At 35.2% G+C, this 115,343-nt stretch carries 95 protein-coding genes and 1 pseudogene (2 of these 96 only partly in view); 66 read left to right on the top strand and 30 right to left on the bottom strand.

The features are described 5' to 3' along the window. On the bottom strand, nucleotides 1-727 hold the 5' portion of the coding sequence (locus MYP_RS15150; protein WP_045464972.1) for an SMP-30/gluconolactonase/LRE family protein. 347 nt of this gene lie to the left of the window's left edge; only the first 727 of its 1,074 coding nucleotides appear in the window; it begins with the start codon at nucleotides 725-727; its stop codon lies beyond the left edge, outside the window. 85 nt (nucleotides 728-812) lie between these two features. Continuing rightward, entirely contained in the window at nucleotides 813-1,388 is a 576-nt protein-coding gene (locus MYP_RS15155; protein ID WP_045464974.1) for a Crp/Fnr family transcriptional regulator, read from the bottom strand. A gap of 361 nt (nucleotides 1,389-1,749) precedes the next feature. Between MYP_RS15155 and MYP_RS15160 the strand changes: the two genes are divergently transcribed. Further along, nucleotides 1,750-1,965 carry a hypothetical protein gene (locus MYP_RS15160; protein ID WP_156140654.1) on the top strand — a complete coding sequence of 72 codons (216 nt, stop codon included), beginning with the start codon at nucleotides 1,750-1,752 and terminating at the stop codon, nucleotides 1,963-1,965. A 4-nt stretch (nucleotides 1,966-1,969) separates the two neighbouring features. Here the strand turns inward: MYP_RS15160 and MYP_RS25180 are convergent, their stop codons facing one another. Then, a complete protein-coding gene (locus MYP_RS25180) occupies nucleotides 1,970-2,428 on the bottom strand; it encodes an OsmC family protein (protein WP_052430241.1) in 459 nt (152 codons plus the stop codon). Between the two features lie 131 nt (nucleotides 2,429-2,559). Here MYP_RS25180 and MYP_RS15170 point away from each other — a divergent pair, with 131 nt between their 5' ends. The 22 genes from MYP_RS15170 to MYP_RS15275 all read left to right on the top strand — a co-directional run bounded on the left by MYP_RS15170 (nucleotide 2,560) and on the right by MYP_RS15275 (nucleotide 32,988). Next, nucleotides 2,560-3,033 (top strand): hypothetical protein, encoded by a 474-nt coding sequence (locus MYP_RS15170; RefSeq protein WP_045464978.1) that lies wholly within the window; start codon nucleotides 2,560-2,562, stop codon nucleotides 3,031-3,033. Next, nucleotides 3,018-5,414 carry a heavy metal translocating P-type ATPase gene (locus MYP_RS15175; RefSeq protein WP_045464980.1) on the top strand — a complete coding sequence of 799 codons (2,397 nt, stop codon included), beginning with the start codon at nucleotides 3,018-3,020 and terminating at the stop codon, nucleotides 5,412-5,414. Before MYP_RS15170 ends, MYP_RS15175 begins: the two co-directional genes overlap by 16 nt. Before the next feature lie 84 nt (nucleotides 5,415-5,498). Then, the gene (ccoS, locus tag MYP_RS15180; RefSeq protein ID WP_045464982.1) at nucleotides 5,499-5,669 is read left to right on the top strand and encodes a cbb3-type cytochrome oxidase assembly protein CcoS; all 171 of its coding nucleotides are present in this window, start codon (nucleotides 5,499-5,501) and stop codon (nucleotides 5,667-5,669) included. 1 nt (nucleotide 5,670) lies between these two features. After that, entirely contained in the window at nucleotides 5,671-7,797 is a 2,127-nt protein-coding gene (gene ccoN / locus MYP_RS15185) for a cytochrome-c oxidase, cbb3-type subunit I (RefSeq protein ID WP_045464984.1), read from the top strand. 8 nt (nucleotides 7,798-7,805) lie between these two features. Continuing rightward, on the top strand, nucleotides 7,806-8,012 hold the full coding sequence (locus MYP_RS15190) for a hypothetical protein (RefSeq protein ID WP_045464986.1): 207 nt from the start codon (nucleotides 7,806-7,808) through the stop codon (nucleotides 8,010-8,012). Beyond that, nucleotides 7,996-8,841, top strand: coding sequence for a cbb3-type cytochrome c oxidase N-terminal domain-containing protein (locus MYP_RS15195; RefSeq protein ID WP_045464988.1), 846 nt, complete (start codon nucleotides 7,996-7,998; stop codon nucleotides 8,839-8,841). The genes MYP_RS15190 and MYP_RS15195 overlap by 17 nt, the downstream gene beginning before the upstream one ends. 24 nt (nucleotides 8,842-8,865) lie before the next feature. Then, nucleotides 8,866-10,284, top strand: a complete 1,419-nt coding sequence (ccoG, locus tag MYP_RS15200) for a cytochrome c oxidase accessory protein CcoG (RefSeq protein WP_045464991.1) — start codon at nucleotides 8,866-8,868, stop codon at nucleotides 10,282-10,284. Nucleotides 10,285-10,316: 32 nt separating this feature from the next. Beyond that, entirely contained in the window at nucleotides 10,317-10,751 is a 435-nt protein-coding gene (locus MYP_RS15205) for a FixH family protein (protein WP_045464993.1), read from the top strand. 4 nt (nucleotides 10,752-10,755) lie between these two features. Further along, complete coding sequence (locus MYP_RS15210; protein ID WP_045464995.1) at nucleotides 10,756-11,448, top strand: sulfite exporter TauE/SafE family protein; 693 nt, start codon at nucleotides 10,756-10,758, stop codon at nucleotides 11,446-11,448. A 3-nt stretch (nucleotides 11,449-11,451) separates the two neighbouring features. Beyond that, nucleotides 11,452-12,816, top strand: coding sequence for an oxygen-independent coproporphyrinogen III oxidase (hemN, locus tag MYP_RS15215; protein WP_045464997.1), 1,365 nt, complete (start codon nucleotides 11,452-11,454; stop codon nucleotides 12,814-12,816). Nucleotides 12,817-13,051: 235 nt separating this feature from the next. After that, nucleotides 13,052-13,798: an acyl-CoA desaturase gene (locus tag MYP_RS15220; protein WP_045465514.1), complete on the top strand. Its 747-nt coding sequence runs from the start codon at nucleotides 13,052-13,054 to the stop codon at nucleotides 13,796-13,798. Between the two features lies 1 nt (nucleotide 13,799). Beyond that, complete coding sequence (locus MYP_RS15225) at nucleotides 13,800-14,180, top strand: group III truncated hemoglobin (RefSeq protein ID WP_045464998.1); 381 nt, start codon at nucleotides 13,800-13,802, stop codon at nucleotides 14,178-14,180. A gap of 303 nt (nucleotides 14,181-14,483) precedes the next feature. After that, entirely contained in the window at nucleotides 14,484-16,391 is a 1,908-nt protein-coding gene (locus MYP_RS15230; RefSeq protein ID WP_045465000.1) for a hypothetical protein, read from the top strand. 261 nt (nucleotides 16,392-16,652) lie between these two features. Further along, nucleotides 16,653-19,934 (top strand): toxin-antitoxin system YwqK family antitoxin, encoded by a 3,282-nt coding sequence (locus MYP_RS15235; RefSeq protein WP_045465002.1) that lies wholly within the window; start codon nucleotides 16,653-16,655, stop codon nucleotides 19,932-19,934. Then, complete coding sequence (locus MYP_RS15240) at nucleotides 19,918-21,873, top strand: transglutaminase-like domain-containing protein (protein WP_045465004.1); 1,956 nt, start codon at nucleotides 19,918-19,920, stop codon at nucleotides 21,871-21,873. Before MYP_RS15235 ends, MYP_RS15240 begins: the two co-directional genes overlap by 17 nt. Nucleotides 21,874-21,882: 9 nt before the next feature. Further along, a complete protein-coding gene (locus MYP_RS15245; RefSeq protein ID WP_045465006.1) occupies nucleotides 21,883-23,853 on the top strand; it encodes a DUF3857 domain-containing protein in 1,971 nt (656 codons plus the stop codon). Nucleotides 23,854-24,099: 246 nt separating this feature from the next. After that, nucleotides 24,100-24,420 (top strand): DUF6660 family protein, encoded by a 321-nt coding sequence (locus MYP_RS15250; protein WP_156140656.1) that lies wholly within the window; start codon nucleotides 24,100-24,102, stop codon nucleotides 24,418-24,420. A gap of 221 nt (nucleotides 24,421-24,641) precedes the next feature. Next, entirely contained in the window at nucleotides 24,642-29,009 is a 4,368-nt protein-coding gene (locus tag MYP_RS15255) for a CusA/CzcA family heavy metal efflux RND transporter (RefSeq protein ID WP_045465007.1), read from the top strand. A gap of 12 nt (nucleotides 29,010-29,021) precedes the next feature. Next, nucleotides 29,022-30,209 (top strand): efflux RND transporter periplasmic adaptor subunit, encoded by a 1,188-nt coding sequence (locus MYP_RS15260; protein WP_045465008.1) that lies wholly within the window; start codon nucleotides 29,022-29,024, stop codon nucleotides 30,207-30,209. Between the two features lie 102 nt (nucleotides 30,210-30,311). Then, nucleotides 30,312-30,902 carry a methyltransferase family protein gene (locus tag MYP_RS15265; protein WP_045465009.1) on the top strand — a complete coding sequence of 197 codons (591 nt, stop codon included), beginning with the start codon at nucleotides 30,312-30,314 and terminating at the stop codon, nucleotides 30,900-30,902. Nucleotides 30,903-31,157: 255 nt separating this feature from the next. Beyond that, the gene (fabV, locus tag MYP_RS15270) at nucleotides 31,158-32,348 is read left to right on the top strand and encodes an enoyl-ACP reductase FabV (protein WP_045465011.1); all 1,191 of its coding nucleotides are present in this window, start codon (nucleotides 31,158-31,160) and stop codon (nucleotides 32,346-32,348) included. 217 nt (nucleotides 32,349-32,565) lie between these two features. Beyond that, complete coding sequence (locus MYP_RS15275) at nucleotides 32,566-32,988, top strand: VOC family protein (protein WP_045465013.1); 423 nt, start codon at nucleotides 32,566-32,568, stop codon at nucleotides 32,986-32,988. A 621-nt stretch (nucleotides 32,989-33,609) separates the two neighbouring features. On the opposite strand, the gene MYP_RS15280 is transcribed toward MYP_RS15275, so the two are convergent. The 4 genes from MYP_RS15280 to MYP_RS26405 form a co-directional block, all read right to left on the bottom strand. Then, a complete protein-coding gene (locus MYP_RS15280) occupies nucleotides 33,610-34,029 on the bottom strand; it encodes a hypothetical protein (protein ID WP_045465015.1) in 420 nt (139 codons plus the stop codon). 421 nt (nucleotides 34,030-34,450) lie between these two features. Continuing rightward, complete coding sequence (locus MYP_RS15285; RefSeq protein WP_045465016.1) at nucleotides 34,451-34,762, bottom strand: hypothetical protein; 312 nt, start codon at nucleotides 34,760-34,762, stop codon at nucleotides 34,451-34,453. An 82-nt stretch (nucleotides 34,763-34,844) separates the two neighbouring features. Continuing rightward, on the bottom strand, nucleotides 34,845-35,072 hold the full coding sequence (locus MYP_RS26400; protein WP_197060095.1) for a hypothetical protein: 228 nt from the start codon (nucleotides 35,070-35,072) through the stop codon (nucleotides 34,845-34,847). 132 nt (nucleotides 35,073-35,204) lie between these two features. Beyond that, on the bottom strand, nucleotides 35,205-35,459 hold the full coding sequence (locus MYP_RS26405; protein ID WP_197060096.1) for a hypothetical protein: 255 nt from the start codon (nucleotides 35,457-35,459) through the stop codon (nucleotides 35,205-35,207). A 230-nt stretch (nucleotides 35,460-35,689) separates the two neighbouring features. Between MYP_RS26405 and MYP_RS15295 the strand changes: the two genes are divergently transcribed. Both MYP_RS15295 and MYP_RS15300 read left to right on the top strand, forming a co-directional pair. Next, the gene (locus MYP_RS15295; RefSeq protein WP_045465019.1) at nucleotides 35,690-36,136 is read left to right on the top strand and encodes an SLATT domain-containing protein; all 447 of its coding nucleotides are present in this window, start codon (nucleotides 35,690-35,692) and stop codon (nucleotides 36,134-36,136) included. A 207-nt stretch (nucleotides 36,137-36,343) separates the two neighbouring features. Further along, complete coding sequence (locus MYP_RS15300; protein ID WP_045465021.1) at nucleotides 36,344-36,964, top strand: T9SS type A sorting domain-containing protein; 621 nt, start codon at nucleotides 36,344-36,346, stop codon at nucleotides 36,962-36,964. An 86-nt stretch (nucleotides 36,965-37,050) separates the two neighbouring features. Here the strand turns inward: MYP_RS15300 and MYP_RS15305 are convergent, their stop codons facing one another. The 3 genes from MYP_RS15305 to MYP_RS15315 form a co-directional block, all read right to left on the bottom strand. Then, the gene (locus tag MYP_RS15305; protein ID WP_052430244.1) at nucleotides 37,051-38,175 is read right to left on the bottom strand and encodes a PAS domain-containing sensor histidine kinase; all 1,125 of its coding nucleotides are present in this window, start codon (nucleotides 38,173-38,175) and stop codon (nucleotides 37,051-37,053) included. Between the two features lie 70 nt (nucleotides 38,176-38,245). Further along, nucleotides 38,246-39,577, bottom strand: coding sequence for an NrfD/PsrC family molybdoenzyme membrane anchor subunit (gene nrfD / locus MYP_RS15310; protein ID WP_045465023.1), 1,332 nt, complete (start codon nucleotides 39,575-39,577; stop codon nucleotides 38,246-38,248). Between the two features lie 142 nt (nucleotides 39,578-39,719). Next, entirely contained in the window at nucleotides 39,720-39,968 is a 249-nt protein-coding gene (locus tag MYP_RS15315; RefSeq protein WP_045465025.1) for a hypothetical protein, read from the bottom strand. 70 nt (nucleotides 39,969-40,038) lie between these two features. Between MYP_RS15315 and MYP_RS15320 the strand changes: the two genes are divergently transcribed. The 5 genes from MYP_RS15320 to MYP_RS15340 all read left to right on the top strand — a co-directional run bounded on the left by MYP_RS15320 (nucleotide 40,039) and on the right by MYP_RS15340 (nucleotide 47,151). Then, nucleotides 40,039-41,820: a thiamine pyrophosphate-requiring protein gene (locus MYP_RS15320; protein ID WP_045465026.1), complete on the top strand. Its 1,782-nt coding sequence runs from the start codon at nucleotides 40,039-40,041 to the stop codon at nucleotides 41,818-41,820. 6 nt (nucleotides 41,821-41,826) lie between these two features. Further along, nucleotides 41,827-42,924, top strand: coding sequence for an enolase C-terminal domain-like protein (locus tag MYP_RS15325; protein ID WP_045465028.1), 1,098 nt, complete (start codon nucleotides 41,827-41,829; stop codon nucleotides 42,922-42,924). Nucleotides 42,925-42,934: 10 nt separating this feature from the next. Then, nucleotides 42,935-45,895, top strand: a complete 2,961-nt coding sequence (locus MYP_RS15330; RefSeq protein WP_045465030.1) for an FAD-binding and (Fe-S)-binding domain-containing protein — start codon at nucleotides 42,935-42,937, stop codon at nucleotides 45,893-45,895. An 87-nt stretch (nucleotides 45,896-45,982) separates the two neighbouring features. Then, on the top strand, nucleotides 45,983-46,786 hold the full coding sequence (locus tag MYP_RS15335; RefSeq protein WP_045465032.1) for a glycosyltransferase family 2 protein: 804 nt from the start codon (nucleotides 45,983-45,985) through the stop codon (nucleotides 46,784-46,786). An 83-nt stretch (nucleotides 46,787-46,869) separates the two neighbouring features. Then, a complete protein-coding gene (locus MYP_RS15340; protein ID WP_045465034.1) occupies nucleotides 46,870-47,151 on the top strand; it encodes a hypothetical protein in 282 nt (93 codons plus the stop codon). 104 nt (nucleotides 47,152-47,255) lie between these two features. Here MYP_RS15340 and MYP_RS15345 read toward each other — a convergent pair whose 3' ends face one another. Together MYP_RS15345 and MYP_RS15350 are read right to left on the bottom strand one after the other, a co-directional pair. Further along, on the bottom strand, nucleotides 47,256-48,287 hold the full coding sequence (locus tag MYP_RS15345) for a Gfo/Idh/MocA family protein (RefSeq protein WP_052430245.1): 1,032 nt from the start codon (nucleotides 48,285-48,287) through the stop codon (nucleotides 47,256-47,258). Between the two features lie 132 nt (nucleotides 48,288-48,419). Then, nucleotides 48,420-48,917, bottom strand: coding sequence for a YciE/YciF ferroxidase family protein (locus MYP_RS15350; RefSeq protein WP_045465037.1), 498 nt, complete (start codon nucleotides 48,915-48,917; stop codon nucleotides 48,420-48,422). A gap of 394 nt (nucleotides 48,918-49,311) precedes the next feature. Here MYP_RS15350 and MYP_RS15355 point away from each other — a divergent pair, with 394 nt between their 5' ends. The 10 genes from MYP_RS15355 (at nucleotide 49,312) to MYP_RS15400 (ending at nucleotide 59,037) form a co-directional block, all read left to right on the top strand. Next, the gene (locus MYP_RS15355) at nucleotides 49,312-49,944 is read left to right on the top strand and encodes a histidine phosphatase family protein (protein ID WP_045465039.1); all 633 of its coding nucleotides are present in this window, start codon (nucleotides 49,312-49,314) and stop codon (nucleotides 49,942-49,944) included. A 63-nt stretch (nucleotides 49,945-50,007) separates the two neighbouring features. Next, nucleotides 50,008-50,475, top strand: a complete 468-nt coding sequence (locus MYP_RS15360) for a YbhB/YbcL family Raf kinase inhibitor-like protein (protein ID WP_045465041.1) — start codon at nucleotides 50,008-50,010, stop codon at nucleotides 50,473-50,475. Nucleotides 50,476-50,486: 11 nt separating this feature from the next. After that, nucleotides 50,487-51,608 (top strand): glycosyltransferase family 9 protein, encoded by a 1,122-nt coding sequence (locus tag MYP_RS15365; protein ID WP_052430246.1) that lies wholly within the window; start codon nucleotides 50,487-50,489, stop codon nucleotides 51,606-51,608. Between the two features lie 137 nt (nucleotides 51,609-51,745). Continuing rightward, the gene (locus MYP_RS15370) at nucleotides 51,746-52,741 is read left to right on the top strand and encodes a glycosyltransferase family 9 protein (RefSeq protein WP_045465043.1); all 996 of its coding nucleotides are present in this window, start codon (nucleotides 51,746-51,748) and stop codon (nucleotides 52,739-52,741) included. 45 nt (nucleotides 52,742-52,786) lie between these two features. Then, entirely contained in the window at nucleotides 52,787-53,767 is a 981-nt protein-coding gene (locus MYP_RS15375) for a glycosyltransferase (protein ID WP_045465044.1), read from the top strand. A 4-nt stretch (nucleotides 53,768-53,771) separates the two neighbouring features. Further along, nucleotides 53,772-55,106: a glycosyltransferase family 4 protein gene (locus MYP_RS15380; RefSeq protein ID WP_081990540.1), complete on the top strand. Its 1,335-nt coding sequence runs from the start codon at nucleotides 53,772-53,774 to the stop codon at nucleotides 55,104-55,106. Nucleotides 55,107-55,110: 4 nt separating this feature from the next. Next, nucleotides 55,111-55,830 (top strand): SDR family oxidoreductase, encoded by a 720-nt coding sequence (locus tag MYP_RS15385; protein ID WP_045465047.1) that lies wholly within the window; start codon nucleotides 55,111-55,113, stop codon nucleotides 55,828-55,830. A 12-nt stretch (nucleotides 55,831-55,842) separates the two neighbouring features. After that, complete coding sequence (locus MYP_RS15390; RefSeq protein ID WP_045465049.1) at nucleotides 55,843-56,415, top strand: D-glycero-alpha-D-manno-heptose-1,7-bisphosphate 7-phosphatase; 573 nt, start codon at nucleotides 55,843-55,845, stop codon at nucleotides 56,413-56,415. Beyond that, a complete protein-coding gene (rfaE2, locus tag MYP_RS26610) occupies nucleotides 56,412-57,890 on the top strand; it encodes a D-glycero-beta-D-manno-heptose 1-phosphate adenylyltransferase (RefSeq protein WP_052430248.1) in 1,479 nt (492 codons plus the stop codon). The genes MYP_RS15390 and rfaE2 overlap by 4 nt, the downstream gene beginning before the upstream one ends. A gap of 28 nt (nucleotides 57,891-57,918) precedes the next feature. Continuing rightward, on the top strand, nucleotides 57,919-59,037 hold the full coding sequence (locus MYP_RS15400; protein WP_045465051.1) for a glycosyltransferase family 9 protein: 1,119 nt from the start codon (nucleotides 57,919-57,921) through the stop codon (nucleotides 59,035-59,037). A 16-nt stretch (nucleotides 59,038-59,053) separates the two neighbouring features. Here the strand turns inward: MYP_RS15400 and MYP_RS15405 are convergent, their stop codons facing one another. Beyond that, nucleotides 59,054-60,643, bottom strand: a complete 1,590-nt coding sequence (locus tag MYP_RS15405; protein WP_052430249.1) for an MFS transporter — start codon at nucleotides 60,641-60,643, stop codon at nucleotides 59,054-59,056. A 150-nt stretch (nucleotides 60,644-60,793) separates the two neighbouring features. Between MYP_RS15405 and MYP_RS26135 the strand changes: the two genes are divergently transcribed. After that, a complete protein-coding gene (locus tag MYP_RS26135) occupies nucleotides 60,794-60,958 on the top strand; it encodes a hypothetical protein (protein ID WP_156140658.1) in 165 nt (54 codons plus the stop codon). Between the two features lie 196 nt (nucleotides 60,959-61,154). Here the strand turns inward: MYP_RS26135 and MYP_RS15410 are convergent, their stop codons facing one another. Next, entirely contained in the window at nucleotides 61,155-61,943 is a 789-nt protein-coding gene (locus MYP_RS15410) for an SDR family NAD(P)-dependent oxidoreductase (protein ID WP_045465053.1), read from the bottom strand. Between the two features lie 292 nt (nucleotides 61,944-62,235). Between MYP_RS15410 and MYP_RS15415 the strand changes: the two genes are divergently transcribed. Further along, entirely contained in the window at nucleotides 62,236-62,748 is a 513-nt protein-coding gene (locus MYP_RS15415; RefSeq protein ID WP_052430250.1) for a CinA family protein, read from the top strand. A gap of 338 nt (nucleotides 62,749-63,086) precedes the next feature. Next, the gene (locus MYP_RS15420) at nucleotides 63,087-64,910 is read left to right on the top strand and encodes a hypothetical protein (RefSeq protein ID WP_045465055.1); all 1,824 of its coding nucleotides are present in this window, start codon (nucleotides 63,087-63,089) and stop codon (nucleotides 64,908-64,910) included. A gap of 436 nt (nucleotides 64,911-65,346) precedes the next feature. Here MYP_RS15420 and MYP_RS27005 read toward each other — a convergent pair. Then, nucleotides 65,347-65,487, bottom strand: a pseudogene (locus MYP_RS27005) (DUF7000 family protein); the annotation flags it as partial. Between the two features lie 263 nt (nucleotides 65,488-65,750). Here MYP_RS27005 and MYP_RS15430 point away from each other — a divergent pair. Beyond that, nucleotides 65,751-66,254, top strand: coding sequence for a DinB family protein (locus MYP_RS15430; RefSeq protein ID WP_045465057.1), 504 nt, complete (start codon nucleotides 65,751-65,753; stop codon nucleotides 66,252-66,254). 46 nt (nucleotides 66,255-66,300) lie between these two features. Here the strand turns inward: MYP_RS15430 and MYP_RS15435 are convergent, their stop codons facing one another. After that, a complete protein-coding gene (locus MYP_RS15435; RefSeq protein ID WP_045465059.1) occupies nucleotides 66,301-67,236 on the bottom strand; it encodes a hypothetical protein in 936 nt (311 codons plus the stop codon). Between the two features lie 512 nt (nucleotides 67,237-67,748). On the opposite strand from MYP_RS15435, the gene MYP_RS15440 reads away from it, so the two are divergent. Genes MYP_RS15440 through MYP_RS15450 form a run of 3 tightly spaced genes read left to right on the top strand, consistent with a single transcriptional unit; the run spans nucleotide 67,749 to nucleotide 69,989 of the window. Continuing rightward, nucleotides 67,749-68,849 (top strand): NAD(P)-dependent alcohol dehydrogenase, encoded by a 1,101-nt coding sequence (locus MYP_RS15440; RefSeq protein WP_197060097.1) that lies wholly within the window; start codon nucleotides 67,749-67,751, stop codon nucleotides 68,847-68,849. Nucleotides 68,850-68,856: 7 nt separating this feature from the next. Further along, complete coding sequence (locus MYP_RS15445) at nucleotides 68,857-69,258, top strand: (R)-mandelonitrile lyase (RefSeq protein ID WP_045465544.1); 402 nt, start codon at nucleotides 68,857-68,859, stop codon at nucleotides 69,256-69,258. A gap of 26 nt (nucleotides 69,259-69,284) precedes the next feature. After that, entirely contained in the window at nucleotides 69,285-69,989 is a 705-nt protein-coding gene (locus MYP_RS15450) for a dihydrofolate reductase family protein (protein ID WP_045465062.1), read from the top strand. Nucleotides 69,990-70,307: 318 nt separating this feature from the next. On the opposite strand, the gene MYP_RS25190 is transcribed toward MYP_RS15450, so the two are convergent. Together MYP_RS25190 and katG are read right to left on the bottom strand one after the other, a co-directional pair. Further along, nucleotides 70,308-73,541: a PAS domain-containing protein gene (locus MYP_RS25190; RefSeq protein WP_052430251.1), complete on the bottom strand. Its 3,234-nt coding sequence runs from the start codon at nucleotides 73,539-73,541 to the stop codon at nucleotides 70,308-70,310. A 440-nt stretch (nucleotides 73,542-73,981) separates the two neighbouring features. Continuing rightward, nucleotides 73,982-76,255: a catalase/peroxidase HPI gene (gene katG, locus MYP_RS15460; protein WP_370568882.1), complete on the bottom strand. Its 2,274-nt coding sequence runs from the start codon at nucleotides 76,253-76,255 to the stop codon at nucleotides 73,982-73,984. A gap of 491 nt (nucleotides 76,256-76,746) precedes the next feature. On the opposite strand from katG, the gene MYP_RS15465 reads away from it, so the two are divergent. After that, nucleotides 76,747-77,493: an OBAP family protein gene (locus tag MYP_RS15465; protein WP_045465066.1), complete on the top strand. Its 747-nt coding sequence runs from the start codon at nucleotides 76,747-76,749 to the stop codon at nucleotides 77,491-77,493. A gap of 451 nt (nucleotides 77,494-77,944) precedes the next feature. After that, nucleotides 77,945-80,017: a cellulase family glycosylhydrolase gene (locus MYP_RS15470; protein ID WP_197060098.1), complete on the top strand. Its 2,073-nt coding sequence runs from the start codon at nucleotides 77,945-77,947 to the stop codon at nucleotides 80,015-80,017. Between the two features lie 209 nt (nucleotides 80,018-80,226). Here the strand turns inward: MYP_RS15470 and MYP_RS15475 are convergent, their stop codons facing one another. Together MYP_RS15475 and MYP_RS15480 are read right to left on the bottom strand one after the other, a co-directional pair. Next, nucleotides 80,227-80,853 (bottom strand): HAD family hydrolase, encoded by a 627-nt coding sequence (locus MYP_RS15475; RefSeq protein ID WP_052430252.1) that lies wholly within the window; start codon nucleotides 80,851-80,853, stop codon nucleotides 80,227-80,229. Between the two features lie 90 nt (nucleotides 80,854-80,943). Continuing rightward, nucleotides 80,944-81,285 (bottom strand): hypothetical protein, encoded by a 342-nt coding sequence (locus MYP_RS15480; RefSeq protein ID WP_045465070.1) that lies wholly within the window; start codon nucleotides 81,283-81,285, stop codon nucleotides 80,944-80,946. A 434-nt stretch (nucleotides 81,286-81,719) separates the two neighbouring features. Between MYP_RS15480 and MYP_RS15485 the strand changes: the two genes are divergently transcribed. The 3 genes from MYP_RS15485 to MYP_RS15495 all read left to right on the top strand — a co-directional run bounded on the left by MYP_RS15485 (nucleotide 81,720) and on the right by MYP_RS15495 (nucleotide 87,071). Then, on the top strand, nucleotides 81,720-83,927 hold the full coding sequence (locus MYP_RS15485) for a M6 family metalloprotease domain-containing protein (RefSeq protein WP_052430253.1): 2,208 nt from the start codon (nucleotides 81,720-81,722) through the stop codon (nucleotides 83,925-83,927). 222 nt (nucleotides 83,928-84,149) lie between these two features. Next, entirely contained in the window at nucleotides 84,150-84,743 is a 594-nt protein-coding gene (locus MYP_RS15490; RefSeq protein ID WP_045465072.1) for a dihydrofolate reductase family protein, read from the top strand. Nucleotides 84,744-85,037: 294 nt separating this feature from the next. Beyond that, nucleotides 85,038-87,071 (top strand): amino acid permease, encoded by a 2,034-nt coding sequence (locus MYP_RS15495; RefSeq protein WP_045465074.1) that lies wholly within the window; start codon nucleotides 85,038-85,040, stop codon nucleotides 87,069-87,071. 341 nt (nucleotides 87,072-87,412) lie between these two features. Here the strand turns inward: MYP_RS15495 and MYP_RS25195 are convergent, their stop codons facing one another. Beyond that, nucleotides 87,413-88,087: a hypothetical protein gene (locus MYP_RS25195; protein WP_052430254.1), complete on the bottom strand. Its 675-nt coding sequence runs from the start codon at nucleotides 88,085-88,087 to the stop codon at nucleotides 87,413-87,415. A 562-nt stretch (nucleotides 88,088-88,649) separates the two neighbouring features. Further along, the gene (locus MYP_RS25200; protein ID WP_052430255.1) at nucleotides 88,650-89,444 is read right to left on the bottom strand and encodes a hypothetical protein; all 795 of its coding nucleotides are present in this window, start codon (nucleotides 89,442-89,444) and stop codon (nucleotides 88,650-88,652) included. A gap of 610 nt (nucleotides 89,445-90,054) precedes the next feature. On the opposite strand from MYP_RS25200, the gene MYP_RS15520 reads away from it, so the two are divergent. From MYP_RS15520 to MYP_RS15540, 5 genes are all read left to right on the top strand, one after another. Then, the gene (locus tag MYP_RS15520; RefSeq protein ID WP_045465078.1) at nucleotides 90,055-92,949 is read left to right on the top strand and encodes a sensor histidine kinase; all 2,895 of its coding nucleotides are present in this window, start codon (nucleotides 90,055-90,057) and stop codon (nucleotides 92,947-92,949) included. A gap of 10 nt (nucleotides 92,950-92,959) precedes the next feature. Further along, complete coding sequence (locus tag MYP_RS15525) at nucleotides 92,960-93,715, top strand: LytR/AlgR family response regulator transcription factor (RefSeq protein WP_045465079.1); 756 nt, start codon at nucleotides 92,960-92,962, stop codon at nucleotides 93,713-93,715. A 121-nt stretch (nucleotides 93,716-93,836) separates the two neighbouring features. Beyond that, on the top strand, nucleotides 93,837-95,324 hold the full coding sequence (locus MYP_RS25205) for a T9SS type A sorting domain-containing protein (RefSeq protein WP_052430256.1): 1,488 nt from the start codon (nucleotides 93,837-93,839) through the stop codon (nucleotides 95,322-95,324). Between the two features lie 144 nt (nucleotides 95,325-95,468). Next, the gene (locus tag MYP_RS15535; protein WP_081990543.1) at nucleotides 95,469-96,956 is read left to right on the top strand and encodes a T9SS type A sorting domain-containing protein; all 1,488 of its coding nucleotides are present in this window, start codon (nucleotides 95,469-95,471) and stop codon (nucleotides 96,954-96,956) included. 90 nt (nucleotides 96,957-97,046) lie between these two features. Beyond that, nucleotides 97,047-98,918, top strand: coding sequence for a LamG-like jellyroll fold domain-containing protein (locus tag MYP_RS15540; protein WP_045465083.1), 1,872 nt, complete (start codon nucleotides 97,047-97,049; stop codon nucleotides 98,916-98,918). A 143-nt stretch (nucleotides 98,919-99,061) separates the two neighbouring features. Here the strand turns inward: MYP_RS15540 and MYP_RS15545 are convergent, their stop codons facing one another. Continuing rightward, nucleotides 99,062-99,415 (bottom strand): winged helix-turn-helix transcriptional regulator, encoded by a 354-nt coding sequence (locus tag MYP_RS15545; protein WP_045465085.1) that lies wholly within the window; start codon nucleotides 99,413-99,415, stop codon nucleotides 99,062-99,064. Between the two features lie 102 nt (nucleotides 99,416-99,517). Here MYP_RS15545 and MYP_RS15550 point away from each other — a divergent pair, with 102 nt between their 5' ends. The 4 genes from MYP_RS15550 to MYP_RS15565 all read left to right on the top strand — a co-directional run bounded on the left by MYP_RS15550 (nucleotide 99,518) and on the right by MYP_RS15565 (nucleotide 102,407). Continuing rightward, nucleotides 99,518-100,153 (top strand): nitroreductase family protein, encoded by a 636-nt coding sequence (locus tag MYP_RS15550; RefSeq protein ID WP_370568879.1) that lies wholly within the window; start codon nucleotides 99,518-99,520, stop codon nucleotides 100,151-100,153. Between the two features lie 268 nt (nucleotides 100,154-100,421). Next, a complete protein-coding gene (locus MYP_RS15555; protein ID WP_045465089.1) occupies nucleotides 100,422-101,246 on the top strand; it encodes a helix-turn-helix domain-containing protein in 825 nt (274 codons plus the stop codon). A 103-nt stretch (nucleotides 101,247-101,349) separates the two neighbouring features. Beyond that, nucleotides 101,350-101,757 carry a hypothetical protein gene (locus MYP_RS15560; RefSeq protein ID WP_045465091.1) on the top strand — a complete coding sequence of 136 codons (408 nt, stop codon included), beginning with the start codon at nucleotides 101,350-101,352 and terminating at the stop codon, nucleotides 101,755-101,757. Between the two features lie 41 nt (nucleotides 101,758-101,798). Further along, nucleotides 101,799-102,407: a hypothetical protein gene (locus MYP_RS15565; RefSeq protein ID WP_045465093.1), complete on the top strand. Its 609-nt coding sequence runs from the start codon at nucleotides 101,799-101,801 to the stop codon at nucleotides 102,405-102,407. Here the strand turns inward: MYP_RS15565 and MYP_RS15570 are convergent. Further along, nucleotides 102,404-102,613 carry a hypothetical protein gene (locus MYP_RS15570; protein ID WP_045465095.1) on the bottom strand — a complete coding sequence of 70 codons (210 nt, stop codon included), beginning with the start codon at nucleotides 102,611-102,613 and terminating at the stop codon, nucleotides 102,404-102,406. The genes MYP_RS15565 and MYP_RS15570 overlap by 4 nt on opposite strands. Before the next feature lie 758 nt (nucleotides 102,614-103,371). Here MYP_RS15570 and MYP_RS15575 point away from each other — a divergent pair. Further along, on the top strand, nucleotides 103,372-104,868 hold the full coding sequence (locus MYP_RS15575; protein WP_081990552.1) for a glycosyltransferase: 1,497 nt from the start codon (nucleotides 103,372-103,374) through the stop codon (nucleotides 104,866-104,868). Nucleotides 104,869-105,005: 137 nt separating this feature from the next. On the opposite strand, the gene MYP_RS15580 is transcribed toward MYP_RS15575, so the two are convergent. The 3 genes from MYP_RS15580 to MYP_RS15590 are packed head-to-tail and all read right to left on the bottom strand — an operon-like array spanning nucleotide 105,006 to nucleotide 106,514. Further along, nucleotides 105,006-105,215, bottom strand: coding sequence for a DUF2945 domain-containing protein (locus MYP_RS15580; RefSeq protein ID WP_045465098.1), 210 nt, complete (start codon nucleotides 105,213-105,215; stop codon nucleotides 105,006-105,008). Nucleotides 105,216-105,232: 17 nt separating this feature from the next. Then, complete coding sequence (locus MYP_RS15585) at nucleotides 105,233-105,775, bottom strand: DUF488 domain-containing protein (protein ID WP_045465100.1); 543 nt, start codon at nucleotides 105,773-105,775, stop codon at nucleotides 105,233-105,235. A 46-nt stretch (nucleotides 105,776-105,821) separates the two neighbouring features. Beyond that, nucleotides 105,822-106,514 carry an SMUG2 DNA glycosylase family protein gene (locus MYP_RS15590; protein ID WP_045465103.1) on the bottom strand — a complete coding sequence of 231 codons (693 nt, stop codon included), beginning with the start codon at nucleotides 106,512-106,514 and terminating at the stop codon, nucleotides 105,822-105,824. 181 nt (nucleotides 106,515-106,695) lie between these two features. On the opposite strand from MYP_RS15590, the gene MYP_RS15595 reads away from it, so the two are divergent. The 3 genes from MYP_RS15595 (at nucleotide 106,696) to MYP_RS15605 (ending at nucleotide 109,162) form a co-directional block, all read left to right on the top strand. Continuing rightward, entirely contained in the window at nucleotides 106,696-107,424 is a 729-nt protein-coding gene (locus MYP_RS15595; protein ID WP_045465105.1) for a phosphodiester glycosidase family protein, read from the top strand. Between the two features lie 112 nt (nucleotides 107,425-107,536). Then, entirely contained in the window at nucleotides 107,537-108,133 is a 597-nt protein-coding gene (locus MYP_RS15600) for a hypothetical protein (protein ID WP_045465107.1), read from the top strand. Nucleotides 108,134-108,532: 399 nt separating this feature from the next. Then, nucleotides 108,533-109,162 carry a hypothetical protein gene (locus MYP_RS15605; protein WP_045465109.1) on the top strand — a complete coding sequence of 210 codons (630 nt, stop codon included), beginning with the start codon at nucleotides 108,533-108,535 and terminating at the stop codon, nucleotides 109,160-109,162. Between the two features lie 266 nt (nucleotides 109,163-109,428). Here the strand turns inward: MYP_RS15605 and MYP_RS15610 are convergent, their stop codons facing one another. The 3 genes from MYP_RS15610 to MYP_RS25210 all read right to left on the bottom strand — a co-directional run bounded on the left by MYP_RS15610 (nucleotide 109,429) and on the right by MYP_RS25210 (nucleotide 114,074). Beyond that, nucleotides 109,429-111,126: an outer membrane protein assembly factor BamB family protein gene (locus MYP_RS15610; RefSeq protein WP_045465111.1), complete on the bottom strand. Its 1,698-nt coding sequence runs from the start codon at nucleotides 111,124-111,126 to the stop codon at nucleotides 109,429-109,431. Between the two features lie 43 nt (nucleotides 111,127-111,169). Further along, entirely contained in the window at nucleotides 111,170-112,678 is a 1,509-nt protein-coding gene (locus MYP_RS15615) for a YCF48-related protein (protein WP_045465113.1), read from the bottom strand. Nucleotides 112,679-113,045: 367 nt separating this feature from the next. Next, on the bottom strand, nucleotides 113,046-114,074 hold the full coding sequence (locus tag MYP_RS25210) for a helix-turn-helix domain-containing protein (protein ID WP_156140661.1): 1,029 nt from the start codon (nucleotides 114,072-114,074) through the stop codon (nucleotides 113,046-113,048). A 152-nt stretch (nucleotides 114,075-114,226) separates the two neighbouring features. Here MYP_RS25210 and MYP_RS25215 point away from each other — a divergent pair, with 152 nt between their 5' ends. Then, on the top strand, nucleotides 114,227-115,343 hold the 5' portion of the coding sequence (locus MYP_RS25215; RefSeq protein ID WP_052430258.1) for a helix-turn-helix domain-containing protein. 50 nt of this gene lie beyond the right edge of the window; only the first 1,117 of its 1,167 coding nucleotides appear in the window; it begins with the start codon at nucleotides 114,227-114,229; the stop codon falls past the right edge of the window.

The following is a 115,343-nucleotide window of genomic DNA, read 5'->3' on the forward strand; positions in this document are numbered from 1 at the left end:
TCTGACCTTTTTTTTCACCTTCAATCCAGTATTTCAACACTCTGTATTTGGTAGTTTCTACCATCAAAAGGTAGTCTTCATCTTTTGATAGCACTAGCCCATTACCAAAGAATGTTCCTTTAATTAGTGTGGTTAAATAATTAGTTTTTGGGTCGAAGCAATACACGCCACCACGGGGTTTCATCTCTAATATTAATTTTCTTCCATATTTAATGTTGTAGGCGGAAATTTCAGAAGTATTAGAGAAATAGATTTTGCCATCATGGGCGATATCTATACCATTAGGAATATAAAAGCGATTTCCATCTTCATCTTTGTCTGCTAATACAGTAGCTTTTTTATCCTGATTAATACTGATTAACCCTTCTTTGTGGCTAAGAGCAATTAAATTATTATTATAAAAGTGCAAACCTGAAACCCAGGAACCCGAATCATAAAATTCCTCAACTTTGCCAGAAGGATATATTTTTAATATTCTGCCGTCGGTAAAATCCTTGTTATGAACACCGCAATATAAATTACCTGAATCATCAAATTCAATATCTTCAGGGCCTTCCCATTTATTTAAATCTATTTTAATGGCAGATGTTAATTTCTCATTGAATTTTGTTGCAGCTGAATAAGAAGGTGTTTTATCTGGATTCCAAGCCACGGGATGAATAGAACAAGACTCCAATATAATTATAATGGAGATAAAAATCAGGGGTAAGATAGTTCCTCTTTTCATACAATGCTCGTTTTCATTAACCATGCAAAGTAAAAAAGTGTAAAATAAATTTACATTTACATATGTAAAGAAATGAGCATAACTCTTATCCCTTAGCTGCCATATTTCTAATTCGGCTTAACTGTGTAGGAGATATACCTAAATAAGAAGCAATGTGAAATTGAGAAATGTGTTGTTCTAATTTAGGGAATTCATTTTGGAAAATTTTATAGCGAAGAGAAGCATCCAGCAGTGCTATTTCGATTTCTTTCTTTTCTTTTTCCATAAAATAAAATTCAGCAATTTTTCTTGCCAGACGTTCAAGGTCCTGATGGGTGTCGAAAAGAGACGTTAATGCTTTATAGTCACATGTATACACCTTGCAGTCTGTGAGTGCTTGTTGAGCTATTAAGTTAGGTTGCCCTGTCAATAAAGAGGTATAAGCGCCAATTATACTTGGACCTGCAAAAAACTGTTTATTATATTCTTTACCTTCATTATTTATAAAGTAAGCCCTTACTACTCCAGATTCTAAAAGCCCGATTTTATTTGCTGTTTCATTTACATTTATAAAGTATTGGTTTTTTAATAATAATTTATGTTCAAAAAGCGGTAAAACCTTGATCCATGTTTCATCTTTTAATGCTGAAATGGAGTTAAAATAGTCTTTGATAATATTCATCCAATTGATGGTGATAATTTTCTGAAATTTCCTTATAGCCTTTGATTCTTTTTGTTACTTTTCTCATCGAGGATAAAATTAACAAAACTAATATAATGGAACGTATTATAAATTGCCCTATTCAATACCTTAATGACGGGAATTAATACACTAATCATATAAAAAAATAATATAACTAGTATAATTTTCAAATGAAAACAAAATCCACATCTGGTTTTTATAGTTAAATATTTAGATGTAAAAAACAGTGGTAGAATTCTTTAAAAATTTTGAATTCATCGCTAATCAAAACAAAATTAAAGCATTATAACTTAACCCAGAATGATCTGTAACATTTGATATGCTCAGAGGTTTTGTAAGTATGAAAAATTATAAACTATCTGTCATCTTTGTTACACTCTTCCTTTTTGTTTTTACCGCTTTATCCAGGATGGATGTTGAGTTGGAGATCATGCTTTCGCTTTTCTCAATATCTCCTTTTCTGATTTTATGGATGGTATATTCCGTATTAAAATTTGGTAAACATTCCGGCAAGACTTTGAATGAGCGGGAATGGGGATACGAGGACAGGCCCTGATACATCAGGTTTTGGATTTTTTTCCTGGTTTATTCAGATATTCAAAAATCGGATGAATTTCAATGCTGATTTTTAATGCTTTTCTTGATGGGCATGCTGTTTCTGCTTCATCCAGGCATCTCTGGGCAAGTAAAAAAGAATTATTACTTTTAAGCTTTACAATTGGTCTGATCAGAATTTCTTCCGTTGTAAACTTATCTGTTTTTTTTTCAAGCTTAACAAAACACTGACTTTGATAAGAAATTACTTCGAGGTTATTTTTCTCCGCTATTTCCAGAAATGTTGTCATAAAGCAAGAAGAGACAGAAGCTCCAAGCAACTGTTCCGGAGTCCACTGATTCTTTTTCTCTCTTGGTGTTTCTATGGGGGAAAAAACTTTTATCTCATCAACTCCATGTGAGGTGAGAAATCCGGCTTTTTCTGATTTCCAGGACAAATCTATTTCATAGAAGTATTCTTCCATTGTTCTACAGTTTATTGGTTCAAATATAAGTGATTGTGCAACAGGCAATGATGACGAAGATTATCTGAAAAGCTGATATTTGTCATTTATCTCCTTTTTAAAATCGAGTTCCTTTGTTCAAAACAACATGTATGGAAAAACAGGGATACAGGGGAATTATGCTCTTACTTATATTTTTATGGGCCGGCATGATCCTGGGCATTTCATTTCTTGAAGCTCCTCTTAAATTTCAGGCCCCTAATGTCACTCTTGGAATTGGTCTGGGTATAGGAAGATTGGTTTTTGGTGCACTTAACAAAATCGAGCTGCTATTTTCAATTATTCTTATTGTATTAAGTTTCATTACAAGGCCTTCTGTTAAATTCAGACTCCTTCTAGGTTTGCTATCTATGATTCTTCTCTTTCAGACAACCTGGCTGTTGCCAGCACTTGATGAAAGAGCACAGATCATTATAGATGGAAGAATACCTTCAGGAGGATCACCTCACATAATTTATGTAGTTGCGGAAATAATTAAGTTGGTCAGTCTGATCTCTGCTGGTATTATATTTTTTAACAATAGTCTGAAATACATTCAAAAGGAGGAAGTATGGAAAGCATCGTAGAACAAAATTCAGTTAAATGCTATCACTGCGGAAATGACTGTAAAGGGGCAGATATTAAAATTGACACAAAGGTCTTCTGCTGTAATGGTTGTAAAAGCGTTTATGAAATTCTTGATGCTAATCTGCTTTGCGATTATTATGCTCTGGATACAAATAATCCTGGAAATAAAATTGAAGAAGCAGGTAAATCTAAATACGCTTTTCTTGATGAAGAAACTATCATTGCAAAGGTATTGGATTTTAAGGAAGGAGATAAGTTCGGTGTTACATTCTATATTCCATCCATACACTGCAGCTCTTGCATATGGTTGTTGGAGAATATGCAAAAGATTCATCCGGGTATAATAGCATCCAATGTCCATTTCAGGAAAAAGGAAATAAACATTCAGTTTAATAATAAGATATCTTTAAGGCAACTAGCTGAGCTGCTGACTTCGCTGGGATATGCTCCTGTTATTAATTTTAACGGAAAAGAAATCAATCGGAAAACAGTTGATAAAGTTCTTCTATATAAGATTGGTATTGCAGGTTTTTGCTTTGGAAATATTATGATGCTGAGCCTTCCCGAATATCTTTCTGTTTCTGATAAATTTTCAGGTGATATTAAAGGTCTGTTTATATACCTGAGCCTGATTCTTTCTCTTCCTGTATTTACTTATTGTTCAGCTGATTATTTTATAAGTTCATGGAATGCTATAAAAACAAGAACTGTTAATATAGACCTACCGATTGCATTGGGAGTCATTGCTGCTTTTTCTCAAAGTATCTATGAAATTTATTCAGGAGCAGGACCCGGATATCTTGATTCGCTTTCAGGATTAATATTCTTTTTACTGATTGGAAAATGGTATCAGAATAAAACCTATGAGGCTCTTTCTTTTGAAAGAGATTATAAGTCATATTTCCCATTGGCTGTTACAAAAATTGAAAACAATTCTGAACGCTATGTTACCCTGGATAAACTGAAAGCAGGTGATACCATTTTAATTCGTAATAAAGAAATAATTCCCGCCGATGGCTATATTCTTGAAGGTACAGGAGTTATTGATTACAGCTTTGTTACAGGGGAATCAAGTCTGATCACAAAGGAAACCGGTCAAAAGGTATATGCAGGTGGAAGACAAGATGGCTCTGCCGTTAAAATCATCACTAGTAAAGAAGTGTCAGAAAGTTATCTGACTCAGCTATGGAACAAAGACAATACAATCAACAAACTCAATGGTCTTGTTGAATTTACGAACAAAATCGGGAAATACTTTACAATAGCTGTATTGATTATCAGCCTTGGATCTTATATATATTGGATTGGAAAAGATCCTGGAATTGCGCTGCATGCAGCGGTTTCTGTCCTTATCATATTTTGTCCTTGCATTTTTGCTTTGGCCATTCCGTTTGGTTTTGGAAAAGCAATGAACATAATGGGGAGAAATGGACTGTTTCTGAAAAATACTGAAACTATTGAAAAGCTTGCACATAATGATTCCATAGTATTCGATAAAACAGGAACGATCACCACTACTGAAAATCCTAAAGTGTCATTTTTTGGAGAGCTTACCGATGCACAATCAGAGATGGTTAAATCGCTTGTTAAAAACTCTACCCATCCGCTTTCCAGAAGCATTTATATTTTTCTTAAAGTAGATTCCTCTTTAAAGCCTGATTCATTTATTGAACTACCTTCTCAAGGAATTAAGGGGAAATTCAATAACATTGAAGTCATTGTGGGAACAGCTGAAATTGCAGGTCTTGAGCTCAATAAAGATACTGGAATGGTTCCAGGTTCTAAGGTATATATAAAGATCAATGATGAAGTTAAAGGATGTTTCGTATTCAGAAATAGCTACAGGAAAGGCTTTGATCAAATATCCGGAATATTAAAAAGGGATTATTCGCTTCACATATTAAGCGGAGATAATGATTCAGAGAAAGGTTATCTGAGTAATTACTTTACACCGTCCAATCTACATTTTAATCAGACTCCTCAAAGTAAACTGGATTACATAAAAAAGCTAAATCAAGAAGGGAAGGTGATGATGATAGGAGATGGTTTGAATGATGCCGGTGCATTGCAACAAAGTAATTGTGGTATCAGCATTACAGAAAACTGTGGAAGTTTTTCGCCCGCATGTGATGCGATATTGGATGCTTCAGCATTTTCTCGCTTACCTGTCTTTCTGAAATATGCAAAAGCCTGTGTGAGATCAGTTTATGGTAGTCTTGCTATTTCTTTATCCTATAATGTAATAGGATTGTATTTCGCAGTTCAAGGTTTATTAAAGCCCCTAGTAGCAGCTCTGCTAATGCCAATCAGTTCAGTATCAGTTGTATTGTTCGTAACCATAATGAGCAGTTTTTGGGCAAAAAAGTATGGACTGAGATAAAAGTGACAAATATCATTTTCCAGGGTGTCTTACCTCATTCTTCCCTGATTGGTTTACATATTAATTTGTATCAAACAATAAACAATGAGTGTACTGATCATACTTGTGATTTTCAGCCTGCTGGTAGCAGGATCGTTTCTGGGAGCCTTTATCTGGGCTATCAGGGACGGACAATATGAAGACGACTATTCCCCATCTGTAAGGATGTTATTTGACTCAAAAAAATCAGAAATTAAACAAAAAAGTAACAAGTAATATGCACTTAGAACGGTTTTCATACGACAATGCAATCGTCCGAAATTTTGCCTATGCAACAATGATCTGGGGGGTCATAGGAATGCTCGTAGGTCTTACGGTAGCACTTCAGCTCGCTTTCCCAGCTTTGAACTTCGGACTCGAATTCACCACATTTGGCAGAATTAGGCCATTACACACTAATGCCGTAATCTTTGCCTTTGTAGGTAACGGAATTTTTACAGGTGTTTATTACTCCTTACAAAGACTTTGCAAAACAAGAATGTTTAGTGACGTGTTAAGCCAGATTAATTTCTGGGGATGGCAGCTGATCATTCTTTCTGCAGTTCTTACGTTACCTATGGGCTATACAACCAGCAAAGAATATGCTGAACTGGAGTGGCCTATAGATATTGCCATTACGCTTATCTGGGTTGTTTTCGGATGGAATATGTTTGCTACTATTCTTAATAGAAGAGAGAAGCATTTATATGTTGCCATCTGGTTTTACATCGGAACATTCGTTACAGTAGCAGTATTGCACATTGTGAACTCATTTGAGCTACCCGTATCTTTTATGAAAAGCTATTCCTGGTATGCAGGTGTTCAAGATGCTCTGGTTCAATGGTGGTATGGACATAATGCAGTTGCTTTTTTTCTGACAACACCTTATCTGGGACTTATGTATTATTTTGTTCCCAAAGCCGCGAACAGACCTGTATATTCCTACAGACTTTCAATCATACATTTCTGGGCATTAATTTTCCTTTATATCTGGGCAGGTCCTCATCACTTATTATACACAGCCCTTCCGGACTGGGCACAATCTCTTGGTGTTGTATTTTCAGTAATGCTTATAGCTCCTTCATGGGGAGGTATGTTAAATGGTTTACTTACTTTGAGAGGTGCCTGGGATAAGGTACGTGAAGATGTCGTTCTAAAATTTATGGTGGTAGCACTCACATGTTATGGGATGGCTACCTTTGAAGGTCCGATGCTTTCCCTTAAAAATGTAAATGCTATAAGTCACTTTACAGACTGGACAGTAGCACACGTACATATCGGAGGTTTGGGCTGGAATGGATTTCTGACTTTTGGTATGTTATACTGGCTCTTCCCTAAACTATTCAGAGTAGAGCTATATTCAAAAAGATTGGCAAACTTCCATTTCTGGATTGGTTCATTAGGAATCATATTCTATGCGCTCCCAATGTACTGGGCTGGTTTTACTCAAAGCTTAATGTGGAAAGAGTTTACGGCAGAAGGACTATTAGCATATCCTAACTTTCTTGAAACTGTAACCCAGATAAAAACAATGTACATGCTCAGAGCCTTGGGAGGTGCTATGTTCATTGCAGGTACAGTAGTGATGTGTTATAATTTATTTATGACAGCGAAGCAAGGATCATTTGTTGCAAACGAAGAGGCTGAAGCTCCTGCAATACACAAAGACGCAAATGAAGAAAATGAACACTGGCATAGATTGATTGAGCGTAGGCCAGTTCAGATGATGGTGCTAAGCCTTGTTGTAATTATGATAGGTGGAATTGTAGAGATGATACCGACCTTCCTGGTTAAATCAAACATTCCTACTATTGCCAGTGTAAAACCTTATACGCCTTTAGAATTGCATGGAAGAGATCTTTATATCAAAGAAGGATGTAATAACTGTCACTCTCAAATGGTAAGACCTTTCAGATCTGAAACTGAAAGATATGGAGAATACTCGAAAGCAGGTGAATTTATATATGATCACCCTCACCTTTGGGGTTCAAAGAGAACCGGACCGGATATCCACAGGGTTGGAGGTAAATATCCAGACTCATGGCATTACAATCACATGCTGGATCCGGAAAGTATGTCACCTGGTTCCATCATGCCTCCATATCCATGGTTATTTGAGTACGACATAGATACTAATGCTACCCCGGGAAAAATAACTGCCATGAGACAATTGGGAGTTCCTTATCCAAAGGGTTATGAAGCACAGGCTAATGAAGATCTTAGAAAACAGGCAAATGAAATTTCTGAAAGACTTAAAGAGTCTGGTGTTAAAACCAAGAGTGAGAAAGAAATCATAGCGCTAATAGCCTATTTACAAAGATTAGGTACTGATATCAAAGCAAAACCATTAGCTCAGGATAATTGATTCTCGTTATGTTAAAATTTGTAAAATATCATATGGCATCCATTACAGATATAGAAATATTTCCTATCATCTCGTTTGTCATATTTTTTCTGTTCTTTCTTGGAGTGTTGATGCTCGTTTTCAGATCGGACAAGAAGTTAATGTCTAAAATGGAGCAAATGCCTCTGGAAGATTCAATCTTAGCTAATAGAGAAAACAATGAAGAGAATATTTAAAGATTTTATCAATATGAAATCCATACTTTCACTGCTTTTAGTTTTAAGTCCATTTATTTCAAAAGCTGATGCTGCTTCAGCAGCTCCTCATTCAACGGGTATGTTCAGTATTATAATACTGGTGATACTTGTATTGATAACTTTTGTTCTGCTATATATACTTTTTACGTTAAAGGTATTTCTGGATCATGCAAAGCCGAATGCATCTGCTGAGCCAGTTATGGCAGGTTTCTTAAAGAAGCTTACAGATACTGTTCCTTTGGATCAGGAAGAAAGTATTCTTACTGACCACGTTTACGATGATATAAGGGAGCTTGATAATAACCTTCCTCCCTGGTGGAAATACATGTTCTATGCGACCATTGTGTTTTCCTTTGCATACATCTACTATTATCATTTTAATGAAAATGGTCAGTTGCAAATAGAAGAATACACTCAGGAACTGGCTGTTGCTGAAAAAGAGAAAGAAGCATATATGAAACTTGCAGCTAACAGCATTGATGAAACCAATGTAAAACTGGCAGATCTAAAAGGAATTGAAAAAGGTAAAGGGCTGTACCAGCAAAACTGTGCTGCTTGTCACGGCTCCTTAGGAGAGGGTGGAGTAGGCCCTAACCTCACGGACCCTTACTGGCTTCATGGTGGTGGCGTAAAGAATGTCTTTAAATCTATTAAATACGGAATACCTCAGAAGGGAATGATTTCCTGGAAAGCTCAGCTAAGTCCATCTGCAATTCAGGAAGTGGCTAGTTACATTATAAGTATTCAGGGAAGTAATCCGACAAATGCAAAATCCCCTCAGGGAGATAAGTACGAAGGGGAAGACTAACATAACTATAATACCATTACCAAAATGGAAAAGTCTGATTTAACAAATGTAAACCAAGATAAGTCATTCAGAGACTCTATCTCTACCGTTGACAGATCGGGAAAAAGAATCTGGCTTTATCCGAAAAACTCCAAAGGAAAGCTTACAAACTACCGTTATTTGCTTTCCTTGCTGTTTATAGGAATGATGATAGCCGGAACCTTCATTAAAATAGATGAAGAGCCTTTATTGCTTTTAAATATTGTTGAAAGGAAGTTTATCATTTTGGGAAAGATATTCTGGCCACAGGACTTTCATATATTTCTTTTGATAATGATTGCTTTTGTCGTCTTCATAGGAATATTTACAATGGTATATGGAAGAGTCTTTTGCGGATGGATTTGTCCACAGACCATATTCATGGAGTCAGTATTCAGAAAAATCGAATACTGGATTGAAGGTGACTGGAAAACAAGAGCTGTTCTCGATAAAGCACCTCTTAGCACTGAGAAGATTTTTAAAAAGGTATCTAAACATTTTATCTTCTTCAGTATCTCATTCATGATAGCCAGCATATTTCTGAGCTATATCATGGGGGTTGAGAAGGTAATGAAGCTGATGCATGAAAATCCATCAAATCATCTGGGATTGTTCACTTCTCATCTTATATTTTCATTTGCCTTCTATTGGGTCTTTTCAAGAATAAGAGAGCAGGTATGTACAACGATTTGTCCTTACGGAAGATTGCAAGGAGTATTATTGGATAAGAACTCTCTGATCGTTGCCTATGATTATGTAAGAGGTGAAAAACGTGGAAAATTAAAAGCAAAAGAATCACGCAAGGAAGCTGGAAAAGGAGATTGCATTGATTGCAATCAATGTGTAAATGTATGTCCTATGGGGATTGATATCAGAAACGGAACTCAGATGGAATGCACTAATTGCACAGCCTGTATTGATGCTTGTAATTTTATAATGCGCAATGTTGGCTTACAGGAAGGTCTTATAAGAATGGATTCCGAGGAGGGTATTGCTGAAAGTAAACCTTTTAAAATAACTGCTAGAATTGCTGTATATACATCAGTACTGTTGGTTTTAATTGGTTTTATTTTCGCCTTATTATTAATGAGGGCTGATATAGAGACAAGTATATTAAGAACTCCTGGAGTATCTTTTCAGGAGCTTCCCGATAATAAAGTGAGCAATCTCTATAATATTAAAATGATCAACAAGACAAACAAAGAGATTCAAGTGAAGATAAAAGTTTTATCGGAGAATGGAGAAATAAAACTTGTAGGTAAAGAGCCGGTAATTCCATCTCAGGGGACAGCAGAGACTGCCGCATTTATTGTACTGAGTAAGGCTGATATAACAAAAGTAAAAACTAAAATCAAAATCGGTGTCTATTCAGATGGCAAAGAGCTTGAAACTTTAACTACCAGTTTCATAGGACCTCTGAATTAAAGAGTTTACACTTCAACAAAACATAAAAAAAGATGAGCTGGGGATATAGAATAACAATTCTTACACTGGGTTTTGTAAGTTTTATGACCTTTCTGGTTATCAGTGCTTTCAGGCAAGAGTTTGATCTTGTTACAGAAGATTATTACGGAAAGGAACTACAGTTTCAAAATCAGATTGAGAAGCAAAGTAATCAGATGCAATTAAAGGATTCGTTAAGCTGTATCGTATCAGACAATAACGTAATTATAAAATTTCCTGATGAACTAATACAGAATAATATAACAGGTGAAGTATTATTCTTTAGACCCTCAGATGCTGGGAAAGATGTTAAAAGACTTATCAATTCCAAGAATGGTGTTGAGGTCTTCAGAAAAGAGTTGTTTCAGAAAGGATATTATAAAGTTCAGGTAGATTATAGTTCCGGAGGGAAAAAATATTACTACGAAAAGTCAATCATAATAAGCTAATGTTATGTTTTATGCTGCATTTATAATAGGTTTGGTAAGTAGTCTCCATTGTCTTGGCATGTGTGGACCTTTGGCCTTTGCACTACCCGTAAGGACAACTAATAAGTGGAATAAGCTATTTAAATATCTCTTGTATAACTTTGGGAGAATTCTTACATACGCTTCTTTTGGTTTAGTTTCAGGTTTTGTAGGTGAAGGTTTTGTTGCTGTGGGCCTGCAGAAAGTACTCTCTATAAGTGCTGGCATTCTTATTATTGGGACAATCATTTTCATTTACAACCCAATTAAAATTGTTTTATTCAATCAGCTGTTCAATTCCCTGAATCAAAAGGTAAAAGCAGGCTTCCAAAAGTATTTTCAGAAATCAAGTTTTACTTCATTATTTATATTGGGAATTTTAAATGGATTGCTACCATGTGGTGTTATCTATATAACCCTGCTAAGCGCAATTGCGACCGGAGACTCAATTTCTGGAGCAATCTACATGACGTTGTTTGGATTAGGCACTATGCCTATGATGCTGGCAGTAGGTCTGACAGGAAATCTCTTAAGGGGAAAAATAAAACCTGTCTTTTTTAAGATCATACCATTGATAGGATGTATAGTTGGGGTGATGCTTGTAATGAGAGGTTTAAATACCAAGGTATCTTCAAATGGTGAAGTACGCAGTTGTTGTCACAGTCAAACTTGTCACTAAAATATGGACATGGATCAAAATAATCTTATCAGGAAATACAATGTGCCAGGGCCAAGATACACCAGTTATCCGACTGTGCCTTACTGGGACAATGATTTATTCAGTATGGAGAAATGGCAGGAGGAAATATTCAAATCATTTATTAATGATAATGAAGAAGTAAGCCTGTATATACACCTTCCATATTGTGAAAGTCTTTGCACATTTTGTGGATGCAATACAAGGATTACTGTAAATCATGATGTAGAGATTCCATATATCAATACAGTATTAAAAGAATGGGCTTTATATTTAAAGCTTATGAAAAAAACTCCGGTTATTAAAGAGATTCATTTAGGAGGTGGTACTCCAACATTCTTTAAACCAGAAAATCTCAAGAAACTTATTGATGGCATACTAGATACCTGCTCAACATCATCTGATGCAGAGTTCGGATTTGAAGGGCATCCAAATAATACAACGGAGCAGCATCTACAGACACTTTACGATCTAGGTTTCAAAAGAGTAAGTTTTGGTATACAGGATTTTGATCCAATCGTTCAACATGCTATTCACCGTGTTCAGACATATGACAGTGTTAAAACAGTTACTGAAACAGCAAGGGCAATTGGGTACACTTCAATAGGATATGATATAATATATGGTTTACCATTTCAGACTATATCAGGAATAGAAGATACAGTTCAAAAAGTAAGACAATTAAAACCTGACCGCATCGCATTTTATAGCTATGCGCATGTTCCATGGATAAAGCCAGGACAGAGAAAGTTTTCAGAAGCAGATCTTCCTTCTGATGAATCCAAAAGGGACTTATATGAAAGAGGAAGAGATCTGTTGGAGCAAAGCGGATATGTTGAAATTGGAATGGATCACTTTGCCTTAAAATCAGATTCTTTGTATAAAGCTTCTGTTAACAAGGCTCTTCACAGAAATTTTATGGGGTATACCAGTCAATATACTTCAAGATTGATAGGTCTTGGTGTATCTGCTATCAGCGATCTATGGGGAGCATATGCACAAAATATCAAGGCTGTTGAAGATTATATTGAGAAAGTTAATGATGGTAAAATTCCAGTATTTAAAGGCCACATTCTGAGTAATCAAGATATGATTTTAAGACAACATATTCTTAATATCATGTGTAAATTTTATACTAGCTGGTCTTCACCGGGAGAGCAATCAATCGGTTTGTATGATGGCATTGGAAGAATGAAAGATCTGGAGAAGGATGATCTTATCAGGTTCGGATTATATTCATTGGAAGTAACAGAAAAAGGAAAACCTTTTATGAGAAATATTTGCATGGCTCTTGACGCGAGGATGCAAGCATCATCAACCAAAGAAGTAAAATTTTCTAAGGTGGTATAGAACTCATCTCTAACCCTTTTCCTGAAACCATAAATTGGTCATGTTGTGCATGCGAAACATATGAGAATTCTAAAAGAATGAAACTTTAGCTATCTGGCAGATTTGTAAATCATAACAAATGTGTTTTGTGACTATCAGATCCTTCGCAGGTCTAAGGATGATAAAGAGCTGGCTGAGCGATTTAGGAATAGCTTTTTTTTTTACTATTATAAAACGAATTATTAAACTTAATTATATGATTATTTTGTATTTCTTTCTGGCACACTGGTACCTTTCTTTATTTGCTCAGACTTTCTTTCTTCACAGGTATGCAGCTCATCAAATGTTTACAATGAGCAGAACCTGGGAGAAAGTATTTTACGTGATGACCTTTATATTTCAGGGGTCATCTTATTTAAGTCCTTATGCATATGGTGTTATGCATAGATTACACCATGCCTATGCTGATACAGATAAAGATCCGCATTCTCCTTCTTATTCCAAAAATTTATTTGATATGATGTGGAAGACAAAAAATATTTATAATGATATTCTAAATCATAGAGCCAATATTGATGCAAAATTTACCAAAGGTGTACCATACTGGAGATTTATAGAAAAGATCGGTGATATCTGGGCTGTGAGGATAGGCTGGGGAGTGCTTTATACACTTGTTTATATGGAATTTGCCACTGCATGGTGGATGTATTTGTTGTTACCGATCCATTATTTAATGGGACCTGTACATGGAGCAATCATCAATTGGTTTGCACATAAATTCGGATATGTAAATTTCAAAGTATCTGATACAGCTAAGAATTTACTTCCATTCGATTTTCTTATGATGGGAGAGAGTTATCATAATAATCATCATAAACTTGGAGGAAGAGCAAACTTTGGAGTCAAATGGCATGAATTTGATCCAACTTATCCTGTTATCAAGCTCTTTAACTTGCTTGGAGTAATAAAGCTTAAACTGAATAACGACTTAAACTATATGTGATATGGTAACGGACCGATTAAAGGATATTACATCTGAGGAAGATGTAAAACGTATGGTAAATTCCTTTTATGAAAAGGTGAACAAAGATGAGTTGTTGTCTTATGTTTTCAATGACTTTTCAAAGGTTAACTGGGAGAAACACCTTCCTAAAATGTACCAGTTCTGGAATTATCTTTTATTAGGAATTCCAGAATATAAAGGACGTCCATTTCCAGTCCATACTCAGTTGCCCGTTGAATCCAAGCACTTCGATGTTTGGCTTCGACTATTTAAGGCCAATATAGATGAGCAGTTCTCAGGGCCAGTTGCGGACATGGCAAAAGTAAAAGGAGAGCAGATAGCTCTTACATTTCAATATAGAATGGGGCTTCTGGAGGACTAAGGGGACATCATTTTTTGAACTTTTAAAGCCAATCTATAAAAGGATTGGCTTTTGGTTTTTTATTCGGTTTTTATTTATTTTTTATTATTATAAATGATAAAATTCTCTTTGACGATAATTTCATATATAGTCAGTTTTCCTTGTTTTTAAAATGTAATTTTTTGCATAATTTCAATTCTGGAGATATTCAATTTTTTGAAATGCCTATATAACATCATTTTAACAGACAGTTATATATTTTATTTTTTTAAAAAAAATATTGTATCTCTCTAAACTTCAATTTCGTTAGAATTCAATAATATCATGAAATATTTACTTATACTTTTTGTTTTCTTTTATCCTCTTGTAAGTCAGACACAATCATTAAAAGTGCCAGAAGATGTTTATGGTCTGAAAAACCCGACACAGGATCAGGGAAAAGCATGTACCTCATGCATGCAGGTGCTTATGCAAAAACCTGCAGATGTACAATTTGGGTTTACGGTTCAGGATAATGATATCTATTTTGTTCTCACAGATTCAAGATGGCTGGAGTTACTCTTTAACAAATCACAAGATGGGATGGCGGTGGATATTGTGAGCAGAGATCTGTATTCGTGCAAACTTAAAGGCAACAGGGCTAATAAACATTGGGCCTATGATGGTTATTTAATGGAACCTGTATATTGGAAAGATTTTAAAAAGACTGCCCTGGTAGATGAGAAGGGATTTGTATTTGTGAAAGTTGGTACCATTCCGGACGAACTGGTAGGTAAAGAGTTAGAATACAATTTATTACTGATCAGTAATAAATATGTTTGTCATATCAATACCTTTTTCAGCGTTCCTTGGGACAGGTGGGGACTTCTTGAAATGGGCCTTTTCATGGATACTATTCCTTCCAAAGCATTAGCAGGAGCAAAGGAATTGACCTCTGAAAAATACCAGTTATTCAGCAAAAGTATGAAGGTCGAAGTACCTTTTGAAAAGAATAAATTTGAGTATGCACCTTCTGACATTAAGGCACTTACGGATTCTTTAAAACTTAATGATTATGAAATTAAGGATATTCAAATCAGAGCTTATTCATCTGTAGAAGGTCCTGAAAAAAGAAACATAGAACTGCAGGAAAAGAGAGCTGAAAGTATCATCAGGATTTTACAAGGTTATCAGACAGAAAAGATCAATAAAGATGTTCAGGCCTCTGAAAACTGGGTTGAATTTCTGGAGGATATTTCAGAATCAAAGTTTTCCCATTTAAAATTACTCAGTAAAATAGAAATAAAGCAGAAGCTTGAGGACAAACAGCTGACAGATCAGTTGGAGCCAATCTTAAAAGGGCATCGCAAAGCCATTTTAATGATTAATCTTGAGAAAAAAGTTAAAGTGGGTGATGATCCTGAAAAGTTAAAAGCCTCATTTGAAAAAGCTATAATTGATAAAAACATTGAAGAAGCCAGAGCCATTCAGGAAGTTATTTTCTCCAAAATAAGAAATAAATCATTGCCTCAGGACTATATGCAATCCATCAAGATACCGGAGACATATACTTATGGATCATTGTTGTTTGAATATGCAATATTTAATTATCAGGAAAATGAAACCGATCTTTATACAAGCATCAGACTTTTTGAAAAGCTTCAGTTGCTGATGCCAGGTAATAAAAATATTAAGTATAACCTTACTGCACTCAAAATTAGGTCATGGGTTTACAGTCAGGGTGGTATAGACCCGGAGGAATTGAGAGTGGAAATAATGGCATTGCAGAAGATGGGAATCGATCAAACCCTTATTAAAAGGATGCTCATCAATTATCACATCATCCGTAGTGAATATCAGATTTCACTGAAGAACTATGCAGAAAAAGATAAGTCTGTCAAATATATCCAGACGCAATATTCTACTTTAGTCGCCAATGAAAATGATGCCTTGAATCTTGCCAGGTATTTTTCAAGTTACAGTAAGCTGGATTGGGCTGAAAAGGTACTTTTAAAATACGTTAAAAAGGTAGATGTCAATGAAGATGTATTGTTTTATTATTTAAATCTAACAATTGTTGACAGTAAAAAAACTGCGTCGTCTGAATACCGCACAATCATGTTAAATGCAATCAATATTAATAAAGAAAGGTTCTGTAAAATTTTTAATTCATCTCCTAATGGCGGCATTACTTTTCAACTTTTAAAAGATCAATACCTGAAAAATATGTATTGTGAAGGATGTGAAAAGTGATCGGATCCTTTGCTTTTAATTATTATGCTAAAGACTGTACTACGCGACAATAATGTAGAGGTAAATTTAGAGCATTTCAAATGGTTAAATTGTCAATAAAACTTAAGTTGCTCATAGTAAGGATTCTTCGTTTCTTTAATTATAACAAGGCTATTTGTTTTTTTATATAAGATTCTTCCTTATTTTCAATTCCAACTTAAAATTATAAATTAAATTTACATTTGATTTTTTATAAAAAATAATAATAATAAAGGGGAATCTATGTTTAATAATTTTTTTTTATTTCTGCTTTGCCTTTTATTTTGGCAAAGCCTGTCTTCAGTTGCTCAAGAGAAAAAATTCATCATCAATTCAGCTGAAATCATCAAGGAGGGAGTTACTTTGTTTGATGAAGGTAAGTATAAAGAGGCAATTGAGAAGCTTAAAGAAGTGGATAGAAATGACAGCAATTACGTTTGGGCACTTGCGGAGCTTTCGCTTTCTTATATAGCTGATTCCCAGTTTGTACAAGGGATCAAAATAGCTGATGAGGGCTTATCATATAACTCCAAAAGTGAAAATCATTTTCTTAGAAGCAAAGGAGTAGCCCTGGATAAAATGGGTAAAACTGATGAAGCTATAAAGGTAGATGAGTATGCCTTAAAAAAATACCCCTGGGATTTCCTTACTCGATATAATTGTGCATTGGCATACGAAAAAAAGAACCTGCCCAAGTCAATGGCAATGTACAAAGATGTTATTCAGAATTACAATCCATTCCACCCATTAAGCCATTACAGATTATCTTCTATTGCTTCTGAAGAAGGTAAACTGGTTCCTTATATGCTGGCCAGTTATATGTATCTTATCCTTAAGCCCGGTGGATCAAATGCTCTTGATGTAATTACTAAAGTTGAGAAACTTGTAAAAGGAGAAATCAATCTCCCCGAAAATAAAGATAAAGCTAATTACAGTTTTGCAGACCTTGAAACTATTATAGAGTCTAAAGCAGCTTTGAGCAGTAAATACAAGCATAAAGTTAAACTCAATTATCCATTTGTTTCACAAACTCAGCTTTTCCTTGAAAAGCTTGAATATAAAGCTTCTGACACTTCAATTTGGATGCAGCAATATGTGCCTTTTTTTGTAGAACTGAATAAGAAAAACTATCTAGAACCTTTTGTTTATACAATGCTCTCTGGCTTAAATATACCAGATGTTCAAAACTGGCTGAAGAAAAATCAGACTAAGAAGGAGGAGTTTTTTTCATGGGCATCCAATTATTTATCTAAGGATATTACTAAGAAAAAAGTTAGTATAGATGGAAAAGGTCAAATGTTAAATGCCTGGTATTATGAAACCAGATTTATTCATTCGCTGGGAAATTATAAAGATGCTCAGAATACGATCAGAACAGGGCACTGGATATTTTATTATCCCAATACAGTTGTCAGTGCAGAAGGTAATTACGACAACAATGGCAAAAAAACAGGAGAGTGGAAATATTACTATGACAATGGTGACCTTAAAGAAGTCGAAAGTTATAATGCAGGAAAGTCTGATGGACCTTACAAATTCTACTATCCCAACGGAGCAATTAAATATAGCTGCACTATGGCGAATGGGAGTATTCAGGGAGAGCTTAAATACTTTAACAATGCTGAAGTACTTGAAACTTCTAACATCTTTAGAGAAGATAAATTAAATGGCTCATCTAAAAGTTTTTACAATAGTGGCAGTATCAAGAGTGAGGTTAATTTTATTAATGGATTAAAAGAGGGAAAAGCTAAGGACTTTAATAATATCGGAAGCCTGGTGAAGGAAGGGGAATATAAAAATGGCAAGTATAATGGTACCTATAAATCATACTATAACAATGGAAAAGTTGCTTCTGAAGGCCTTTTAAAAGATGATAAGGAGGAAGGAGTATGGAACCATTACTATGATAATGGAAAACAAGGTGAGGTTTCTAATTTTAAAGATGGTAAAAACATTGGTTCATGGAAAAAATATTCTGAAACAGGCCAGCTCCTTGAAGAATGTAATTATAATGAAAAAGGCAAGCTGAATGGTGAGCACAAAGTGTATGATACAGATAGCAAACTTCATTATATTCTTGATTACAAAGATGGCAAGTTAAAAGGTGTAAGATATTTTGATAAGTCCGGTAAGTTTATATCTGAAAATAAAGAAAAAGGTGGAGTTCTAAAGTTAAAGTCTCTCTTCCCTGATGGAATAAATCTCATGTCAGAAGGTACCTATAAAAATGGATTAAGAGAAGGTGTTTGGCAGTTTTATGAATTAACAGGTATAGCTACTTCTGAGGTAAATTATAAAGCCGGAGTTAAGCACGGATCTGCCAAAACTTTTTATATAAATGGCAAGAAAGAATCAGAATTTAATTATAAAGACGGATCACTTGACGGCTTTTATCAAGGCTTTTATTCCAACGGCAATACATCTATAGAAGGATATTATGTCAATGATAATAAAGAAGGTTACTGGTACAGATATTATCCAAATGGCAAGTTGAGCAATGTTAATTATTATATCAAAGGTGAAGAATATGGGGTTTATGAAGATTATTCCGCTGCTGGCTACAAGCGTCTTATAACTGTGCTAAAAGATGGTGTATTTGCGGAAGAAACATTGTTCGACTCTACTGGTAAAGCCTACTCTACATGTACCTTAAAATATGGAACAGGAGATTTTACCCATAAACATCTAAATAACAAACCATACGTAAAGGTTAAAATGCAGGGTGGATTATATCAGGGAGATTATCAGAAATTTTATCCTAATGGCAAACTCAAAGAGAAATACAATTACATAGACGGATTAAAGCATGGACCTTCCGAAGGTTTTACTGAAGAGGGAAAATCAGAATTTAAGGGTAATTATTTTCTGGGTAAAAGAACAGGGATCTGGAAGTTTTATTATTCAGATGGAAAGACCATAAGCTCGATTGGCAAATATACTGATGGAGCAAGAGACAGTCTCTGGGTATGGTTTAATGAAGATGGTACGAAAAACAGCGAATTTACTTACAAAGATAATAACCTTAACGGCCCAAACGTTTACTATGCTCCTGATGGAAAAGAAGTTATTTTATTAAGAAATTTTGAGAACGATGTTCTGGTTTCATACAACAATATGAAAAACGGTGCTAACAGTGACCTGATTCCCGTTGCCAATGAAACAGCCCAGATTACAGGGTATTACTCCAATGGTAACAAGGCTATGGAGTTTGCATTGGATAAAAGTATGAGAGAAGGTAAATTCATTGTATATTTTCCTTCCGGTAAAAAATGGTATGAAAAAAACTACAAAAGCGGAGATACTCAAGGACCTAGAATCGTATATTATCCCGACGGAAAGATTAAAGAAAAGGCAGATTATTTTGCAGATGAATTAAATGGTGTCCGGATTACCTATTATCCTAACGGAAACATTAAATGTTCTGAAAATTTCATACTTGGGGTTCTTCATGGAGTTTCCAGATTTTATGATGTCAATGGCAAATTGGTGAAAGAAAAAAAATACGTGGATGGTTGGACTTATTAAAAATAGAATAAATACATCATTAAGGAGGACGTTCCTTTTTTACCTGGTATTAATTAGTATTTCCGCAAAAATTTTTGCTCAGGATGTAAATTCGTTATCCAAACAGTATCCGGACGAACTGGCAATCTACCTGAATAAAAAGAAGTCAATCTTCCTGGATATTCATGCTGATACATTAACTATCAACACAGAAAACTTTTCTGAAATGATCTATCTGAAAGACAATGCAAATATCCTTTCAGAAAAGGAAATATACTATTCTGGCATGCTCAAGGTAAGTGAGGTAGAAGCTAAGTGTATGATTCCTAAAGGAGATGGAGGCATGAGGACTATAAAAGTTACTGAATTTATAGATGAGAATGTGCAGGAGAGAGGCATTTTTTTTAATGATTCAAAAGTTAAGAAATTTATTTACCCATCACTTCAAAGGGGAGCAAAATCATCACTTTTCTACAAAGAGTCTTATCTAGAACCTAGGCTTTTCGGTCCTTACTTTTTCAGTGCTGAGGCAATGTCTTTAAATTCTGAATTGTCTATTACTTATAATAACAAGATTGAAATTGGATATAAAGTATTAGGTATAGAGGAAACTGCACTTGAAAAAAGCGAGGTTAAAAAAGGCAGTAAAATTATTACAACTTGGAAAATGAAAAATGTTCCAAGACTAGAACGTGATGCAAATGCTCCAAATATCAGGTATTATGCACCTCAAATTATAGTTTACATCAAATCGTTGAAACTTAAAAACGGCACTGTTAATTACTCTTCCAACTACAAAGAACTGTACCAGTGGACCTATAATCTTGTAAAAGGGATTAATAAAGATTCGGAGAAAGAAATTAAAGGGCTTGTAGATTCTTTGCTTATTGGGGCAAAAACAGATCTTGAGAAATCTAAAAGGATTTTTTATTGGGTGCAAGACAATATCAGATACATTGCTTTTGAAGATGGCTATGGAGGATTTATACCAAGAGATGCTGAAAAAGTATATAGAAAGCGATATGGTGACTGCAAAGATATGGCAAATATAACCACATATATGCACAAGCTTGCCAGCATTCCGGCATATCTTACGCTTATTGGTTCAAGAGACATTCCTTATGCAGTCTCAGAAATTCCATCAAGCTGTAACTTTAATCATATGATAGCTACAGTTAAACTTGATGATAAATACTATTTTCTGGATGCCACTGGCAAATATCAGTTGCATGGGCAGCCAACTTCTATGATTCAGGATAAAGAAGGATTGATAGTAATGGGAAAAGATAGCTGTATGGTGCTTAAAGTACCATTAATGGAAAGAAATAAAAACAAAATTATAGATACTGTCCACGTGGATTTTGAAAAGAACAGTCTGAAAGGAAGAGGTAAGAGATATATGGAAGGATATCCAAAAATTACTTTTGCTCATGTATATGGAAACCTAGATCAGGAAGATAAAGTGGATTATTTCAATAGCTTTTTATCAAAAGGAAACAACAAGTGCAAAGTAACCAATCCTATTGTTAAAAATGCTTCTGAAAGGGAAAAACCAACTATTGTAAAGTTTGATTTTAAAGTTGAAGATTACTCTTTAAAATCAGGCAAAGAGGTATTTATTAATTTAAATCTGAATAAAGACCTTTCTTCTCTAAATTTTGAATCCTCAAACAGAAAGACAGACTTTGAAGAAGATTATAAATATGAAATGACGGAAGTCACTACCTTAAATATTCCAAAAGGATATAAAGTGAAATATATTCCTGATAACAAAAAAATTAATGAAAAGGATTTTGGTTTTGAGATTCAGTATGAATTAAAAAAAGATAAACTTGTCTATACCAAAAAAATATACATAGACTTTCTTATTCTTAAAAAGGATCAATTCCCTACATGGAATAAGATGATCAAAGAATTAAATAAAGCCTATAAGGAAAACATCTCTATCGTTGAAAATTAAACCATCAATATGAATAAGCTTTTTAAAAAAGTTATCTTTTTTGCTATTTTTTGTAATGTAATAACTCTGTTTGCACAAAAGCCCCAAACCGATAGTTATGATTGGGAGGAAAAAAGAGCAAGGTTTAAGGTAAGTGCTGAAGATCAGAAGGAGTCTTGTGTGATTTTTAAAAATCACGCCTCTGAAGAGATTGCCTATAATGAGAAGAATGAACCTTACATTTATTCTGTACACCACCTTATTGTTGCTGTTAATAATGAGTCTGGAATTGAGCAATACAATAAATTATCCATATCACTGGCTAATGTGATGGATATTATTGATATTAAAGTTAGGTCAATTAGCAAAGACGGGAAAATTGTCCTTACGGATAAAAGTCACATGAAGGAAATTGAAAATCTGGAGAACAAAGGGGCTTTCAAAGTTTTCGCAGTAGAAGGAGTTGAGGTGGGAAGTGAAATAGAATACATTTATAAGCTTAAAAAATATCCTGCTAACTCTGGAAGAAGATATATTCAGTTTTCAAACCCAAGCTACAATTACTCTTTTGAACTTATTGTTCCCGAGTTTTTAACCTATGATACTAAAGTTTATAATGGCAATGCACAGGTTAAAGATACTGTTATAGAAAATAAAAGACACATATCTCTGAAGGTGAATAAAACTAATGCACTACCTAAGGAAGAATATAGCGATTACTGGGCAAATGTAATGCGTCTTGAATATAAAATTGCCAACAATAAAAGTACAGGTAAAACAAAAATAGTAACCTTTGCCGAAGCAGCTAAAACTATTTATGCCAATACTCATGTTACAGATTCTAAAATCGATAAACAGGTAGACGGACTCTTAAAGAAAATAAAGCTTGATAAATCTGCTTCTGAAGAAGATAAAATCAGGTTTATAGAAAATCACATTAAGGGTAATTTTATTGTAAATCAAAATGGTGGTAGTGAAAGTTCTCAGATTAATTTCATATTAAAAAATAAATTTGGTTCCAAATTCGGAATGACCAGGTTGTTTATTAAACTTTTTGAAAGAGCTGAAGTCAGCCACAGACTGGCACTTTCTAATGATAAGACCAGTGAGAGATTTGACCCCAAGTTTGAATCTTGGGATTATCTTGATGAGCAACTGATCTATTTTGACAAACTCGACAAATACATGTCACCTGTACAGTTTGAGTTCCGTTATCCAATGATACCTTCCTATTTTCTGGGTAATTATGCAATGGTAATCAAGCCTGTTACAGTTGGTGATTATACCACTGGACTAAGTGAAATCAAGTTGATACCTTCTGTTGATTATAAGTTGAATCATGATAATCTCAATATCAATTTGTCCGTTGATCTGGAAAATGACAACTCAACAATCTCAATAGAGAGAAGTCTGAAAGGATATAAAGCTATGTTTATACAGCCATATTACGATTTGATTCCTGAAGTTAAACGTAAAGAATTGTTTGATGAGATTTTAAAAAGCCAGGCTAAAGACGGACATGTTAGCAATGTTACAGTCAAAAATGTAGACAAAAATATTTCTCCATTTGTTCAGCCAATGCTTATTTCTGGTACTCTAAAAAGCGATGAACTGATTGAAAAAGCAGGTGGTAAATACTTGCTTAAAATAGGAGAAATTATTGGGCCACAGAATGAATTATATCAGGATAAGAAAAGGAATACAGAGATCTCTCTTGATTATCCAAATGAATATGTAAGAAAGATTAAGTTCGAAATTCCTCAGGGTTATAAGATTCCAAACCTGAAAGACCTTAATAAAAACATTGTTTTCAAAGACGGAACCGAAAACTCCATGGGCTTTACCTCTTCATATAAACTGGAAGGCAGAATAGTAACAATTGATGTGGAAGAGTATTACAAGAAGCTTAACTATCCGGTTGAGATATTTGAGCAATTCCGGAAAGTAATTAATGCAGCAGCTGATTTTAACAAGATTACGCTTGTTCTTGAAAAGGAATAAGGTATAAACTTAATAAAAACCACAAGTGCTTATCTTATAATCGGATGTACTTTATTTATAAAATTATTTATTGATAATAATTAGTATAAAGACTTTCCTATGTAATTTTTTGATAGACAGATGTCATCCTGGAAGTCAACATAATCATAGGATCAAAACATATACAAATAAGTAATAATTGTTAGGAAATTGTTCTTAAATTTTCAAAAAATATTGATTTGTTCCGTTTTTTGTTAAATTAGCGATATGAAGATTTTTGTCTATCTATTAAGTGTCTATGTTATGGTATTATCATTAATGCCATGCCTGGATTCTTTTACCTGTGAAGGCGGAAAAGCTTCTGTTACGATTTCCGGCAATCATGATCATAGCAAAGATGAAGGTGATTTGTGCAGCCCATTTTGTATATGCTCATGCTGTGGCGTTTCGTTTTTAGGAATCAATATTCCGGTATTTTTTAATAATCAGAGTTTAAAAGTTATGGAGCCACTAGGCAATGTTCCTTATTACTCTGTATTTAATTCTTATTACTATCACTCATTCTGGCAGCCGCCAAAGCTTTCCTGACTACAATTATTGAGGGTAATTGAACTGCTTGTTCTTTGATAGAGGGAAGCATATATCCAATCATTTATCTGAAAACTAATTAAAACCGAGAAGAGAAAAGTACCTGCGAACTTCCTGGGTGGTTAATTCCTGATAGCGAGAGGTCTATTTGACTTTATTGGCTAAAGCAGGAATATCTGATCCATCAGAGAGAAAGCACTATTAAAAATCAGAATCTAGTTATGTTAGATAATATAATACATTTTTCGATAAAGCATAAGCTTATTATCGGGATGTTTACTATTGCACTTATTATATGGGGATGTTGGTCTGCAACACGCCTCCCGATTGATGCGGTACCTGATATCACTAATAATCAGGTACAGGTTATCACTATCAGTCCATCCTTGGCAGCTCAGGAAGTTGAAAGGCTAATCAGCTTTCCGGTGGAGATCAGCATGGCAAATATTCCCGGAATCATAGAAATCCGCTCAATGTCAAGATTTGGTCTTTCTGTAGTCACAATAGTTTTTACAGATGATACAGATATATATTGGGCAAGACAACAGGTGTCAGAACGCTTAAAAGCTGCTATAGAGCAAATTCCAAAAGGAGTAGGGACCCCGGATTTAGGGCCTGTTACTACTGGATTAGGCGAAATCTACCAGTATGTACTTCATCCACAAAGGGGTTTTGAAAATAAGTATTCAGCTATGGAACTCCGAACTATTCAGGACTGGATTGTTCGCAGGCAAATGCTGGGGACGAAAGGAGTTGCTGACATAAGCAGTTTTGGTGGCTACCTTAAACAATATGAAGTAGCAATTGATCCTGAAAAACTTCGCAGCATGAACATTACCATCGGAGAGGTTTTTGCTGCTCTGGAAACGAATAATAGGAATGCCGGAGGAGCCTATATTGACAAACTTCCTAATGCCTATTTCATAAGAACTGAAGGACTTGCCGGAGGCTTAGAGGATATTAAAAAAATAGTTGTGAGGAATACAACTAATGGAACACCCGTACTGATAAGGGATGTTGGTACTGTTCAGCTGGGGCACGCAATCCGTTATGGTGCTTTGACCCGCAATGCAGAAGGGGAAGTCGTCGGTGGCATTGTGATGATGCTAAAAGGAGAGAATTCAAATGAAGTTATTGGCAATGTAAAGGAGCGAATGGAGCAAATCAGAAAGTCCTTGCCCGAAGGTATAGAAATAGAAGCATTTCTCGACAGGACAAAACTTGTAGACAATGCTATCCATACTGTTTCTAAAAATCTGATTGAAGGTGCTCTGATTGTTATTTTTGTCCTTGTATTGATGCTAGGTAATTTCAGAGCAGGCCTTGTGGTCGCTTCTGTAATCCCGCTAGCCATGTTGTTTGCTATTTCTATGATGAATCTTTTTGGTGTATCAGGAAATCTGATGTCTCTCGGTGCAATAGACTTCGGACTGATTGTGGACGGGGCAGTAATTATCGTAGAAGCGACTTTACATCACATAACAGGCAGAGGTCATACACATAGGTTAACTCAGGAGGAAATGGATTCAGATGTTTATGATGCAGCTTCCAAAATCAGAAGTTCTGCAGCGTTCGGAGAAATCATTATCCTGATCGTTTATCTGCCCATACTTGCTCTTGTTGGTGTTGAAGGAAAAATGTTCAAACCTATGGCTCAGACGGTATCCTTTGCCATTCTGGGAGCTTTTATCCTTTCACTTACATATGTACCAATGATGTCTGCTCTTTGTTTAAGCAAATCCCCTGAGCATAAGAAAAATATCTCTGACAGAATTATGGATTTTTTTCAAAGGGTATATTTTCCCATGCGTGAGTTCGCTTTAAGAAAGAAAGCCATAGTTATCCTGTCATCATTTTTCTTGTTTGGAGGAAGTTTGTTGCTGTTTATAAACATGGGAGGAGAGTTTATTCCTTCTCTTGATGAAGGAGACTTTGCCGTAGAAACCAGAGTATTAATGGGGAGTTCCATGCAGGAAACTATAAATGCCTCATTAAAAGCAGGGGAGGTTCTGAAAAAGCATTTTCCGGAAGTGAAAGAAGTCATAGGTAAAATAGGATCAAGCGAAATACCAACTGACCCAATGCCTATTGAGGCATGTGACCTTATGGTCATTTTGAAAGACAGAGATGAATGGACAAGCGCATCAACAAAAGATGAATTGGCTAACAAAATGCAGGAGATCCTTGAAGATGAAATTCCCGGAGTAAGTTTTGGCTTTCAGCAGCCCATTCAGATGCGTTTTAATGAACTGATGACTGGAGCGAGACAAGATGTTGCAATCAAAATTTATGGGGAAGATCTGGACATTCTTACCGAGCAGGCAAATAAGCTTGGAAAAATTGTTGCTCCTATAGAAGGAGCAAAGGATTTATATGTCGAAAAAGTAACCGGACTACCGCAGATCGTTGTGTCTTTTGACAGAGATAAAATTGCTCAGTTTGGTTTAAACATCGATGAAATGAACAGGATTGTAAAAACTGCTTTTGCAGGAGAATCGACAGGTCTGGTTTATGAAGGAGAAAGGAGGTTTGACATGGTTGTAAGGCTTGATAAAGTGGACAGGAAAAATATTGATGATGTAAGACAAATTTATGTTACTACTCCCAAAGGAGCTCAGATACCTTTGTCACAAGTAGCCAATATAGAATTCAAAGTAGGGCCGAATCAGATTCAGAGAGATGATACCAAAAGGAGAATCATTGTTGCTTTTAATGTCCGAGGACGTGATGTAGAAAGCATTGTAGAAGAGATTAAGGCAAAGGTTGAAAAGCAAATGAAACTTCCTCCGGGTTATTTCATTACATATGGAGGACAGTTTAAAAACCTGGTTGAAGCCAAAGAAAGACTGAGTATAGCAGTTCCAATAGCTTTGGGACTTATCTTTATTTTGCTTTATTTTACCTTTGATTCTGCAAAACAAAGTGTACTGATTTTTACTGCAATTCCACTATCGGCCATTGGAGGAGTCTTAGCTCTTTATCTGCGAGATATGCCCTTTAGCATATCTGCAGGAGTAGGCTTTATAGCGCTTTTCGGAGTAGCTGTACTTAATGGAATAGTTCTGATAGGTGAATTTAACAGGTTGAAAAGTAGTGGTATGAAAGATCTCCATGAGATCGTGCGAAAAGGAACCGAAATTCGATTACGCCCCGTATTAATGACAGCTCTGGTTGCTTCTCTTGGTTTTCTTCCTATGGCGCTCTCACATGGTTCCGGTGCCGAGGTACAGAAGCCTCTTGCCACTGTTGTAATTGGTGGCTTAATATCTGCGACTCTGCTTACTTTACTTGTTTTGCCAATACTCTACATCTTTTCAGAGAAAGGATTCAGAAAAATTCCACCTGTTGCCATGGTTTTACTGGTTCCGGGCTTCATGTTTTTATCTGCACAAAAAGCTGAGGCACAGACAGCACCTAAGGCCATTACACTGGAGCAGGCTTTGCAACTGGCCCATGAACAAAATAATTTCATTAAGTCAGCTGAGTATGAAATAGCCTATAACAAAGCACTGAAAGGAACAGCAACAGAGATCAGCAAGACAAATGCGACAGTAATGTATGGTCAGTACAATAGCTTTTATAATGACAATAATGTAACCTTATCACAGGATATACCTTTTCCTTTAGTTATGCATCGTCAGGCCGAATATTATAAGGCTACAACGAAAAGTGCGGAGTACAATCTGGCTGTTACACGTAATGACCTGGACTATAAGATTAAAGTTGCTTATTATAATCTGAGATTTGCCAAATCCAGAATGCAATTGCAGTTTAAGCTCGATACGCTTTATGCCAACTTTCTGAATGCAGCAGATCTGCGTTTAAGAACAGGAGAAACCAATACCCTTGAAAAAGCTACAGCACAGAGTCAATTTTATGAAAACCGCACTTATCTCACTCAGGTAAATGCGGATATTAAAATTTATGAAACCCAGCTCCAGACTTTATTGAATATGGGAGAACCTGTTACTTCATTTGAAACCTCATTGGATAAACGGGTACTTGATTTGAAGGAAGATACGGGAGCTGTTGCTTCAAATCCAACTTTAAATTATTTCCGGCAACAAGTGGAAGTGGCTAATGCCAATAAGGTGCTTCAGAAGGCAAGATTGCTTCCTGATCTTAATATTGGATATTTTTCCCAAACTCTTTATGGGGCGCAAGATTATCGCAATATGTCTGATGTTGCCGGGAAAGGACAACGATTTCAAGGTGTAATGGTTGGAGTTTCTGTTCCGTTATGGATTAAACCACAAATATCCAGAATAAAGGCAACCGAAGCTTCTGTGAATGCTGCGGAGGCTAGTTCTAAAGCCTATGAAAGGAATCTGCTTGGTGAATATGAAAATGCATATCAGTCGTATGAAAAATTCAAAACCAGCCTTGAGTATTATGAAGTCAATGTTTTACCTACAGCTCAGGTTCTGGAAAGTAATGCATGGAAGAATTATCGTTCAGGGAATATCGGATACCTTGAGTTTTCTCAAGGTATAGCGAGAGCAATTGCTATTGAACAAGGATACCTTAATATTTTAAATCAGTTTAATCAAGCCATCATATTCATTGAATACCTGATTGGTAATAAATAAATAATAAGAATCATGAAAAAGATATTATATATGATCACTCTTGCATCCATTATTTTTATGTCTGGATGTAAGTCTGATCCGGAGAACAAAAATGAAGAGCATCATGAAGAAGAAAACTCTGTAGAACTTACCGCCAATCAGTATAAAAATGCCGGTATTGCTTTTGGTAAAGTTGAAATGAAAAATATCAGTTCCACTTTACCTGTAAATGGCTTACTGGATGTACCTCCTCAGAATTTGATCACTGTTGCAGCTATGATGGGTGGATTTGTTAAAACAACAAGTCTTCTCCAGGGCATGAAGGTTAAAAAAGGTGAGGTTTTAGTTACTATTCAAAATCCTGATTTTATTCAGATACAACAGGACTATCTGAACAATAAAAGTAAGCTGCTCTTTGCAGAACAGGAATATAAGAGACAGGAAGAACTGGCAAAGGATAATGTAGCTTCTCAAAAGACTTTGCAGCAGGCTGCCTCTGAATACCAAAGTCTTAAAGCCATGCATAAAGGATTGCTGGAGAAATTATTGATTCTGGGTATCAATCCTTCTAATGTAGAAAACGGAACAATCAAAAGCATAGTTTCTATTGTGTCTCCAATCAGTGGTTATGTTACAGCTGTAAATATTAATATCGGTAAATATGTCAATCCTCAGGATCTGATTTGTGAAATAGTTGATACTGAACATTTGCATGCAGAGCTTACCGTTTTTGAGAAAGATATTTATAAAGTTAAAAAAGGTCAGAAAATTAAATTCCAGCTTGTAAATGAAGAGAAAAAAATAAGAACAGCAACGGTTTATCTTATAAATAGAAAAATCAGTGAAGACAGGACTGTGAGAGTACATGCACACCTTGACAAAGAAGACAGTAATCTTTTACCCAATACCTATCTGAAAGCATCTATTGAGGTTACAGATAACCTAACTACTGCATTAACAGATGAGGCTATAGTAGATTCCGGTGATAAACACTATATATTCATTAAAGATGATAAACATGATCATAAACATAATAAAGGGACAGCTGAGGGATTTTTATTTACGGCAGTGGAAGTGAAAAAAGGGGTATCTCAGAATGGGTATTCAGAAGTTTTTTTGCCAGATGGTTTTGACACCGAGCATGCTGAGGTTGTAGTTAAAGGAGCCTATGCGTTAATTTCAAAAATGAATAATTCAGAAGAAGGAGGTCATGCACACTAAAAGTAAGCAACAGCTTGAAAAAGGAACACTCCGGATTAACAATAGATGAAAATCTATTCTGTATTATAAATTAAATAATTAATAGACTAATGAAACAATAACATGGAAATATTTTTAAGCATATTCTTTATATTTTATATGTTGACTGCTTTTGTATGGCCAACATACAGGACGTATAAAAGCACGGGGATAAATCCTCTTACATTTGGCAATTCTGATAATGCACATGATTTCGTAGGAAAATGGTTTAAGATTATTATCATGTTCATTCCGGTTAATATTATTTTATTCTGGCTTGGCAAAGACAGGTATTCTTTTACTCTGCCTGCCTGGTATCTCGACTATCAATGGGCTCGAATAATTGGTGTTAGCTTATGCATCATTTCATTGACCTGGACTTCTATAGCTCAATATCAGATGGGAATGAGCTGGCGAATAGGAATTGATGAGAAAAATAAAACCACACTTGTAAAGAAAGGATTATTTAGTGTATCAAGAAATCCGATATTTCTTGGTATGTTTTTTACCTTGTCAGGGGTTTTCTTTTGCTTGCCCAACGCCTTAAGTCTGTTAACTTTAACTTGTGGGTTTCTTTTGATGCAGGTTCAAATTCGTCTGGAAGAAGAATTTCTAGTGAAACAATATCGAGAAGGGTATGTCGACTATCAGAAACATACCAGACGCTGGTTGTAAATGGGATTAATGTTTTGCATATAGGATGACATTCCTGAATTTGGGAATGTCATTTTTTTTTAAAACTTAACCAAATGAAATTTGTACACTATCCGAAGATTTACAACCTGTTAAGCTCTTTAAGGTCATTGAAATTTAATATAAAACCAAACTCATTAGGTCAGGAAAGTTACACCTTCTGAAAGGGGAATTTGCCTTTATATTAAGTATTTTCCTTATATTTCGGAGTTAGGACGTTTAACAGGATAAACAAATATGATAATTGAACCCAGAATGAGAGGATTTATTTGTTTGACCGCTCATCCAAAAGGATGTGAGGCAAATGTAATAAATCAAATTCAGTACACTCAACCTAAAGGACAAATTAAAGGACCTAAAAATGTGCTTGTGATCGGTGCTTCTACAGGCTTTGGACTTGCTTCTAGAATTGTAAGTGCTTTTGGCGCAGGAGCTTCCACAATAGGTGTTTTCTTTGAAAAGGCACCAGCAGAAGGCAAAACAGCTTCGCCAGGATGGTATAACAGCGCTGCTTTTCAGAAAGAAGCCAAAAAAGCTGGCCTTTATGCAAAAAGTATTAATGGTGACGCTTTTTCTGATGATATCAAAAACAAAACAATTGACCTTATAAAAAAGGATTTAGGTAAAATTGACTTGGTCATTTACAGTCTGGCCTCACCGGTGAGAACCAACCCCAAAACAGGCGTAACCCACCGTTCAGTCCTAAAACCTATCGGTCAGAACTATACCAATAAAACGGTAGACTTCCATACTGGCGTGGTATCCAGCATTTCCATCAATCCTTCAACTGAAGAGGATATTGAAAATACTGTTGCTGTAATGGGTGGGGAAGACTGGCAAATGTGGATCGATGCCCTTTTAAATGCAGGTGTTCTTGCAGACAATGCATTAACATTGGCATACTCATACATTGGACCTGCATTGACCGAACCGGTTTATCGTAAAGGAACAATCGGAAGAGCCAAAGATCACCTGGAAGAAACAGCTTTCAAAATAACTGATACTTTAAAAAAGTTAAACGGAAAAGCATATGTTTCGGTGAATAAAGCACTGGTAACTCAGGCAAGCTCTGCAATTCCTGTAATCCCACTTTACATCTCGCTTTTGTATAAAACGATGAAAGAAAAAGGGATTCATGAAGGATGTATTGAGCAGATAGATCGCCTTTTCAGAGAGCGCTTATACACTGGCCAGGAGGTACCTACTGATGAAAAAGGCAGAATAAGAATAGATGACTGGGAAATGAGAGCAGATGTTCAGGATAAAGTGGCTGAACTATGGGAGCAGGCTACCAGCGAAACATTGCCAGCAATTGGTGACTTACAAGGATACAAATCAGATTTTCTGAAGCTGTTTGGTTTCAATTTTTCCAACGTCAATTATCTTGAGGATGTAAATGAAAATTTACAGATAGAAGAGTTGCAATAATTCATTGAAGTTGGAATTGAATAAAAAAGCCTTCAGTTGTTACAATTGAAGGCTTTTTTTTTATTATGATTATGGCTCATTGAAGCCTTAACTATAGTTAATCTACTGCTGCTGTCCTTGAAAAGTTTATGAGAAATAACGTAACGATCTTACAGATTGATAATTTTAAACAATAGAAACTTAGGAGCTACTACTCAAATGACCAAAAGAATATAATATGAAACCAAGAATTTCAGTATTGACATTAGGAGTATCAAACCTTGAAAAGTCTGTAGCATTTTATCGGGATGGTCTTGGCCTGCGGACGGACGGTATTGTAGGTAAGGAATTTGAATTTGGTGCAGTTGCTTTTTTTGACCTGCAAAATGGTCTGAAACTAGCGCTATGGCCAAGAACGAGTATATCAAATGATACGGGTATTGCTTTCCAAAGCCCTTCTGCATTAGAATTTACCATCGGACACAATGTTACAAGTAAAGATGAAGTAAATGTAGTAATGGAGATGGCTGAAAAAGCAGGAGCAAAAATTATTAAACCGGCCTCGGATACATTTTGGGGTGGCTATGCTTGTTATTTTCAAGACCCCGACGGACACCTTTGGGAGATTGTTTACAATCCCGCCTTTTTGCCTGAAGATTGATATCTCTTTCTAGCCTGCAATATAATGCGGATTAAAGAGTAATTTCTGCTTAAGCAAAAACTTCCGAAGCTTAAGCTTGGCCTTTCAAGGCTTAAGCCCCAACTTTCCGGATCAACTTCCGGAGCTTACAGAAAGCATTTCCTGGTTCCGGAAGTACTCCTGACTCTTCAGGAAGTACTCCTGGGGCTTTCCACAAGCTACTATAATAACCAGGACTAGGCCTGACTAATTATGGCTTAAGCCTGAAGCATTCGGACTTATTGCTGGATGAATAGGGAGGGAGTCTGAAAGTTAAGGAATGGCTTCCGAGAGAAAATCATTTAACCTACCTATTTGAAAAATTAACTAAACTGATTTTTACTACATCCCCGATCTCTTTTTGAGTAATTCGTTTTGATTCCGCACTTCATTGAGTATACCAGTCTATAGTGTACCACCGATTCCGGAGTAAAGTGTACCAGTTGTTCCGGGGTAAAGTGTACCAGTTTTCAATGAGTAAAACGGATAATCCGAGATGAAACATGAAATATTGTATCAGATAACACCACTTATCATGACACATAACTCCAAATTCTGACCGCTTATCTATATATTGTAGTTGTTGGCATACAAAGCAAATTTCTAGAAAAGTATGGCATGTCTGGGATTATAACATGCTGAAGATTCTCCAAACGCATGATCATTACTGAATTTATAATTATGCAGGATTGAAAATAAAGTATCAATTTGGCCTCCATTTAATTCAACTCTTTCTCTGATTCTGACTCTGGAAAGAGAGTCATGAGGTGCTTTCATTTTTATAATTCTTCCCCCGAAAAAATCTGCTTGTGAAGTTGAATCATATGCAATGAGTTCTATTTTGTTACTTTCATTAAATGGAAAAACTGAATCCTTTGAATATTTGGATTTGGAATAGACACATCTTAATTCTTTAATATGGTTTTCATAATTATCAGTTGTCACTAAATTAGCAGTTTTATCAGATTCTTTGCAGGATAGAGCTGCCAGTAATATGAAGTAAAAGAAAATGCAGGTTTTCATTTGATAACTTGGAACGTGAATAACCGAATTGATAGAAAAGTTTTTAGCAATATTGATTTAATGTATCCAAAATCATTCCTTCCGGATTTAAACCTAAGTGGTACTTTTGTGCTTCTCCGAATTATTTAAAATCCATTCGTTCTCCCAATACAATTTCCTTATATGCCATAAACATTTGTTTTGGTGATATTATTTATTCATTCGTCTGGTTCCGGTACAAAAACCGGGAATGACGATTCTTTTCATTTTGTCATGTGATGTCCTTATATTAGTTGCTTTCATTGCTAAATATGAATTAACGTATGTCGCAATGTTAAAATTGGTTGGTATCCTCATTGTAGATGCTGATACTATATAAGTTTTGTAACACATTAAAAGGGGGAAGAACAAAGCTATTGTCAACTTAATGTTACAGGTAGTTTCAAAGTCTTAAATGCCGAATGAAGATTTTTTCAAGATCCTCTAGATTCACGTTATTAAAATCACCAGCAGGTTCGTAAGGGAAATCCAAATCACCCTCTAACTTTAAGTTCTCAAGGGATACAAAAAATCCGTTGTCACCATAAGTTGAAAAGTAAATCAAGTATTTTTCCTCATTATCAGTCAAACCAATTGCGCACAGGTCACCGTCCCAATAATCCTTAATCTTAAAATTCCCTATTTCGAATTTGTCAATAAGGTGTTTAATAGTTGATATTATTTTCTCATCCTTATTTAACTCTTCATAGTTCATCTTTCTCAAAATTAAAATAATATTTTTTTGATTGTTTGGCAGTACTTCAGGTTTTTGAGGAAAAAAGCGACCTTATTGATATTTAATGTATCCAAATCATTCCTTCCGGATTTAAACCGAAGTGATACTTTTGTGCTTCTCCGAATTCTTTAAAATCCATTCGTTCTCCCAATACAATTTCCTTATATGCCATAAACATTTGTTTCGCGGCTATCAAATTATTCATCCTACCGGTTCCTGTGCAAAAGCCTGGAATTGCTATCCTACTCATTTTGTCATGTGATTTAACTTTTATTAAAGTTGCTTTCATAGCTAAATAGGCATTTATAGATGTCGCAATGTTAAAGTTGGTTGGTATCCTCATTGTAGGTGCTGAAATTAAATAAGGAATGTTTTTGTCTTCCGTGTTTAATATCAAAGCTTGTCCAACCAGTAATTCACCTTACGGAAGGTCTTTGATTATTTGCTGTAGTTTTATTTGCAGGTCCCATCCCAATCTGTCAGAGATCGCATAGTCTATACCACCATCCATAAATCCGAAAGAATTTGCAGGACTTACAATCGTATCACATTTGATTGAATTAAAATCACCATGAAAAATTTCAACATTAGCCCCTTCGCTAAAGAATTCTTTCCAGGCAGCAACCATTTCCTGATTCTTATCAAAAAGGATATATTTAACTTCTTTATCTTTCATATTCCATAATAAAACTTTAAGGTTTATGAAAATAATCCAATTTTTTTCGATATTAAAATAATCTGGAAAGAGCGAGACTTATCAGGATTGCTTAATTAAAAGCTCAAAGTTAAAAGTCACAAGTTTTAAACATTCTCCTTTAAAGCTAATTGAATATTAGTTGTTGTAATTCAGTGAAATAAGTCGACAGAAGTGTGTAATTATAAAAGGGGAATTAACTACTTTGACCAATGAAAACTAAAGAGCTAAAGGAGGACCTGATTTATAAAAATGTACAAATGTGGATTGATAAAACCAGAAATAAAAAACAACGGTACGCTGCTTTTTATAAATTTTCCAGAGTTCTGACATTTTTAGGAAGCGCATCAATTACAATAATAGTAGGATGGAAGAAGCCCGAGGATTTGGAAACGTCTTCTGCAAATTTAATACTTTTTATAAGTGCTTTTATTGCATTTACAACATCTATAGAAGGACTATTTGATCTTAAGGATAAAGCTAAAAGCTATGATGTTTTATTGTTTGAGTTGAGAAGGCTGAGAGATCAGATGTCTTATGATTATAGCAAAGATGTACAGCTATACGAACAGAAGAAAGACGAATATTTCAGCAAATATGAAGGAATTCTGAATGCTCAGAAAATGATTATTGAAAATTCTTATGAGTCGGAGGAATAATACAACCTCCAATAATCGGCTGAAAAAAAACGATTAGGATGTGTTGTATGTTTAAACATTTTTCTATTTTGGGGGTTACTTAAGCTTTATTTAAATGTAGGGTGAAGAGAATAAAGAAAACTTATTTTTAACTAGGAAGATAAAATTTGAAATATTCTTTTAGGTCAGATCTATTTAACTCTATAAACTTATAAACATTATTTTATCATGAAAAAAATATTTATCGCTACATTATTCTCATTAGTCATTTTTTCAGCCAAAGCAACTGTTCATGTTGTGCTAGTTGGCCAAAACGGACTAACATTTTCTCCATCTGTTTTAAACGTATTTGTCGGAGATACAATCAGGTTTAAATGGGTAAATGGATTCCACACGACTACATCAGTTAACATTCCATCATCTGCTGAAACCTGGGATGTTAATATAACAAGCAGTAAGACTGAATATGATTACATTGTTAAAACGGAAGGAGAATATGCTTACGAGTGCAGTCCTCATGTTGGAGCTGGAATGGTAGGTAGTTTCACAGCTACACAAAGTGTAACGGGAATTTCAGATCAGTATGCCACTATTAAAGAATCTGTCCAGATCAACCCTAATCCGGCTGCCGATCAAACCATGCTTACATTTAATTCTAACATTGCCTTTAAAGGTTCTCTTAGGATATATAATAACAATGGTAACATGATCTCTGAAGAGAAATTGAAAGTTGGAAAAGGTGAAAATTCAATAAATATTAACACCAGCTCATTAAAGTCAGGTTTATACTATGTCAATTTACTTAACAAAGAAGATGCGTTCCTTGTAATGAAAATGATTAGACAATAAAAAAGGTATAAGTAATAAGACTTTTAAAATTAGTATTTAATTTGTAGAGACGCCATGATGGCGTCTCTCTAAGTAAAATTTGTAATTTAAATCGGAAAATACACTTTAAATGTAGTGCCTTTTCCTGGCTCACTTTCGAGTTCTATTTTTCCTCCTTCGTTTTCCAAAATTCTTTTAACTATTGCCATTCCCATTCCTAAACCTTCCACATGAAGGTGACTTCTCTTGTACATTTCAAATATGTGTTCCTGATCCTCCTTTTTTATACCCAATCCATTGTCCTGAACTGTTAGTAAAATATATGCTCCTTCCATCTTTTTGGTTGCCATGCGAATTATTAAATCGTTAGCAGGAGATCTGTATTTAATGGCATTTGATAATAGATTGGTTATGATGCTTCTTAAATTCTTTTTTGAGAATTTTATGAAGGGAGCATCTTTAAAGTCCTTTATAAATTCGATCTTAGTATTTTCAATATCATCTTTAAAGTCTGTTAATATTTCTTCTACTAGATCATCTATGTTGATATCTTCCACTTGAATCTTTTCAGTCTCTTGTTCTCGGGCAATGGAAGACAATTCTCTGATTTTAATCCGGAAGTTTTCAAATAAATGATAGATCTTTTCTATAAAGAATTTTGATTCGGAAGAATCACTGATTTCAGTTTCAAGATATCGGACTATGCCTTCTATGCTATTGATAGGAGAAATCAAATCGTGTGATACTGTGTAAATGAAATTATTCCGATCGTTTATGATTTTTTTCAAATCACTGTTTCTCTGTTTCAACTCATGTTCAAGGATTTTCTGTTCTGTGATATTCTGAATAAGCTTGATCAAAAAAGCTCTGTTTTTATCGTCTTTTGTATAGATGCTTTCTCCATGTACCCAAAGTTGTGATCCGTTTTTGTGCACAATATAATTATTGTCAAGAGAAGATCCGGTTCTTATTGTCCTGGATAGTTCTTTTTCAGGAACAGCATCATTTATGTCCTTTTCAATAAAGAGTATAGAGTAATTTTTATGAATTAAATCTTCTTTAGAATATCCAAAAGTCTTGATAAAGGCTTCATTGAAATCTATGATAACGCCATCCGTATCCAATATTAAAATGGAGGTGGCCATAGCATTATTAAACATTATTTTAAAGAACAAAGAGCTGTATAAACTTAATTTATCATCATTATCCTTTAATTTCTTCTTATCATTCATAAACTAAATTTGATTCATTTACAGATGTATGTTCAAAAATAATTTATTGTTTTTGCTATCACTATAAATACTAAACCATAGACCTTACTTCTGAAATATTTATCACTGGAAGGTATCTGACAAATAATAGAAAAAGAGAAAAGAATAAGCCCAGTGAAAAAATAAAGACACCTACATCGTATATAGTTGGTGCAAATACAGACCAGGAGGAAGGTAGAAAATCTCTTGATAATGAGACTACTATTATTACATATCTTTCCATCCACATACCTATATTTACTATTATGGAAAGGATAAAACTAAATAAAATATTCCTTCTTAAACTTTTCTTCCATAATAATTGCGGGAGTATAAAATTAAACAGGTTTATCAAAAAATAGTACTTAGCATAATCTCCCATCAACCTATACAGCATTTGATAGATCTCAAAGCCATTAGCTGAATAAAAGGCAATAAAAGCTTCAGTCAGATAGGCAATACCAACCAGACCTGCCATAAAGAGTACGATTTTATTCATATTCTCAATATGCCGGATCGTAATATAACTTTCCAGTTTTAATACTTTCCTTATAAGGATCATCAAGGTAAGTACCATTGCAAAACCCGAATGAATTGCTCCAGCAACGAAATACGGAGGGAAAATCGTTGAATGCCATCCAGGAACTATCCCTGTGGAGAAGTCCATTGATACGACAGAATGTACAGAAACGACTAAAGCAGTTGCTAGTCCTGCCAATACATACATCATTGGTTCATATCGTCTCCAGAGTTCAATGTTATTATTCCATCCAAGACTTAATAAATCATATATCTTTTTCCGGATACCTTTACTTCTGTTTGCAAGTAATCCCAGATCAGGAATCAATCCAAAATACCAATAAATGACGGAGACCGTCAGATAGGTTGTAACTGCAAACGCATCCCATACCAAAGGTGAATTAAAGTTTACCCAGATTTCCTGTCTGTTCGGATAAGGTATGATGTAATATATCAGCCATGGTCTTCCAAGGTGAGCAGCAATGAATAAAGCAGAGCATAAAACTGCGCATATAGTCATAGCTTCAGCAGCTCTGTTGATAGAACTTCTCCACTTTGCTCTAAACAAAAGTAGAATAGCTGATATTAAAGTACCGGCATGTCCAATTCCAATCCACCAGACAAAATTCGTAATATCCCATGCCCAATTAATAGTTTTATCTTCACCCCACATTCCAACGCCATCCCACCATGTTTTCCCAAGGCAATAACCTCCGGTTATGATCATTATAACAGATATTGCCATTGCAATTTTCCAGTTATTAAGAGCATTAGTATTTAGTGGAGCTAAAATATCTTCTTTGACATCATTCTGAGTTCTGTTATTTAAGACCAGAGATTCTGCCACAATCGGATCATCATTCATATTAAAAAATATTGAAGTGCATTTGAAGAAACTCTAGCACCTCAAAATTGTTCATACTTTTGCTAGTTAAAGTATGAACAATTTTCATTTTAAAATCAGGTAATAGTCGTTATAATTTCGAGTCTATTAGTACAAGGCTGACTCATTTTTTATCATCATCTTTAAATTCGTCATTTTTTCTCTTATTAGGTTCAGCTTCAATATATTCACCGCCTTCGTTTTCAAAATGATCAGGTTGTTGAGAACTTTTATAAAGATTGGACTTTTTAGCCTTATCTTTTTCTACTTTTTTGTCTGGATCTATCATGTCCTTATCATTTATTATCCTGCTTAACATTACAACAGGCTTATGTCTGGAAAAAGTTTCTGGATAGTATACATCCAATCTCATTTAATTCTATCTATAAACAATCCTCATGATCACCAGGTTAAGAGTTTTCACGAAACCATACTTCCGAATTATGAGCCAAAATGTAAGCGATTACCTTGTCAAAAGACTTTCCGAATGGAATATTAAAAGAATTTTCGGTTATCCCGGTGATGGAATTAACGGAATAATGGGTGCTTTGGATCGAGCGGAAGGGCTGATAGATTTTATACAGGTGAGACATGAGGAAAACGCAGCATTTATGGCATGCGGACATGCAAAGTATACCGGAGAAGTCGGTGTTTGCCTGGCTACTTCAGGGCCTGGTGCAATACATCTTTTAAACGGATTGTATGATGCAAAGATGGATCATCAGCCTGTTGTCGCCATAGTCGGTCAACAAGCGAGAGGAGCCATGGGAGGATCTTACCAGCAGGAAGTGGACCTGGTCTCTTTGTATAAAGATGTAGCGCATGAATATGTAATCATGGTTACAGAACCTTCTCAGATGAGGCATGCAATAGACAGGGCTTTTCGGATTGCCCTGACAGAAAGAACTGTTACCTGCCTGATTATCCCTAATGATCTTCAACTTGAGAAGGCTGTTGAGGCCCCAGAACATAAACATGGAACAATACATTCAGGAATGTCCTATTCCAAACCTCTAATTGTACCATCACATGAAGATTTAACAAAAGCTGCAGAAATTTTAAATGCAGGTCAAAGAGTTGCTATTCTTATCGGAGCAGGTGCCAATGGGGCTGGAAGAGAAGTAATAGAAATTGCTGAATTACTTGGTTCTGGGATAGCAAAGGCTTTATTGGGCAAAGCAGTTATATCAGATGATCTGCCATTTGTTACAGGTTCTATTGGATTGCTGGGAACTTCTCCAAGCTGGGATATGATGCAGGAGTGTGATACACTTTTAATGATAGGTTCATCATTTCCATATTCAGAATTTCTGCCAAAAGAGGGACAAGCCAGAGGAATACAAATTGATATTGATGGCAAGATGCTTAATATCAGATATCCGATGGAAATAAGTTTAATGGGAGATAGTAAAGAGACACTTCGTGCACTTATTCCATTAATTTCTCCTAAAGAAGACAGGAGTTGGAGGAAAAGGATAGAGGATAATGTAAAAGATTGGTGGAAGCTTCTGGAGAAAAGAGCTATGGCAAGTGCGCATCCGATTAATCCGCAAAGAGTATTCTGGGAACTTTCCAGCAGATTACCTGATAATTGTATTCTTTCTTCAGACTCCGGATCATCTGCAAACTGGTTTGCAAGAGATCTAAAGATCCGATATGGAATGAAAGCTTCTTTATCAGGAAATCTTGCGACTATGTGTCCTGGGGTCCCATATACCATTGCAGCTAAGTTCGCTTTTCCTGACAGGGTTCCTATTGCCCTTATCGGAGATGGAGCAATGCAGATGCTGGGAATAAATGAATTGATCACCATTTCAAAATACTGGAAGCGCTGGAGTGACCCTAGGCTAGTCATTCTCGTATTAAATAACAAAGATCTTAATCAGGTCACATGGGAGCAAAGAGCGATGGAAGGTAATCCTAAATTCGAAGCTTCTCAGAATATACCTGATGTCCCTTATGACCGTTTTGCGGAAATGCTTGGTCTTCGTGGTTTAAGTATGGAAAAGCCGGAAGATGTAGGTCATGTCTGGGATGAAGCATTTCGTTCTGATCGACCTGTTGTAATAAATGCCCATACGGACCCTAATGTTCCTACATTGCCTCCTCACATTACATTTGAACAAGCCTATGCTTTTGCCAAAGCTATGTTTAAGGGGGATCCGGATCAGCTAGGAGTATTAACCCAAACATTAAAAGACAGAGCCCAAAGTTTTCTTCCATAAAACAAGATGGAAAGAAATATTGTCCTTGTAAAGCATGTGCATGTTTCAGCTTATAAGATCCCAACCCAAACTTTTGAAGCAGACGGGACTTTGGATTGGGATCACACTATTCTTGTATATGTCGAAATAAGCGGTGGCGGCAAAACAGGTATTGGTTATAGTTATGCCAGTTACGCTACAGCTATTTTAATAAAAGAAATGCTTTCCGAAAGAATTACAGGAATGAACGTCTTTGATATTCCATCAATAGGTTATCAAATGATTCATGCAATTCGGAATCAGGGAAGAGATGGGATATCCTCTATGGCAATATCTGCAATAGATACAGCACTTTGGGACCTAAAAGCTAAATTACTTGATATTTCTTTAGTAAAATTATTAGGTAGCCTAAAAGAAAAGGTAGCAGTATATGGCAGCGGAGGATTTACAAATTATTCTGATCAGCAATTGGAAGATCAGGTTAAGCTTTGGCAGTCTTTCGGAATGAATAAAATAAAAATTAAAATAGGACGAAATGCTATAGAAGACGAATCCAGAATCCTAAAACTTCAGAAATACTATGGAGGCAAAACTGAGATTTTTGTAGATGCAAATGGTGCATATCTGAAAAAAGAAGCTTTGTACTATAGTAAAAGGTTTGCAGAACTGGGAGTTGTCTGGTTTGAAGAACCTGTCTCTTCAGATGATATCGATTCACTTAAGTATATTACTGAAAAAGTACCTCCTCCAATAAATATCACTGCGGGAGAATATGGCTATAATCTTTTCTATTTTAACAGAATGCTAAAGGAAAGGGCTGTTGATATATTGCAAATAGATGCATCGAGGTGTGGAGGATTCTCAGAAATGATTAAGGCAATAAATTTAGCGGAGACATACAACATTCCGGTCTCTACACATTGTGCTCCTTCTCTTCATCTCCATGTAGCTTGTGCTACAAACATCATTCATATGGAATACTTTTTTGATCATTATAAAATAGAAAAAGAACTATTTGATGGTGCAATTACTCCTGTAAACGGATATCTCAAGCCTGACTATTCAAGACCTGGAATAGGACTGGAACTTAAGAAAAAAGACGCGGAAAAATTCTTGTACAGATAAAATTATATCGATGGAATATAAAATATCCAATCTACCTTTAAATCTTCACGACAAATCCCCAGAAGTAGATGTAGAGCAACTATCTAATGAGTTAAAAAATAAACTACAAGGGGAAGTCAAATTTGATGACGGAACCAGGGCAATGTATGCAACTGATGCATCTAATTATAGGCAGGTTCCTATTGGAGTTGTAATCCCTAAAAATTTACAAGATATAATTATTACAACAGAAATCTGTCAAAAGTATGGCGCTCCGCTTTTATCCAGAGGTGGAGGGACAAGTCTGGCCGGACAATGCTGCAATGTTGCTATAGTGATGGACATGTCTAAATATTATAATAAGGTTCTTTCAATCAATAAAGACTTAATGCTTGCTTCTGTTGAACCTGGAATTGTTTTGGATGAATTAAACAAGCAGGCACAAAAGTTTGGGCTTATATTCGGTCCTGATCCTTCTACTCATACTCATTGCACCTTAGGAGGAATGATTGGAAATAATTCTTGTGGAGTACATTCAGTAATGGCTGCAAATCATGGACTCGGCGCCCGAACTTCGGATAATCTGCATTCTTTGGAAATTCTTACCTATGATGGTCTGAAGATGACTGTAGGAAAAACATCCGAGGAGGAATTAAATAAGCTGATCAACGAGGGGGGGCGTAAGGGAGAGATTTACAAAAGACTAAAAAATTTGGTTGACAAGTATGGTGAAGAAATAAGAAAGCGCTTTCCTAAAATTCCAAGAAGAGTATCTGGCTATAACCTTGATGAATTGCTGCCTGAAAATGGTTTTAATGTGGCCAGAGCACTGGCTGGTACTGAAGGTACTTGTGTCGTTTTTTTAAATGCTACTCTTCATTTGCTTCCAAATCCTGGAGCCCGATCTGTACTGATCTTGGGATACCCCGATATAGTCCAGGCAGGAGCTCATGCTCATGAACTGTTGAAATATAAACCCATAGGATTAGAAGGACTTGATGACCGACTTTATGACTTTATGGTACACAGGCACATGCATGTAGAAGACTTAAAACTTCTGCCCAAAGGCAAGGGTTGGCTTTTGGTTGAGTTTGGTGGTGATAACAAGGAGGATGCTGATAATCAGGTAAAGCAGGTCATGGAGGCATTAAAAAAAGGTGATAACCCGCCTACTATGATATTTTATGACGATCCTGTACAAGAGCAAAAATTGTGGAGAATCAGAGAAGCAGGTCTTGGAGCCACTGCATTTGTTCCCGGATTAGACGATGCCTGGGAAGGTTGGGAAGATACTGCCGTTCATCCTGAGAAATTTGGTGACTACCTTAGTGACTTTTCAAAGCTGTTGGATAAGTATAACTACTATTCTGCTTTATATGGTCACTTTGGACAAGGACTTTTACATTGCCGCATCAATTTTGATCTGGAAACCGCTGATGGAATTATGCTTTATAGAAAATTCCTGGATGAAGCATCAGATCTTGTAATCAAATATAATGGGTCATTTTCCGGTGAACATGGTGATGGTCAATCTAAAGCAGAGCTTTTGTCAAAAATGTTTGGCAATGAGCTTATAGAAGCATTCAGAGAGTTTAAGTCCATATGGGATCCGAAAGGATTGATGAATCCTGGTAAAGTAATCGATCCTTATCCTATTATATCGAATCTGCGACTTGGGGTTTCCTATAATCCTAAAGAGCCCAAGACCTATTTTAAGTTTCCTGAAGACAAGGGGAGTTTTGCCAGAGCTGCCCTTCGGTGCGTAGGCGTAGGAGAATGTAGAAAACATGATAAAGGAACTATGTGCCCAAGCTATATGGTCACTATGGAAGAGCAGCATTCTACGAGAGGTCGGGCACATAAGCTTTTTGAAATGCTTCGTGGAGAAGTCGTAAAGAAAGGGTGGAAGGATGAATCAGTAAAAGAAGCGCTTGATTTATGTCTTGCATGTAAAGGCTGTAAAGGTGATTGTCCTGTAAGGGTAGATATGGCCACTTATAAAGCAGAGTTTTTAGCCCATTATTATAAAGGAAAACTAAGGCCACTCAGCGCTTATTTATTTGGAAGAATTGCTCAGTTTTCAAGATTAGCAATGCTATTTCCGGGACTTTCCAATACAATTAAAAATTCATCTTTAACCGGAAGTATCATCAAAAAAATTACCGGCATAGCGAAGGAACGTCAGATGCCGGATTTTGCAGATGAAAGTTTTAAAAAATGGTTTTTTAAAAGGAAAATTGTAAATGAAGGAAAACCTATTGTGATTCTCTGGGCAGATACCTTCAATAATTATTTTCATCCTCATATTGCAATTGCGGCAACGGAAGTGCTGGAGTACCTGGGATTTCAGGTAAAAGTGTTTTTACAACCTCTTTGCTGTGGCAGACCTCTGTATGACTTCGGAATGCTTGAAACTGCTCAGAAATGGCTTCTGGAGGTATTGGATTATGTAAAGGACGATGTGAGGAAAGGGGTTAATATTGTTGGTCTGGAACCTAGTTGTGTAAGTGTTTTCAGGGATGAACTCCTTAACCTCTTTCCTAATAATGATGATGCAAACAGGGTTAGCAAGAATACTTTGATCTTTAGTGAGTTTTTAGAAAATAGAGTTAAAGACTATAGCTTTCCTCAGTTAAAAAGAAAAGCAATTATACATGGTCATTGCCATCATAAAGCGATTATAAAGATGAAAGATGAACTATCAGTTTTAAAAAAAATAGGACTTGATTGTAATGTGCTTGATGCCGGATGTTGTGGCATGGCAGGGAGTTTTGGTTTTGAAGAAAAGAATTACAAAATATCAGTTGCAGCCGGAGAACGTATTTTGCTTCCAGTGGTAAGAAAGATTGAAGATGATACACTTATAGTCATGAATGGTTTCAGTTGTAAAGAACAAGTATCGCAGCTGGCACACCAACGATCTTTCCATCTTGTAGAAGTTTTAAAAATGTCAATAGAATCAGGCAAAAGTCATTCCGAGTATATTAAATAATGTTTTCCGGAATATATTTCTACCATTGCTCATGCCCTTAAAACCTTTGATTATACTCGTGGTTAAAACTGTACTATAAAAAAATACATGAACCTTATTACTATCCTGATTCCCACTTATCATAGACCAGAAGCACTTGCTGTTCTTTTGACGAGCCTTTATTTTCAAACAGAAAAAGGATATAAAATTATTATTTCAGATCAGTCAAAAGATAATTGTAATGAGAATAGTGTATCTCTTCAGACAGTAATTAATTTACATCGATCTCGCGGTACTTTTGTGACTATTCTCAAGAATCTTCCTACCAGAGGTCTGGCTCATCAAAGGCAGTTTTTGCTTGATCAGACAGAAAGTAAATATTGCCTTTATTTAGACGATGATCTTATCCTGGAATCATTTGTCATTAAGAATTTAAAGGATGTTTTGATGAAGGAACAATGTGGCTTTACCGGAAATGCTGTTATAGGACTATCATATCTGAATGATGAAAGATCTCATGAACAAGCGATGGAATTATGGGAGGAAAAAGTTAAACCCGAAACTGTAGAGCCAGGAACAAAGGAATGGCTAAGATATCGATTGCATAATGCTGCCAATATATTACATGTTCAAAGACATAAAAGGTTTCATTCTGAATTTCCTGTTCCTTACAAAATCGCCTGGGTAGGAGGCTGTGTTATGTATGATACTGAAAAATTAAGAGATGTAGGAGGTTTTTCTTTCTGGAGGGACCTTCCTGTAAACCATTGTGGAGAAGACGTGCTTGCTCAATTAAGAGTAATGAAGAAATATGGAGGTTGTGGAGTGATCCCCAGTGGTGCTTATCATCAGGAACTTGAAACTACAGTTCATGACAGAGGAATTAATGCACCGGAGTATCTTAAGATATAAAGTATTGATTGTCACAAAAGAACTCTTTTCAAAATCAAGTTTGTTTTACTATTGATTAATATTATTTATGAAATAACTAAGGTATGGAATCTAAAAAAGGAAGTTCAAAAGCAGGAGCAAGCGGGGAAAATGTCGTTTCTGAAAGTGGAGTAGCACGTAAAAAAGGAGAAATATTTATAGATAAAGCTATTGGAGATCCAAGTTCCGAAGTTGAAGGTGAAGAAATAGAAAGTTGGGGAGTATACCTTCAAGGAAATGATCGGACTATTTTAGGTCTTTTCTATAATAGAGATTTGGCAGATATCTTCTTAAATAGCATAAAGGATTCAGATGTTCTTAAAAATATAGAAAAATCAGGCATTTGAAATGTATAGTTTTCTTTACCTTGAAATGCCTAAAAATAAATGTTGAATAACAGAAAAAGGAGACATCAATGTCTCCTTTTTTGTTAGTATATTATCAACTTTTTTCAGGCATGAATATTTTCCTGTCTTTTTTCTAAAGTTACCCTTTCTCCTGTTTTAGCCGATTTATAAATGGCCTCAATTATCTGAATATCGATAAGCCCGTCTATGCCGGAAGCTCTATTATGAATACCGTTAATTATTGTGTCAGCAATACCTTCCATCTGGGCTTTTTGCTGGTTGATCCTTTTCATTTTAAGAGTGCCTTGTTCTGTGGCACCTTTCAGACCATAGTAGTAATATGCAGGACTTATTTCAATCCAGCCTTTTTCTGCTTCTATAAACAATTTGTCCGACTCTTTGGTGTAGCTCGAACTGCAAAAGGCAATTACACCATCAGGAAATTCCATTTCCCAGGTTACATCACCATCCACTTCGCTGGGCCTGTCAAAAATTTTATTTTCTATTTTTACATTTTTGACTGCTATTGGATTTTGTCCGACAACATATCTTGCAGCCTGTATTACGTAAATTCCTACATCTACAAGTGAACCGCCCCCCGCAAGATCCTTTTTAAGTCTCCATTGACCATTGTCTTCAATCTTAAATCCAAAGCTTCCTATTATTTTCTTTAACTTTCCTTTTGCTTTAGTCTGGCCTAACTTCATAGCCTCCAGGTGGTGAGGTTCAAAATGCAGCCTGTATCCTACAAATAATTCCACATTTGCGTTTTTACAAGCATTGATCATTCTTTCACATTGTTTTACTGAAGTGGCCATAGGCTTTTCAGTTATAACATGCTTGCCAGCTAAAGCTGCCCTTATTACATATTCTTCATGCATTGAATTTGGCAATGCTATGTACACAATATCTATATCCGGATTGTCTTTTATCAAATCAAAGTTCTCATAATTATAGATGTTTTTTTCTGGTATATCATATTTAGTGGAATACTCCTGCGCTTTATCTTCAGAACCTGTAACAATACCTTTCAGACTGAATGATTCACTTTGGATGATGGCAGGTATTAACTGACCGGTACTGTATTTTCCCAGTCCTACCATTGCCAATCCCAGCTTTTTATTTGTATCTGACATAAAAATTTATGTTTTAATTATATCACCTTATCTAAGAAATATAAATGAACTTTTTTAAATCTGAAGTTCATATCAAAAAAATGACCTTGAATTAACTTCAAGGTCATTTTTTATTTAGAATAGCATTACATATTATGCCATTGCTTTCTGATTGACTGATTTCTTAGCCAGATCATTAAGCTTTGTGTCTGCTTTCTTTTCTTCATTCAATGTTTCGGAAAGCAATTGATGTATTTCTTTATGTCCTAACTTCTCAGCATAATGAACTACAGTTCCATATCCTGAAATTTCATAATGCTCTATTTTTTGAGCGGCAGCAATCAGTCCCGCATCTTTTACCTCAGGCGTGGCATTTTCGTCAATAAGGTCTTTTCCTTCTTCAATTAACCCTTCCATAGCAAGGCATTTCGTATTGCCATGTTTTATGTTTAGCAACGCGAAAACCCTGTCTAATCTTTCTTTTTGTCCTTTAGTTTCCTCAAGATGAGATTCAAAAGCTTCCTTTAATGTAGCATTATGGGCTTCTTTGGCCATTTTAGGTAATGCCTGAATCAATTGTCTTTCTGCACTATAAAGATCTTTGAGTTCATATTCAAAAAGATCTTCCAGGTTTTTAAGTTTTTTTGTCATTATAATATTTTAATGATTCTCTAAAAAAAACACCTCCCGTTTTTAAATTGTTTTTTTTGAATGTTTATATGATTTTCTAATTTTCTTTTAATGCAGGTATTGTAATTAATGAAGTGTAAATATTCACTATTAAATAAGCTTCACTGAATTTTTACCTTAATAGATGAAATGGTGGAGAGAAGGTTTATATATACCTTCTTTTAAACAAAGGAGCTTTAAATTTTGTTAAATTTTTATTTGCTGGATATGAAGAACAAAAATCCCTCATTTATTAAAAAAACTCATTCTGTTATTCTTCTTTTTTTTATAATTGGACAGATATTAACAGATGGAGAGATTATATTGTAAACCTGAATGATCTGGGAGGGATAGAAATGAGATTAAGGTTGATAAAATGAAAGAAAAGACTTTGTACATTGTAAGACATGGAGAAACAGATTACAATGCCTGCCATATTCTTCAGGGCTCTGGAGTTGACCTTGGGCTGAATGAAAAAGGTCTTTTACAATCTCAAAATTTTTATGAATTCTATAAAAGTATTCCGTTTACAAAGATATATACTTCAATACTCAAAAGAAGTATTCAGTCTGTTGATCTATTTATTAAATGGGGTATTTCTCATGAAGCATATATTGAATTGAATGAAATCAGTTATGGTATATATGATGGCGTTAAATCAAGTATTGAGCCTGAAGGTCTTTATAAGAAATTGACTCAAAAATGGAACGAAGGGAATATGGATGCAAAACTGCCGGATGGAGAAAGCCCGATTGATGTGCGTGACCGTATCAGGCCCTTTTTGCAACATTTAATCCATGATGTAACAGATGAATATATACTTATCTGCATTCATGGAAGAGTTATGAGAATTCTCTTAGCCACTTTAATTGAGCTTGATCTCATTGATATGAATCTTTTTAATCACAGTAATATGGGTTTATATGTAGTAAAATATCGTTCTCCATTTTTTTGCTTTGAAAAATTCAATGATCTGACACATCTTCAGGTACATCCTTTTGATTCATAACATATGCATTTCTCACGATGTTTTCTTTTTATAATATTATAGCTACTATAAAAATGAAGAATTATGAAACTTATCAGTTCAGTATTCAAAAATGGAGAAACTATTCCAAAGAAATATACATGTGAGGGGCCGAATATCAGTCCACCATTGCAATTTATTGATATACCATCTAAAACCTATAGCCTTGTATTAACTGTTGTAGATGCTGATACACTTGGTGAAACGCCATGGGTACATTGGCTTGTCTTTAATATACCAGGTACTTCAAATGGATTTGAAGAAGGAGCGGTGAGTCCTGGTTCGATTGAAGGCTTATGTAATGGGAATACTTTTGGATATGAAGGTCCTTGTCCTCCTGAAAATAAGCACAGATATGTCTTTAAACTTTATGCACTGGACATTGTTTTGCCTCTTGCTCCGGAATCTAATAAAGAAACTGTTCTTAAGTTATCGAAGGGACATGTAATTGAAGAAGCCGAACTGGTAGGTATTTATCAGAAAGAAAAATTGATTAAAGAAAAGGTTAAATAATAGAAAGTTAAGTGAAGTACAATAATACAGCTGTAGGAATTGACAAAACTGAAGTAAAAAAAATAGGTGTTCTGAGAGCAAATGCTCTTGGTGATTTTATTGTAACGCTTACAGCAATTCAGTCTTTAAACCATTTCTTTCCAAATGCTGAAATTATTTTATTTGGGAAGGAATGGCATAAATTTTTTTTGGAGGAAACAGATAACAACGGTTTAAGGAGAACTTGCATAAACCGTGTAATAGTCATTCCTGTAATGAATGGCTTAAGGGAAGAACCTGGGGTAACGGAAAATCCTGATGAAACAGAGTTATTCTTTAAATCTGTTCAAAATGAAAATTTTGACCTGGCCATTAGTTTTCAAGGGAAAGGAAATGCTGCAATACCTTTTTTAAAAAGATTAAATGCAAAGTATACTATAGGACTTAGTTGTGAAGAATCTGAGCAGCCAGACAACAGTCTTAACTTTTATTACTACCAATCAGAACTTATCAGATATCTGGAAGTAGTTTCTCTTACAGGAGCTCAGCAACTTCTTGAGCCTCCTAAGATCCATTTGTTTCATAAAGATTATTCTGAGGTTCACAAATATATTGAGAGCAATAGCATCAATGGTAGGTTTATCGCCATTCATACCTGTGGCAAAGATATAAGAAGGATGTGGACAAAAGAAAAGTTCTCCGCATTGAGCAGATTACTTGTTAAATCCGGATTTGTTGTCGTTCTGACTGGCTCTGAAGAAGACAGAACATACAACGAAGAGATAGTTAAGATGTCCGGGAATGTTATCTTTGATTCTTCTGGTCTTTTTTCAATAGGTGGACTTGCTGCTTTTTATAATTTATCTTCTCTGGTTATATCTATTGATACAGGAGCACTTCATGTAGCCATTGCTGCACAGGCTAAAACTGTTGGTTTATATTGGGCGCCTAACCTTATCAACTGGGCTCCTCTCACAAGAGAAAAACATAGGCCGGTAATAGGTTGGGAAATAAAATGCTGCGTTTGTGGGATTGCTCCTGTTGATCCATATCCATTCGAACCACATAGTGAAAATTGCCAGCACCAACATTCATTTATTGAATCAATTTCAGTCGAAGAGGTTTATAATGCAGCAATGAAATTATTAAGATAATTCTATGTTTTTAAGGGTTTAACCAGATCAGAAAGTTTATATCTAATTTACTACGTTTGTTTTAACCCCACCTTATTAATCCGGAAAATAACAAATGTCCATGAAATTCTATTAAATCAATAGAGAGGATTATAAGGATGAAAGATTTGAGGGGATTGAATCCAAAGAAAATAGCAATATTCAGAGCACTACAGCTGGGAGATATGTTATGTGCAATTCCAGCAATAAGGGCCTTAAAGAAGTGTCTTCCAGATTCAGAAATCATATTGATAGGCCTGCCATGGGCAAAAGCTTTTGTTGACAGATATCCAATGTACTTTTCCGGATTTATAAAATTCCCAGGCTTTCCTGGACTACCAGAACAGGAATATAAACCTGTTGAATTTATAAAGTTTGCAGAACACGTACTTGCAGCAAGATTTGATTTAATCATTCAGATGCAAGGTAATGGATCAATTGTAAATCCGATGGTAGAGTTATTCGGTGCAAAGAGTACAGCAGGGTATTTTAAATCCGGAGATTTTTGTCCAGATAAGGATTTGTATATGGAATATCCTGAAGGCTTGTCAGAGATAGAAAGGCATCTTTCTTTAATGAGATATTTAGGAGTTAAGCCTGATGGCAAGATGTTAGAATTTCCTCTTAAAGAGGATGAAAATATTTTGTTTGATAATCTGGTTGCAAAATATAGGTTGAATCCAGGAGATTATGTAGTGCTTCATCCAGGGTCAAGAGATACCACAAGGAGATGGAATCCTGAATACTTTGCAAACATAGGAGATATGATTTCAAAAAAGGGATATAAGATTGTTTTGACAGGTACGAAAGAAGAGAAGAAAATAGTCAGGGAAGTGAAAGGCCTTATGAATTATAAGCCTGTAGACCTAGTAGAGAAAACTTGTCTGGGGGTTCTAACATCATTAATCCGAAATGCAAAAATGCTTTTCTCAAATGATACAGGGGTTTCACATCTTGCATCTGTAACAAAAACCAAAAGTCTTGTAATATTTCTTAATTCTGATCCGCACAGATGGGCTCCTCTGAATAAAAGAATTCATCATATTATTTTACCTCATGAAGCAAGAAATTTTAAATATGTATTAAAGAAAACAGAAGATATTCTTATGTCATAGTAAGTCAGTTATGTTGGAATGTGAGATAGATTAAATAATAAAAGTATGGCAATAGATAAAGGTAAGCCTGTAAGGGTATTTACATGGCATATTCATGGAAGTTATCTGTATTATCTTACGCAGTCAAATGCAGAATTTTATCTCCCTGTAAAACCAGGAGGGGAAGAAGGATATGGAGGAAAAACAACATCATTTCCATGGGGGAGCAATGTTCATGATGTCCCTGTTGAAAAAATAAAAGAAATGGATTTTGACATAATTTTATTTCAATCCAAAAAGAGCTACCTGCAGGATCAATATGATATTCTGACTCCAGAACAGAGAGCTTTGCCTAAAATTTATCTTGAGCACGATCCTCCCAGAGAAGTCCCTACTGATACCAGACATGTAGTGGATGACCCACAAATGCTGCTGGTACATGTAACACACTATAACAATCTTATGTGGGACAATAACAGGACACCTTCCAAAGTTATTGAGCATGGGGTACTTGTACCAGCGAATGTGACTTACAGCGGTGAGCTTAATAAAGGTATAGTCGTCATTAACGGAATTGCTAAAAGAGGACGGAGGTTGGGTCTGGATATATTTCATAAAGTCAGAAATGAAATACCAATAGATATAATAGGAATGGGATCTCATGAAGTCGGTGGATTGGGTGAAATTAATAATACTGAAGTAGCTTCATTCATTTCTCAATATAGGTTCTTTTTTAATCCAATCAGGTATACAAGTCTTGGTCTTTCTGTTTGTGAAGCGATGATGGTAGGAATACCAGTCGTTGGACTAGCGTGCACTGAAATGCCAATTACAATTGTAAATGATAAATCAGGGTATATCCATACAGATGTGGATTTTCTTATCTCTAAAATGAAAAGTTTATTGGATGATCCTCAGAAAGCAAAACAGCTTGGTGATGGAGCAAAGTCAATAGCTTTATCTAAATTCAGTATAGAAAGATTTAAGAATGACTGGCTTGAAACGTTTAACGCAGTGTTAAAGAGCAGGGAGGAGGTTGAGGTTTAAGATTATGAAAAGGAAAGTAGCATTTATAAGTGAACATGCTTCTCCTCTTGCATTAATAGGTGGGGTAGATAGTGGAGGACAAAACGTATATGTTTCAATGCTTGCATCTAAACTTGCTCAGTTCGGCTTTGAGATTGATATTTTTACCAGGTGGGATAATCCCAGTATAAATCAAGAGATCATGCTGGAACCGGGTGTTCGGGTTGTGCACATAAAAGCGGGTCCTAAGGAAGTTCTTCCTAAAGAGAATATTTTTGTGTTTATGGATGAATTTGCTTCCGGAATGATTCACTTCATTGATTCGAATAAAATAAACTATGAATTGATTCATGCTCATTTCTGGATGTCAGGATATGTTGCAGCAATAATCAAAAAAATTCTTTCAATTCCTTATATCATAACATTTCATGCTCTTGGCAGAATAAGAAGATTATATCAAGGCAAAGATGATGGGTTTCCGGATGAGCGCTTCATAATTGAAGAGCAGGTTGCCAAAGAAGCCGATATGATCATTGCAGAATGTCCTCAGGATATGGAAGATCTGATCATTCATTATATGGCAGATCCAGGTAAAGTTCGTGTTATACCTTGTGGTTTTGATAAAACGGAATTCTTTCCGATGGACAAATACAGGTCAAAATTAAAGCTTGGGATAGATCCTTCAGAATTTGTAATACTACAGTTAGGAAGACTAGTCAAAAGGAAAGGTATTGATAATGTAGTGCTCGGTGTGAAGGAACTTCTTAAAATTAAGGATGGTCGTGTAAAGCTTCTTATTGTAGGAGGAGAATCGGACGAACCAGATCCTTCTAAAACTCCTGAAATAGCAAGGCTTATGGATCTAGCAAGAAATGAAAAGATTGATTCAAAAGTATTATTTACAGGAAGAAAGGAAAGAGGAGTCTTAAAACATTATTATAATGCTGCTGACGTATTTGTGACAACACCATGGTATGAGCCATTTGGCATTACACCTTTGGAATCTATGGCTTGCGGCACTCCTGTAATAGGTTCTAATGTGGGTGGAATCAAATTCAGTGTAAAACACGGGGAAACAGGATTTCTTGTTCCTCCTAATGATCCTGAGCTTCTGGCCAAAAGGTTGTATGATCTCTCTATAGATAAGGGATTAATGAGAAGATTTTGTATCAATTCTGTAAGAAGAGTCAATACTTTATTTACCTGGGAACGGGTTGGTAAAATGGTATCTGAAATATATGAAGAAGTACTTGGATTTCCAGTCACACGATTTGGTAAAATTCAAAATTCTATCAATGAATTTTTGGGTAACATAGGAAAATCTAAAATATTAAAAGAGAAAAAGATAAATCAAATTTAAAACTATGCTTAAGGATAAAGTAATTCTTGTAACAGGCGGAGGTCAGGGGTTGGGAGCTGCAATAGGAAGAATGTTAGCCACAGATGGGGCAACCATCATACCTGTAGATATAAATCAGGATAATCTTAAAAATATCGTAAATGAAATCAATAGCCTTGGAGGTAGAGCATGTGACTATAAAATGGATGTAGGAGATCAGGATAATGTAGAGGATGTAATCGCCGCAATTATAAGAGATCATGGGAAACTTGATGTTGTCATTAATAATGCCGGTGTAGATTATACCAAATCGGTAGACGAACTTACTTATGATGAATGGAATAGAGTGATTAAGGTAAATCTTTCAGGACCTTTTAATGTTGCCAAGGCTTCTTATCCTCATTTACTTAAAAATGGCAAGGGGCATATTGTAAATATCGTTTCTACAGCTGCCAAAAGAACCTGGGCAAATGCATCTGCTTATCACGCAAGCAAATGGGGGCTTTTGGGATTCAGTCATGCGCTGCATGTGGAAGCCAGAAAAGACAATCTTAAAGTCACAGCTATTGTTGCAGGAGGAATGCAGACTCCGTTTATTCTGGAACGTTTTCCAGATGTGGATCCCAATCTGCTGCAAGATCCCAAGAATGTTGCATTTACTGTAAGACATGTTTTAATGCAGCCTGAAGGATCTGTTATTCCTGAAGTAATGGTTATACCAATGCGCGAAACATCATGGCCTTAAATATAAAATAATATGGAAAGGGCAATATTTCTTGACAAAGACGGGACACTCATAAAAGACATTCCCTACAATGTTGATGTTAAAAAAATTGTTGTTTTTGAAAATGCTTTTAAGGGACTTAAAGAGCTACAGGACATGGGTTTTAAAGTTATAGTGGTTACCAATCAGTCGGGAGTTGGCCTGGGATATTGTAAAGAAGAAGAAGTTAAAAATGTAGGGGATTATTTATTTACCTATTTAAACCGGTTTTCAATTCGGCTAGATGGCTATTATTATTGTCCTCATCATCCTGGCAGCGCATATCCGGAATACAGAAGAGATTGTAGTTGCAGGAAGCCTAAAGAAGGCATGATCTTAACAGCAGCAGCAGACCATAATATCAATTTGTCACATTCCTGGATGGTAGGCGACATACTTAATGATGTTGAGGCAGGGAGCAGGGCAGGATGCAAAACGGTACTCATAAACAATGGAAATGAAACTGAATGGTTGTTAGGTCCATATAGAAGGCCAGACTTCGTTGCTGATAATCTGAAAGATGCGTTAGAAAGTATAGTTGATTTAAATAGAAAACTTAAGCTATGAATAATCAATATTGTGACTTGATTCGGAGTTTTGAGGGAAAGAAAATATTGATCATTGGAGATGCCATTCTTGATACTTATATAAAAGGAAATTCCGAAAGGCTTAGCAGGGAAGCTCCAGTTCCGATTATTAATGTGGAGGAACAAATCCACGAATGCGGAGGTGCTGCAAACACAGCAATCAATTGTGCAGCATTGGGAGCAATGGTAATTTTTCTTACTGTCCTTGGGAATGACAATGACGGTAAAGTGCTTATAGACATATTAAAAAGTAATAATGTCAATACTGACTATATTCTTCAGGATAAGAATAGAAGCACTATTTCTAAACGAAGAGTAACTGCATCATCTTCAATCCTATTAAGAATTGATGAAGGTAATACAGATGCTATTTCCTCAGAAAATGAATCTTCACTGGCTGAAAGAATTAATAAAGTTTATCCTTCTGTTGATGCTGTTATTCTCTCTGACTATGGATATGGAATATTGACAGGGGAAGTGATACAGCACCTGCAGGAATTAAAATCAAATAATGAAAAGATTTTTATTGTTGATTCAAAGGATCTTAGGAGGTTTAAATCTATTCACCCCAAAGCTGTAAAGCCAAATTATGAAGAGACCCTTAATCTGTTAAATCTTCCAAAAATAACCAACAGAAGCAGAATTAAACAAGTGTCTGCCAAAGGACAAAGTCTGCTTGAAGTTACAGGTTCTCAGGCAGTCATATCTACAATGGATGCAGATGGTTCAATATTATTTGAAAATGGTAAAGAACCTTTATGGATAAAAGCCATTCCTGGTGAAAACAAAAATGCAATAGGCGCAGGAGACACTTTTATAAGCGCTATGGCACTTTCATTTTGCTGCAAGGATGATGCAAAGATAGCTCTTGAAATCGCCTCTGCTGCTGCTTCAATTGTTGTTCAGAAAGAAGGAACCTGTAGCTGTAGCGCAGAAGAATTAATAATTTATTTTAGTGAAAACCCAAAATATGTAAGCTCGCTTTTAAGTCTTGCTGGTAAGATAAAAATACTGAAAGCAAGCGGTAAAAAAATTGTCTTTGCCAATGGTTGTTTTGATATTCTGCATAAAGGACATATAGATCTTTTGAATAAAGCCAAAAGCTTTGGAGATATATTAATTGTGGGACTCAATAGTGATGAAAGTATTAAAAGACTTAAAGGAAATGACCGTCCTATAAATAGTCTCGACGACAGAATCAGTGTATTATCAGGGCTAGCAAGCATTGACTTTATAATTCCATTTGAAGAAGATTCCCCTTCTAAAATAATTGAAGAAATAAAACCAGATGTTTTTGTCAAAGGGGGAGATTATAAAACCAAAATTATCCCTGAAGCCAGTCTGGTCAATCAGTTTGGAGGAGAGGTGAAAGTTATAAGTTTTGTTGAAGATAAGTCAACTACGAATATTATAAATAAAATCAAAGATTCAAATCCCTCTACGAAGGCAGTATAAATTAGACTAACATGTAAACTGAATCAATATGGTAATTTTCAAAGAATGGAAGGATCTCAGGAATATTCTGTGCATTCGACTGGATAATATGGGCGACGTATTGATGACAACCCCTGCACTTCGGGCATTAAAAGATAGTTTTCCGGAAAGAAAGATTACTTTGCTTACTTCCTCAGCAGGAAAAGCTGTTGCTCAATTTATTCCTACCATTGACAAAGTTATTGTTTTCGATACACCATGGGTAAAAAATAACGGTACATTTTCTTCCTCCAAGACTTTTGAAATGATTGAACTTTTAAAAAGAGAAAATTTTGATGGAGCAATAATCTTTACAGTTTATAGTCAAAACCCTCTGCCAGCAGCCATGCTTTGTCATTTGGCTGAAATTCCCAAAGTATTAGGTTATTGTCGCGAAAATCCTTATCACCTTATTTCTGAATGGGTTCCTGAAGAAGAACCTCTGACAGAAATAAAACATGAAGTCATAAGACAACTGGATTTGGTAGGATATGCAGGATGTTACATTGCTAATAAGGAGTTAAATATTTGCCTTCCTTCAGATTATGATAGCGACATCACAGAACTGTTGAAAGGAAAGGGAATTAAACAGGGAAATTATATAGTTATTCATCCGGGAGCCAGTGAAGAAAAGAGAATGTTTCCCCTTGATAAGTTTTCTGAAGCAGCAAATTTATTGGTTGATAGATTAGGAATACCTGTTGTGGTAACGGGTAATAAAGAAGAAAGGAAATTAGCAGAAGAGATCGAAAGAAATACTGATAACAAAGTGATTAATCTTGCTGGTGAATTGGATTTGAGCGGATTTATAGCTTTAATAAAAAAAGCTAAGGTTGTAGTATCAAATAATACAGGGACAGTTCATATTGCAGCAGCGACTCAGACTCCGGTTGTTGTTCTCTATGCACTAACCAATCCTCAGCATGCACCTTGGTGTGTTCCACATGTTGTTTTACCCTTTGATGTTCCGGCAGACATGCTAAGCAAAAATACTATCATCAACTATGCTTATCAAAAATCATTTATTAATAAACCAAAAGAAATAACTCCCGAAGTGATCCTATCAGCAGTAAAGCAATTAATAGAACCATCCCAGGAGTTTAATCTTACCAAGTTGGTACAAACCTGACAAGTGAATTAATCAGTTATGCTTTGATTAATTTTCTTTCTTTGGTGTGATTTTTTTTAGGTTTTTCAGAATAAGATACCAATTTTGCTGCTGTCCTGTCTGCTTTTTTACTTACCTTATATTTATATATTTTTCTCTTTCTTTTAAGTATTGTAAAAATGGAAAATGGTATGTAAAACATGCTTTTGATTCCCTGAAACATCGCATTGCTTTTTAGCTCTTTTCTGAAGCTTGAGGATATTTCGTTTATGACTACCTTTTGATGTACTTCTCCCTTTTCTTTTACATAGGAAAGTCGATATAATGCAACTATCCCCAATATGAATGCAAATACAAAGAAGAAGTCCCAGGTCTGAATATTTAAAGTATGTAAGATGAAATTTCCATCTGGTGCTTTCCATTCAAAGTTGAACGACAATTCCCTCTTTGAAAAGAAGTCTACAAAGTAACCACCAATAATAGGAGCAATTCCCGCAAAGAATGCATTTGTTAAACCTCTTATTGTCAGGAAAGCTGTTGCTTCTCCCTCTTTAGGGGCAAGTTTCATTCCTATGTTTGTTAAAGAAAGGTTAATTCCTGCGATTGAAATTCCGTTAAACATATAAATCAGAACAAGCAATGGCAATGTAAGGCTGTGTGAATGAGGCATAGTTGTGAATGTAAATGCCAGTATGCAGCAAAGATAAATAGGCCCGCAAATCCTGAGAATTGTTTTATTGCTGTATTTATCAGAATATTTTCCCCAAACTCTGATAAATAGAATATTTGTTGCCTGGCTTAGAATAGTAAAGCCTATTACGTACGACAATGGTAAATTCAGCATTTTCAGAAGGTATACACTGAAGAAAGGAGCTGCAAGGTTCACGGCAAAAGCCCAGAAAGAGTTAAATATTAGAAGGTTTCTAAAGTTTTTCTCTTTAAATGGAGTTTTAAACAGACTAAATACATTTGATTTTATAGCGGCCAGCTTAGGTTCAGGAACCTTCGATACAACATATACCCCATACAATCCTGCTAAACCTCCTAAGAAAAACATTATTGAATAAGTGTTCATTTCCCACTGAGGAAATCTGGATTTTATAAAATCCAGAAAGAATGCACAAACCAAACTCAACCCTACATTCAGCATTTGAATAAGTCTGCTTCTGTTTGAGAAATAGGTTCCAAGCTGATCTTCCGGCACAAGATCTTTCATCCATGAATTCCAGCTGCATCCGCTAATTGCTCCTAGAATATAATGAAAGGAAAGAAACAGTATAAGGAGGGGTAATCCTGTAGATGGCGAAAACAGAAATGGTATAAGGCTTATCAGTATTAATGGAAGTCTTGCAAATAAAGAGGTAGTTACCGACAATACTCTCCGGTTGCCGATGAGGTAAATTAGGTAGATTGCAAGTAACTGAAAAAGATTCGTTAAAGTAGGCATCGATGCCAGCAATCCAATCTGAAAATTTGATGCTCCCAACTTTAAAGCATATGATACCAGAAACGCGCCACCGGTTAAGGTTGCCATAGCCTCTGCCATGAGACCATCCTGCACAATCAAGTGCAGTCCTTTTTTAACCTGAGGTTCTGTAAGAGGAACTTCTGATGGAGTTAATTTCATTATTAATTGAGTTATGATTACGTTTATACAATTCGTATAAAAAAAACGTTCGTCATAGTTTTTAATAAAATTGATAATATATTGATGCCACACTAAGGCTTGTTAAGGAACAATAGTCGGTATCGGAAGGTTTCTTTAAAAGACTGATTTATGACATCTCCTAAACAAAGCCCAGCAGCAAAGAAAAATTTAAAGAAAGCAGCAAAATCAGCTAAAGAAAAGCAAACCTTAAAACACCTCCCTGCAAAGACTAAATCAGCTTTAGGAAAACAAGCTGTTAAAGTAAAAAAGGAAAGAGCAAAAAAAGATTATTAAAACTGAACTATAAATGCTAAATCAAATAGTTCATTTATTAACACGAAATTTATATAGTTTCTTTTTTAGGGAATTTTCAGGACAATATAAAAATATTAGTATTATGGTTTTAATAGTTTTCAGCCATGAAATATATTGTCCTTCAACAGTTGTTGACTTTTCAGGACAATATATTTCATTTCACAAGCCTTATTTATTATGCAGGTTTGTTTTGTTTTTCTGACATTTCCAGAACAGCTTTATCAGGAAGGATGTTACTCATAACTACCTGGGCTTTATTTTTCCACCCAGAAACTATTTTATGTTCTCCTGCCATCAAAGCTTTGTATCCATCTTTAGCTACCTCTGCAGGATCAGCTAAATCACCTTTCTGAACCAATGTTGATTCTTCCATGTCCGCTTTATGGAAAAAATCAGTTGCTGTAGCTCCCGGAAGAAGAGTAGTAATAGTAATATTAGTATCTTTAATCTCTTGTAGTATTGCTTCAGTCCAAGAAACAACAAAAGCTTTCGTGCCGTGGTATACGGATTGCCATGGCCCTGGCATTTTCCCGGCGATTGAGGCGACATTTAATATCCTTCCTTCATTTCGTGAAAGCATATCTTTCAAAAAGTACTTTGTCAGCACAACATATGCTGCAATATTTAATTGAATGATTTCCAATTCCCGATTCACATCTGTTTCAGAAAATTTACCATAAGCGCCTTGTCCAGCATTATTTACAAGTATATCAATCTGGATATTTTTAGATCTTATTTCTTCGCAAACTTCAAAAGGTGCTTCTTTTTTTGATAAATCTTTTTCAATTGTGGTTACATCAATGTTAAATTGATGCTTAAATTCTGCTGAAATTGCCTGGAGATCCGAAAAGTCTCTGGCGACAAGGACAAGGTTGAAACCTTCCTGAGCAAATAACTTTGCTAATTCAAGTCCTATACCACTGGTTCCTCCGGTAATCAATGCATATTTTTTATCGTTTGCCATATGTTTCACTATATATATTTCAATAACCTTTTCAGATTAAAACAAAGCCATACCATACTTCGTTTCCGAAGGTTTTGCCCCATTAGTTTTTTAGTTCGGGTTAAAGTAAAGCTCTTCATTTTTTGACTAAATATCTGATTGATAGTTTTTAAATGATTGCATTATTAGGCTTGCTTATTTATTAAAAAACTAAGGCAAAAATAAAAGTGTTAAAATATCAGATATCAACCTTTTACTATAATGCTTTACCAGTTTGTTATAGATATAAATATATTTTAAATGAAAAATGTTTATGAGCTCTGTATATGAAGATCTTGAGAAAATCAGGGATATTTTGGTTTCCAATGACAAGACATTATCAGTTGCAGAAAGTGTAACCGGGGGAAATATACAAGCTTTATTTGCTTCCGTTCCTATGGCTCTTGACTTTTACCAGGGAGGTATAACAACATACAATATCGGACAAAAAGTAAAACATCTGGGAGTAGAGCCAATTCATGCAAGTAAATTTAATAGCGTCTCAGATAAGGTAGCAAGAGAATTGGCTTTTGGAGTTATCAAACTATTTATGAGTGATTTTTCCATTGCTGTAACAGGTTATGTAGGACCTGATGAAAATAATGATTCGGGTAAACCCATCGCATTTGTTTCTATTTCATATATTACGAATGAAAAATTATCAGAAGTATATCAAGAAAAGATTGAATATGATTTAATGGCTAGAGATGAAGTACAAAAATACTTTGCAGAATGTGCGATAAATATATTCTGTCAATATTTATCAAGAACATTCAATAAACATTAATAAATTTAATTCTTTCTTTAATCATTTTTCAGAAGTGATTCTTCCCAGCCTTTATTCTCTCAATTCTTGCACTTCTCAAGTGCTTGAATTTTTCTTTGTGTAAATCCAAAAATGGATCAAAAACGCATATCTATTATTTAATGATATACTTCAATTCAGATTCTTCAATTTATTTATCATTCATTGGGATAACAGACAAACAATAATATTACTCTGATTTAAAATTCTAAATTATCTTACTATTAGAAAACAAATTAATTGTCATCTCTTGTTCAATAAATTTTCGAACGATATTAAATTCACAACAGTTTTTGAAGTAGACAAAATTATACACTCATATGAAGAAGACAATGATAGGATTAATTTCACTTTTGGCTGGAATAGTCCTTGCAATAAATACATATGGCCAATCTGATCTGGGACCAAATTCATCTTTATTGGATTCGGAAATGATAACTAATCCCAACTTTCTTGTAACTATTATTTCAGGTGTGTTAATGGCTCTGGGTTTTCAGTTTATACTGACTAATTTATCAGTAGCATTAGGAATCACATCAATTGGTAATATCAAACATAAAACAGAAAGGTATCTGCGAAATACAGATTCAAATAAACAAGAAGGATTTAGAGAAGATGAACCAGAAGAAGAAAAAAAAGGGACTAACAATGTGGCATCCAAATTTATGTCTCTGGCAGGAGGATGGACTATGGTTACAGGAGCCATATCACTATTTCTCGCTTGTATGTTAGCTGTAAAATTATCATTGATAGAAAGTAATGTGATTGGCTTTACTTTAGGCCTTGTAATTTGGGCAGTATTCAGTATGACAATGATTTATCTGGAATCAAGAGCTCTTGGTTCAATAATCAGTGGAGTTTGGGGAGCAGCAATCGGAGCTATCAGGTCTGGGATTTCCGGAGCAGGTTCAATATTCTCAAGTCGTGAAACTCAGGAGGAAAGAGATAGAAATATGGTTGATAAAATCAGAGATGAAGTCTATCAGTTAATGGAAGATCCCCAGCTGAATACGAAGTTTGATAATGTCATTGAAAAAATCAGACCAAGGTTTGATACCCATCAATTCAGAAGCGAACTTGCTGATTTGTTAAATGAAATAAAAATAGAACAAAAGGGAAGTGTCTCTCCATACGTCAAGGAACTATTTATTAAAGTTGCAGAAAAGGAACCTGCATTTAGCAGGACAGATGTATCAAGTTTAGACAAAACCTTTGAAAGCGTACTCGCAAGTTTGGGTCTTTCAGGTGTTTCCAGACAGGCAGGAGGCCTTGGAGCTAAAGCTTCTGAGTATGTTAAGGAAGAGGTAGTACCAAAAGTTAAGGAAGAATATATTCCTAAATTAAAAGAAGAATATTTGCCCAAAATTAAAGATGAGGTGGAGCATTATGTAATGGATAGAAATCCATCTGACACCAACCCTGAAATTGTAAGGGCGGAAATTGATGAGATATTCAGTCACGAAGTAGATATTGCAAAGATAAGAAGTGAGGGAAAGTTATTTGATAAGAATGACATTGCGACGGCCGTTGCAGATCAGAAAGGGGTAACTCGATCTGAAGCTTTGAATGTAGCAGATAAATTGGAAGATGCCTTAAATTCCATATTGCGTTCATCTAAAATTAAAGAAATCGTAAGTTCCAGATTTGAGGAGACTAAGGAGCAGGTTAAAGAGAAGGCTAAGGAGGCACTTGGTTCTAAGAAAGATGAATACATGGGAAAATTGGAAGGCAGATTCCAGAATTTGTTTAGAAGAATAGATCGTCCAGAATTGGATTATAATCTTTTGAAAAAGGAATTCATGTTTATGGTTCAAAATCCTAAATTAGCTCCAAAGGTATTAAAGATGAAGCTGAATCAAATGGATACTAACACCTTGGTCGGAATTTTAACTGCAAGTGGAACACTAAATAAATCAGAAATTGAATCTGTAGTGCGCAAATTCGATGAGGTGAAATCTGAAACCGTTCAAAGAATGGATGAAGCTGAGGGCTTAATTACACGTAAAACCAGAGAAGCAAGTGAATACGCTTTAGAAAAAGCAGAAGACACTAGAAAACTAGCAGCGGAAGCAGGATGGTGGTTATTCGCAATGTTGGTAATTTCGGGAATAGCTGCTGGATTAGGTGGGATTGTAGGAATGTAATTTATTCATTGTATTTTCATTCTAAATGTAGAATAATTAATAAAAAAAGGATATGTCTCTGCATATCCTTTTTTATTAATTGGCAGAGAAATGATCCTGATATAATACACTAACTATTGAAAAGAATACAACTATTTCTTATCTGAATTTATCTTTCTTGTATTTGAGTAATTATTCATCTGTGACTTTAATCAAAGACTTTTAAGAAGCTGAGTTAGTTTACCTAAATCATTAAAGTTCGGATTTTCGACTAGTATTGCTTCAACTACAGAATATTGAGGTCTGGGTTCTGTCTTTATTCCATTTGGTTGATTTTTATATTTGCCAATACTTATCCTGAACCTCAATGTTCTGGCCAACAACCAAATCTACAACCTCTTCTTAGAATGGTTTAATTCCAATCCAAAGCGAAGTTTTCTTTTCATTAAAAAGTCATTTAGAAATAGAAGTAGGTATAATCCATGTAACCTTGAAAGACAATTCCAAAAGAATACACGTGGGATAAATCGCTTGAAAAAGAAGAATTCAGTTTCATTACAAATTTTACCAGTTTGCTATATGCTTCCTGGATATCATCATTGTCAAGCTGTTATTTATAGATTTTATATAGTCGTTGAAAGTAATTACAATTAAAAAAGTATTGGTTTTGATTTAATACCTAAGATATAAAATTGTGATAATTTAAGAAAACTTTTTTTTTCAGGTGTTTTTCTATTTAAAAAAAACACCATTAGCAGGTAAAGGTTATAAACAAAAAGCCAATCTCCAGTGAACTGTCTTTTTTATTTATTTGATTTAAAAAGGAGTTTATAATTCATTTCATTAATTAATATAATTACTATGGGATCAACTATTATGACGAGTTCTATCCTCAGGGAACTTGACAAGGAAGTACCATCTACCAGAAATTGTCTTGAACGTGTCCCCGAAAATCTATATGGATATAAACCACATCCAACTTCCATGGAACTTGGATATCTGACAACGCTTGTTGCTCAAATTCCACTTTGGATAGCGGCTATGATCGAGAATGGAGAAATTGACCTTGCCACATTTACAAGGCTTAGTCCAAAATCAACAACTGAGATGGTTTCTTACTTCGAAGACAATATTTATAAAGCTAAAACATCATTACACAATATCAAGGATGAGGACCTCTCCAGGACTTTTACATTGAAAACTCAGGGAAAAGTCCTGATATCTCAGAAGCTGGAAGAATCAATATCAGAAGCAATCAATCACTGGATCCATCACCGAGGTCAGCTGACAGTTTATATGAGAATGAATGGTATTCCTGTTCCATCGATATACGGACCATCTGCAGATGAGAATCCATTCAAATAGAGTCAGATTTAAATTATAAACGATGAACAGTAATTATCAACAATTCTTATTGCATAGTTTTTTTATCACCTTTTTTGAGGAATCTGTAAACAAGAACCACTGATATAGCATTGAAATTATTCAAAATGCTTCCATTGAATTTTTTTTCCGGGAGCTTTTTAAAGCTTGTAAAGCCATAATTATATCTCATTCCTATTCCAAAATTTTTGTACAGATAATATTCAAAGTAAGGATTAATATTAAGCACATTACAGTTATAGTTTTTGGACCACCATCCGGAATATTTTATTACTGCTAATACAAGTAATCTTTTATTTAGGTATGTGGAGGCATTGAACCCAATAGTAGGAAGGGGTACAAATACATTATGCTTTTCATTGAAATCAGGAAAAGTTCTATTGGAGAGTCTAAGTGAATAGATTGTGGCTGTAATTCCTAGAAGAAAAGCAGCTCTGGATCTTCCATTATCATAGAAAAAATTGATATAGGATAAATTCAGATAATTTAGCTTTAGCTGAGATCTAACCTGATTTCCAGCAAGGAATGTTGTATCTCCATACTTAATATCTTTATCAAAGATTTCAGTTCCCCTTCTATTAACATTGTAGGTGTCAAATGATATCCAATGGAAATTTCCAAAGCTAAAAATGACGTTTGCTCTTAGTAAAATAGGGTGTTTAGGGAATCCAAGATCTTCATGAACATTTATCTTTGTACCAGGAATTTGACCGGAATTAACCTGAACATTTCCTGTATTTATTGTATATGACGCACCCAGGTGAAGGGTTAGGAAAGGCTGTGGATAAGCAGTTTTAATACTATCCAATGAAAATCTTAAATTGGATATTTTCCTTGTCTTATTCCGTCTAAGCCAACTTTTATGATTTCCCTCAATAGGATTGACTCCTGCTATTAAAATATTTTCATAAGGGAACAAAATAAAAACCAATATAATAAGGATACCTGAAGGGATCTTTTTCATATCTAAACAGTATAGAGTGTAGTAGTAACTCCATTTGTCCGGAACTGTTGTCAGATTCAGATAATAAGCTCATTTTGTAGGGACAATTCCATAAAAACATTTTTTACTTAGGAATGTCCAGAAAAATTCAGTCAAAAAATAGGTTGTGAGGTAAAGCTATTGTTTAGCACAACCTTTAATTTTTTTTCAACAATATGACTAAAGTATAGTGTTTCAACAATCCTTAGAGAGATAGGAGGAATACTGTAAACAGTTGCAGGGAATGATATCTGTTTAATATTGAATCATCACATTTAATACCTATGATGATAATTTACCCTAATCAAGTCTTAGAATTAAGTTTATCAATAAATTATTTTCATACTGAAATTTTATTATTATTGAAACAAGGAGTATAATGATATAATCATAACATTACCTTTATTATCTGATTTTATTGTTTCGTACAAACCCAATTCCAAGCGGTAAATAAATGTTGTTTGTATTTCTCTAAAAATGAAAATATTATAAATATGGAAACACTTAAAGCAACAGCTGAAGGCGTCATTGCCATCCAAGCAAAAGAAGTCAGGGCATTTGGTACTGAAGCACCTGATAAAACTTTACAACAAATCAAAATAAACCGAAGAATTCCCACACCTCACGATGTGGAAATTGAAATACTTTATTGTGGTGTTTGCCATTCCGATCTTCATACTGCACGTAATGAATGGCACGGTACAATTTACCCTTGTGTTCCTGGACATGAAATCATTGGGAAAGTGGTAAATGTAGGAACGCATGTTTCAAAGTTTAAAGTTGGCGACCACGCAGCTGTAGGTTGTATGGTTGATAGCTGCAGAGAGTGTCAGTATTGCAAAGAAGATCTGGAACAATATTGTGAAGAAGGAAATACCGCAACTTACAATTCACCTGACAGGCATTTGGGCATGCAGACCTATGGCGGCTATTCCGAAAATATTGTTGTAGATGAAGCCTATGTTTTGCGGGTACCTGAGAATCTTGATCTGGCAGCAGCGGCACCGCTCTTATGTGCAGGAGTCACTACCTATTCTCCTCTGAAACATTGGAATGTAGGCCCAGGCAAGAAAGTGGGAATTGTTGGCCTTGGCGGTTTGGGACATATGGCAGTTAAACTCTCAAAAGCTATGGGGGCAGAGGTGGTTGTATATACAACTTCAGTCTCTAAAGTAGAAGATGCAAAACGCCTGGGTGCAGATGATGTTGTGCTTTCGAAGGATAAAAACGAGATGTTACGCTATGCCGGTAAATTACACTTTGTTCTGGATGCTGTTTCTGCACAGCATGATGTCAATGCTTATTTAAGTCAGTTACGTGCGGACGGGACACTAGTGTTAGTAGGTGCTCCTGAGCATCCGCTTCCGGTTGCAGCATTCAGTCTCATACCATACAGAAGAACTTTCGCAGGATCAATGATCGGTGGTATTGCTGAAACACAAGAGATGCTTGATTTTTGTGGCAAACATAATATTGTTTCGGATATAGAAATGATCAACATTCAGCAGATCAATGAAGCCTATGAACGTTTGCTGAAAGGTGACGTCAGATATCGTTTTGTTATTGATATGGCTTCTTTAAAAAAATATGTATAAACATTATATGGAAATTATAAGAATAGGGTCACAACCTTCAGGTATAGGTCCGGCTGACTGGTTTATCGGTACAGTACGAATCGATCCTCTTTTTCAGGCAAGTGATCCAGCACGGGTTGTGGGTTCAAGCGTCACTTTTGAACCAGGTGCTCGAACAGCTTGGCATACTCATCCTCTAGGACAGACCTTGATAGTAACATCAGGATGCGGCTGGGCGCAGAGGGAAGGTGGAAAGGTCGAAGAGATCCATCCTGGTGATATTGTATGGTTTCCCCCCGGAGAAAAACATTGGCATGGGGCTACATCTTCTACAGCAATGACACATATTGCAATTCAGGAGAGCCTGAATGGTAAGGTTGTAGACTGGATGGAAAAGGTCACCAATGAACAGTATCATTCAAAATCCTAAAAATAAAGTTTAAATATAATCCAACTATGAAAAAACCTCATGTAATCTGTCATATGATGTCTACTGTCAATGGCAAGATCATTTCTGATAACTGGGGAGATAAAGACCTGACCAATAGCTATACAGATATTTATGAAAGATGTCATCAAAGCTTTGCCAGCCAGGCTTGGATGGTTGGAAGGGTTACAATGGAAAGGCATTTTTCATACGGTGAGAAACCTGTATTATCAAAACCTCAAACTCAGATCGAGAGAAAACCATTTATAGGAAACAAAGAAGCAAAAAGATTTGCTATCGCTGTAGATGGTAAAGGAAAATTAATATGGCACTCCAATGAAACAGGAGGAGATCATATTATTGAAGTGCTTACAGAACAAGTAAGTGATGAATATCTTAATTTTCTCCAGGAAAAAAAGATTTTCTACATCTTTGCTGGTAAAAACGAAATGGACTTCGAGCTGGTTTTACAACAACTTGGTGATCATTTTAATATCAAAACGTTGATGCTGGAAGGAGGTGGGCATATCAACGGTTCGCTGTTAAATGAAGGATTAATTGATGAATTAAGTATTTTAATCGTTCCTGTTGCTGACGCATCTCCCGATGTGCCAACTACTTTTGAGTTAGGTGATTATCAACAGAAAAATATATCACAACACCTTCATTTGAAAGAAGTGAGGCAATTGGAGAATGCAGTACTCTGGCTAAAGTATATTGTTAGTAAAGAGTAGACAAACTGTTGCTCACCAGTAGATTAAGATAACCTATAAAAAATAAGGGCAAAATAAGTATTCATTGTTTTTATTTAGAATTCAAATAACCAGCTAAGGCTTTTTGTTTATCTTGGTTTTATTAAATAAAAACTTACTACAATTGGAGGGATAAAATTCCATATAATTATTATTGTAAAAAAATACGGAATAGTAAATTTTTCTATACTTACTTATATTGATAAAGAAAGAAAAACCAATATGGCGGAATCCCAAACCACTTAATCACAATTTGGAGGTTAAAGCTAAAATGAAGGAAATCTTTAGTCAAATCAGAGCTCAGGCTTTTTGATTGTTACTCTTAAAATATACTTTAAAAACTGATCCTTTTCCATTTTCACTTTCAACTTCAATTTTTCCACCACTATTGGTAATAATTCGTTTTACAAGATATAGCCCAACTCCTGATCCTTCTACGTCTTTATGTAATCTTTTAAATTCAGAAAAAATTTTATCTGCTTGTTCTTTTTCCAAACCAAGCCCATTGTCTTTAACTGATAAAACAATATAATTTTCCTCAAGTCTGGTATTAATAAATATCTCTGGAATTCTATTTGGTGAATGATATTTTATGGCATTGCTTATAAGATTATGAAGTATGCTTTGAAGATTTTTCTTTGCAAATTTGATAGTTGGAATTTCACTGAAGTCTTCTTTAATAATTGCATTATATTTTTTAATTGGTTCTTCAAGCATAGCTTTTACCTCTTTTAAAATGTTTGCCAAATAGATGTCTTCACTATTTTCAGTACTTGTCTTTTGCGATTTAGCAATCTCAATAAGTTCAAAGAGATTATTTCTGAATTTACCAATCGACGATTCAATCATCTTAAGAATATCAGTAATACCTTCTTTATTAATATTTTTTTCGTCAAGTAAGCCATGCATAACGCTTACCAATCCCTCAATATTAGAAACAGGGGCTTTCAAATCATGAGAAACCATATAAATAAAATTATCGAGGTCTTCATTTTGTTGTTTTAATTTTTCTTCACTCCTTTTCTTATCATCAATGTCTGTTTGAATTCCAATCCATTTAGTGATTTTATCATTGTTGTTTTTTATAGGTATTGCCCTTACCTGATACCATCTGTATATTCCGTCAAAACGTCTTATCCTATATTCATTCTCATATATATCTCCTGATTCCAGACAGTTTTTCCATCTTGTTAAAGTGATTTCAACTTCATCAGGGTGAATAAATTCTAACCACTTCCAATCTCTGCTTTTTTCATATGAAGCACCTGTATAATCAAACCATCTTTTATTAATATAATCATTTTTCCCATCAGGAAGAGCTGTCCAGGTGAATCCAGGTATTGCTTCCGAAAGTGTTTTATAACGATGTTCACTTTCTCTTAATGCAATTTCTGAATATTTTCTGGCTGATATGTCTGTAATAATTCCCCATGCTCTTATTAATTTTCCATTCTCGACTACACCCTCTATTTTCATGTGCAAATACACAGGTTTTTCTTTTGTATGTTTCCCTAGTGCTTCAATTTCACGAATTTTATAGTCAGATTGAATTGCCTTTTGAATTTTCAAATTTAAATGCTGATCTGAAATTTCAACAAATTCTCTTAGTCGATGTCCAATTAATTTTTGTTGATTTTCTACTCCAAGAATGTTTACCAGACAATCATTAACCTCCGCTATATGGATGTGCTTGCTGATTAATTCAACCTGCTCCTGAATAGATAAAGTTGTGTCAATAAAAGTTATATCTTTAAATTCAAAACGGCATAATCCAATAGAACTTTGTTTAATAAAAACCTCATATCGCTCATTGATATTTTTTAACTCCTGAGTTCGATTAGCTACACGGCGCTCCAGTTCTATATTATTTTCTTCCAATTTATTCTGAATACTTTCAAGGTTTACATAAGCCTGTTGAAGTTCTTTATTTTTCTTCTCTATTTTTCTTTCATTTTCTTTTATACTGGTAATATCCATTATGGTACCTATAACACGATATGGATGACCTAAACTGTTACGATAAATATGGGATTTACTTAAAACGTCCTTTTCACTTTTGTTGGGCATCACAATTACTATTTCATCTTCGAGGAAATCCATTGTACCATTTATAATCTGGTTCATATTTTCATTCATTTTAGGTTGAAAATCTGACCTTACTATTTTTATGAATTCCGGGTAATGAAAAGATTTTGTTCCTGAAGGTAGACCATAAATTTCAACTAAATCCTCTGAAATAATTGAAGTTCCTTTTTCTATATTCCAATCATAACTCCCAACCTTGGCAATCTTTTGTGCCAAGATTAATTTCTCCTCATTAAGTTTTAATTTCTCTTCCGTTTCCTTTAAAGAAGTAATATCTACAGCAGATATCAAAACCTCTTTTACATGTTCGTTTTCTCTTTTAAATACAATTGCTTTAAAATAAAACCAGATATTTCTGTTATTAGGAAGAATAACTTTATATTCCAATGCTGGATAACTGTCTTCATTTGTGTCTGGGTATTCTAAAATGCTGTTATGCAATTTTCCTTTATCTTCATGAGTAAGAATATTTTCGATTACAGTTGTAAATTTTGATTCATATATATATTCGGAAGCAAACTCAAATAGTTCTCTGGTAGCATAGTTTGCATATACAAGCCTATTCTCATCAACATCATATATTCCTATAAGTATTGGTAAGTTTTCAAATATTCTTTTAAGTAAGCTTTCTTCTTTTCCTATTTCACTTTCTAAATTTCTTAATTGAGTAACATCCTGAACTACTCTTCTTAAACCAATTATTTTTCCTTCATTATCTTCCAAAGGGAAATCTTCGGAATAAATTGTACGAATCTCTTGATCGTTCCTCCTCACCTTAAACTCGTGAAAATTTGGTTTACCATCTGTAAATTTCTGTGTAAGTGTTTCAGAGAAGGGATCAAAACCATTTTCATAAATGGTCATATGTTTAAGGAGGTCAAAAGAAAGTTTTGTTTGATGTGCTATTCCGAATATTTCGTAAAATTCCTTAGAACATTTAATCGTACCTTTGATATAATCAAGTTCGCAATGAGCTAGGTGTGCCAGAGATTCTGTGTTATCAAATAAAAGTTTAAATTTATCCAGTGCTTTTTTACGAAACTCTTCCATGCTTGCAACAGCGTACATTTCCTGATCATGGAACGATTTCTCTATATCTTTCACTAATCTTATCAGTTCCTCAGCATCTTTTGTGTAGTTATTCAAGAAATCTAACAATATGAATTTCCGGTTGTATAAAATTGATTGAATATCCGTAAGGTCTGGCTTAAAAGATCGATTACCTAATTGCATTTCGGAAATCAGCATTCTTATTTCATCGATTCCCTGATTTTTCATTAATGCATTGAGGAAATACTCAACCTCATTTTTAAGTAATTCTTTTGATTCAGTAAAAATTGGAAAAATAGAGAAACTTATAAAATGATTCCCTTCCTTTAATCTCTTTAAACATAACTCAATAACATCATTCAAGTGATTGTGGTATAAAAATGATACATATTTATTCATTCTACTTTACCCTTTAAATGTTTAAATGGCTGAAAGATAGATCTAAAAGCCCGCCTTTAAAAGGTTTTTATTAAAGAATTGTTTGTGAGAATTAGATGAAAATTATTGTAGCTTTTCAAAGTAAAAGTGGTAAGGCAGCGGTTTGCGAAATTTATTTATCTAATGGTACAGTCTTGTATTTTCTTGACCTAAGTTAGAAATTGCTATATGTGGATTCCTTTTACAAGGTGATTATTATTAAAAAATAATTATATACCCTTAGTTTTAAAAAAAGCACTAGTGGTGATACAAGGATTTTGTAAACAATAATAAAATTCAACAAGGGTAGCCAATTGTGAATATCAATTTTAAAATAAACAACAAAAGCCTATACAATTAGCACAGGCTTTTGTTCTAACTATTTGGAATTGATTGAAAATTTTCTGACAAAAACTCAATGTTTATTTTACATCGAAACGATCCAGATTCATTACTTTAGTCCATGCTGTTACGAAGTCTTTTACAAACTTTTCTTTGGCATCAGAACTTCCATATACTTCAGCCAAAGCTCTTAATTCAGAGTTTGAGCCAAAGATCAAATCTGCACGGGTTGCTGTCCATTTTACTTTTCCAGATGCTCTGTCACGTACTTCAAATTCTTCTTTTGTATCTGAAGTGGCTTTCCACTCATTGTTCATATCTAACAGATTCACAAAGAAGTCATTTGTTAATACTCCCGGATTAGAGGTAAATATCCCATGCTTAGAATGGTTGTAGTTGGCATTCAATGCACGCATACCACCGACCAGTACAGTCATTTCAGGAGCTGTCAGCGTAAGCAATTGTGCTTTATCAACTAATAGTTCTTCTGTTGATAAAGTATATTTTGTTTTGTAATAATTGCGGAATCCGTCTGCCATTGGCTCCAGTACTGCTATTGATGCTGGATCTGTTTGCTCCTGAGTAGCATCCATACGACCAGGTGTAAATGGAACTTTAACAGAATATCCAGCTTTCCTAGCCGCATCTTCCACTGCTGCAGAACCTCCTAATACAATAAGATCAGCAATAGAAACTTTTTTATCTCCTGATTTTGCGTTAAAGTTCCTTTGAATTTCCTCAAGTTTGGTTAAGACCTTGTTCAATTGCTCAGGATTATTAACTTCCCAGTTTCTTTGAGGAGCAAGGCAAATACGAGCACCATTAGCACCACCTTTTCTGTCAGAATGACGATAAGTAGAAGCAGATGCCCATGCTGTTGAAACCAATTCTTCTGTTGTAAGGCCTGATTTCAGGATGGTAGCTTTTAGTTCTGCTATATCTTTATCATTCACTACTTTGTGATTAAGAGTCGGAATTGGATCTTGCCATAAAAATTCATCCTTAGGAATTTCGGGCCCAAGGTACGTTATTTTAGGTCCCATGTCACGATGTGTTAATTTAAACCATGCACGTGCAAATGCCGCATCAAACTGATCAGGGTGATCCAGGAAGTTCTTGGAAATCTTTCCATAAATCGAATCAAAGCGTAATGAAAGGTCTGTTGTAAGCATCGTAGGTTTATGCTTTTTATCCTTATCAAAAGCATCCGGAACCATTACTTTCGGATCTTTAGCGACCCACTGGTGTGCACCACCTGGACTTTTAGTTAACTCCCATTCATTCTCAAATAAGCTTTTAAAAAATCCATGACTCCATTTGGTAGGAGTGGTAGTCCATGTTACTTCCAGTCCGGAGGTAATAGCGTCTTTTCCTTTTCCTGTACCGTGTTTACTTTTCCATCCAAGACCTTGTTCTTCTATATCTGCTGCTTCAGGCTCGGGACCTAAATTAGAGCCGCTTGCTGCACCATGTGTTTTGCCAAGAGTATGTCCACCTGCTATTAGCGCAACAGTTTCCTCGTCGTTCATTCCCATTCGTCCGAAAGTCTCACGAATATCTTTTGCAGCAGCTATTGGATCAGGGTTTCCGTTAGGACCTTCGGGGTTTACATAGATAAGTCCCATTTGCACGGCTGCCAAAGGTTTTTCCAGCTTACGTCCATCGCTATAACGCTTATCATCCAGCATCTTTTCTTCAGCACCCCAATATACATTGCTTGCAGGTTCCCATACATCTTCTCTTCCGCCACCAAAGCCAATTGTCTTAAATCCCATTGATTCTAAAGAGACATTTCCAGTAAGGATCATTAAGTCTGCCCACGAAATCTTATTACCGTACTTCTGTTTGATTGGCCATAATAATCTTCTTGCTTTATCAAGGTTAGCATTATCAGGCCAGCTGTTCAACGGAGCAAATCTTTGTTGTCCTTCACGGGTTCCTCCACGACCATCACCTGTGCGGTAAGTACCAGCACTGTGCCATGCCATCCTAATAAATAAAGGTCCATAATTTCCATAATCTGCTGGCCACCAATCCTGCGATGTCGTTAATACTTCACGGATATCGTTCTTTAATGCTTCATAATCCAGGCTGTTGAATGCTTGTTTATAATTAAAATCTTTACCCATTGGGTCAGATTTAGAGGAGTGTTGTCTAAGTACACTTAAATCCAATTGGTTAGGCCACCAGTCCTTATTGGTTTTGCCATTGTTACCAACGCTGAGGCCACCGGATTTTCCCTTACTACCAAAATGAAAAGGACATCCACCTTTTTCGGTACCTTCATTGTTTACTTCCTTCTTACCATCATTACATGCTGAAAAGAGTGCGACCAAACCGGCTACTAAAAGCATTTTCTTCATAATAAATAAATTTTTACCTGGTAAATAATACGGTACAAACTTATTGGAAAGTTTCAATAGTGTGAAATTATATTTATTTATATTGCGATAGATAAAATCTATTTGTAAAGTAGTTTAGAATGAGTATTGTATTTGTATTTAGAGAAGCTTTAGCGTAAGGTATAGCAATAATTTGTTGATTAAGATTTATTTCACATGGAGCTTTTAACTACTTCAATAATTTTTTGAATTGATTTTAATTTGAGTAGCTTAAAAATGAATCAATATAATTTGTCAAATAGAGAAGTTAATTAGGAGAATTTAATTCATATTATTTTAATGAGGCTTTATTGTTTAAGAGGAGGGTAAATGAAAAATAACCCAACCCGTTCTAAGTATTCCTGATTTTAAGCTGAATTAAATATAAATATAGATCCGAATTAAGAAGAAAGAGTATTAAACAAAGCAAGATATTGGATGTTATGCTCGTCTAATTAAAAGATATGGTTAAAATTTTAATGCATTTCTCCATTATAGCTCTAGGGCTCTTATCAGGTTGCGGAGGCAAAAATACGGAGCCATATGTTAAAGAGCCTGGTGCTGAGGATTCATCAAAAAAAGATGTATTGGAAACCGGAGCTGAGGTAATGCAAAATAAGGCTCCGATTAATGCTATTAATCTTTATTTGGATGGATTTCACTTCTACAACGGAAATATGAAAGGACAGATGGAAGCGCACCATTTCTGTACTGTTCTTAATGAAGATGTTACTCAATGTATCATATATGATGGAAATGTAAAAGATGCTCATATCATGGGGGTAGAGTATATCATTTCTGAGAAACTTTTTAAAAGCTTACCGGAAGATGAAAAGAAACTCTGGCATAGTCATAATCATGAAGTAAAATCCGGAACACTGATAGCACCAGGAATACCCGAATTGGCAGAGCATGAGTTAATGGAAAAGCTTATATCTACTTATGGAAAGACCTGGCATACCTGGCATACAGATCAGGATAAAGAATTGCCTTATGGGTCGCCTCAACTTATGATGGGATTTACCAAAGATGGACAGCTTGAAGATTCACTTCTAGCAAAAAGAGATAAAAATTTTAAAATTTCGACAGAAGAAAAAAGAAAGAACAGAGCTGATATACCTAATCATAAAATTTTGCCCGGAGCCGATTCGTGGCAAGATGGAAAGGTGTTACAATTATCTTCCTTAACGAAGCATGAACACAAGCATTGAATTAACTAATAAACCTTATTGTAAAATCCTATTTTAAAAGGCTAAATTCTTATTTTTTTTAAATGCCGAGTCTAAGCTTGTTAAAATTGCTACTTACTCCAGAAAGTATGGTCTCTAACTTCATTTAATAAAATGTGTTTATACATTCGGCTAATAGAGAATGGATTGTATCTTATTCATCTTCTTGCAGTTGCAATCATTGTCAGAATAAATCATGATTTTTTATTTTAATTAATTTTTTAATTCCGGTGTGACTTTTTATAAACTTCCTTGTACAAAAGAAAAAGTGAAATGGATGAATCTTTACACTATTTAAATACCTCGATTTGAATTCGAAATATAATCAATGATTATTGAACATCTGCATTCTTTACATGCAGTGATAGGTATTAAATATTATTAAGGTTGGGACAATCTATAGGAAAAGCATTAATCAAACATGAATAAACTTATGAAAAAACTACTAAAAACTTTTTTTCTGATTTTTGTGCCAATGCTCTCAATGGCCCAGGGGTTTACAACTAATAATGTTAATGGCAATCTTATAGATGCTTGTGGAAATAACTTTATTATGAAGGGGATGAATGTCCCTCTTGCATGGTACGTCAATGATGTAAATGCTAGTATAGGCGCACTTAAGAACAATACCAGGTCCAATTGTCTTCGCATTGTGGTACAAACAAATACTTCGGATAATGCATGGCAAACGACTGTTGTGAACTGTATAAAAAATAAGATCATTCCAATGGTAGAGTTACATGATGTTACAGGTAGCACAGATCCAGCACGCTTAAAGGCGATGGGTGATTTCTGGGCGGGAAAAGCATCATTTTTTAATAATACCAATTTCAATGGTGTGAATATTAAGAAACATATCCTGATTAATCTGGCAAACGAATGGGGGACCTGGCAAACGGCTAACAATAAGAATACTGTATGGAGAGATGCAGTAATAAATGCCATCAAGCCAATGAGAGATGCTGGTATTACCACTACCATTGTTATAGATGCAGTTGGATACGGACAAGATATTGACGATGCCTATAATATCAGGACTTATGCTAAGGATATTCAGAGGGTTGATAATGGCTATCTTGGTGGGCCCAACAATAGCACACAGAAGGCAAATCTCTTATTTTCCATACATATGTATTGTGAATGGAGAAAAGGAGGAGACAACATCGCCATAGTTAATACGATCAAAAGTTCGGGTATTCCTGTTATTGTCGGTGAGTTTGGATATCAGCATGCTACTGATGGCTCATGCGATATTGACGAACAAGCAATTCTTGATATTTGTCAATCGGGAGGAGTAGGATGGCTGGCATGGTCACAAAAGGGAAATGGTGGAGGAGTAGAATATCTTGATTTGTGTCATGATTGGGCTTGTACCAGCTTATCCAACTGGGGAAATACAGTTGTTAACGGAAGAAACGGCACTAAGACTGCTGTGGAGTGTGCAGTATTTTCAAATACAAATTGTACAAGTTCCTGTACAACTCCAGCGCCAGTTGTAACTGCATCCCTAACATACTGTCAGAATTCTCCTTCTACAGCTCTTACAGCAACAGGAACTGCTTTAAAATGGTATACTGAGGCCACCGCAGGTACTGCAAGTACTTCTGCTCCTGTTCCAAGCACTGCCGTTGCTGGAATTTCATATTATTATGTTTCCCAGACCTTAAATGGATGTGAAGGGCCAAGGGCAGCTATTGTGGTTAATGTTAATCCATTGCCTGCTATAGAATCTTATATGTCGGTAAATGGATCAGCCTGGAAGGCACAAGGTGAAGCTACTTTATGTGAGGGAGGAAGTCTTGGAATAGGACCTCATCCATATGATGTCTCTACTGGTTGGTCATGGACTGGGCCTGGTGGTTTTACCTCTTCTTTACGAGAAATAACATTTACAGATATTAAACCAGCTCAGTCAGGAACGTATAATGTTAGCTATACGGATGCCAATAGTTGCCGCAGCAGTCTGTCGATACCTGTAACAGTACAGGCAAAACCTACCATCATATTTACCTTACCTTCAGATAATTCTGTTATTACAACCAATCCGGCTGATATTGATATCGAAGTTTCAGTGACAGGGAATAACATTAACAATGTACAATTTCTGAATGGAACAACATTGCTGGGGCAAGATGCCTCAGCACCTTATAGATTCATCTGGATTAATGTAGCTAATGGTTCTTATTCCATCACAGCAAGAGCTACTGATGCCAACAACTGTAATAATTCAGAAACTGTAAGTTTTACGGTAAACAATGTAATAACTTCATTGGAAGAAGGTGGATATAGTAATAAATCAATTTGTTATCCTAATCCTTTTCATCATAGGTTTACCATTAGTCCTGGAGCAGAAATTGAATTTGCCATTATGGATGTTATGGGTAATGTAAAGGAGCAAGGAATCGCAAGCAGCAAAGTTCAAGTTGGAGAATCTTTAATTCCAGGTATATATTTCCTTAAAATAATTAACTCCGAAGAAAATATGATAAAGATTATCAAAGAGTAAAGTTTTATTAGAGAGTAGAGACGCCATGCCTGGCGTCTCTCTTTCCATAAAGACCAGCAGTAATGAATCAGATTAAAGGTGTCTGATTGGATATTTTAATTTTTAATATTATTCCTTCAGAGTTTTAGAAATAAAAATTCCATTTTCATCAGACTACAGTTCCGCATGATGAACGTTAATAAATAGGTTATAAGGTAATGTAAAAGTATCTAGATAAACCTGGTAAGCTCTCCAAAATCCGTTATGATAGTAAGATCATTCCTATCAAGATTCTGGTTAATTTTATTATAAATGACTGCATCGACTCCTAACTCTATTGCTGCTTGTATTTCTGAATTAGGATCATCTCCTATAACCAATACTTTTTCAGGGAGGTAATCATTTCGAAGAAGTATATCTTTAAAAATGTCTTTTTGGGTTTTCGATGAGGTCTGTGGGTCAACAATATGAATCTCTTCAAAGTCCTCTTTTATATGTAGTTGCTTCACCTTGCTTTGTTGAAGTTTAGTAAAGCCAGTATTAACTAAATATTTTTTAACAGTCATATGCATTACTTTGACATAATCTTCAAATGGCTTTATTTCCTTTTCATAGGTGAGATCTTTCAGCAAAGTTATACATTTATTGGTTAATGCTTCACTGAAGTTAAACTCAGTCGCAACTTTCTGAAATGGCTTACTCAATATTTCCTGCTTGATGGGTTTGATATCTTTAAACTCACCACTTTCGGCAATTATCAGAAACAAGTTTTTGAATACTTCTTCTCCAATAGAGTTTGCCGGATAGATTGTATTATCTAAATCTAATATGATTGCTTTCTTTTTCGTCTTTACCATACAGAGTTCAGTAATCCTTTCATTAACATTTTTAAAGAAATTAAAGGTTTAGGGAAATTTTAAAAATGTTACCTTATTATGAACGGTCTGTTATTCTTCTCCTGCAAAAATACTTAGTATAGAATTGACTTTATCAGAATCTGATGATTCAACGAGATACATTAATGAGCCATTGTTTCCCCATCTGACAGAACCTTTTATAAAGTTTGCATTGATAATATGGTCTGCATCTCCATAAGATTCAGTAAAAATTATAGTGATGGTTAGTGTCTTGTCATTGTTGCTTAGTTTCGCTGCATCCACAATCCTTGTTGATTGTTTCAATGATTTCCAATCAAAAGAGACCACTTCCAATTCCTCATTTAATGAGTTTAAAAATGCTTCTGCTCTGACTTTGTCGGGATGATTGATATTCAATGTAGTTCTATTCATTCTATTTCATTTAGCACAAAAACAAATTAGTTGATTAAAATTTCAACGTTTTATGGTAATCTTAGTTGAGACTTGTGTGAGTTTTTTAATTTCAATTAGGTGTAAATAGCTGTAAAACAAATTCTAGCAATTATAGGATAACCTTCAGGAGTTTATCTAGCAATTAATTGATAACATTTTTTTAGTAGTGTAACATTGGTTACCAATCATAAATATTTTACCTGATATCTTAGCTTAAGATAAAGCAGTTATACAGATTTTTCTTCATGTTTATCTGTTTTATTACCGGTTAATAAGGCAATCATAAATATAAAGTAATCTACTGGCAAAGACTTTTATAAGTCCAAATAGCTATTGCTTTGTCATGTCATACAATGATAGCTTAAATATAAGATGAGTTATCTGAATCTATTTAACCAAAAAAACTTAAATTTATGAAAAAGTATCTTAACTGTATACGCAGTCTCATCTCTATACTGCTGATTGGGACATTTGTACATTTTGCTGATGCTGCTCCTTACAGAGGCGATCAGTTTATATTTAAACAACCAGACGGATCAACAATACAAGTAAAAGTCTGGGGTGATGAATATTATCAACGTATAGAAAGCCTGGATGGCTATACCCTGACTAAAGATAATGCTGGATGGTTTACCTATGCCTTACTTTCTGAAGATCATCAAAAACTTATCAGCACTGGTATAATATATACCGGCACTGATATAGATGTTGCCAGAAGGAATGCCGGAGATAAAGCTTCCAAGCTGCCTACTGTAAAGGGGTTAGAACTCAGTATTCAGGCAATCAGAAAGATAAGATCTGAAAGTACCGCCATATATGGACAGAAGAGTTCTTCATTAAGAACATCAGGTGTACAGCCAGGAGATTTTCTCCAGTTATCTGGAAATGTAAAAGGATTAGCTTTGCTTATTGACTTTCCTGATGAGCCTGCAACAATTCCTGCAGCAACGATGGCGAATCTCTTTAATCAAAATGGTTTTACAGGATTTGGCAACAATGGCTCTATAAGAGATTATTTTTATGAAATTTCAGGTGGTAAACTTGTGTATACTAATCAGGTTCTTGGCTATTACAGATCTACTAAGCCAAAGAGCTATTATATGGATGTAAATAATCATAACGTACAAGAGTTACTTCATGAGGTACTCGCATGGGCAGATTCTCAATTAGACTTTTCGACCCTTACAACAAATAACGGAGAAATACTTGCTGTTAATTTCCTTTATACGGGATATGCTCCATGGAAAACAGGTATTTGGCCACATAAGGGAGGAGTTGAATTTTACGCAGATGGTGTTCACACTGGAGAATATCAGATTACCAATATTGATGCCTCTCCAACAATTGCTACTCTATGTCATGAAAACGGTCACATGCTATTTAACTGGCCTGACTTCTATGATACAGATTATAACTCCTACGGACTAGGGGATTACTGCCTGATGGCATATCAGGGAAGTGCTACCAATCCCGTTTACCCAAATGCTTATTTGAGAATGAGCGTTGGCTGGGAGAATCCTTTATCACTTAATGGCCAGACAGGAAGCGTTACCGTAAATTCAAATGCTCTTACTTCTTATATTTATACTAATCCGGATAACAGCGATGAACTGTTTGTAATAGAGGCACGAATAAAAACAGGCAGACATGCAGCCCTTCGTGATGAAGGACTAGTAATCTGGCATGTAGACCTTTCAGGAAGAAACTACAGACCACAAATGACACCTGAAAGTCATTACCAGATTTCTATTGAGCAGGCTGATGGAGCATTTGATCTTGAAAACTATGTAAACGGTGGAGATGCATCTGATTTGTTTGACGCAAGCAGTAATTCAACCTTTAATGCTACATCTTTTCCAAACTCCAACTGGTGGGATGGAAGTCCTTCAGGATTGAATATTACAAACATCAGTGCAATCGGTTCGACAATGACCTTTGAGCTTGGCTCTTCTTCAGCAACTGCCTGCAGGTTTGGAACCCCTTTATCAACTTCTCTTCCTACCATTTACTATTCTCAATACAACAGAGTAGATGTTGTAGGTAGTGGAGGACCGAACCTGAACAATATGAAGTATTTTGCTGTGAACTGGGATGCTGTCAACAATGGATTATACAATTTTGTAATAGAAACCTTTAACGGAATACCTTCTTATTATCTTGATCTCAAATTGTACAGCACAGCTACATTTAATACTGTGGCTCCTAAAGTGACTATATCGGGTTCAAATGTTCCAAGACTTGACGGTACTTATTATGTGGGACGTCATAACGGAAACTTTGTGATGTCTGAAGTATCCGGATTATTTACACTTTACTTCAGCAACGGGTCTTCAGCTCCTGTCTGTCCAAGTTCATCCAAAGTTGCTTATATGGACGAACTGCCTGAAACAGATCTTGCACCTAACCCTGCAAATGATTATGTAGAGCTCTCTTCAGATGTTGATTTGTCAGGTGTTGAAATAAAGATCGTCAATGAACTGGGAAGTGAAGTTGTTGTACCTTATTCATTTAATAAAAAATCTATTGCTTTTGACGTAAGCAATGTAAAGGCCGGTTATTATTTCGTTTCTCTTAAAATAGGAGAAAATCATGTAACAAAGCGACTTGCAGTTATTAAATAATCCTAGTAACTGATTAGTTGATAAAGCCTCTGTATAGGTTGTTGATCTATGCAGGGGCTTTTTACATTATAGAAATTCTTTTTAGCTAAACTAATATTACAATTGTTTATTAGCCATTAAAATTTTCGCAAAATATACTGCATTAAATTGATCGTTTTTAACAAAACTATAATGTAACAAAATCAAATTTAAAAAGGTTATTCTGCAATTAATTATATTAATATGAGAAAAATAATTGTTTCATCATTCATTACATTGGATGGAGTAATGCAGGCTCCGGGAAGTCCGGAGGAAGATACTTCTGGTGATTTCACATATGGAGGCTGGACAGCACCTTTTGATGATGAAGTTTCTGCTGACATCATGAAAAAACAGATGCAACCTACAGATATCCTCCTGGGCAGAAAAACATTTGAGATATTTGAGGCATATTGGCCACAGCGTGCTGATTATTGGCCAGGTATCAATGATGTCAAAAAATATGTTTTGAGTAATACTATTAAAAAGTCAGACTGGAAGAACTCAGTATTCCTCACAAGCCTTTTGGATATTAAAAAGCTGAAAGATTCAGATGGAGGAGCTATTATTGTGTGGGGCAGCAGTGAGCTTATTCAACTGCTATTAAAGAATGATCTGGTAGATGAGCTATGGCTTAAAATATTCCCTGTGACTCTTGGTAATGGAAAAAAGCTGTTTGGATGTGGAACTATTCCTGCAGCGTTTTTTTTAACTGAAATTGTGGTTACTTCAAATGGAGTTATTATTGCAAGTTACAGAAGGGGAGGAGAAGTTAAGACAGGTACAGTTGGAGGGTAAAGAAAATATATGGTAAAAGTCAAAGAGTGAATGTAGCAATATATTGAAATTTATTGGTGAGGATGGATACCTTTTAAAAGTACCATTTTTAATGAAAGAAGTAGTTTTAAAGTTCAGTGACTATCCTATTCTTAATCATTTTTTCCTTTACTATTTTTACTAAATCAAGAATTGCATTAATTATTATCAATAAGATTTACCTTTTTAGGTAAGAGTTCACTTTTGATTATAATTTTGGAATTCAAAACCTTTTTATAAATTTTTCAGGTAAATTTCAACATTAACTCTATTATCATGTTTCTACCTGAATTCAAAACATTTGAGGTGGAACAAGAAAAAATTTCCTTTTTAAAAAAACTTAAGCAATTATTAATCGGAAGTGCGAGAAACACCAGCGACAGTTCTTTTTTCCAACATACAACACTTATTTCATTTTTAGCCTGGGTAGGTCTTGGAGCTGATTCATTATCATCATCTTCTTATGGCCCTCCTGAGGCATTTATTATACTAAACCAGCACCATCATTTAGGCCTTATTGTGGCTCTGATGAGCTCTATTACTATTTTTATAGTTTGTTCCGGCTATAATTTAATCATCGACTTATTTCCCAAAGGAGGAGGTGGATATTTTGTTGCAGGTAAATTATTATCTCCAAAATTAGGGATGGTTTCAGGATGTGCTTTAATTCTGGACTATGTACTTACCATTACAATATCGATTGCCAGTGGCACAGATGCTATATTCAGCCTTTTCCCCGGAAAATATTCCGAAATAAAATTACCCTTTAGCTTTGCAATGATATTTTTTTTTATTCTTATAAATCTTAGAGGGATAAAGGAGTCGATAAAACTTTTACTACCCATTTTTCTTTTATTTTTAACCACACATGTAATCGCAATTACATATTCACTGATTTCCCACTTTGGGAACTTAGGTGATATTTTAGATGAGGTTTTAATTGATTTCAAATCCAGCAAATCTCAATTGGGTACCTATGGCTTGATTTTTTTAATCTTAAAAGCTTTCACTATGGGAGCTGGAACTTTTACTGGAATTGAGGCGGTGAGTAATGGAATGCCAGTATTAAGAGAACCAAAAGCGTCAACAGCAAAGAAAACTATGGCTTACATGGCATTTTCCCTTGCTTTTATGGTTTTAGGATTAATGATCTCTTATTTATTATTTCATATTGAACCTGAACAGAACAAGACTTTAAATGCGGTACTATATGGAGAGATTACCAAAGACTGGACACTATTCGGTCCCTCTTTTGTCATAGTCATACTTCTTTCAGAATCCTGTCTGTTATTTGTAGCAGCCCAAACCGGATTTCTTGATGGCCCAAGAGTGCTTGCGAACATGGCTACAGACAAATGGTTTCCTACCAGCTTTGCAATGCTTAGCGATAGATTTGTAATTCAAAAGGGAATTATCCTTATGGGTATTTTGTCTGGCTTAATCATGGCTATTAGTCATCAATCCGTTAAATTTCTTGTTATCCTGTACAGCATAAATGTATTTATAACGTTCACTCTTTCTCAGTTAGGGATGTCTAAACATTGGTGGAAACAAAGAAAGATAGGTGATAAATGGTTAAAAAAGTTCTTTATAAATGGTTCTAGCTTCATTGTATGTGGCTTTATACTTATAATGGTTATTATTCTTAAATTCCATGAAGGAGGCTGGATTACTCTACTGATCACTTTTATATTTATTTTATTGGCTTTAACTATAAGAAATCATTACGATAGGATAGAAAGGAAATTAAGAAAACTTGATGCAATTGTTCCTATAGCTGAACTAGAAATAAAAAAAATATTTAAAAATATAAAATCCCCAAATTATAGTTTTGAATATATTCCAAAGTCATCAAATAAGACTGCTGTCCTATTTGTAAATGGCTTTAATGGCTTAGGGATATCCTCTCTCTTATATTTACTAAAGCTTTTTGATGCCCATTTTAAAAATATCGTGTTTGTTGAAATAGGAATTTTAAATACGCGGACACTACTAAATGAACAAGTCGTTCATAACCTTGATGAAGAAGTTAAATCAGATTTAAAACACTACGTTCATCTGGTAAACAAATTCGGATTTGAAGGAGGAGCGATAAGAACTTTAGGAACAGATGTTACCGTGGAAGCTGAGAAAATTGCCTCCACCATACTTGAGAAATATTCTAATTGTATTTTTTTTGGTGGCCAGATATTATTTTCTGATAATAAAACTTTTTCAAAATACTTACATAATTACGCAGCCTTTTCTTTACAAAGAAGATTTTATGAAAAGGGTCTACCATTTATAATTTTACCAATAGATATCACTTAAGTTACAAATACATTTATTTAATTGCTTGTCCTTATATACTGAAAACTATTAGTTGCAATCAACCACAATGAGATCATTAGAAGGACGATTATATTAAGATCATTAATTTTTTGTTAATCAGTTAAAGTTATTTTATTAAAAAGTGCGGTAAGACCGCACTTTTTTAATTTATGTTTTTCAAAATCATCTGATGCCTTATTAATCAGAGCGGATGAGCAGTATTGATTCCTTCCTGATCCTTTCTTTCTGATGTTTCTCAAATCCTTATAACGAACAACTATCAAACCACAAAGGATTAGCATGTTGAAAATAATAGTGTTTACAATAAAGGCTATAGGTTACTATTCAGAATCATCTTTCTGCTCCTGATCGGAAGATTCCTGGAGAAGCTTTCTCAACTCCGTCATTTCCTCATCGCTCAACTGATCTTCTTCACCACCAGGCTTGCGATTCAGGGCGCCTTCCAGTCCTCTTCCAAGGCCCCCGGTAAGGTTGCTAAGAATTTCCGGATTTCTATCCAAAAGACCAACAACGTCTCCGACAATTTCCCGAACCTTTTCCAACCTCACTTTAAGCATTGCCTGCACACGCACATTGTTTATCTGCAGGTTTACCTCTTCAATACCTACATCGGCTCCAATTTGTAGTTCCAGCAGGTCTAGAACTTTGGCATGCAGATCTACGTGTGCATGTACATTTTTCACGACCAGTCCAATGTGGTCGACTCCCACATTCGGTACAGAAAGCATCACGTCAGGGTCGCGATTGGAACCCAACCAGTCTTCGGGTTGGGCATTCGCCACTGGTTGCAGAGTGGCTGTGGTATCTGGTGCTTCCGGTTTGTCTGAAGGACGCACTTGCTGATGCGGTCTTTGCTGGCCATCTGATTTTTCGGGTTTATCAGATTTTTCACCATTGTATTTCTCTGCAGATTCTTTCTCTTGTTTGACCTCATTTTGATCCTTCACCTGATGCTGCTCTTCTTCTTTCTCTTTATTCTTACTTATACCAAACATACACTGATCTCCTTATTTTATCTCCACAGAATAAATCACCTTTTTTATTTTACAGGTAGTACTTACTATTCACAACAAATTGTAATAAGCAATGTTCCTTTTGCAGCAATAGCAAAAAGTTGAAAGTCGAAAGTTTAAAGTTTAAAGAAAAGGACTGTCTATATGTGAATACAGGTCAGTCGATCAATACAAAAAAGTTTAAAGCGAAAAGCATAAAGCTGAGTAAAAGAAAAGGTATAAAAGTTTTAAATAAAGAAAAAAACTGACTTATGAATGCAGGTTAGTAGATCAACTCAACAAAAGTTGAAAGTAAAAAAAGTATAAAAGTAGAAAGTATAAAAACTTTAGGCTTTTAACTTTCTACTTTAAACTTATCAAAGAGTTCATTCACTTGTATTTTTAAACTTAACTTTAATTACCGCCTACTTCCTGCTTTTAAGAAAGAAAGACCGGGATCTTCGTTAAATAGGAGGGACTAGAGTTAGACTGTGCTGATCAGTATTTCAATTGTTAACTGCAATAAGATAAATTAAAGATAAAACGTTATACAATGATTCTTATATTATTCAGTATCATTATTCTGCTCGTCAGATTCTTGTTCTTGTTGCTTGTCTGATTCCTGGTTATTGCTCGATTCTATTTTTTTGCTGGATTCTGGATTTTTATTAGATTCTTTTTTCTTTTCTGATTGTTGTAGCAGTTTCCTCAGTCTGTCTTTCTCCTGGCTGCTCAATTGATTTTCTGAGCCTGGCTTACGTGCAAGGGCTCCTTCAAGTCCTCTGCCAAGGCCTCCGGTTAAGTCGCTAAGGATTTCCGGATGGTGGTCAAGTAAACCAACAACATCTCCTACGATATCTTTTACCTTCTCCAATTTTACCTTCAGCATCGCCTGTACACGTACGTTGTCGATCTGTAGGTCTACTTCTTCAATTCCTACATCAGCACCTACATGAAGCTGTACCAGGTCAAGAACTTTGGCATTCAAATCGACGTGGGCATGCAGGTTCTTTACGTTTAATCCGATATGGTCAATCCCCAAATTAGGTACTGACAACATTACGTCAGGATCTCGATTGGAACCCAACCAGTCCTCAGGTTCGGCATTTGCCACTGGTTGCAGAGTAGCTGTAGTGTCTGGTGCTTCCGGTTTGTCCGATGGACGGACTTTCTGGAGCGGTCTGTCCTGACTATCTGTATGCTGGGATTTATCAGTTTTTGCTACATTGTCTTTATCTTTCGTCTCCTTTTTTTGCTCAACCTCGTTTCGATCCTTTACCTGCTGCTGTTCTCCATTTTTTTCTTTATTCTTATCAATTCCAAACATATGCTCGATCTCCTTATTTTTATCTTCACCCAATAAATCACCTTATTTTATAAAATAAGTAGTATCTATATTCACAACAATTTGTATATAGCAATGTTCCTTTTCCTGCTATTCATTTACAGCCCTAGGGAAATGAATCTTTCAATGCATAGATTAAAGAAGAGATTTAGGTATAACCATTTAGTAGAATTCCAGAAAACGTTTCAAATAGAAAAATCAAGAGGTTGTTAATAACGCGTAAAATAACTTTTATTTTATTAATTTCCCCCACTGCTAATACTGTATAAGTTCTTTTGCAGACTCTTTCTGATGCTCTTTTTTCCTCAATAAGATCACATAATAATGTATTTATTACTTTGGTAAGAGTATTGACCAAATTAAAGAAAGATTGACTTATACAAATTAATTTGATTTCTAATTCTGATAATTAGCAATTTTGAATTATAGTAAAATAAGATTAGCTTTTATTTAAATTCCTCATATATTCTTTTAGAGATAATTTTTACCAGTTTAAATTATTAATCTGAAGAGAAACCTTACTTAGTCTTTTATTGTATAATGTTTTCCATATTAAGAAAATCCCTTAATTTCTTATTGTTTTGCGTTTTAAAGTTTAGCCTTTCGGACGAAAAAAAGATTTCTTTTGCGAGCTGTTTTAATTCTCTGTTCAGTTTTACTTATTACATTCTGGTCATATGCACAATACCCCCAGTATATTGCATATGATAATGAAAGCAGTTTGCCTTCTAATGAAGTTTATAGTATCCTTCAGGATCAGAATGGTTTCATTTGGATCGGCTGCGGTGCAGGTTTGTATAAGTTTAACGGCATCAGATATATTCCTTATCGGTCAGACTTACAAAAGTCTCGTTCGATTACAGGTTTAACATTATCTTCATCTGGCACCCTTTATTGCTTCAATTTTAAATCTCAAACATTTTATATAGAAGGAGATAGTCTTAAAGAATTAGTCAATCCAGGACTCGTTGATATCATCAATCTAACCTCTGATGCCAAGGGTAATATATATGCAAGCCATTTGGATGGAATCTCCTCATATAATGAAAAGAATAAGGAGTGGAAACTTATTTATCAATCAGATAAAACTTCTAAACAGGATAAGAATCGCCCTGTAGCCAAAGCATCCAGAATATCTAATCAAGGTGAACTCTTTTTTATTAGCCCGGAAGGTATTGGTAAACAAAATTACACTGGTGTACACTTATTTGAGCATCCATATTTTAATACAGCATCTCCCAGAAAACATGATCTGGTAGTCTATAATGATACGCTGTGGATATTTTCCAAGGATGGTAATATCATATATCTGTATGCAGGCGATACTTTGGAAATATTGCGCTCAAAAAAAATACGTTCTCTTCTCTATAATAGAAAAATCAATGCTGTAAGAGCATTGGACGATGGGAAATTATGGATATGTACATATAAGGGATTAATCAGCTACGATTTAAGAAAGGATTCATCTGCTCTATATTATCCTGAAATTGCATTTTCAGATTGTATACGGGATAGGGATGGAAATTATTGGTTTACTACACTACAAGAAGGGATATTGAGAGTTCCTAATCTAAGCTTTCTTGTGTGGAACAAGGAGTACGGCTTATTCTCAAATGATAGGTTGTCAAAGATTGTAACTGATAAAAATTACATCTATTTTACTTCAACAAGTGGAATGCTGGGAAAGCTAAACGTATTTAACCATACATTAAAAACCTATAACACTGGCATTAGCGCTGATATTCAAAGTCTGGATTTCGATTTTAATGAACGAACACTTTGGTTCAATCAAAACAATCACATGTTTGGACTAAAGGATGAAAAACTAAAATCAAGCATAAGCCAGGTTGAAGCTATTAAAGTCAGATACAGAATAGGTGAAGATATATTCCTTGCTAGTTCACATGGAACCTATTTAAACAATATACTTCTTAATAACTCCTGGGCAAGAGATATTGTGCATGCCAAAAATGCTGGACAAATATGGGTAGCATCAAATGATGGTTTGCTGCAACTTGATAAAAATAGAAGAAAATGGGCAGTGAATGATACTCTATTAGCTGGACATCAGATAATAGCGATAGATGCCGACACTTTACATCAACAACTTTTTCTTATTACTTTTAACGGATCAGTCTTCCAAGTTGATAAAGACAAGTTAGTCGATTCCATAGCACATTTGCCTCAGGGGGTATTGGCAGTAAAAATTAAATATTACGAAAATTGTTTGTATGTTGCCACGAACCAGGGACTATGGTCATTTGATTTAAACATTCTTAAATGGAAAAGCCTTAATGTACTATCAGGAATCGCATCAGATAATATTCAGGATCTTTTAATAGTCAACAATATCATTTGGCTTTGCACTGGTAAAGGGCTTCAAATGATGCCCATTGAGGAAAGAAATGACAGAATCGAAGCATCAGCAAAAGTATATCTACAAAAAGTTATTATAGATGAGGAGGTTACTTCAAATTATTTAAATCTGAAGTTAAAATTCGGACAGCCACTTGTCTTATATCCGGAAGCAGTTTTGTACAGGTGTCAGGGAAAATTTCAGTATGCCTATCGCATAAAGAATATTGACACATCCTGGGTAATCCTCCCTGGAAACATTGATAAAATTGAATTACAGAATATTCCTTCCGGATCATTTATTGTAGAACTGAAAGTGCTTGATTGTTTTGATGGGAACTCATCAGAGCATATAGTTCTTCAAGGGTATATAAACCCGCCTTTCTGGAGAACATGGTGGTTTACATTGCTACTGCTTCTTATTTTTTCTATAGGAGCAATACTATTTTTGAAATACAGAATACAACAACTTAAACGTCGGCAACAGAAGGAAATTGAGCGCATACATCTTGAAAATGAATTGCGTGTTGCTCAGCAGAGCGCCCTTATAGCTCAGATGAATCCGCACTTCATATTTAATGTACTAAACTCAATCAAAAGTTATATTTATCGGAATGACAAAGAAAAGGCATTAATCTATCTGGATGATTTTTCTCATCTGGTGCGTACTGTATTAGAAATGAGTAGTGTTCAATATACATCGCTTGGGAACGAATTGAAAATCTTACGGCTCTATATAGATTTAGAAGCGATGATGGTGGCAGAAGATTTTACCTGTTTGTTTAATGTTGACGAAACCCTTGATTTGAATCACTTGAAGTTTCCAACTTTGCTTTTACAACCCTTTATAGAAAACTCTTTCAAGCATGGCTTCAGGGCAAAAAAAGGAACTAAAAGACTAACCCTTTCAGTAAGGGAAACTGAAAATGATACGCTTCTGATTCAAATATCAGATAACGGGATAGGTCGAAAGAAAGCAGAAGAGCTTAAAAGTCAAAACCAATATAAAAAGCAATCATTTGCTACCAGCGCCATTCAGCATCGAATAGATTTGATTAACAGAGAAGGGGTTTTGAAAATAAATGTAGAAACTGAAGATTTACAGGATAAAGATGGAAGTGCGATGGGAACTAATATAAACATAACCTTAATGTACAAACAATAATATTAAAATTTTGAAATGTATTATAGTAGATGATGCTCCTCAGGCAAGAGAATTGTTGAGGATGATGCTTGCTGACCTTGCTGAGGATATTGAAATAGCAGGTGAAGCAGAGAATGTTGACCAGGCTGTATCTCTGATACGCTCAGTGAATCCTGAAGTTGTCTTTCTTGACATAGAAATGCCGGGTAAATCCGGATTACAACTGCTAGAGGACTTTGTAAAAGAAGAAGTTACATTTGAAGTGGTCTTTGTAACGGCATTTCATCAATATGCTATTCAGGCTTTCAGGCTTTCAGCTATAGATTACCTGGTAAAACCTTTACGGGGACAGGAGTTACAGGAGGCATTGGTTAAAATACGAGAAAAGGTTTTGATGAAAGAATCGCTCGAACGGCTAAAGGTGCTTTTGAGTAATTTGACTGTTAAAGATAATTCTACCCTTTGTATTCCCCTTAGTTATGGATATGATTATCTGCCCATTAATGATATTGAATATATTGAAGCGGACAGGTCCTATTCCTATATCCATTTAACCGGAGGGGTACATAAAGTGATTACAAAGCCATTGGCTTATTTTGATGATATGCTTCAATCCTTTGATGTATTTGTAAAGGTGCATCGATCTTATCTTGTTAGTTTACAACATATCACTTCATATAAAAAAAAATCAGAGGGAGGCACTATCATCTTTAAAAGTGGAAAGAGTGCTGAAGTAGCACGCAATTACCGCAAATTATTTTTAGATAAGCTGGCATTAAAATCCTAATGTCACTACAAATCCAGGTGATTACGTCTTTCGGAAATTCTGGATCGCCGTTAGGAAAATAATAAAAACCTTACGACATGTTATACCATATATTGAATCAGAATTTAAATATGGTTCAATTATGAGGAAATCTTTACTGAGTACTGCATTACTTGGAGCTGCATTTAATTTGGGTTTTGCCCAAAGCCCTGATTTACGCTGGACGAAGCATTTCAATTCTCCACACCTTGGAATGATTGAGTCTATTGCTCCATTACCAACAGGAGGTTATGCCATTGCCGGAAATAAATTTGTAGGAGAAGTTTCTGATAATAACAGAGATTATATGGTGGCCGTGATTGATAATTATGGTAATACGAAGTGGTCAAAAATTTTCGGAGGACCTAATCACGACTATGGAACGGAAGTGAAAATTGATGCTGATGGGAATATGGTTGTTGTAGGTTCAATTCAGTCTTCAACAATAGATTACTTTACAGCTTCAAAGGGATATTATGATGTGGGAGTAATGAAACTGGATACCTCAAATGGAGATGTTATCTGGGCAAAGCGATATGGAGGCAATGTGTCTGATTATGGACATGCTATCTGGCCAACAACTGATGGAGGCTATCTTGTAGGAGGAAGTTCAGGTTCGAAAACTGATGATGTGTCAGCAAATAATGGGGTGCAGGATGCATGGATTTTTAAAATTGATGCTGACGGCGTTTTGCTTTGGGAGAAAAACCATGGAACCACCGCTAATGATTATGCATACAGTGTTCAGGAAACGACAGACGGTGGTTATGTATTTTTTGGAACATCTATGAATGACATGTGGGTGGTAAAAGTAGATTCATCCGGTACTGAAGATTGGAATAAAAGATTTGGAGGAAGCATTGAAGACCACTGCTACGTTGGTCAGCAAACTTCAGATGGAGGATATATTCTTAGTGGCTTTGCCAAATCATCTAATGGTGAATTTACAACCAATGCAGGTGAGGAAGATGGATGGATTATAAAGTTAAGCTCATCCGGAACTGTTGAATGGAAACATGCTCTGGCTACCAATCGCATTGACAGAATATTCTCTGTTAAAGAAACAGAAGATGGTGACTTTATATACATAGGAACAAGTCAGAATAAAGTATATCTGATGTCTTCTCTTACTTTGGCAAAAGTATCAAATTCAGGAACAGAGGTTTGGAACAAAACGCTTCAAAATTCTAGTGAATTCTACGGTTACCAGATGCTTGATGTTGTTGAAACGCATGATGATGGCTATATGCTTGTGGGTGGTATAGGTGCTGTACAGACAGAGGTTTTTTATAATTCCCTCAGATCATACTTAATGAAATTCGGAGGAACCGGTAATGAAGGTGTTACCAATATCTTCAGTCTTAAGAGATCCAATGCTTTAACTTTATATCCCAATCCTGCCGCAACAGAGTTTAAAGTTACTATAGCTCAACCTATGGAAATAAGAATCGTGAATGTATTAGGCGAAACTGTTTTAATGGAACAGGCTGCTCCCGACGAGTCTACTATTGATGTAAGTAGTCTTGCTCCAGGAACTTACTACGTGTTAGCAGGAAATAATACAAGTGGTCAACTGGTTGTTGTAAAATAGTCAGTTAACACAAAGGGGAGATGGCTGCCTATAAAGGCAGCCATTCTATATCTGTGGTTGATTCTATATTAGAATATCCTCTGAATCGTCTATTACACAATGAATCAAAAGTCAAAGTTACTTACCAATCTATATTATAATTGAATGAAAAAACATTTACTGAGTTTAATGGCAATTGCTGCAGGCCACTTCTGTTTCGCCCAAATACCTGATTTAACCTGGGATCACTATTATGCGCAACCTCAGCAAAACTTTGAAGCCGTAGATCTTACATATGATGGAAAGTACATTATAGGAGGTTCAACCAAAGGGCAGTATACTAGAAATGCCATGATTGTGAAAGTGGATATAAATGGTGATACCCTTTGGAGAAAGGATTATTCAGGTAGTAATTCAAGTTCTGCTTTTTACTCCATTGCAACAACAAAGGATGGAAATATTGTTGCGGCGGGAAGCTCTAGTATTATTAGGAATTCCAATATTTCCAGTAAAGGTGGAGGTGATTTATATGTAGCCAAGGTAAATTCAACGAACGGAGAAATACTGTGGCAGAAATTATATGGAGGAAGTAAAGAAGATAATGCATTTTCTGTAAGTGCCACATCAGACGGAGGATGCATCGTGGGAGGATACACAAATTCAATTGATGGAGATATTACTGGTGCAAAAGGAAACGAAGATGCCTGGATATTAAAACTTGATGCAAATGGGGAAATAGAATGGAGCATGGTTGCAGGAGATACTAAAGGTGACAGAGTAACTAAAATAAGGGAAACCTCTGATAAAGGTTTTATTTGCATAGGTTACCAATCACCTACGGATAACTATTATGCTGATCAATACTATGCTACCAATATGTGGGTAGCAAAGTTGAGCCAGTCTGGTGAAATCTTATGGGAAAAAATACTGGAAGGAAATAATTACGACAAGGGTAAGGACATTCTGGAAACCTCTGATAATGGGTTTGTTTTATGTGGTGAATCCAATTCAAATAGTGGTGAATTTAATTATACAACAGGTCAGTATGATATGTGGATTGTAAAGTTGGACGAGACTGGTGTGATTCAGTGGAAAAACAGATATGGATCAATAGATGGAGATTATCCTTTCGCTGTAGGTGAAACCAGTGAAGGGTATGTGATGGTAGGACATTCTATTGGTAGTTATACTCTTGACTATTGGGTTACTATGCTAACGTATGATAAAGAAGACGGCACCAATACGAAGTGGAAATTTGTATCGGATTCTTCGTATTGTACAGTGACTGATATGAAAGTTATTCCTTCCAACAGTTTTGTCTATGTCGGAGCAAAAGCAGGAAGTTACTCCAGAGCCCAGGCCTTCCTGGCAAAATATGGTGAAAATAATCCTCCGATTGTATCTACTACTTCCATTGGTCAGGAGTTCTCAGGTTATGTAAGTAGTATCTATCCCAATCCTGCTGTGGAAGAGTTGAATATTATGCTTTCCCAGAATACCGAGTTTTCTATAGCTAATTTATTAGGTGAAGTTGTCTTTACAGAAAAAGGGGTAATTGGAGTAAATACTGTTTCTTTAAAAAGTTTTTCTCCAGGCATTTATTATGTTACTACTGGGGCTGGAAAAGCTAGTAAGTTTGTTGTAAGTTATTAAAGGAGAGATCGCTAGATAGCGGTCTCTTTAATTATAAAGAGATTAATCCTTTGAGGCTTTTAATAAATAAATTTAAATAGTTAAAAATATATGAGAAACAAGTACTTACAGTTTTTGTATAAACCTTTTTTGGGATTAGTACTGATTGGTGCATGTTGCTTTATCGAGAAAGCAAAGGCACAACCGCAAGAAGGATTACTTCATTATTATCAGTTTAATGGTTCTTTAAGCAATGCAGCATCCACTCATACCATTCAGGGTGGATCTAACTATTCAGACAATAGATTTTATATAGGGCAGACAAGTTACTATGTGCAAAATGATGCAGATATAATTGACAATGCCGGAATTCCAAATTTACCTTCAGGAAATGCTGCAAGATCGATAGCGTTTTGGTTTCAGATATCAGCCACTTCCGGAAGCTATTATTTGTTTAATTATGGCTCAACAGGTAGTGGATTTTTTATAACCCATAACAATAGCAATGGTACTATGTCTGTTGGTGATGGAGCAAATTATATATTCCCCAGTGCTGGATCAAGCACTACATGGAGACATGTTGTGGTTACCTATGCACAAGGAAAACTTATTACTTATATTAATGGCGTTAAAAAACTTGAGGGAGACTTCAATTTCAATACCGGAACAAATCTTGTCAGCAGAATAGGAAGAACTCAATCATTTACATCTAAAGGTTTCAAGATAGATGATTTGTTTATATATGACCGAGCAATTACGGGAGCAGAAGTTGAGGAATTATATAATCTTAAATGCCTGCCAGATCCTGTTGCTACAGTTGCTACCAATCCTATATGTGCAGGAGAAAGTACCATTTTAAACTTTTCATCAAATGTAAAAGTATATGCTACCGATGCTGGAGGAGAGTCGTTGACTTTCAATGATGTTTTTACCACTCCACAGTTAACATCAACTACTATTTTTTACATTCAGTCCGGCGGGTCTGCTTGTTTGTCAAATATGGTTTCTGTAACAGTAAATGTAAAACCAAAAGCAGGCAAACCTATTCTTAAAATGCATGATTACAATGATGTAAATCTTTGTGATAGTGGTACAGTAAAGCTAGCGGTGGAGGAGCATGAATATTTAACAACCAATTGGTATGCTAAAATTACCGGTGGTGATCCGGTAGCTTCAGGGGCAACAGTCTTTATTCCTGGTGTTAAGGCATCTACTAGTTTTTATGCTGCTTATGAAGGTGAAGGGCATTGTCCATCTTCCAGAACAGAAATGAGGGTGGATGTCGATAAAAGACCTGTGGCTAAATTGACTTCTGATCTTACAGAAATTTGTAAAGGAGAGGCGGTTGTATTCGGAGGTTTTGAAAATGTAAACTATACAATTTTTCAGAACAATAAAGCTATAAAATCCGGAGATTTTATGTTTGGGCCATCTACCTTTACAGACAGTCCTGAGGTAACAAGCACCTATGTGCTAACAGTAGGAGACTGGATTGGATGTATGGGAGCCGATACTCTTGTCATAACAGTAAATGACCTCCCGCAACCTGGTATAATTCAGAATGGAACAATCTTAACTACAGAAGAAGAGTATCAGTCGTATCAATGGTTTAAAGATGGGATAGCCTTGACAAACGAAGTTGCTGAAACTTATGAATTCACTGAAGATGGGGATTATAGCGTGCTGGTAACTAATGACAATGGCTGCTCTGCTAAGTCTGATGCAAAAAGTGTGGTCATCACTTCACTTTATAAAAAAGGTTTGTCAAAGGTGTCCAATCTATATCCTAATCCGACAAATTCAACATTATATGTTGAATTAAAAGAGGCTGGACAGATAAAAATCTTATCGATATTTGGAGAGCAATTAGAAACATATATTGCTCCTGCAGGAACGGTTACTGTTGATGTTTCGAACTTAAACACTGGAGTTTACATGCTTCAGACAGATAAAGGTGAAAGTATTAGATTTACTAAAAATTAAGGCGATCCACCTCATCAATTAAACAAAGCCCTTCGGATTGTTCGAAGGGCTTTGTTGATATATGATTCAAAAGTACAAACTTCATATATGGACAGGGATTATTCCAAAGAATAATGATACCAGTAGCGATACAGCTATTACAATCACTTGCCCATAATTTCTTTGCGATGTTCAATTCCCCAGTCAGATAAATTTTTAATTACAGATTGTAGTTTCTGACCATATTCAGTGAGTTCATAATGAACTGTAACAGGCTGAGTGTCCAGTACAGTTCTTTTAATAAGTTTATTTTGTTCCATCTCTTTGAGTTCCTTACTCAACATCTTATTGGATATTCCATTTACGTCTTTTAAAATATCAGAGAATCTTCTTTTATTATGATAGCACAGAACTGCGATGATGGATATTTTCCATTTACCGGTTAATACGTCCATTGCATCATGAACAGCCATTATCTGCTTTTTGCACTCACCATCCGGACATTTCTTTATCGTCATAAGTTACCTGGTTACTTAAAGGTTACTGTTACTTTTTGATACTTCGTTACCAAATTAAACAAATTCATCCTAGTTTTACAGCATCAACATTTAAAAATTTATATGATGACTCTGTTAGAAAACTTAAAATGGCGGTATGCTGCAAAAAAGATGAACGGGCAGCAGGTTCCGCAAGAAAAGCTAGACTATATTCTGGAGGCAGCAAGGTATGCACCTTCATCATCAGGACTTCAGCCTTATAAGATTTTTGTAATCAGCGACAAAAAAAAGCTTGAGGTAATCAGAGAATTTTCTTTCAATCAAAGTCAGATTACGGATTGCTCTCACTTGCTTGTCTGGGCTGCCTGGGATAGCTATTCAGCTGATAGGGTTGGTGATGTTTTCTTAAAAACATCAAGAGAACGTGGTTTGCCTGATAACACATATGAAGATTATCAAAAAATGCTCCTGGGAATATATGAGCCATTAGGGAAAGAATGGCAGGAAAATCGTTGCGCCAAACAGGCATACATATCATTTGGGTTGGCTATTGCAGCTGCGGCAGAACAAAAAGTAGACGCTACTCCAATGGAAGGATTTGATAATGTTAAATTAGATGAATTCCTTTGCCTTAATGAGCTAGGACTAAAAAGTGTTGTTATACTACCTGTTGGTTACAGAGATGAAGCTAATGACTGGTTGGTGAATCTTAAAAAATGGAGAACACCGAAAGAAGAGTTTCTTACGTTTGTTAACTGATATGATACAGATTGTTACATTATTAATTCTAATCTGCAGATTTAATGCTGGTATTGAATATCTTTTATAATAGGAAATGAAAGAGGTTTCTATTAAACATAGAGGAAAGACCCTACAGCACAGATTTAGGTATCATTTGATTAAGATGAAAATATTTGAGTAAGGTTCTTAATGAGTATGCTGTAAATCTATATATATTCAGAAAATTAAAAACCTTACTCTGAATATTCATTTTGTTCTGTTGATTTAATTTTTCATCTTTCCTGCAATGATTATAGAACGCAAGACCTTTTCAATAGGAAATAAAACTGTAATTGAAAAATTACTTATAAATCCACCATTTAGGTATCAGGCTATATTTGAAGAAGAAGGATGTTTTCTTTACGTGACAGGTGAGGAGACTTTTTTACATTCTCCGAATCAAAAGGTACAGATTCAATCTAAAGAAGCTGTATTGCTAAGGTGTGGAAGTTATTTTGTTGAGTGGCTGAAAGATTCTGTACAATTGCCGTTTCAGGTATATGCAATCCATCTTCATCTGGATATATTAAAGAATATCTACAAAAATGAATTGCCGTCTTATATTGTTCAGAAAAAGGAGGGCGACTTTGCAAGAAAAATTATTCCTGATCTTACACTTTCAAAATTTATTGAAAGCCTTGACTTTTACTTTGAATCTCCCGGGTTAGTAAATCAGGAACTTCTTGAATTAAAACTTAAAGAATTGATTTTAATTTTGGTTCAAACAAATTATGCAGAATCAGTTTTGGAAATATTTTCTATGTTGTTTAATCCTAGATCTGTTACTTTAAAGGAGGTAATAGAAAGTCATCTTTACACTGGTATTCCTGTTACTGAGCTGGCAAAATTATGTAACATGAGTCATTCTACTTTTACCCGAAATTTTAAGGAGGTTTATAATGACAGCCCTGTCAATTATATTAATAACAAGCGATTGGATAGAGCAAAAGAGCTTCTGAAGTTATCTAAAGTACCATTAAGTCAGATTGCTTATGATCTTGGATTTAATGATCCGGGATATTTTTCAAGATTATTTAAACGAAAGTTTGGAATGCCGCCCAGGTCTGTATAACTGGTTATAAAATCCTGATTTTTGATTTTTTTGTCCTGATTTTTTCAAAGGGGCATTATTAGTTTTGTCTTACTATTAACACTACTAGACAAAATTAATAATTATGAAAAAGCTTCTCTCAATCAATGCATTCCTTGGAATTTCCATGTTCATGTTCGGAGTATTAAAATTTATTGATCCGTTTAAGTCATGGTATACAACACAAATAGAAAACAGTGGCATGGGCAATAATGCCTACCTGTTGGGTATCGCTGGAGAAATAGTTGTAGGAGTACTTTTGGTATATGCTGCATTTTGGGCTGACCATCGCAAGAGTTCTTATAGCTTTATAGTAATCCTGTCATCTGTCTTGGTAATATTTATGATGGCCATGGGAACTTATGTACATATGCATCCTGCTGTGCCATCAGACGTGCTTCCGCTTAAAATAAAACCTCCTTTTATTCCTTTAGCTTTTCTTTTGTTGGCTGGAATTAATATCTGGCAGGCCAGAAAAGCGATACAAAACTAATTTTACTAATTATGATTTTGTAACTTTTAAACTTATTGATTATGAATATAAGATATAATTTTGCAGGGCTTATGATCCTATTTTTTCTGTTGTTCTTTTTGAGCGCTTTTGCTCAGGACTGGACGCTTGCTAAAGAAAAAAATGGAATTAAAGTTTATACACGGGAAGGTAAAGATTCTCCTATAAAAGAATTTAAGGCAGTAACAATTTTCGAAGCCAATATGTATGTGATCGAAAAAATTCTTTTGAATACTAAAACGTATCCTGAATGGTATGACCATTGCAAGAGAGCTGAACAAATTGGCTTGCAGGGTAACACCGTGACCATGCATATGGAATATAGCATGCCGTTTCCTTTTAAAAACAGGGATGCTGTAATAAATCTATCTGCAACACATATAAATGACCTTATAACTATCCAAATTACTCGAAATGCAGTTGCCATAAAGGAAGTAGAAGATATCGTGAGAATGCCTATATCTGAAGGGGGATGGCAATTAAGAAAAATTAATGAACATACAACAGAAGTTATCCATCAGTTTAAAGGAGATCCGGGAGGAAATATTCCTGTTGCTATTGTAAATTTATTTCTGGTTGATGGCCCTTTAAATACACTTACTCAGCTTAAAGGTATAGTATATCAGGATTAAAGTTGTTTAGCAGGATTGGAGATTGGGCTATAAAGTGCTTTAATCTCCCATTTACTTTTATAATTTCTTACGAAACTTCTTTTTGCAAATACGACTATATTTTTATCCAATACTTCAATAATATAAATAACTTCCGGAAGATCAGAGGTAGTGATTGAAGTATATGACTGGCCTGATCCTATTGTATCAATTACCTTAAAGTTCAATAGTATTGTAGTAATATAAATCGGGTTGTTACAAATAAATACCTGACAGTATCCTATTAAATAGAATGATAAAAGAAATTAAGTAATCTGTCTTTAATGTTATAACTATCTTGGACTTCTTATTTTTAACTGTCAATGATTTTATACTATTTTAACATTCACTTAATTGGGCATGGTTCTATCAAGATCCTGCTCTGATTATTCCTACTGAACTTACCATAGTAGTTACTCCACTTCTCAGACGAGAAAAAAGCAACTAACGAAGCTATTCTTTTTAAGTAATGTTTGTTCATTATTTGTGTGTGACTTTTCTTTATCCACTCTACAATTTGCTTATATTGATATTTCAATTACACTCATCTTTCATACTCTAACAAAATCCACCCGATGTAAAATCTTTTTGACCTATCAATACCTTACTGAAACAGTAAAGCGTTGCAAGGCTGTGATTGGATGTTTCAGGATAAATGGAACTACTGCACTTATATTCGCTATTAAAGGATATTAAAAACATTCTTTTAGTTCCGCATTCATTTCTCTTAATATCGAGGACTATTGAGGGTTAGCGCTTGTAGAAGCACGCCCTATTTTGTGGAAAAACTCCACAGTAAAATTTCCCTCACAAAACCTAATTTATTCTGTTTCACCTCTAAACTCCCGCTGGCACAAGGCTTGTAATTGTTTTGATGTCTCTCACCGTAATTATCACAGTGGGATTATTTTAGTAAATTTATTCAGAATCTATTATGCTTGAATCAATGAGAACTACAGCTGAGGAACCTATTCTAACTCAGCCTCATCTACATTCTTCAAAAAAAGAATCAGTTAACAGAGAGGTGAATAATAATTTAGCCGGTTTTGTATTACCTGGTTACAGCACATTTCCTCAAATAGGCTTATTTTCTTATGTAAAGAAGAACTTTAGTGGTATCTCCAAAGCTACATTAGTAAGAATATGTACAATAGTATTGTTGAGTATAGGAGCTTTCGGAGTATATATTTTACAATCTGATTTTGAAAAGATTCATACGGAGAGAATGAACTCTTTTTGGGGATTAACTTTAATTGTAATAACCACTTCCTTACTTTTATACAGAATCATTTTTTTTCTTTATCATTTGTTTCTGTACTTAGGATACAAACCTATTCAATCTGTATCAGATGACCAGTTACCAACCTGTACCGTAATTGTTCCTGCCTATAATGAAGGAAAGCAGGTTTGGCAGACTTTATTAAGCCTGGCTGATAGCAATTTTCCAGAAAAGAAATTACAACTGATTGCCATAGATGATGGAAGTAAAGATGATACATGGTATTGGATCAAAAAAGCAAAAGAACAGTTAGGTGATCGTCTGGAAATATATCAGCAACCTAAAAATAAAGGAAAACGTCATGCTCTTTATCATGGGTTCAAACTTGCTACAGGAGAGATTTTTGTAACAGTGGATAGTGATTCAATAGTAAAACCTGACACCTTACGAAACCTGGTGAGTCCATTTATTACAAATGAAAATTGTGGTGCGGTTGCAGGCAATGTGCATGTTTTAAACAAAGCAAAGGCAATCATCCCTAAAATGTTAAACGTGAGTTTCATTTATAACTTTGAGTTCATGCGCTCTGCACAGAGCAAATTAGGTTCAGTGCTTTGTACTCCCGGTGCTTTGGCTGCATACCGTAAAGGTGCAGTGCTGGATTGCTTGCCTAACTGGATCAACCAAACCTTTATGGGACAACCTTCAGATATTGGTGAAGACAGAGCTATGACCAATATGATTTTGCAACAGGGATATGAGGTATTGTTTCAAAAAAATGCAATTGTGCTTACCAATGTACCTGAAACCTATAAAGGTTTATATAAAATGTTTATCAGATGGGAAAGAAGCAACGTGCGGGAAAATATTGAGATGGCACAATTTATCTTTAAAAAATTCAGAAATGGATCTAAAACTGGAACGAGACTTTTATTTTTAAATCAATGGTTAAATATCATAACTGTTTATCCATTTATAATTCTGATGATGATATTTGTATTAACACATCCTCTTATGTTTTTGAGCTCAACGCTCTTTAGTATAATAATGCTTTCCAGTTTTCCCGTTATCTTCTATGCTAAGAAATATAATGTAAAAGGATCAGTTTGGGCCTACTCATATAGTATTTTATATGCCTTCGGTTTATTTTGGGTGACTCCTTATTCCATTGCAACTGTTAAGAAAGGTGGTTGGTTGACAAGAGATTTACCTAAAAAGAAATAGGAACTTCGAAGCTTAAACTCTAGATAGTTACTCTGATTTTAAGTATTTTAAATATCATTCCTGCACAATCATTAATCTTTTGCAGGAATGATATTATTTTTAGATGCACCACCAAAATAAAACAAAGCCCTTTACTATCAGCCTTTAGTAAGAGCAGTTCCTTTATGAGCTGCTATATGCCCCGTTTTACTGCTTTTAACTTCATATTGAGGATCGTCTTTCGAGGCTCGTCGTGCATGGCCTTTGTAATCAAAATCACTTGTATGTATTTTTGTAATTGTTCCTGATACTCTGCCTGCTTCTGAGTTCCAGCTTACATGATCACCAACTTTAAATTTTGCTTCCATATCCTTTTCTCTTTAAATTAAAACAAAGTAGCATCGGAATAAGAAATGTGGCCTTCAGTGACAATTGCAGGAGAGGTATATGGATGTTCCTGAACTTTTCCTGCTGCCATTATATGCAATACGGTCCAGCCTTTTGCCTTCAGATAATCAGATATCATTGATCGATGGCAACTCCACCAGACGGCTTCAGAACACATGTATGCAGTAGTGTGTTTCAATGCGACAGATTTCAGATCAGATACTGCATTTTTAAAATCATCTGTTTCCATATAATCAGCATATCCGCGAAAAGATTCATTACGCCATCGGTTGTTTTTCGAGTCTTTTCTCATTTTTCGTCTTCCGCCTAATCCTTCCATATGAATGTAATTTATTCCGTTATTCTCCAAAGAGATTTTTAAATTTTCTTTATTGAAATGTGGGAATTTACGAGAGCCTGGCAAGCTTCGTACATCACAGAGAACTTTAATATCAAAGGATTGCAGAATACCAATAAACGCTTCAATGCTATGATTAGAATGCCCTATTGTATAAACGGTATGTTTCTCCAATGTTTTCATTTGCAATCACCCTTCTATTTAATAAAGAAAAATAGGGGAGTATGGTTCATTCATGTTTCAATGCCAGCATATATTTATTGATGTACAATTGCTTTTGTTTCGATTTATATTGTTGTATATACCGAGGATGCTCTAGGATTTTTATACGATCAAATAGTTTTGCTTCCTTATTCAATTTTCCTATATACTCTGCATTTTTCATGCCTAATACGTAAACTTCCGAAGTATCTAATCCCAGGCTTATATGCTTTTTCAAAGACATGATCATAAACTCTTTTACCATATCAAAAAGAGCTGAATCGTCATAATAATTAGCATTAAGCCATTTTCCATCTTCCGTCTGTCTGATAATAGCTAAAGGAAAAGGGGAATTAATATAATAGTCTTTGTAAAAGGCTTCAGCACCTCCGTATTCCGCAATCATTTCATACATAAATACAGAAGATACTTCATGTGTATATGCGGAATTCATCACTATTCCACAAACTTTTTCCAGCCGTTTGGTATCAGTAAACGGAACTCCGGTAACACCAGCACCATGCCTGCTGGGATTGATCCCTATAATAAATCTGCGTTGAACCTGATCGTTGTAATACTTATAATAAAATTGCTTCATAACATCCATTGTTTCTGGATTATCCATATAAGGATTTAATACATGAAACCCATTTGGCAATGAACCTTCAAACTTTAAATGCCGATTGAAATCAATCACTTTATCAGCAAAGGTTATGGACATATAATTCGGTTAAATTGTTTTAATTATAAACGCACCCTCTGTATCATCTGATATTTTTAAACGCAATTCTTTTGGATACCAAAAGGTTGTAGATTTTTAACTATATTGCTATTTGAGGAAATAATATGATGTTCAAAATTCATAAAGGAGATAGATTTTTCCATATTAATAATATTTTTTTATGAAAAATATCAAAGCTTTGTTTCGATTACTACTCTTTGGGTATATTTTGGCAGCATTGCTATGCATATATGGATTCAAGGGATATGAAAATGATATTATTTCTTATAAGATTGATTTAAAGAAAGCAGATCTGAAATTCTACTGGAAAGATAACGATGGAAATATTATCAGAAGTTTACAAAAACTTAAGTTATTAGTTGATAGAAGTCATCATAAACTAGTGTTTGCAATGAATGGAGGTATGTACCAAAAAGACAACTCTCCTCAGGGTTTGTATATAGAAGAAGGTAAAGTACTTTCCCGACTAGATACCAGCTCTGGTAAAGGTAATTTCTATTTGAAACCAAACGGAATTTTTTATATCACGGATAACAATAAAGCACATCTCTCACAAACTTCAGTATTTAATTCAAAAGATGTCAGATATGCAACACAATCCGGCCCCATGCTGGTTATAGATGGTCAGATTCATCCTGCCCTTCAGAAGGGCTCCAAAAATCTTAATATCAGAAACGGAGTAGGAATTCTACCTGACGGGAATATTCTCTTCGCACTATCTAAAAATGAAATTAACTTTTATGATTTTGCTCAATATTTTAAAGATGAAGGATGCAAAAATGCACTATACCTGGATGGTTTTGTTTCAAGAGCCTATATACCTGAGAAGAACTGGATTCAGACAGATGGAAATTTTGGCGTAATTATTGGTGTGACAGAAAAATATTAAAAATTAAAACTCAAATTAAACTAAAAGTTAAGCAATAGAATTTAAATCAGAATACTGATTTTTAACAAATTAACACTTTTTAATTCAAATTTTTAATCATAAGAATATTATAATGAAAAAGTACTTTATGTTGTCATGTGCTCTGATGTGCCTGACTTTTATTAAAGCACACGCACAATCACAGAATGAGGCTAATTATGAAAAATTTATAGGTGAACCAGTTGTAAAATTCGGAGCACATTTTCACCACTCCAATTACATCGAAAGTTACAATACTAACGCCGGAGGATTTATCCTGGAAGCATCAGGGCCAAGAATGGGTGTTTCCTATACAGGAAGAATAGGGGCTACCTCTTCCAATCAATTCTATGCATACACAGGAGCAGGGCAGGTAATAGGTTTGTACCTATTGAAAGATAGTAAAAATACAGGATTGGGAGTTTTGGGCCTGATCGGAATGCTGATACCTGAAAGCTTTATCTTATACTCATATCCCACAAGCAAAAGCAGACTTGGGTTTTATCTCAGCCCATGGGGAGTAGAGCATATTCCAGACAAGGAAACAAAGGTAAGTATAGAAGCAGGAGTAAAATATTCGAGGAAGTTAAGCGACAGATTTTATATTGAACCATTTATAGGAGCCAAAGCAATCTACAAAACAGATAGGCAAGCTGTAAGTGCCGGACTTAATTTCTTTTTTACCAAATAAAATTATCTCATATAAACACCGCTCTTGGTATCTCACTATCAATAAAGAGAGAAATCACACATATTTTACTCTCAGAATAAAAAATTAAACAAATAACAATTCAGAGATTTGCCATATGTTCCCATTTGGGAATATAATAGTATCATCGGTTGTGAGGTTTTATTTCAGGTATTATGACCTTTAAAAGCTATATGAAGGCATTGATGGAATTGACAAAATTTAACATTCCCTTTATCAAGAGGGATTATAAAACCAATCAATCTACTGAATTCAAACAATTAACCTGAAAACAGGTAGGTTCTTTACAAAATTTATACAATAACATTTACGAATACTCTAAACAACATGGATCCTCTAAGAGTATTCTTAATATATCCGAATCTAATAAAACCTTAACACATGGAAGATTTCGAATTTACCCCTGAAACCTCACATCCAAATGCAAAAAAACTTTTAACAGAAGACTTTTACTGGAGTGAAGAAGAAGAAACCAGCCCGTTTGGCAATGATGATGGGGCGGAGGCTTCTTATGGATTTTGGAAGTGGAGGAAAAAAAATAAAGATGTAAGTCCATTAAAATACCTAGAAAAACTACTTAATGAGTGGGACTTCCCATATTTTGACCTGACAGAGTTAAGTCCGGCAAAAGTTCAGGATTATATCAATCAAAAGAGGGACGTCGACAACGGTCCGTTTTCCGGAAATATGCTTGCAGAACAGCTTAAGGAAATGGCTTCTGAACTGGAAGATGAGCCGGACGATAATCAGTTTAAAGAGTTATTGGAAAATGTAACTGGAGTATCTGCAGACGGTTATCTCATCGGCATGGACAATGCTATTATTGCGGTCGCCTATGCTCAGTTTGCTTTGGAAGGGAAGCTGGATTCAAATTTAAAAGCATTAGCTCAGACAGCTATTAAAAGGGAACTTCTTCCATTGCTATTGGAAACGTTTAGCGAAGACAATAGGGCAACAAGGATAGAGCGATTAAACAAGATGCTTAAAAGTTTAAATCAGATGAATGGTTAAGGGAAAGATATCAATTTGATGAAAGTTTGAAACTCTTTCTTTTCAACACGATTCCTATTAAAAGTTACCTATTATTATTCAATACATCACTTTTGGAAAGATTCCGTCCGGGGAGGTGATGCCTTGCTTTTAGCGGCAATTCTCATCGATATATTAAAAACAACAGAAGCCAGGGCTACAAGGCCAGGCTTCTGTTGAGTAACCAAAAATGAAGATGAACCTTTATCAAATTCATCCGTAAAAAATATTCCCCAGATAAAAAGACCTTATTTCACAGTGTATTTTTCAATTTCTCCCCAGTTAAGTTTAATGACACTTTGCCCGTCCACTGTAACATTTCGTTTGTAGGCATCATCCATCTTGCCTTTCAGCTTTCCTTCTTCAAGATCAAATGAGACCAGCTTATTCAGATCTTCTCCTATCTGAAGAAAATATCTGTTCCCCCTTTTGAACACTCCATTTACATCACTGACCTTAAGCTCATATTTTGTTTTTCCGGATGCAAGATCCACAGCAAAAACTCCATTGTCATATACTGCATAAGCCAGTTTCCCATCATCACTACTCCATACCGCAATAGCTTTATCCACCTTCAGATCTTTAATAACAACCTTATTTAACATATCTCCGGATTTAAGATCTATGGTGTAAAAAGCCTTATCGCTGAAGAAGCTTACCTTACCATTATCCTGAATCAGGTCCGATATGAAATCAATCTTATCTCCCAATTTCTTTTCATCCCACAATACCTTTCCGGTTTTGCTGTCAAAAGCCTTTATTCCAGCCTTTCCACGCATCTTAAACTCCGTTTTGTATGTTTCCGCTCCATTATTAGGATTAGTAATCACCGACTGAACATTGATGATTCCACCGAATTTAGCCAGCACAACACCTCCCTGAATTGTAACAAAGGGAATCACATCAGAAGAAGAATACTTTGGAGATTTCCACAACACGTTGCCTGTTTCCAGATCACATTTCTTAATACCATAAGTTTCCGAAGTCAGGTCTGCAATATAAACGCCGTCATCTGTCACCAAAGGCATATCAGCAATGCTTAACTCCTGCCTTGCCTTTAATCCGACACTTACTTCAGAATTATTAAAGTCGGAAGTCCACAATAATTTACCTGTGGAAAGATCCAGTACCGAAATTCCTTCATACACTACAAACACTTTGTTCTGTGAAACAAAGAAGTCTATCATATCCTCATCTGAAACAATTGTACTTACTATTTTCACCTTCAGCTCTGATGACCATAACTGAGTTCCTCCTTTATTTGCAGAAACATTTATTACTGTTGTTTTTCCTATAGCAGCCCTGAGCAGTTTCCTTTTATAATTCAGATTTACCTCAATACTTTTTTCAGGAATATAAATTTCAGAGTTTACTTCTTTTCCCCAGGTAAAAGGTACCCCGGGTCTGTATACAACGAATGAACCATAGTCTGCAGTAGTTACGTTAATATCCCTTCTTATTTTAGTTCCATATACCTTTTTCAAAGGAAGCGAAGCCAATGGTATAGAATTATCCACTGGATTCTCCTGGGGTTTAGGCTTGATTAGTTCTTTAAATTTGTTTTCATCATTGCCGGTTTTCCACAATTCATTTCCATTCTGAACGTCATATAATACGACAATCTCTTCCTGACTTTTCTTTTCGACAGGTTTGTATGTCACTTCCACGACTCCGTTATTGTAATACCATACTTCCTTTGCTTCCTTGAAACCTTTTTCCTGAAATTTGAATCTCCACAAGCTCTTACCTTCTTTTCCTATAACGCTTATTTCTTTTTCGCTAGCCCCAATAAAATAGGTTCCATAGTCATCCCAGGTTCTGCATAAAGTGGCTTTAAATCCATGATCTGCTTTCCAGGCAAGAGGAAATTTATCCTGAGCTATTGTATCTGTAATAACCAAAAATAAAATAAGGATAAAGATTATTTTTTTAATAGATGATATCATATTGTTCCTTTCATTTTATACTTAAACATTTAAAAAAACAGATCTAAAAAGCAACCTTCCAGATCCTTTCCCCTTCATCATTGACCAATCTTATCAGATAGAAACCACTTGTAAGTTCTCTGAAGTTGATCTTATCAGAACTGGATTCCTGATGGTGCATATATACCTTTCCATTTATATCATAAACTTCGACACTGCCAGTAAAAGGCTTATCCATGCGCAGCTCTTTGTTCTGAAGGTCAAAATGATAACCTTTATTTGATAGCTGATCTTTTACACCTGTAGATTCCATTATATTCAGACTTATTTTACTCAATTCCTTTCCTTCTTTATCTTTTATCCTTACTATAATACTGTATAGGTCAGAAGGGACAGTCCAGGCATACTGACCTTCTACCAAAGCCTGTTTTCTCGCATTATCAGCAGACAAATCCGCTGCTATGACATTCCAGGTGTAACCATTGTTGTCAGAATACTCAATGGTGACAGCAGAGGTATTTTCAATTTTCCATTTAAAATAAATTGTTTGCCCGGTATATACTGTTGATCCTGAAAGGGGTTCTGTAATACTTCCTGTGGAAACTGGTGGGAATACACCATACCGGTAGATTTTGGATCCCTGAGCTACCCAGCCGTGAGAAAAATCATGAAAATAAATTACGGAAGACTTAATAGACGCATCGCTTAAAGTCCAATTGATTCCACCATTTGTGGTATAATGAATTCCTGCTGAACTAGTTGTCCAACCTTCATTAAAATTGAAAAATACTCCATTGGTTACAGAAGCTGAGGAGGGTTGATAAGGTGTTACTGACCAGTTGACTTTGTCAGGACTATTTACCATTACTACCGCTCCATCGCTTGTTTTCCGGTGGAGGATCATATTATTCCCTTCTCTGTAAAATATATTGCCAAATGACCATGCCGGAGCAGGTGTACCGTATGTAGTCCAGGTATCTCCATTGTCTAATGACAAATAAACGGAGCCTGTATTCATAGTAGCAAAAATTGAATCTTTTCCTCCAAAATGCATGCTGCTTGGGATGGACATGGTAGTTCTGCTCCATGATTCACCAGCATCAACAGTTTTATAGATATAGCCATCATCCACAACGACCCAGGCCGTTTTTCCATTTTTGACAAAGATCTTTTCCACTACTTTCACATATTCTCCCGACAATCTGATTCCGGAATTTTTATAAGTCCAGGAAGCACCTCCGTCTACTGTTCGCAGAATACCTGTTCCGGCTCCTACAGCATAACCTGTGTCTCCCTTTTCAGTAAACCGGATGTCGTGGAATAAATAAAAATTCGGTCCATAAGCTTTTGCCCAAGTGGCTCCGCCATCTTGTGTTCGGTATATTTCGCCCATTTTTGTTGCAAAGGCGCCCCGGCTCAGAGATGAAAAATGAAGCGCTGTAATATTTCCATTTTCTCCAGCTGTGATAACTCCACTCATTTCTGTCATACTCCATTGAGCATGAATACTTTTAACCTGAAATACTACTAACAGCAGTGTAATAATAAATAATCTGCGTAATGTTCTGTTCATAGAAAATATAAGATGGTCTGTTAAAATTTTTCTAATCGATCCGGTATACCTGATATTTATTTAAATAGTACTATTTCAACATTATAATAACCTGCCCGATAATTACTATCAGGCTGAAGATTACAGGAACGATCTGTTGCTTTTACTTAGTTTCCATAAGAAAATAAGTGTCCATTCTTAATGTTCCGGTAATTGAGTTATTGGGTCAAATGTAGGTTCGGAGAGGAATAAAACAGTATCAACTTATAAAGTGGTACAACATTTAAAAATGAGTAGGCATGTTGTGCATTTCCATAGAAAAGCTAATAGCAGACAATCAAGAAGATAAATATTTATTTATCAATAAATTATACAATAACAACAAAAATCAGTTGACAGGATGGTGAGAATTTCGGAACTCCGTAGGGGTTTTTCCTGTCAGTTTCTTAAATGATCTGTTAAATGCCGTCTTTGACCCAAAACCACTTTCTTCACCAAGTGCCTCTAATTTTAAATGAGTCTTTTGAGGATCAGAAATAAGCTGTTTAAATTCCTTTACACGAAATGAATTGACAAAATCAAAAAATGAGTAATTGTATTTTTCATTGATTAAACCTGACAAGTCATTCACCGAAATCCCAGTCAGTTCGGATAACTGTTTCAAAGATAATTCAGGGTTAAGATAAGGTTTAAGTTCTTCCATACATTTCAAAAGCCGGATCTGATAACCTGTTTTCTTTTCTTCATCCAGTTTAAAACCGGATTTCCTCTGCACTTCTTCCATGTGTACCAGAGGCTGATTAAGAGTTTTGAGCATCAAACTCAGATAGATACTGCTAGTATAAATTCCCATACCAATCCTGTTCCATTCCGGTAAACCGATAACAATAAGTAAAGGTCCGAGAAAAAGCGCGAGAAATAATAAAAAAAGAATAAGATGATTGAGCCAGTCCAGCCGAATTTGTTCAGTTGACGAAAAATTTTCCTCCAATCTTTTCGAATAACTCTTTATTGCCTGTAAGCTTTTCAAAACATATAAAAGGAGTAAAAGTACCATTCCTCCGAGAAGCAATGCATTCGTGACAGTAAAGCGATTTTCTTCTTCATAGTAGTATGCACTGATCTCCTCCTTACTCTTGAATAACATAAGATACAGAAGGTTGAGAATTGCAGGAACTACCATGATAAGATGCTTTATATTCCGGTGGTTCTTCCACCTGAAACTGCCTGTCAAGCTAAGCACATAAAAATAAAAGACCGGAAACGCTGCACAGAGCAAAATACCGGAAACAGGGTCGATGTATGGATATTCATCCAAAAAACCAGTCTGTAGTGCCAGGTGCTGAAGGTGTATTACCGAAAACAATAAAAAGAATGCAGCCAAAAGTCCGTTCGAACTCCGGTTCCGTTTATTCACCAGCAATAAAGCTGAAATGATCCACAGATGAATAATGCAAAAAAGAGTAAAATATAGCGAATACAAGTCTATCTATCTTTCTAAAACAGTCAATTTACAAATCCGTATTTATTTACTAATTTAAAATTTTAAAATCTTTATTTCTTTTACGCGTGACAGAGTCCTTTATAAATATTTTTACCATCCTCAATCTCACTATTTTAGCTTTACTTTTATACTTTAAACAAGATGAAACAAAAGCAAGCAAATTTCTGGCAGTTGTAGTTTTCAGTCCTGCTACACCGTTTTTACTAAATTTTCTTATTTATACAGGTGATATTAAGGATAATCCCTGGCTGCAATTGTTAAGTTTTGGGCACCTGTGGGCACCTGCAGTGTTATTTTATGTGAGAGCAGTTTTGAGAATGCACTTTAGCCCTTCTATGCTATGGCCTCATTTTATTCCTCAGGCCATCTGTACCAGCTTATGGCTTATCAGCATAAGCAAGGGGAGAGCCTATACTGATGTCCTTTTCGACAATGTATTTCATGGAAAATTTCCCTGGGAAATAACAGTATTAAATTTTCTGCTTTTGATTCAGGCACTTGGCTATCTCACTTATTCAGCAATACTGATTAATAAACAGTATCCTTTTCAATTAAAAGAGCGCATAAAAAATATTATCCTGCAACCTGAGAACCTCTTTTCAAATAACATACAGAATGAAAAAAACTATCGGGGAAAATGGTTAAAGCATTTTATAGGATTGTCCATTTCAATCAATTTGATAGCTATTATACTCTATATGTCATTTCCTGAAAAGGAGGTAAGCTATATATACGTTCCGGTTCTTTATAATTTTATATACATACTAATTGTCTATAAGAGCTTCCGGTATTCTCCAATCTTTATGCCAGCTGATTCTTCAAAGATTTTTCGTTATTCCGGATCTTCATTGTCAAAAGAGCAGTCTCATGACTGTTATTTAAAAGTCATCAATCTGATCAGGGAAGAGAAGCTTTATCTGCAATTTGAATTAAAGCTGGAAGACATCGCCAACCGGTTAAACTTATCAACACAATATGTTTCACAGGCAATCAATCAAAATGAAAATAAAAATTTCTTTGAATTCATTAATTCCTATAGAATAGAAGAAGCAAAAAAGCTGCTAAGAGAAAGATCAGATCTTACTATTGAAGCCATTGCCTATGACAGTGGATTTGGATCTAAGGCTGCATTTAACAGAACATTTAAAAAAACTACAGGCCAAACTCCTTCTGAATTTATAA

The sequence above is a fragment of the Sporocytophaga myxococcoides genome (assembly GCF_000775915.1).
In the GTDB taxonomy this organism is placed as follows: Bacteria; Bacteroidota; Bacteroidia; order Cytophagales; family Cytophagaceae; genus Sporocytophaga; species Sporocytophaga myxococcoides_A.

What these genes read in the sequence shown, in the direction of transcription:
- MYP_RS15260 (WP_045465008.1), top strand. Translation starts at nt 29,022, where the DNA reads ATGAAAAAGATATTATATATGATCACTCTTGCATCCATTATTTTTATG.
- MYP_RS15405 (WP_052430249.1), bottom strand. Translation starts at nt 60,643, where the DNA reads ATGAAATTAACTCCATCAGAAGTTCCTCTTACAGAACCTCAGGTTAAA.
- MYP_RS15560 (WP_045465091.1), top strand. Translation starts at nt 101,350, where the DNA reads ATGAAAAAGCTTCTCTCAATCAATGCATTCCTTGGAATTTCCATGTTC.
- MYP_RS15160 (WP_156140654.1), top strand. Translation starts at nt 1,750, where the DNA reads ATGAAAAATTATAAACTATCTGTCATCTTTGTTACACTCTTCCTTTTT.
- MYP_RS15540 (WP_045465083.1), top strand. Translation starts at nt 97,047, where the DNA reads ATGAGAAACAAGTACTTACAGTTTTTGTATAAACCTTTTTTGGGATTA.
- MYP_RS15550 (WP_370568879.1), top strand. Translation starts at nt 99,518, where the DNA reads ATGATGACTCTGTTAGAAAACTTAAAATGGCGGTATGCTGCAAAAAAG.
- MYP_RS15535 (WP_081990543.1), top strand. Translation starts at nt 95,469, where the DNA reads ATGAAAAAACATTTACTGAGTTTAATGGCAATTGCTGCAGGCCACTTC.
- MYP_RS15585 (WP_045465100.1), bottom strand. Translation starts at nt 105,775, where the DNA reads ATGAAAACATTGGAGAAACATACCGTTTATACAATAGGGCATTCTAAT.
- katG (WP_370568882.1), bottom strand. Translation starts at nt 76,255, where the DNA reads ATGCTTTTAGTAGCCGGTTTGGTCGCACTCTTTTCAGCATGTAATGAT.
- MYP_RS15490 (WP_045465072.1), top strand. Translation starts at nt 84,150, where the DNA reads ATGAGAAAAATAATTGTTTCATCATTCATTACATTGGATGGAGTAATG.
- MYP_RS15300 (WP_045465021.1), top strand. Translation starts at nt 36,344, where the DNA reads ATGAAAAAAATATTTATCGCTACATTATTCTCATTAGTCATTTTTTCA.
- hemN (WP_045464997.1), top strand. Translation starts at nt 11,452, where the DNA reads ATGGACATGGATCAAAATAATCTTATCAGGAAATACAATGTGCCAGGG.
- MYP_RS15235 (WP_045465002.1), top strand. Translation starts at nt 16,653, where the DNA reads ATGTTTAATAATTTTTTTTTATTTCTGCTTTGCCTTTTATTTTGGCAA.
- MYP_RS15465 (WP_045465066.1), top strand. Translation starts at nt 76,747, where the DNA reads ATGGTTAAAATTTTAATGCATTTCTCCATTATAGCTCTAGGGCTCTTA.
- MYP_RS15590 (WP_045465103.1), bottom strand. Translation starts at nt 106,514, where the DNA reads ATGTCCATAACCTTTGCTGATAAAGTGATTGATTTCAATCGGCATTTA.
- MYP_RS15555 (WP_045465089.1), top strand. Translation starts at nt 100,422, where the DNA reads ATGATTATAGAACGCAAGACCTTTTCAATAGGAAATAAAACTGTAATT.
- MYP_RS15175 (WP_045464980.1), top strand. Translation starts at nt 3,018, where the DNA reads ATGGAAAGCATCGTAGAACAAAATTCAGTTAAATGCTATCACTGCGGA.
- nrfD (WP_045465023.1), bottom strand. Translation starts at nt 39,577, where the DNA reads ATGAATGATGATCCGATTGTGGCAGAATCTCTGGTCTTAAATAACAGA.
- MYP_RS15210 (WP_045464995.1), top strand. Translation starts at nt 10,756, where the DNA reads ATGTTTTATGCTGCATTTATAATAGGTTTGGTAAGTAGTCTCCATTGT.
- MYP_RS15335 (WP_045465032.1), top strand. Translation starts at nt 45,983, where the DNA reads ATGAACCTTATTACTATCCTGATTCCCACTTATCATAGACCAGAAGCA.
- MYP_RS15400 (WP_045465051.1), top strand. Translation starts at nt 57,919, where the DNA reads ATGGTAATTTTCAAAGAATGGAAGGATCTCAGGAATATTCTGTGCATT.
- MYP_RS15495 (WP_045465074.1), top strand. Translation starts at nt 85,038, where the DNA reads ATGTTTCTACCTGAATTCAAAACATTTGAGGTGGAACAAGAAAAAATT.
- MYP_RS15265 (WP_045465009.1), top strand. Translation starts at nt 30,312, where the DNA reads ATGGAAATATTTTTAAGCATATTCTTTATATTTTATATGTTGACTGCT.
- MYP_RS15315 (WP_045465025.1), bottom strand. Translation starts at nt 39,968, where the DNA reads ATGAGATTGGATGTATACTATCCAGAAACTTTTTCCAGACATAAGCCT.
- MYP_RS15360 (WP_045465041.1), top strand. Translation starts at nt 50,008, where the DNA reads ATGAAACTTATCAGTTCAGTATTCAAAAATGGAGAAACTATTCCAAAG.
- MYP_RS15475 (WP_052430252.1), bottom strand. Translation starts at nt 80,853, where the DNA reads ATGGTAAAGACGAAAAAGAAAGCAATCATATTAGATTTAGATAATACA.
- MYP_RS15595 (WP_045465105.1), top strand. Translation starts at nt 106,696, where the DNA reads ATGAAAAATATCAAAGCTTTGTTTCGATTACTACTCTTTGGGTATATT.
- MYP_RS15305 (WP_052430244.1), bottom strand. Translation starts at nt 38,175, where the DNA reads ATGAATGATAAGAAGAAATTAAAGGATAATGATGATAAATTAAGTTTA.
- MYP_RS15255 (WP_045465007.1), top strand. Translation starts at nt 24,642, where the DNA reads ATGTTAGATAATATAATACATTTTTCGATAAAGCATAAGCTTATTATC.
- ccoG (WP_045464991.1), top strand. Translation starts at nt 8,866, where the DNA reads ATGGAAAAGTCTGATTTAACAAATGTAAACCAAGATAAGTCATTCAGA.
- ccoN (WP_045464984.1), top strand. Translation starts at nt 5,671, where the DNA reads ATGCACTTAGAACGGTTTTCATACGACAATGCAATCGTCCGAAATTTT.
- MYP_RS25195 (WP_052430254.1), bottom strand. Translation starts at nt 88,087, where the DNA reads ATGTTTGGTATAAGTAAGAATAAAGAGAAAGAAGAAGAGCAGCATCAG.
- MYP_RS15435 (WP_045465059.1), bottom strand. Translation starts at nt 67,236, where the DNA reads ATGAAAAAGATCCCTTCAGGTATCCTTATTATATTGGTTTTTATTTTG.
- MYP_RS15355 (WP_045465039.1), top strand. Translation starts at nt 49,312, where the DNA reads ATGAAAGAAAAGACTTTGTACATTGTAAGACATGGAGAAACAGATTAC.
- MYP_RS26405 (WP_197060096.1), bottom strand. Translation starts at nt 35,459, where the DNA reads ATGAAAGATAAAGAAGTTAAATATATCCTTTTTGATAAGAATCAGGAA.
- fabV (WP_045465011.1), top strand. Translation starts at nt 31,158, where the DNA reads ATGATAATTGAACCCAGAATGAGAGGATTTATTTGTTTGACCGCTCAT.
- MYP_RS15565 (WP_045465093.1), top strand. Translation starts at nt 101,799, where the DNA reads ATGAATATAAGATATAATTTTGCAGGGCTTATGATCCTATTTTTTCTG.
- MYP_RS15440 (WP_197060097.1), top strand. Translation starts at nt 67,749, where the DNA reads ATGGAAACACTTAAAGCAACAGCTGAAGGCGTCATTGCCATCCAAGCA.
- rfaE2 (WP_052430248.1), top strand. Translation starts at nt 56,412, where the DNA reads ATGAATAATCAATATTGTGACTTGATTCGGAGTTTTGAGGGAAAGAAA.
- MYP_RS15375 (WP_045465044.1), top strand. Translation starts at nt 52,787, where the DNA reads ATGGCAATAGATAAAGGTAAGCCTGTAAGGGTATTTACATGGCATATT.
- MYP_RS15345 (WP_052430245.1), bottom strand. Translation starts at nt 48,287, where the DNA reads ATGTCAGATACAAATAAAAAGCTGGGATTGGCAATGGTAGGACTGGGA.
- MYP_RS15610 (WP_045465111.1), bottom strand. Translation starts at nt 111,126, where the DNA reads ATGATATCATCTATTAAAAAAATAATCTTTATCCTTATTTTATTTTTG.
- MYP_RS15295 (WP_045465019.1), top strand. Translation starts at nt 35,690, where the DNA reads ATGAAAACTAAAGAGCTAAAGGAGGACCTGATTTATAAAAATGTACAA.
- MYP_RS15470 (WP_197060098.1), top strand. Translation starts at nt 77,945, where the DNA reads ATGAAAAAACTACTAAAAACTTTTTTTCTGATTTTTGTGCCAATGCTC.
- MYP_RS15195 (WP_045464988.1), top strand. Translation starts at nt 7,996, where the DNA reads ATGAAGAGAATATTTAAAGATTTTATCAATATGAAATCCATACTTTCA.
- MYP_RS15380 (WP_081990540.1), top strand. Translation starts at nt 53,772, where the DNA reads ATGAAAAGGAAAGTAGCATTTATAAGTGAACATGCTTCTCCTCTTGCA.
- MYP_RS15230 (WP_045465000.1), top strand. Translation starts at nt 14,484, where the DNA reads ATGAAATATTTACTTATACTTTTTGTTTTCTTTTATCCTCTTGTAAGT.
- MYP_RS15415 (WP_052430250.1), top strand. Translation starts at nt 62,236, where the DNA reads ATGAGCTCTGTATATGAAGATCTTGAGAAAATCAGGGATATTTTGGTT.
- MYP_RS15390 (WP_045465049.1), top strand. Translation starts at nt 55,843, where the DNA reads ATGGAAAGGGCAATATTTCTTGACAAAGACGGGACACTCATAAAAGAC.
- MYP_RS15615 (WP_045465113.1), bottom strand. Translation starts at nt 112,678, where the DNA reads ATGAACAGAACATTACGCAGATTATTTATTATTACACTGCTGTTAGTA.
- MYP_RS25205 (WP_052430256.1), top strand. Translation starts at nt 93,837, where the DNA reads ATGAGGAAATCTTTACTGAGTACTGCATTACTTGGAGCTGCATTTAAT.
- MYP_RS15285 (WP_045465016.1), bottom strand. Translation starts at nt 34,762, where the DNA reads ATGAACTATGAAGAGTTAAATAAGGATGAGAAAATAATATCAACTATT.
- MYP_RS25180 (WP_052430241.1), bottom strand. Translation starts at nt 2,428, where the DNA reads ATGGAAGAATACTTCTATGAAATAGATTTGTCCTGGAAATCAGAAAAA.
- MYP_RS15575 (WP_081990552.1), top strand. Translation starts at nt 103,372, where the DNA reads ATGAGAACTACAGCTGAGGAACCTATTCTAACTCAGCCTCATCTACAT.
- MYP_RS15190 (WP_045464986.1), top strand. Translation starts at nt 7,806, where the DNA reads ATGTTAAAATTTGTAAAATATCATATGGCATCCATTACAGATATAGAA.
- MYP_RS15320 (WP_045465026.1), top strand. Translation starts at nt 40,039, where the DNA reads ATGAGCCAAAATGTAAGCGATTACCTTGTCAAAAGACTTTCCGAATGG.
- MYP_RS15430 (WP_045465057.1), top strand. Translation starts at nt 65,751, where the DNA reads ATGGGATCAACTATTATGACGAGTTCTATCCTCAGGGAACTTGACAAG.
- MYP_RS15340 (WP_045465034.1), top strand. Translation starts at nt 46,870, where the DNA reads ATGGAATCTAAAAAAGGAAGTTCAAAAGCAGGAGCAAGCGGGGAAAAT.
- MYP_RS26400 (WP_197060095.1), bottom strand. Translation starts at nt 35,072, where the DNA reads ATGAAAGCAACTTTAATAAAAGTTAAATCACATGACAAAATGAGTAGG.
- MYP_RS25190 (WP_052430251.1), bottom strand. Translation starts at nt 73,541, where the DNA reads ATGAATAAATATGTATCATTTTTATACCACAATCACTTGAATGATGTT.
- MYP_RS15350 (WP_045465037.1), bottom strand. Translation starts at nt 48,917, where the DNA reads ATGACAAAAAAACTTAAAAACCTGGAAGATCTTTTTGAATATGAACTC.
- MYP_RS15330 (WP_045465030.1), top strand. Translation starts at nt 42,935, where the DNA reads ATGGAATATAAAATATCCAATCTACCTTTAAATCTTCACGACAAATCC.
- MYP_RS15580 (WP_045465098.1), bottom strand. Translation starts at nt 105,215, where the DNA reads ATGGAAGCAAAATTTAAAGTTGGTGATCATGTAAGCTGGAACTCAGAA.
- MYP_RS15370 (WP_045465043.1), top strand. Translation starts at nt 51,746, where the DNA reads ATGAAAGATTTGAGGGGATTGAATCCAAAGAAAATAGCAATATTCAGA.
- MYP_RS15275 (WP_045465013.1), top strand. Translation starts at nt 32,566, where the DNA reads ATGAAACCAAGAATTTCAGTATTGACATTAGGAGTATCAAACCTTGAA.
- MYP_RS26135 (WP_156140658.1), top strand. Translation starts at nt 60,794, where the DNA reads ATGACATCTCCTAAACAAAGCCCAGCAGCAAAGAAAAATTTAAAGAAA.
- MYP_RS15250 (WP_156140656.1), top strand. Translation starts at nt 24,100, where the DNA reads ATGAAGATTTTTGTCTATCTATTAAGTGTCTATGTTATGGTATTATCA.
- MYP_RS15605 (WP_045465109.1), top strand. Translation starts at nt 108,533, where the DNA reads ATGGAAGATTTCGAATTTACCCCTGAAACCTCACATCCAAATGCAAAA.
- MYP_RS15600 (WP_045465107.1), top strand. Translation starts at nt 107,537, where the DNA reads ATGAAAAAGTACTTTATGTTGTCATGTGCTCTGATGTGCCTGACTTTT.
- MYP_RS15225 (WP_045464998.1), top strand. Translation starts at nt 13,800, where the DNA reads ATGGTAACGGACCGATTAAAGGATATTACATCTGAGGAAGATGTAAAA.
- ccoS (WP_045464982.1), top strand. Translation starts at nt 5,499, where the DNA reads ATGAGTGTACTGATCATACTTGTGATTTTCAGCCTGCTGGTAGCAGGA.
- MYP_RS15240 (WP_045465004.1), top strand. Translation starts at nt 19,918, where the DNA reads ATGGTTGGACTTATTAAAAATAGAATAAATACATCATTAAGGAGGACG.
- MYP_RS15205 (WP_045464993.1), top strand. Translation starts at nt 10,317, where the DNA reads ATGAGCTGGGGATATAGAATAACAATTCTTACACTGGGTTTTGTAAGT.
- MYP_RS15170 (WP_045464978.1), top strand. Translation starts at nt 2,560, where the DNA reads ATGGAAAAACAGGGATACAGGGGAATTATGCTCTTACTTATATTTTTA.
- MYP_RS15480 (WP_045465070.1), bottom strand. Translation starts at nt 81,285, where the DNA reads ATGAATAGAACTACATTGAATATCAATCATCCCGACAAAGTCAGAGCA.
- MYP_RS15385 (WP_045465047.1), top strand. Translation starts at nt 55,111, where the DNA reads ATGCTTAAGGATAAAGTAATTCTTGTAACAGGCGGAGGTCAGGGGTTG.
- MYP_RS15450 (WP_045465062.1), top strand. Translation starts at nt 69,285, where the DNA reads ATGAAAAAACCTCATGTAATCTGTCATATGATGTCTACTGTCAATGGC.
- MYP_RS15245 (WP_045465006.1), top strand. Translation starts at nt 21,883, where the DNA reads ATGAATAAGCTTTTTAAAAAAGTTATCTTTTTTGCTATTTTTTGTAAT.
- MYP_RS15485 (WP_052430253.1), top strand. Translation starts at nt 81,720, where the DNA reads ATGAAAAAGTATCTTAACTGTATACGCAGTCTCATCTCTATACTGCTG.
- MYP_RS15545 (WP_045465085.1), bottom strand. Translation starts at nt 99,415, where the DNA reads ATGACGATAAAGAAATGTCCGGATGGTGAGTGCAAAAAGCAGATAATG.
- MYP_RS15220 (WP_045465514.1), top strand. Translation starts at nt 13,052, where the DNA reads ATGATTATTTTGTATTTCTTTCTGGCACACTGGTACCTTTCTTTATTT.
- MYP_RS15410 (WP_045465053.1), bottom strand. Translation starts at nt 61,943, where the DNA reads ATGGCAAACGATAAAAAATATGCATTGATTACCGGAGGAACCAGTGGT.
- MYP_RS15420 (WP_045465055.1), top strand. Translation starts at nt 63,087, where the DNA reads ATGAAGAAGACAATGATAGGATTAATTTCACTTTTGGCTGGAATAGTC.
- MYP_RS15280 (WP_045465015.1), bottom strand. Translation starts at nt 34,029, where the DNA reads ATGAAAACCTGCATTTTCTTTTACTTCATATTACTGGCAGCTCTATCC.
- MYP_RS15325 (WP_045465028.1), top strand. Translation starts at nt 41,827, where the DNA reads ATGGAAAGAAATATTGTCCTTGTAAAGCATGTGCATGTTTCAGCTTAT.
- MYP_RS15445 (WP_045465544.1), top strand. Translation starts at nt 68,857, where the DNA reads ATGGAAATTATAAGAATAGGGTCACAACCTTCAGGTATAGGTCCGGCT.
- MYP_RS15155 (WP_045464974.1), bottom strand. Translation starts at nt 1,388, where the DNA reads ATGAATATTATCAAAGACTATTTTAACTCCATTTCAGCATTAAAAGAT.